Annotated in this window: 107 protein-coding genes, 2 tRNA genes, 2 pseudogenes and 1 riboswitch (2 of these 112 only partly in view); of the genes and pseudogenes, 59 read left to right on the top strand and 52 right to left on the bottom strand. The window is 70.9% G+C overall.

Annotation, left to right across the window (positions count from 1 at the left end):
• Both ACGFZF_RS34550 and ACGFZF_RS34545 read left to right on the top strand, forming a co-directional pair.
• On the top strand, positions 1-341 hold the 3' portion of the coding sequence (locus ACGFZF_RS34550) for a hypothetical protein (RefSeq protein WP_393560811.1). 1,336 nt of this gene lie to the left of the window's left edge; only the last 341 of its 1,677 coding nucleotides appear in the window; the start codon falls outside the window, past its left edge; the stop codon is at positions 339-341.
• The gene (locus tag ACGFZF_RS34545; protein WP_393560809.1) at positions 331-2,004 is read left to right on the top strand and encodes a hypothetical protein; all 1,674 of its coding nucleotides are present in this window, start codon (positions 331-333) and stop codon (positions 2,002-2,004) included. Before ACGFZF_RS34550 ends, ACGFZF_RS34545 begins: the two co-directional genes overlap by 11 nt.
• Before the next feature lie 87 nt (positions 2,005-2,091).
• Here the strand turns inward: ACGFZF_RS34545 and groL are convergent, their stop codons facing one another.
• The 4 genes from groL to thrC form a co-directional block, all read right to left on the bottom strand.
• On the bottom strand, positions 2,092-3,720 hold the full coding sequence (gene groL / locus ACGFZF_RS34540) for a chaperonin GroEL (RefSeq protein WP_147978538.1): 1,629 nt from the start codon (positions 3,718-3,720) through the stop codon (positions 2,092-2,094).
• Between the two features lie 383 nt (positions 3,721-4,103).
• Positions 4,104-4,307, bottom strand: coding sequence for a cold-shock protein (locus tag ACGFZF_RS34535; protein WP_005315736.1), 204 nt, complete (start codon positions 4,305-4,307; stop codon positions 4,104-4,106).
• A 394-nt stretch (positions 4,308-4,701) separates the two neighbouring features.
• Positions 4,702-4,980 carry a MoaD/ThiS family protein gene (locus tag ACGFZF_RS34530; RefSeq protein WP_147978539.1) on the bottom strand — a complete coding sequence of 93 codons (279 nt, stop codon included), beginning with the start codon at positions 4,978-4,980 and terminating at the stop codon, positions 4,702-4,704.
• Positions 4,981-5,009: 29 nt separating this feature from the next.
• On the bottom strand, positions 5,010-6,320 hold the full coding sequence (thrC, locus tag ACGFZF_RS34525; RefSeq protein WP_393560822.1) for a threonine synthase: 1,311 nt from the start codon (positions 6,318-6,320) through the stop codon (positions 5,010-5,012).
• Positions 6,314-6,470, bottom strand: a riboswitch (SAM riboswitch). (Overlaps the previous gene by 7 nt.)
• A 159-nt stretch (positions 6,471-6,629) precedes the next feature.
• Here thrC and ACGFZF_RS34520 point away from each other — a divergent pair.
• The 3 genes from ACGFZF_RS34520 to ACGFZF_RS34510 all read left to right on the top strand — a co-directional run bounded on the left by ACGFZF_RS34520 (position 6,630) and on the right by ACGFZF_RS34510 (position 9,447).
• Positions 6,630-7,595, top strand: a complete 966-nt coding sequence (locus ACGFZF_RS34520) for a glucosyl-3-phosphoglycerate synthase (RefSeq protein WP_393560806.1) — start codon at positions 6,630-6,632, stop codon at positions 7,593-7,595.
• Positions 7,596-7,633: 38 nt separating this feature from the next.
• Positions 7,634-8,011, top strand: coding sequence for a hypothetical protein (locus ACGFZF_RS34515; RefSeq protein ID WP_393560804.1), 378 nt, complete (start codon positions 7,634-7,636; stop codon positions 8,009-8,011).
• 68 nt (positions 8,012-8,079) lie between these two features.
• Positions 8,080-9,447 (top strand): trehalose-6-phosphate synthase, encoded by a 1,368-nt coding sequence (locus tag ACGFZF_RS34510; RefSeq protein WP_393560802.1) that lies wholly within the window; start codon positions 8,080-8,082, stop codon positions 9,445-9,447.
• A 90-nt stretch (positions 9,448-9,537) separates the two neighbouring features.
• Here the strand turns inward: ACGFZF_RS34510 and otsB are convergent, their stop codons facing one another.
• The 3 genes from otsB to ACGFZF_RS34495 form a co-directional block, all read right to left on the bottom strand.
• On the bottom strand, positions 9,538-10,380 hold the full coding sequence (otsB, locus tag ACGFZF_RS34505) for a trehalose-phosphatase (RefSeq protein ID WP_393560800.1): 843 nt from the start codon (positions 10,378-10,380) through the stop codon (positions 9,538-9,540).
• An 83-nt stretch (positions 10,381-10,463) separates the two neighbouring features.
• Positions 10,464-10,715, bottom strand: a complete 252-nt coding sequence (locus ACGFZF_RS34500; protein WP_147978544.1) for a DUF3263 domain-containing protein — start codon at positions 10,713-10,715, stop codon at positions 10,464-10,466.
• Between the two features lie 118 nt (positions 10,716-10,833).
• The gene (locus ACGFZF_RS34495; RefSeq protein ID WP_393560797.1) at positions 10,834-12,138 is read right to left on the bottom strand and encodes an ABC transporter substrate-binding protein; all 1,305 of its coding nucleotides are present in this window, start codon (positions 12,136-12,138) and stop codon (positions 10,834-10,836) included.
• 218 nt (positions 12,139-12,356) lie between these two features.
• Here ACGFZF_RS34495 and ACGFZF_RS34490 point away from each other — a divergent pair, with 218 nt between their 5' ends.
• The 3 genes from ACGFZF_RS34490 to ACGFZF_RS34480 all read left to right on the top strand — a co-directional run bounded on the left by ACGFZF_RS34490 (position 12,357) and on the right by ACGFZF_RS34480 (position 15,548).
• On the top strand, positions 12,357-13,349 hold the full coding sequence (locus ACGFZF_RS34490; RefSeq protein ID WP_393560795.1) for an ROK family protein: 993 nt from the start codon (positions 12,357-12,359) through the stop codon (positions 13,347-13,349).
• Positions 13,349-14,494, top strand: a complete 1,146-nt coding sequence (nagA, locus tag ACGFZF_RS34485; RefSeq protein ID WP_393560793.1) for an N-acetylglucosamine-6-phosphate deacetylase — start codon at positions 13,349-13,351, stop codon at positions 14,492-14,494. The genes ACGFZF_RS34490 and nagA overlap by 1 nt, the downstream gene beginning before the upstream one ends.
• Positions 14,495-14,621: 127 nt before the next feature.
• Positions 14,622-15,548 carry a 1-phosphofructokinase family hexose kinase gene (locus ACGFZF_RS34480; RefSeq protein ID WP_393560791.1) on the top strand — a complete coding sequence of 309 codons (927 nt, stop codon included), beginning with the start codon at positions 14,622-14,624 and terminating at the stop codon, positions 15,546-15,548.
• A 202-nt stretch (positions 15,549-15,750) separates the two neighbouring features.
• Here ACGFZF_RS34480 and ACGFZF_RS34475 read toward each other — a convergent pair whose 3' ends face one another.
• Together ACGFZF_RS34475 and cdgB are read right to left on the bottom strand one after the other, a co-directional pair.
• Positions 15,751-16,722, bottom strand: a complete 972-nt coding sequence (locus ACGFZF_RS34475; RefSeq protein WP_393560789.1) for a CBM35 domain-containing protein — start codon at positions 16,720-16,722, stop codon at positions 15,751-15,753.
• Between the two features lie 107 nt (positions 16,723-16,829).
• On the bottom strand, positions 16,830-18,473 hold the full coding sequence (gene cdgB / locus ACGFZF_RS34470; RefSeq protein WP_393560787.1) for a diguanylate cyclase CdgB: 1,644 nt from the start codon (positions 18,471-18,473) through the stop codon (positions 16,830-16,832).
• Between the two features lie 306 nt (positions 18,474-18,779).
• Between cdgB and ACGFZF_RS34465 the strand changes: the two genes are divergently transcribed.
• Complete coding sequence (locus ACGFZF_RS34465) at positions 18,780-19,346, top strand: flavin reductase family protein (RefSeq protein WP_393560785.1); 567 nt, start codon at positions 18,780-18,782, stop codon at positions 19,344-19,346.
• Between the two features lie 50 nt (positions 19,347-19,396).
• On the opposite strand, the gene arfB is transcribed toward ACGFZF_RS34465, so the two are convergent.
• Positions 19,397-19,861, bottom strand: coding sequence for an alternative ribosome rescue aminoacyl-tRNA hydrolase ArfB (arfB, locus tag ACGFZF_RS34460; protein ID WP_147978551.1), 465 nt, complete (start codon positions 19,859-19,861; stop codon positions 19,397-19,399).
• Between the two features lie 150 nt (positions 19,862-20,011).
• Between arfB and ACGFZF_RS34455 the strand changes: the two genes are divergently transcribed.
• Positions 20,012-20,587: a TerD family protein gene (locus ACGFZF_RS34455; RefSeq protein ID WP_393560783.1), complete on the top strand. Its 576-nt coding sequence runs from the start codon at positions 20,012-20,014 to the stop codon at positions 20,585-20,587.
• A 162-nt stretch (positions 20,588-20,749) separates the two neighbouring features.
• Entirely contained in the window at positions 20,750-21,262 is a 513-nt protein-coding gene (locus ACGFZF_RS34450; protein WP_393560781.1) for a GNAT family N-acetyltransferase, read from the top strand.
• A gap of 27 nt (positions 21,263-21,289) precedes the next feature.
• On the opposite strand, the gene ACGFZF_RS34445 is transcribed toward ACGFZF_RS34450, so the two are convergent.
• Positions 21,290-22,696, bottom strand: coding sequence for a M1 family metallopeptidase (locus tag ACGFZF_RS34445; RefSeq protein WP_393560779.1), 1,407 nt, complete (start codon positions 22,694-22,696; stop codon positions 21,290-21,292).
• A 297-nt stretch (positions 22,697-22,993) separates the two neighbouring features.
• Entirely contained in the window at positions 22,994-23,533 is a 540-nt protein-coding gene (locus ACGFZF_RS34440; RefSeq protein WP_393560777.1) for a heme-binding protein, read from the bottom strand.
• A 165-nt stretch (positions 23,534-23,698) separates the two neighbouring features.
• Here ACGFZF_RS34440 and ACGFZF_RS34435 point away from each other — a divergent pair, with 165 nt between their 5' ends.
• The 4 genes from ACGFZF_RS34435 (at position 23,699) to ACGFZF_RS34420 (ending at position 27,474) form a co-directional block, all read left to right on the top strand.
• Positions 23,699-24,928 carry a sensor histidine kinase gene (locus ACGFZF_RS34435; protein WP_393560775.1) on the top strand — a complete coding sequence of 410 codons (1,230 nt, stop codon included), beginning with the start codon at positions 23,699-23,701 and terminating at the stop codon, positions 24,926-24,928.
• Positions 24,925-25,545, top strand: a complete 621-nt coding sequence (locus ACGFZF_RS34430) for a response regulator transcription factor (RefSeq protein WP_356607102.1) — start codon at positions 24,925-24,927, stop codon at positions 25,543-25,545. Before ACGFZF_RS34435 ends, ACGFZF_RS34430 begins: the two co-directional genes overlap by 4 nt.
• A 66-nt stretch (positions 25,546-25,611) precedes the next feature.
• Positions 25,612-26,823, top strand: coding sequence for an FAD-dependent monooxygenase (locus ACGFZF_RS34425; protein ID WP_393560772.1), 1,212 nt, complete (start codon positions 25,612-25,614; stop codon positions 26,821-26,823).
• A 150-nt stretch (positions 26,824-26,973) separates the two neighbouring features.
• Positions 26,974-27,474 carry a hypothetical protein gene (locus tag ACGFZF_RS34420; protein WP_393560770.1) on the top strand — a complete coding sequence of 167 codons (501 nt, stop codon included), beginning with the start codon at positions 26,974-26,976 and terminating at the stop codon, positions 27,472-27,474.
• A 272-nt stretch (positions 27,475-27,746) separates the two neighbouring features.
• Here the strand turns inward: ACGFZF_RS34420 and ACGFZF_RS34415 are convergent, their stop codons facing one another.
• The gene (locus ACGFZF_RS34415) at positions 27,747-28,412 is read right to left on the bottom strand and encodes a pentapeptide repeat-containing protein (protein WP_393560768.1); all 666 of its coding nucleotides are present in this window, start codon (positions 28,410-28,412) and stop codon (positions 27,747-27,749) included.
• A gap of 97 nt (positions 28,413-28,509) precedes the next feature.
• On the opposite strand from ACGFZF_RS34415, the gene ACGFZF_RS34410 reads away from it, so the two are divergent.
• Together ACGFZF_RS34410 and ACGFZF_RS34405 are read left to right on the top strand one after the other, a co-directional pair.
• The gene (locus tag ACGFZF_RS34410) at positions 28,510-29,673 is read left to right on the top strand and encodes an NAD(P)-binding protein (protein ID WP_393560766.1); all 1,164 of its coding nucleotides are present in this window, start codon (positions 28,510-28,512) and stop codon (positions 29,671-29,673) included.
• Between the two features lie 57 nt (positions 29,674-29,730).
• Complete coding sequence (locus ACGFZF_RS34405; protein ID WP_393560764.1) at positions 29,731-30,735, top strand: zinc-binding dehydrogenase; 1,005 nt, start codon at positions 29,731-29,733, stop codon at positions 30,733-30,735.
• Between the two features lie 155 nt (positions 30,736-30,890).
• Here the strand turns inward: ACGFZF_RS34405 and ACGFZF_RS34400 are convergent, their stop codons facing one another.
• Complete coding sequence (locus tag ACGFZF_RS34400) at positions 30,891-31,367, bottom strand: GNAT family N-acetyltransferase (RefSeq protein WP_393560762.1); 477 nt, start codon at positions 31,365-31,367, stop codon at positions 30,891-30,893.
• Between the two features lie 19 nt (positions 31,368-31,386).
• Positions 31,387-32,325, bottom strand: coding sequence for an aminoglycoside phosphotransferase family protein (locus ACGFZF_RS34395; RefSeq protein ID WP_393560820.1), 939 nt, complete (start codon positions 32,323-32,325; stop codon positions 31,387-31,389).
• 88 nt (positions 32,326-32,413) lie between these two features.
• Here ACGFZF_RS34395 and ACGFZF_RS34390 point away from each other — a divergent pair, with 88 nt between their 5' ends.
• On the top strand, positions 32,414-33,805 hold the full coding sequence (locus ACGFZF_RS34390; RefSeq protein WP_393560760.1) for an NAD(P)/FAD-dependent oxidoreductase: 1,392 nt from the start codon (positions 32,414-32,416) through the stop codon (positions 33,803-33,805).
• Between the two features lie 55 nt (positions 33,806-33,860).
• Here ACGFZF_RS34390 and ACGFZF_RS34385 read toward each other — a convergent pair.
• Positions 33,861-33,933, bottom strand: a tRNA-Thr gene (locus ACGFZF_RS34385).
• A 281-nt stretch (positions 33,934-34,214) separates the two neighbouring features.
• Between ACGFZF_RS34385 and ACGFZF_RS34380 the strand changes: the two genes are divergently transcribed.
• Together ACGFZF_RS34380 and ACGFZF_RS34375 are read left to right on the top strand one after the other, a co-directional pair.
• Positions 34,215-34,904: a hypothetical protein gene (locus tag ACGFZF_RS34380; RefSeq protein WP_393560758.1), complete on the top strand. Its 690-nt coding sequence runs from the start codon at positions 34,215-34,217 to the stop codon at positions 34,902-34,904.
• Between the two features lie 39 nt (positions 34,905-34,943).
• Entirely contained in the window at positions 34,944-36,053 is a 1,110-nt protein-coding gene (locus ACGFZF_RS34375) for a helix-turn-helix domain-containing protein (RefSeq protein WP_393560756.1), read from the top strand.
• Positions 36,054-36,553: 500 nt separating this feature from the next.
• Here ACGFZF_RS34375 and ACGFZF_RS34370 read toward each other — a convergent pair whose 3' ends face one another.
• Both ACGFZF_RS34370 and ACGFZF_RS34365 read right to left on the bottom strand, forming a co-directional pair.
• On the bottom strand, positions 36,554-37,366 hold the full coding sequence (locus ACGFZF_RS34370; protein WP_393560754.1) for a protein phosphatase 2C domain-containing protein: 813 nt from the start codon (positions 37,364-37,366) through the stop codon (positions 36,554-36,556).
• 1 nt (position 37,367) lies between these two features.
• Entirely contained in the window at positions 37,368-38,204 is an 837-nt protein-coding gene (locus ACGFZF_RS34365) for a sigma-70 family RNA polymerase sigma factor (protein WP_393560752.1), read from the bottom strand.
• A gap of 166 nt (positions 38,205-38,370) precedes the next feature.
• Here ACGFZF_RS34365 and ACGFZF_RS34360 point away from each other — a divergent pair, with 166 nt between their 5' ends.
• The 12 genes from ACGFZF_RS34360 (at position 38,371) to ACGFZF_RS34305 (ending at position 45,333) form a co-directional block, all read left to right on the top strand.
• Positions 38,371-38,700 carry a hypothetical protein gene (locus ACGFZF_RS34360; RefSeq protein ID WP_393560750.1) on the top strand — a complete coding sequence of 110 codons (330 nt, stop codon included), beginning with the start codon at positions 38,371-38,373 and terminating at the stop codon, positions 38,698-38,700.
• Between the two features lie 2 nt (positions 38,701-38,702).
• Positions 38,703-40,052, top strand: coding sequence for an FtsK/SpoIIIE domain-containing protein (locus tag ACGFZF_RS34355; RefSeq protein ID WP_393560748.1), 1,350 nt, complete (start codon positions 38,703-38,705; stop codon positions 40,050-40,052).
• 76 nt (positions 40,053-40,128) lie between these two features.
• Positions 40,129-40,797, top strand: a complete 669-nt coding sequence (locus ACGFZF_RS34350) for a DUF2637 domain-containing protein (protein WP_393560746.1) — start codon at positions 40,129-40,131, stop codon at positions 40,795-40,797.
• Positions 40,798-40,814: 17 nt separating this feature from the next.
• Positions 40,815-41,003, top strand: a complete 189-nt coding sequence (locus tag ACGFZF_RS34345; RefSeq protein ID WP_393560744.1) for a mobile element transfer protein — start codon at positions 40,815-40,817, stop codon at positions 41,001-41,003.
• A gap of 15 nt (positions 41,004-41,018) precedes the next feature.
• Entirely contained in the window at positions 41,019-41,177 is a 159-nt protein-coding gene (locus tag ACGFZF_RS34340) for a hypothetical protein (RefSeq protein WP_393560742.1), read from the top strand.
• Between the two features lie 11 nt (positions 41,178-41,188).
• The gene (locus ACGFZF_RS34335; RefSeq protein ID WP_393560740.1) at positions 41,189-41,518 is read left to right on the top strand and encodes a SpdD-like protein; all 330 of its coding nucleotides are present in this window, start codon (positions 41,189-41,191) and stop codon (positions 41,516-41,518) included.
• A 5-nt stretch (positions 41,519-41,523) separates the two neighbouring features.
• Positions 41,524-42,069 carry a GGDEF domain-containing protein gene (locus ACGFZF_RS34330; RefSeq protein WP_393560738.1) on the top strand — a complete coding sequence of 182 codons (546 nt, stop codon included), beginning with the start codon at positions 41,524-41,526 and terminating at the stop codon, positions 42,067-42,069.
• 91 nt (positions 42,070-42,160) lie between these two features.
• Positions 42,161-42,343 (top strand): hypothetical protein, encoded by a 183-nt coding sequence (locus ACGFZF_RS34325; RefSeq protein WP_393560736.1) that lies wholly within the window; start codon positions 42,161-42,163, stop codon positions 42,341-42,343.
• A 5-nt stretch (positions 42,344-42,348) separates the two neighbouring features.
• The gene (locus ACGFZF_RS34320; protein WP_393560734.1) at positions 42,349-42,573 is read left to right on the top strand and encodes a hypothetical protein; all 225 of its coding nucleotides are present in this window, start codon (positions 42,349-42,351) and stop codon (positions 42,571-42,573) included.
• A 5-nt stretch (positions 42,574-42,578) separates the two neighbouring features.
• Positions 42,579-43,982, top strand: a complete 1,404-nt coding sequence (gene repSA / locus ACGFZF_RS34315; protein ID WP_393560732.1) for a replication initiator protein RepSA — start codon at positions 42,579-42,581, stop codon at positions 43,980-43,982.
• A gap of 2 nt (positions 43,983-43,984) precedes the next feature.
• Positions 43,985-44,188, top strand: a complete 204-nt coding sequence (locus tag ACGFZF_RS34310) for a helix-turn-helix domain-containing protein (protein WP_393560730.1) — start codon at positions 43,985-43,987, stop codon at positions 44,186-44,188.
• Positions 44,188-45,333, top strand: coding sequence for a tyrosine-type recombinase/integrase (locus ACGFZF_RS34305; RefSeq protein ID WP_393560728.1), 1,146 nt, complete (start codon positions 44,188-44,190; stop codon positions 45,331-45,333). The genes ACGFZF_RS34310 and ACGFZF_RS34305 overlap by 1 nt, the downstream gene beginning before the upstream one ends.
• A 71-nt stretch (positions 45,334-45,404) precedes the next feature.
• Here ACGFZF_RS34305 and ACGFZF_RS34300 read toward each other — a convergent pair.
• A tRNA-Thr gene (locus ACGFZF_RS34300) sits at positions 45,405-45,478 on the bottom strand.
• A 181-nt stretch (positions 45,479-45,659) separates the two neighbouring features.
• On the opposite strand from ACGFZF_RS34300, the gene ACGFZF_RS34295 reads away from it, so the two are divergent.
• From ACGFZF_RS34295 to ACGFZF_RS34285, 3 genes are all read left to right on the top strand, one after another.
• Complete coding sequence (locus ACGFZF_RS34295; protein ID WP_356778644.1) at positions 45,660-46,757, top strand: sn-glycerol-3-phosphate ABC transporter ATP-binding protein UgpC; 1,098 nt, start codon at positions 45,660-45,662, stop codon at positions 46,755-46,757.
• Between the two features lie 226 nt (positions 46,758-46,983).
• Positions 46,984-47,397: a hypothetical protein gene (locus tag ACGFZF_RS34290; protein WP_147978565.1), complete on the top strand. Its 414-nt coding sequence runs from the start codon at positions 46,984-46,986 to the stop codon at positions 47,395-47,397.
• A 57-nt stretch (positions 47,398-47,454) separates the two neighbouring features.
• On the top strand, positions 47,455-48,171 hold the full coding sequence (locus tag ACGFZF_RS34285) for an NDP-sugar synthase (protein ID WP_393560725.1): 717 nt from the start codon (positions 47,455-47,457) through the stop codon (positions 48,169-48,171).
• Positions 48,172-48,403: 232 nt separating this feature from the next.
• On the opposite strand, the gene ACGFZF_RS34280 is transcribed toward ACGFZF_RS34285, so the two are convergent.
• The 6 genes from ACGFZF_RS34280 to ACGFZF_RS34255 all read right to left on the bottom strand — a co-directional run bounded on the left by ACGFZF_RS34280 (position 48,404) and on the right by ACGFZF_RS34255 (position 54,905).
• Complete coding sequence (locus tag ACGFZF_RS34280; protein WP_393560723.1) at positions 48,404-50,005, bottom strand: DoxX family membrane protein; 1,602 nt, start codon at positions 50,003-50,005, stop codon at positions 48,404-48,406.
• Between the two features lie 147 nt (positions 50,006-50,152).
• On the bottom strand, positions 50,153-51,112 hold the full coding sequence (gene rlmB, locus ACGFZF_RS34275; RefSeq protein ID WP_393560721.1) for a 23S rRNA (guanosine(2251)-2'-O)-methyltransferase RlmB: 960 nt from the start codon (positions 51,110-51,112) through the stop codon (positions 50,153-50,155).
• 76 nt (positions 51,113-51,188) lie between these two features.
• Positions 51,189-52,586, bottom strand: a complete 1,398-nt coding sequence (gene cysS, locus ACGFZF_RS34270; protein ID WP_147978568.1) for a cysteine--tRNA ligase — start codon at positions 52,584-52,586, stop codon at positions 51,189-51,191.
• Positions 52,587-52,795: 209 nt separating this feature from the next.
• Positions 52,796-53,329, bottom strand: a complete 534-nt coding sequence (gene ispF, locus ACGFZF_RS34265; protein WP_393560718.1) for a 2-C-methyl-D-erythritol 2,4-cyclodiphosphate synthase — start codon at positions 53,327-53,329, stop codon at positions 52,796-52,798.
• A complete protein-coding gene (gene ispD, locus ACGFZF_RS34260; RefSeq protein WP_393560716.1) occupies positions 53,319-54,068 on the bottom strand; it encodes a 2-C-methyl-D-erythritol 4-phosphate cytidylyltransferase in 750 nt (249 codons plus the stop codon). The genes ispF and ispD overlap by 11 nt, the downstream gene beginning before the upstream one ends.
• 354 nt (positions 54,069-54,422) lie before the next feature.
• Positions 54,423-54,905 carry a CarD family transcriptional regulator gene (locus tag ACGFZF_RS34255; protein ID WP_003953493.1) on the bottom strand — a complete coding sequence of 161 codons (483 nt, stop codon included), beginning with the start codon at positions 54,903-54,905 and terminating at the stop codon, positions 54,423-54,425.
• Between the two features lie 618 nt (positions 54,906-55,523).
• Here ACGFZF_RS34255 and ACGFZF_RS34250 point away from each other — a divergent pair.
• Positions 55,524-56,168: a DUF461 domain-containing protein gene (locus ACGFZF_RS34250; RefSeq protein WP_393560714.1), complete on the top strand. Its 645-nt coding sequence runs from the start codon at positions 55,524-55,526 to the stop codon at positions 56,166-56,168.
• A gap of 80 nt (positions 56,169-56,248) precedes the next feature.
• Here ACGFZF_RS34250 and ACGFZF_RS34245 read toward each other — a convergent pair whose 3' ends face one another.
• The gene (locus tag ACGFZF_RS34245; protein WP_017242433.1) at positions 56,249-56,929 is read right to left on the bottom strand and encodes a response regulator transcription factor; all 681 of its coding nucleotides are present in this window, start codon (positions 56,927-56,929) and stop codon (positions 56,249-56,251) included.
• A complete protein-coding gene (locus ACGFZF_RS34240; RefSeq protein ID WP_393560712.1) occupies positions 56,926-58,155 on the bottom strand; it encodes a sensor histidine kinase in 1,230 nt (409 codons plus the stop codon). Before ACGFZF_RS34240 ends, ACGFZF_RS34245 begins: the two co-directional genes overlap by 4 nt.
• A gap of 265 nt (positions 58,156-58,420) precedes the next feature.
• Here ACGFZF_RS34240 and phoU point away from each other — a divergent pair, with 265 nt between their 5' ends.
• A complete protein-coding gene (gene phoU, locus ACGFZF_RS34235; protein ID WP_356607137.1) occupies positions 58,421-59,101 on the top strand; it encodes a phosphate signaling complex protein PhoU in 681 nt (226 codons plus the stop codon).
• Positions 59,102-59,339: 238 nt separating this feature from the next.
• Complete coding sequence (locus ACGFZF_RS34230) at positions 59,340-59,486, top strand: hypothetical protein (protein WP_356778641.1); 147 nt, start codon at positions 59,340-59,342, stop codon at positions 59,484-59,486.
• Positions 59,487-59,607: 121 nt separating this feature from the next.
• Here the strand turns inward: ACGFZF_RS34230 and ACGFZF_RS34225 are convergent, their stop codons facing one another.
• The gene (locus ACGFZF_RS34225; protein WP_393560708.1) at positions 59,608-60,078 is read right to left on the bottom strand and encodes a GNAT family N-acetyltransferase; all 471 of its coding nucleotides are present in this window, start codon (positions 60,076-60,078) and stop codon (positions 59,608-59,610) included.
• A 190-nt stretch (positions 60,079-60,268) separates the two neighbouring features.
• On the opposite strand from ACGFZF_RS34225, the gene ACGFZF_RS34220 reads away from it, so the two are divergent.
• Positions 60,269-60,511 (top strand): hypothetical protein, encoded by a 243-nt coding sequence (locus tag ACGFZF_RS34220; protein WP_393560706.1) that lies wholly within the window; start codon positions 60,269-60,271, stop codon positions 60,509-60,511.
• A 197-nt stretch (positions 60,512-60,708) separates the two neighbouring features.
• On the opposite strand, the gene ACGFZF_RS34215 is transcribed toward ACGFZF_RS34220, so the two are convergent.
• Positions 60,709-61,185, bottom strand: a complete 477-nt coding sequence (locus ACGFZF_RS34215; RefSeq protein ID WP_393560704.1) for a lamin tail domain-containing protein — start codon at positions 61,183-61,185, stop codon at positions 60,709-60,711.
• Between the two features lie 663 nt (positions 61,186-61,848).
• Between ACGFZF_RS34215 and fxsT the strand changes: the two genes are divergently transcribed.
• A complete protein-coding gene (gene fxsT / locus ACGFZF_RS34210) occupies positions 61,849-64,413 on the top strand; it encodes an FxSxx-COOH system tetratricopeptide repeat protein (protein ID WP_393560702.1) in 2,565 nt (854 codons plus the stop codon).
• A gap of 233 nt (positions 64,414-64,646) precedes the next feature.
• On the opposite strand, the gene ACGFZF_RS34205 is transcribed toward fxsT, so the two are convergent.
• Positions 64,647-65,492, bottom strand: coding sequence for a MerR family transcriptional regulator (locus tag ACGFZF_RS34205; protein WP_393560700.1), 846 nt, complete (start codon positions 65,490-65,492; stop codon positions 64,647-64,649).
• Positions 65,493-65,855: 363 nt separating this feature from the next.
• On the bottom strand, positions 65,856-66,617 hold the full coding sequence (locus tag ACGFZF_RS34200) for a phosphoglyceromutase (RefSeq protein WP_393560698.1): 762 nt from the start codon (positions 66,615-66,617) through the stop codon (positions 65,856-65,858).
• Between the two features lie 125 nt (positions 66,618-66,742).
• Between ACGFZF_RS34200 and ACGFZF_RS34195 the strand changes: the two genes are divergently transcribed.
• Positions 66,743-68,197, top strand: a complete 1,455-nt coding sequence (locus ACGFZF_RS34195) for an MFS transporter (protein WP_393560695.1) — start codon at positions 66,743-66,745, stop codon at positions 68,195-68,197.
• Here ACGFZF_RS34195 and ACGFZF_RS34190 read toward each other — a convergent pair.
• The 3 genes from ACGFZF_RS34190 to mshA form a co-directional block, all read right to left on the bottom strand.
• The gene (locus tag ACGFZF_RS34190; RefSeq protein WP_393560693.1) at positions 68,187-69,872 is read right to left on the bottom strand and encodes a glycoside hydrolase family 55 protein; all 1,686 of its coding nucleotides are present in this window, start codon (positions 69,870-69,872) and stop codon (positions 68,187-68,189) included. The two genes, ACGFZF_RS34195 and ACGFZF_RS34190, sit on opposite strands and share 11 nt — an antisense overlap.
• 229 nt (positions 69,873-70,101) lie before the next feature.
• Positions 70,102-70,611: a YbjN domain-containing protein gene (locus tag ACGFZF_RS34185; RefSeq protein WP_393560691.1), complete on the bottom strand. Its 510-nt coding sequence runs from the start codon at positions 70,609-70,611 to the stop codon at positions 70,102-70,104.
• On the bottom strand, positions 70,604-71,947 hold the full coding sequence (mshA, locus tag ACGFZF_RS34180; protein WP_356607154.1) for a D-inositol-3-phosphate glycosyltransferase: 1,344 nt from the start codon (positions 71,945-71,947) through the stop codon (positions 70,604-70,606). The genes ACGFZF_RS34185 and mshA overlap by 8 nt, the downstream gene beginning before the upstream one ends.
• 163 nt (positions 71,948-72,110) lie before the next feature.
• Between mshA and ACGFZF_RS34175 the strand changes: the two genes are divergently transcribed.
• The 3 genes from ACGFZF_RS34175 (at position 72,111) to ACGFZF_RS34165 (ending at position 75,873) form a co-directional block, all read left to right on the top strand.
• A complete protein-coding gene (locus tag ACGFZF_RS34175) occupies positions 72,111-72,905 on the top strand; it encodes a class I SAM-dependent methyltransferase (RefSeq protein ID WP_393560688.1) in 795 nt (264 codons plus the stop codon).
• A gap of 195 nt (positions 72,906-73,100) precedes the next feature.
• Positions 73,101-74,183 (top strand): NlpC/P60 family protein, encoded by a 1,083-nt coding sequence (locus ACGFZF_RS34170; RefSeq protein ID WP_393560686.1) that lies wholly within the window; start codon positions 73,101-73,103, stop codon positions 74,181-74,183.
• Between the two features lie 445 nt (positions 74,184-74,628).
• On the top strand, positions 74,629-75,873 hold the full coding sequence (locus tag ACGFZF_RS34165) for a SpoIIE family protein phosphatase (protein ID WP_356607160.1): 1,245 nt from the start codon (positions 74,629-74,631) through the stop codon (positions 75,871-75,873).
• Positions 75,874-75,955: 82 nt separating this feature from the next.
• On the opposite strand, the gene ACGFZF_RS34160 is transcribed toward ACGFZF_RS34165, so the two are convergent.
• The 3 genes from ACGFZF_RS34160 to ACGFZF_RS34150 all read right to left on the bottom strand — a co-directional run bounded on the left by ACGFZF_RS34160 (position 75,956) and on the right by ACGFZF_RS34150 (position 77,477).
• Positions 75,956-76,300, bottom strand: coding sequence for a DUF2516 family protein (locus tag ACGFZF_RS34160; protein ID WP_356607279.1), 345 nt, complete (start codon positions 76,298-76,300; stop codon positions 75,956-75,958).
• An 87-nt stretch (positions 76,301-76,387) separates the two neighbouring features.
• Positions 76,388-76,948, bottom strand: coding sequence for a hypothetical protein (locus ACGFZF_RS34155; protein ID WP_393560684.1), 561 nt, complete (start codon positions 76,946-76,948; stop codon positions 76,388-76,390).
• Between the two features lie 49 nt (positions 76,949-76,997).
• Positions 76,998-77,477, bottom strand: a complete 480-nt coding sequence (locus tag ACGFZF_RS34150) for a helix-turn-helix domain-containing protein (protein WP_393560682.1) — start codon at positions 77,475-77,477, stop codon at positions 76,998-77,000.
• Positions 77,478-77,723: 246 nt separating this feature from the next.
• Here ACGFZF_RS34150 and ACGFZF_RS34145 point away from each other — a divergent pair, with 246 nt between their 5' ends.
• Complete coding sequence (locus ACGFZF_RS34145) at positions 77,724-79,814, top strand: pentapeptide repeat-containing protein (RefSeq protein WP_393560680.1); 2,091 nt, start codon at positions 77,724-77,726, stop codon at positions 79,812-79,814.
• A gap of 300 nt (positions 79,815-80,114) precedes the next feature.
• Positions 80,115-80,291, top strand: coding sequence for a hypothetical protein (locus tag ACGFZF_RS34140; protein WP_393560678.1), 177 nt, complete (start codon positions 80,115-80,117; stop codon positions 80,289-80,291).
• Positions 80,292-80,558: 267 nt separating this feature from the next.
• Here the strand turns inward: ACGFZF_RS34140 and ACGFZF_RS34135 are convergent.
• Positions 80,559-81,436, bottom strand: a protein-coding gene (locus tag ACGFZF_RS34135; RefSeq protein ID WP_393560676.1) for an IS5 family transposase whose coding sequence is annotated in 2 segments (ribosomal slippage) — positions 80,559-81,085 and positions 81,085-81,436 — 879 coding nt in all. Because the reading frame shifts where the segments join, the coding sequence is not laid out codon by codon here.
• Between the two features lie 477 nt (positions 81,437-81,913).
• Here ACGFZF_RS34135 and ACGFZF_RS34130 point away from each other — a divergent pair.
• Both ACGFZF_RS34130 and ACGFZF_RS34125 read left to right on the top strand, forming a co-directional pair.
• The gene (locus ACGFZF_RS34130) at positions 81,914-82,741 is read left to right on the top strand and encodes a hypothetical protein (RefSeq protein ID WP_393560674.1); all 828 of its coding nucleotides are present in this window, start codon (positions 81,914-81,916) and stop codon (positions 82,739-82,741) included.
• A 440-nt stretch (positions 82,742-83,181) separates the two neighbouring features.
• Positions 83,182-84,369 (top strand): hypothetical protein, encoded by a 1,188-nt coding sequence (locus ACGFZF_RS34125; RefSeq protein ID WP_393560672.1) that lies wholly within the window; start codon positions 83,182-83,184, stop codon positions 84,367-84,369.
• Between the two features lie 100 nt (positions 84,370-84,469).
• Here the strand turns inward: ACGFZF_RS34125 and ACGFZF_RS34120 are convergent, their stop codons facing one another.
• On the bottom strand, positions 84,470-85,495 hold the full coding sequence (locus ACGFZF_RS34120) for an ImmA/IrrE family metallo-endopeptidase (protein WP_393560670.1): 1,026 nt from the start codon (positions 85,493-85,495) through the stop codon (positions 84,470-84,472).
• Positions 85,496-85,708: 213 nt separating this feature from the next.
• On the opposite strand from ACGFZF_RS34120, the gene ACGFZF_RS34115 reads away from it, so the two are divergent.
• Genes ACGFZF_RS34115 through ACGFZF_RS34105 form a run of 3 tightly spaced genes read left to right on the top strand, consistent with a single transcriptional unit; the run spans position 85,709 to position 88,230 of the window.
• A complete protein-coding gene (locus ACGFZF_RS34115; RefSeq protein WP_393560668.1) occupies positions 85,709-86,656 on the top strand; it encodes a CBASS cGAMP-activated phospholipase in 948 nt (315 codons plus the stop codon).
• Between the two features lies 1 nt (position 86,657).
• Complete coding sequence (locus tag ACGFZF_RS34110) at positions 86,658-87,827, top strand: cyclic GMP-AMP synthase DncV-like nucleotidyltransferase (protein WP_393560666.1); 1,170 nt, start codon at positions 86,658-86,660, stop codon at positions 87,825-87,827.
• Positions 87,828-87,840: 13 nt separating this feature from the next.
• Positions 87,841-88,230, top strand: coding sequence for a hypothetical protein (locus ACGFZF_RS34105; RefSeq protein ID WP_393560663.1), 390 nt, complete (start codon positions 87,841-87,843; stop codon positions 88,228-88,230).
• Between the two features lie 70 nt (positions 88,231-88,300).
• On the opposite strand, the gene ACGFZF_RS34100 is transcribed toward ACGFZF_RS34105, so the two are convergent.
• The 7 genes and pseudogenes from ACGFZF_RS34100 to ACGFZF_RS34070 all read right to left on the bottom strand — a co-directional run bounded on the left by ACGFZF_RS34100 (position 88,301) and on the right by ACGFZF_RS34070 (position 95,114).
• Positions 88,301-88,792: a hypothetical protein gene (locus ACGFZF_RS34100; protein ID WP_393560826.1), complete on the bottom strand. Its 492-nt coding sequence runs from the start codon at positions 88,790-88,792 to the stop codon at positions 88,301-88,303.
• Positions 88,793-89,002: 210 nt separating this feature from the next.
• Positions 89,003-89,446: pseudogene (locus tag ACGFZF_RS34095) on the bottom strand (TniQ family protein); the annotation flags it as partial.
• 2 nt (positions 89,447-89,448) lie between these two features.
• Complete coding sequence (locus ACGFZF_RS34090; protein WP_393560824.1) at positions 89,449-89,988, bottom strand: hypothetical protein; 540 nt, start codon at positions 89,986-89,988, stop codon at positions 89,449-89,451.
• A 267-nt stretch (positions 89,989-90,255) separates the two neighbouring features.
• Positions 90,256-90,678 (bottom strand): annotated as a pseudogene (locus tag ACGFZF_RS34085) (TniQ family protein); the annotation flags it as partial.
• Positions 90,675-91,961: an AAA family ATPase gene (locus ACGFZF_RS34080; protein WP_393560661.1), complete on the bottom strand. Its 1,287-nt coding sequence runs from the start codon at positions 91,959-91,961 to the stop codon at positions 90,675-90,677. The pseudogene ACGFZF_RS34085 and the gene ACGFZF_RS34080, both read right to left, overlap by 4 nt.
• Position 91,962: 1 nt before the next feature.
• The gene (locus tag ACGFZF_RS34075) at positions 91,963-94,251 is read right to left on the bottom strand and encodes a transposase (protein WP_393560659.1); all 2,289 of its coding nucleotides are present in this window, start codon (positions 94,249-94,251) and stop codon (positions 91,963-91,965) included.
• On the bottom strand, positions 94,248-95,114 hold the full coding sequence (locus tag ACGFZF_RS34070) for a TnsA-like heteromeric transposase endonuclease subunit (RefSeq protein ID WP_393560657.1): 867 nt from the start codon (positions 95,112-95,114) through the stop codon (positions 94,248-94,250). The genes ACGFZF_RS34075 and ACGFZF_RS34070 overlap by 4 nt, the downstream gene beginning before the upstream one ends.
• Before the next feature lie 514 nt (positions 95,115-95,628).
• On the opposite strand from ACGFZF_RS34070, the gene ACGFZF_RS34065 reads away from it, so the two are divergent.
• The 3 genes from ACGFZF_RS34065 to ACGFZF_RS34055 are packed head-to-tail and all read left to right on the top strand — an operon-like array spanning position 95,629 to position 98,094.
• Entirely contained in the window at positions 95,629-96,300 is a 672-nt protein-coding gene (locus ACGFZF_RS34065) for a hypothetical protein (protein WP_393560655.1), read from the top strand.
• A gap of 19 nt (positions 96,301-96,319) precedes the next feature.
• Positions 96,320-97,285: an ATP-binding cassette domain-containing protein gene (locus ACGFZF_RS34060; RefSeq protein ID WP_393560653.1), complete on the top strand. Its 966-nt coding sequence runs from the start codon at positions 96,320-96,322 to the stop codon at positions 97,283-97,285.
• Positions 97,282-98,094: an ABC transporter permease gene (locus ACGFZF_RS34055; RefSeq protein WP_393560651.1), complete on the top strand. Its 813-nt coding sequence runs from the start codon at positions 97,282-97,284 to the stop codon at positions 98,092-98,094. Before ACGFZF_RS34060 ends, ACGFZF_RS34055 begins: the two co-directional genes overlap by 4 nt.
• Positions 98,095-98,313: 219 nt before the next feature.
• Here the strand turns inward: ACGFZF_RS34055 and ACGFZF_RS34050 are convergent, their stop codons facing one another.
• Together ACGFZF_RS34050 and ACGFZF_RS34045 are read right to left on the bottom strand one after the other, a co-directional pair.
• Positions 98,314-98,766 (bottom strand): hypothetical protein, encoded by a 453-nt coding sequence (locus tag ACGFZF_RS34050; protein ID WP_393560649.1) that lies wholly within the window; start codon positions 98,764-98,766, stop codon positions 98,314-98,316.
• A gap of 181 nt (positions 98,767-98,947) precedes the next feature.
• Positions 98,948-100,450: an MFS transporter gene (locus ACGFZF_RS34045; RefSeq protein WP_393560647.1), complete on the bottom strand. Its 1,503-nt coding sequence runs from the start codon at positions 100,448-100,450 to the stop codon at positions 98,948-98,950.
• A gap of 128 nt (positions 100,451-100,578) precedes the next feature.
• Here ACGFZF_RS34045 and ACGFZF_RS34040 point away from each other — a divergent pair, with 128 nt between their 5' ends.
• The 3 genes from ACGFZF_RS34040 to ACGFZF_RS34030 all read left to right on the top strand — a co-directional run bounded on the left by ACGFZF_RS34040 (position 100,579) and on the right by ACGFZF_RS34030 (position 103,624).
• Positions 100,579-101,310 (top strand): TetR/AcrR family transcriptional regulator, encoded by a 732-nt coding sequence (locus ACGFZF_RS34040; RefSeq protein ID WP_393560645.1) that lies wholly within the window; start codon positions 100,579-100,581, stop codon positions 101,308-101,310.
• Positions 101,311-101,551: 241 nt separating this feature from the next.
• Entirely contained in the window at positions 101,552-102,037 is a 486-nt protein-coding gene (locus ACGFZF_RS34035; RefSeq protein WP_393560643.1) for a MarR family winged helix-turn-helix transcriptional regulator, read from the top strand.
• 111 nt (positions 102,038-102,148) lie between these two features.
• A complete protein-coding gene (locus tag ACGFZF_RS34030; protein ID WP_393560641.1) occupies positions 102,149-103,624 on the top strand; it encodes an MFS transporter in 1,476 nt (491 codons plus the stop codon).
• 123 nt (positions 103,625-103,747) lie between these two features.
• Here ACGFZF_RS34030 and ACGFZF_RS34025 read toward each other — a convergent pair whose 3' ends face one another.
• Positions 103,748-104,395 carry a TIGR03086 family metal-binding protein gene (locus tag ACGFZF_RS34025; RefSeq protein WP_393560639.1) on the bottom strand — a complete coding sequence of 216 codons (648 nt, stop codon included), beginning with the start codon at positions 104,393-104,395 and terminating at the stop codon, positions 103,748-103,750.
• 63 nt (positions 104,396-104,458) lie between these two features.
• Here ACGFZF_RS34025 and ACGFZF_RS34020 point away from each other — a divergent pair, with 63 nt between their 5' ends.
• Positions 104,459-105,442 (top strand): helix-turn-helix transcriptional regulator, encoded by a 984-nt coding sequence (locus ACGFZF_RS34020; protein WP_393560637.1) that lies wholly within the window; start codon positions 104,459-104,461, stop codon positions 105,440-105,442.
• Between the two features lie 40 nt (positions 105,443-105,482).
• Here the strand turns inward: ACGFZF_RS34020 and ACGFZF_RS34015 are convergent, their stop codons facing one another.
• A complete protein-coding gene (locus ACGFZF_RS34015) occupies positions 105,483-106,508 on the bottom strand; it encodes a DMT family transporter (protein WP_393560635.1) in 1,026 nt (341 codons plus the stop codon).
• A gap of 71 nt (positions 106,509-106,579) precedes the next feature.
• Here ACGFZF_RS34015 and ACGFZF_RS34010 point away from each other — a divergent pair, with 71 nt between their 5' ends.
• On the top strand, positions 106,580-107,479 hold the full coding sequence (locus ACGFZF_RS34010) for a LysR substrate-binding domain-containing protein (protein ID WP_393560633.1): 900 nt from the start codon (positions 106,580-106,582) through the stop codon (positions 107,477-107,479).
• 112 nt (positions 107,480-107,591) lie between these two features.
• Here the strand turns inward: ACGFZF_RS34010 and ACGFZF_RS34005 are convergent, their stop codons facing one another.
• Together ACGFZF_RS34005 and ACGFZF_RS34000 are read right to left on the bottom strand one after the other, a co-directional pair.
• Positions 107,592-108,836: a GNAT family N-acetyltransferase gene (locus ACGFZF_RS34005; RefSeq protein ID WP_393560631.1), complete on the bottom strand. Its 1,245-nt coding sequence runs from the start codon at positions 108,834-108,836 to the stop codon at positions 107,592-107,594.
• Positions 108,837-108,932: 96 nt separating this feature from the next.
• Positions 108,933-109,586, bottom strand: the 3' portion of a protein-coding gene (locus ACGFZF_RS34000; protein WP_393560629.1) for an asparaginase. 333 nt of this gene lie beyond the right edge of the window; only the last 654 of its 987 coding nucleotides appear in the window; its start codon lies off the right edge, out of view; the stop codon is at positions 108,933-108,935.

Below are 109,586 nucleotides of genomic sequence, written 5' to 3'. Positions count from 1 at the left end.
GCACCCCGGTGCGTCTCGCCCGCAACCCGACCCGGATCGTCAACGTCACGATCAGCCCGTCGCGGCCGCGGACGAACACGCAGATGACGGTCAAGGGTCTCGTGCAGCAGAAGGTCAACGGGGTCTGGAAGGCCATGCCGGGCGCCAAGCTGACGCTGGTCTTCAAGCCCAAGGGCGACCCGAACTGGTACTGGGCCAAGAAGGACGTGGCGACGAACAGCTACGGCAACTTCAGCTTCAGCACCACCAATTACGGCGACGGCACGTGGGCCCTGTTCCTGCAGTCCAAGTCCGGTTACTTCTACAGCGAGTCGAGGACCATCTATGTCGATGCGCTCTGACCTGCGGTTCTCCGCCGTCTCCCTCGTCACCGCGCTCGCCATCGGCGCGGGGGCCGCTCCGGCCCTCGCCGACGAGACGCCCGGTGCGCCGGCCCCCGTGGGCATCGGGCGGGCCGTCACGGACGCCGACCAGCGCGGTGTCTTCCGGGTGACCGCGTGGACGGACGCGCCGCAGGCGGCCGTCACCTCGGTGTCCGCGAAGGTCCGGCAGGGCGACACCGTCCTCGCCGACGTGCCGGCGCTCGTCGAGCAGACGAAGGGCACGTTCGCCCTTCCCTCGGAGGCCACGCTCAAGCTGGCCGAGGACGGCGGGACCATCCCGGCGCTCGGCAAGTACGCGATCGACGTGACGGCCACGGACTCGCTGGGCAACACGGTGACCCGCACGAACGCGGGCACGCTGGACTTCACGCTGCGGCCGCTGCTCACCTTCGCCGTCGGCGTGCCCGGCTGGAACGACCCGAACATCCGCCCGCAGGGCAAGCTGACGGGTGTCCAGCCCGGTTCGGGTGACGTGGTTCCGCTGCCGGGCCGTTCGGTCTCGTACCAGCGCTCGACGCCGGACGAGGGCCCGGTGCTGTCCGCGGTCACGACGGACGGCGGCGAGTTCTCCGGCGACCCGATCCCGGCGACGCGGCAGTACGAGTCGTACAAGGCCACGTTCAGCGAGGACAGCTCCGAGGTGCACGGCAGCACCTACGACTGGCGGTGGTTCTCGGAGTGGCAGGCCCGCAAGATGACGGTGACCGCCTCCGCCGACAAGACCCGTGCGGTCAGCGGTGAGGTCGTCACGATCACCGGCCGGGTCACCGACCCGGAGAACGGTGGTGCCCCGCTGGCCGACCAGCCGGTGCGGGTGGTTCTGGGCGCGCCGCACGACTACTACCACGAGGCCACGCCGTTCCCGCAGACGGTGCGGACCGACGCGGAGGGCAACTTCACGGCGAAGCTGGTCGCCGCTCCGGGCCCGAACGCGGAGGGCTGGACCGTCTCGTCGGCCGACCTGTTCCAGGCGTTCTCGCCGGTGCAGGGCCGTCTGGTGATGCCGCTGGACTCGCGTACGGACGTCCTGAACTACTCGCTCGCGACCGACGCGCGCCTGACGGTGTGGGGAACGTTCCGTTCGACGTACGAGCGCTGGTCGGGCATCTCGTCGAACCAGACGGTGGTGCTGGAGCAGTCGCCCGACGGGCGGACCGGCTGGAAGAAGATCGGTTCGACCGACTTCTACTCCTCGGTCCGGGTGCCCTTCGGCATCGGCGCGTGGAACACGGGCGGCTGGTTCCGGGTCAGGCACCTGATCTCGGACCAGTACGCGGAGTCCGTGAGCAAGCCGTTCTACATCGTCCGCACGCCGACCCGGGTGCAGAGCGTGAACGCGGCTCCGGAGCCGGTCCGCAAGGGCGCGACGATCACGGTGACGGCTTCGCTCCAGCACGACAGCAGTGGCTGGCGGGCTCTCGGGGCCCAGCCGGTGAGCGTGTGGTTCCGGCCGTGGGGGCAGAGCACCTGGAAGAAGGTGGCGTCCGGCACGTCGGCTTCGAACGGCGCGGTCTCCCTGAAGACCACGGCGTCCGTCGACGGCTGGTACACGGTCCGCTACTACGGTGACGGGACGCACTTCCAGGCGTTCGGCGGCGAGGACTGGATCGACGTGCGCTGACCTCGGGCGGCAACGCGAGAGGGCTGCACCCCCGTGACGGGGATGCAGCCCTCTTTCGCGTTCAGCGAGGAACTACCGAGCCGGGGCTCAGAAGTCCATGTCACCGCCCGGCATGCCGCCCGGAGCGCCGGCAGCGGCCTTCTCCGGCTTGTCGGCGATGACGGCCTCGGTGGTGAGGAACAGCGCGGCGATCGACGCGGCGTTCTGCAGCGCGGAGCGCGTGACCTTCGCCGGGTCGATGATGCCCTCGGCGATGAGGTCGACGTACTCGTTGGTCGCGGCGTTGAGGCCGTGGCCGACGGGCAGGTTGCGGACCTTCTCCGCCACGACGCCGCCCTCGAGGCCGGCGTTGACGGCGATCTGCTTCAGCGGGGCCTCGAGGGCCAGCTTCACGATCGCGGCACCCGTGGCCTCGTCGCCCGTGAGGTCGCCCTCGAGCTTCTCGAAGACCGAGGAGGCCTGCAGCAGGGCCACGCCACCACCGGCGACGATGCCCTCCTCGACGGCCGCCTTGGCGTTGCGCACGGCGTCCTCGATGCGGTGCTTGCGCTCCTTGAGCTCGACCTCGGTCGCGGCGCCGGCCTTGATGACGGCCACGCCGCCGGCCAGCTTCGCGAGGCGCTCCTGGAGCTTCTCGCGGTCGTAGTCCGAGTCGGAGTTCTCGATCTCGGCACGGATCTGGTTGACGCGACCGGCAACCTGGTCGCTCTCGCCGGAGCCGTCGACGATCGTGGTCTCGTCCTTGGTGATGACGACCTTGCGGGCGCGGCCCAGCAGGTCCAGGCCGGCGTTCTCGAGCTTGAGACCGACCTCCTCGGAGATGACCGTGCCGCCCGTGAGGATGGCGATGTCGTTCAGCATGGCCTTGCGGCGGTCGCCGAAGCCCGGGGCCTTGACCGCGACGGACTTGAAGGTGCCGCGGATCTTGTTGACGACCAGGGTCGACAGGGCCTCGCCCTCGACGTCCTCGGCGATGATCAGCAGGGGCTTGCCCGACTGCATGACCTTCTCCAGGAGCGGGAGCAGGTCCTTCACGGAGGAGATCTTGGAGTTGACGATCAGGATGTACGGGTCGTCCAGGGACGCCTCCATACGCTCCATGTCGGTGGCGAAGTACGCCGAGATGTAGCCCTTGTCGAAGCGCATACCCTCGGTGAGCTCCAGCTCCAGACCGAAGGTCTGGGACTCCTCGACGGTGATGACGCCTTCCTTGCCGACCTTGTCCATGGCCTCGGCGATGAGCTCGCCGATCTGGGTGTCGGCGGCGGAGATGGAGGCCGTGGAAGCGATCTGCTCCTTGGTCTCGACATCCTTGGCCTGCTCGAGCAGGGCGGCGGAGACGGCCTCGACGGCCTTCTCGATGCCGCGCTTGAGGGCCATCGGGTTGGCGCCGGCGGCGACGTTGCGCAGGCCTTCGCGGACGAGCGCCTGGGCGAGGACGGTCGCGGTGGTCGTACCGTCACCGGCGACGTCGTCCGTCTTCTTGGCGACTTCCTTGACCAGCTCGGCGCCGATCTTCTCGTACGGGTCCTCGAGCTCGATCTCCTTGGCGATGGAGACACCATCGTTGGTGATCGTGGGGGCGCCCCACTTCTTCTCGAGGACGACGTTGCGACCCTTCGGGCCGAGGGTGACCTTGACGGCGTCAGCGAGCTGGTTCATGCCGCGCTCGAGACCGCGCCGGGCCTCCTCGTCGAACGCGATGATCTTGGCCATGTGAAGTGGTCCTCCCGGACATGGGGTGGATAACGCTCCAGGACCGCGCCGACGCCCGCGACGGACGGCCTGCGTGCCCGGCGGTTCCTTGCCCCACCTGGCCAGCGGGCCTCGTCTGCCCGATCCTCGTAAGCACTCTCACCTTCAGAGTGCTAACGCCAATGATTAGCACTCGACCCATGCGAGTGCAAGCGCCTCTCGGGGATCGGGCCGCACGGCGGGGCGCGACGGGCGCGCACGGGCGGCGCGTCGGCGCGGTTCCGGCGCGGCGAGGGAGGCCGGACGCCGCGCGGGGTGTCGCGGAGACGCACGAGAGGTCCGCATCCGGTCAGGATGCGGACCTCTCGGCGTGAGTGCGTATGTGGTGGCCGATCGCGCCGCGTTCAGACGGCGAGCTTGACCATGTCCGCCTGCGGACCCTTCTGGCCCTGCGAGATCTCGAACTCGACTCGCTGACCCTCTTCAAGGGTGCGGTAGCCGTCCATCTGGATCGCGCTGTAGTGGACGAATACATCCGCACCACCGTCGACCGCGATGAAGCCGTAGCCCTTCTCCGCGTTGAACCACTTGACGGTGCCCTGAGCCATGCCTAACTCCCCTATTACTGGCCCTTGCGCGGGACCGCACTTCGCGACCCCGGGTCAGACCCTGCGCCGGAACGCGTCGACCGCGGCTGAATGTATCTGCCCAACTGCCCTCTGCAACAGGTCAATCGGACGAGAATTCTGGGCATGCAGGAAAGGAGAATTGCGGAGAATTTGCTGAATTACGGGGCAAGTCGGGCCCGGCAAAGTGCGCAGAAGGTACACAAGACTCGAACACTTTGGCTGCTTCTTGTCAGGTCCGGGCGCATTCTCATATGCGCCTGGCATGAGCAGCGGAGGGGACTTCCCCAACTCTATCTCGTTCAACCATGCAGAATTGCCCCCTCCGTTTCTCGACGGAAGGGGCAATTCAGGTGACTGCGGGTAACCCCGGGGCTCAGCAGCCCCCGGCGACGGCCGGGATGATGGACACGCCGGCGCCGTCCGGCGTCGCCGTCTCGAGGCCCTGCTCGAAGCGCACGTCGTCGTCGTTGACGTACACGTTCACGAAGCGGCGCAGCTTGCCCTGGTCGTCCAGGACGCGGGCCGCGATGCCCGTGTGGTTCTTCTCCAGGTCGGCGATGACCTCGGAGAGGGTGGTGCCCTCCGCCGGAACCTCGGCCTGACCGCCCGTGTAGGTGCGGAGGATGGTGGGGATGCGGACCTTGACGCTCATGGGGGTGCTGCCTTCCGTGACGGGGGTGGTCAGTGGGCCAGGCCGGCGTCGCGGAACGCGTCCAGGCTCGGGCGGATGGTGGCGGTCGCCTGGGAGGTATCGGCCACCGCGTCCAGGGTCTTGAGTCCGTCACCGGTGTTCAGGACGACGGTGGTCAGGCTCGGGTCGATGAGGCCCGCCTCGATCAGCTTCTTCGTGACGCCGACCGTCACGCCGCCCGCCGTCTCGGCGAAGATGCCCTCGGTCTGCGCGAGCAGCTTGATCGCGTCGACGACCTGCTCGTCGTTCACGTCCTCCACCGCGCCGCCCGTGCGGCGCGCGATGTCCAGGACGTAGGGGCCGTCGGCCGGGTTTCCGATCGCCAGGGACTTGGCGATCGTGTTCGGCTTCTGCGGGCGCACGACGTCGTGGCCGGCCTTGAAGGCCGCCGACACCGGGGAGCAGCCCTCCGCCTGGGCGCCGAAGATCTTGTAGGGCCGGTCCTCGACGAGGCCGAGCTTCACGAGCTCCTGCAGGCCCTTGTCGATCTTCGTGAGCTGGGAGCCGGAGGCGATCGGGATGACGATCTGGTCGGGCAGCCGCCAGCCGAGCTGCTCGCAGATCTCGTAGGCGAGCGTCTTGGAGCCCTCGCCGTAGTACGGGCGCAGGTTGACGTTGACGAAGCCCCAGCCCTCGCCGAGGGGGTCGCCGATGAGCTCGGAGCAGAAGCGGTTGACGTCGTCGTAGTTGCCCTCGATGCCGACGAGGTCGCCGCCGTACACCGCGGCCATGACGACCTTGCCCTGCTCCAGGTCGTGCGGGATGAACACGCAGGAGCGGAAGCCGGCGCGCGCGGCGGCGGCGCCGACGGCGCCGGCCAGGTTGCCGGTGGAGGAGCAGGACAGGGTGGTGAAGCCGAAGGCGCGGGCGGCCTCGAGGGCCTGGGCGACGACGCGGTCCTTGAAGGAGTGCGTCGGGTTGCCGGAGTCGTCCTTGACGAAGAGCTTGCCGGGCTCGACACCGAGCTCGCGGGCGAGGTTGTCGGCCTGGACGAGCTTGGTCCAGCCGGGGTTCAGGTTCGGCTTCTCTGCGACGTCGGCCGGGACGGGCAGCAGCGGGGCGTAGCGCCAGATGTTGGCGGGGCCGGCCTCGATCCGCTTGCGCAGCGATTCGGGGTCGCCGACGGGGAGGTCGTACGCGACTTCGAGGGGGCCGAAACACAGCTCACAGGCGAAAATCGGGCCGAGGGGGAAAACTTCGCCACATTCCCGACAGGAAAGCCCGGAAGCGGGACCGAGGTCGACCGTGGAAGCGGTGGAAACAGTCTGTACAGCCATGGAGGCGAGGCCCTTTCTCCTCATCTTTCCCATGGCGGACGTCGCCATGAGACGGATTTGGCACCTTCCCTAGCCGGGAGCCTCGCGGGCGCAGTGCGACGACTGCGGACGAGACCGACTGGAGGGTTGCCGGGGCTTCAACGGGCCGTTTCCCTCTGCCCCTCTGGATGAGCGGTATTCGATTGGGTGGTGCGGTTGTGTGGACGCCGACGGCACCCCGACGTGCGTCGGACCTCGGCGTTGTTCAAGACTGTAACCGAAGGCGCGGACTGTTGAGATAGTCGTCCGAACCGCGAGATGGATCACACAAACGGCAACTGGGGAGTAACGGACGTGCTGGATGAAGTGGAGCGCTGGCTGGCCCGGCGGTCCTGGTCCGTGACAGACCGTCCGCTGGAGCAGCTCCTGGCCGCGAAGCGGGGCACGCGGGTCAGCGTCGTGCTGCCCGCGCTGAACGAGGAGGCGACGGTCGGGGACATCGTCGCGGTGATCCGGCGGGAGCTGATGTCGCGGGCGGTCCCGCTCGTGGACGAGCTGGTGGTGGTCGACTCGGGGTCCACCGACCGCACGGCCGAGGTGGCGGCGGCGGCCGGGGCCCGGGTCGTGGCGCGGGACGCGATCCTGCCGCGGATACCCGCCCTGCCCGGCAAGGGCGAGGTGCTGTGGCGGTCCCTGATGGCGACGGACGGGGACGTCGTCTGCTTCGTGGACGCCGATCTGCGGGACTTCTCGGCGGACTTCGTCTCGGGGATCGTCGGCCCGCTCCTGACCGATCCGGGCGTCGACTTCGTCAAGGCGATGTACGACCGGCCGCTCGGGGACGCGCCCGGCCAGGGGGGCCGGGTGACCGAGCTGGTGGCCCGCCCGCTGCTGAACCTGCACTGGCCGCGGCTGGCCGGCTTCGTGCAGCCACTGGGCGGCGAGTACGCGGTGCGGCGCTCGCTGCTGGAGCGGCTGCCCTTCCCGGTCGGCTACGGCGTGGAGCTGGGGCTGCTGGTCGACGCGCTGCATGCGGCGGGCCTGGACGCGCTCGCCCAGGTCGACGTGGGGGTGCGCAAGCACCGTCACCAGGACGAGCAGGCTCTCGGCCGGATGGCGGCGGCGATCTACCGGACGGCGCAGCTGCGGCTGTCCCGCGGGCATCTGGTGCGGCCCTGGCTGACGCAGTTCGAGCGGGCCGAGGGGGGCGACGGGCCGGGCGCGCGCGGGAGCTTCGTGCCGCGGACGTACCCGGTGGACACGGAGGAGCGTCCTCCGATGGTCGAGATCGCGGAGTACGCGCAGCGCCGCGTGGCGTAACGCCACCCGATGATCGTTTTTGCCTACATTTCGCTGTTATGCGACGCACCTCTCCCCTGGGCAGAACGGCGGCGGCCGGCGTGCTGACGGCGGCCGCACTCCTCCTCGCCGTGACCGGTCCCGCCGCCGCGGACGCGGTGGTGCCCGCCGCCGGGCCGTCCGTGGTCTCCGCGGACGCGCCCCCGACGCCTGCCGACTCCGCGGCCGGGCCCGCCGGGGACGACCGGCAGCCGGGGGCCCGTCTCGCGGAGCGGACCCCCGGGCGGGCACCGGTCGCCGCGCACGGGTCCCGCGGCCGGATGCCGGGGACCGGGGCCGGCGACCCCCGGCTGTGGCTGCTCGGCGGTCTCGTCCTGGCCCTGGCGGCGACGGGCGCGGTGGCACGCGCGGCCCTGCGCGAGCGCGGCGATCACTGACCGTGGCCGAACGCGGCTGTCTTGTATACGTACGTTTGAGCGTTTCCGGGACGGGCTAGGTTCGCCACATGGCTTCTGTGCTGGTGGCTTCCAACCGAGGACCTGTCTCGTACGCCGTGGGCGAGGACGGCACGCTCGACGCCCGGCGGGGCGGTGGCGGCCTGGTCTCCGGGCTGAGCGCCGTGTCGTCCGAGGACAGCGTGTGGGTGTGCGCGGCACTCGGCGACGGCGACCGGGAGGCGGTCCGGCGCGGGATCGGCGAGCCGGGTGTACGCATGCTCGACATCGACCCCGACGTCCACGCCGACGCGTACAACGGCATCGCGAACTCGGTGCTCTGGTTCGTCCACCACATGCTCTACCAGACCCCGCTGGAGCCGGTCTTCGACGCGGAGTTCCGGCGCCGGTGGGCGGCGTACGAGACGTACAACCGTGCCTTCGCCCGGGCACTGGCGGACGAGGCGGACGACGGCGCCTGCGTCCTGGTGCAGGACTACCACCTGGCGCTGGTGCCGGGGATGCTCCGCGAACTCCGCCCCGACCTGCGCATCGGGCACTTCTCGCACACGCCCTGGGCGCCGCCGGAGTACTTCCGGATGCTGCCGGACGACATCGCGCGGCAGCTCCTGCGAGGGATGCTGGGCGCCGACCGGCTGGGCTTCCTGACCCGGCGCTGGGCGGACGCCTTCGCGGCCTGCTGCGCGGCGGAGGTGGGCGGCACGGGTGACACGCGGCTCGGGGTGTACGGGCTCGGCGCGGACGCGGACTTCCTGCGGGAGCGGTCCCGGCGTCCGGACGTCGAGGAACGCCTCGCGGCACTGCGGGAGCAGGTCGGACCCGGTCGCCGGGTGATCCTCCGGGTGGACCGGACGGAGCTGTCGAAGAACATCGTGCGGGGTATGCACGCCTACCGGACCCTCCTGGAGGAGCATCCCGAGTGGCACGGCCGGGTGGTGCACGTGGCCTTCGCCTACCCCTCCCGGCAGGACCTGGCGGTCTACCGCGAATACACCGAGGAGGTCGGCCGGGTCGCCGCCGTGGTCAACGCCCGGTACGGGACGGACGACTGGACCCCGGTCGTCCTGCACGTGAAGGACGACTTCGCCCGCTCGCTCGCCGCGTACCGCCTGGCGGACGTGGCCCTGGTCAACCCCATCCGGGACGGCATGAACCTGGTCGCGAAGGAGGTCCCGGTCGTCTCCGACGAGGGCTGCGCGCTGGTCCTGTCCCGGGAGGCGGGCGCGCACGAGGAGCTGGGCGAGGACGCGATCACGGTCAACCCGTACGACGTGACGGGCACGGCGCACGCCCTGCACGAGGCCCTGACGATGGGCGGTCCTGAGCGGGCGGAGCGCACCAAGCGCCTGGCCGCCGCCGCGACGGCCCTGCCGCCGCAGCAGTGGTTCCTGACGCAACTGGAGGCGCTGCGGGCCTAGGGCCTGCCTTGCCGATCCTGTCCGGCGACCTGATCGACAGGACACCACCGGCCGCCCGGTGAGCCCGGGCGGCCGGTGTGAGCCGGGTGCTCAGCCGGCGTCCCGGACCGCCTGCGCGAGGTCCGTCAGGAAGCCGACGACGGCCGCCGGGCCGGGGACCGAGAGGTCGGCGCGCTCGGACAGTTCCGGGACCTCCGCCGAGCCGCTGCAGACCAGCAGGCCGGGCGTGCCGTTCGAGCGGAGCTTCTCCACGGCCGCGTAGGCCGGCAGGTCACCGAGGTCGTCGCCCGCGTACAGGACGGACTCGGCGCCCACCTCACGGACGTACTCCGCGAGGGCCACGCCCTTGTCCATGCCCGGGGGGCGCAGTTCCAGCACCATGCGGCCGGGTTCGAGGACCAGGCCGTGCTGGGCGGCGAGGTCGCCGAGCGGGGCCTTGAGCGCCTCGAACGCGGCCTGCGGGTCGGTGGAGCGGCGGGTGTGGACGGCGACGGCGCGTCCCTTCTCCTCGATCCAGGTGCCGGGCCAGGCGCCGATCCCGTCCAGGAAGCCGGGGAGTTCGGCGCGGACGGCGGCCACCCCGGGGTGCGGGGCGGAGGCGTGGACGGTGCCCGTGACGGCGTCCCAGCGTTCGGCGCCGTAGTGGCCGAGGACCACGAGGTGTTCCAGTCCGGGGACCCCGGCGAAACCGCCGTAGCGCACCGCCACGCCCGCGGGGCGGCCGGTGACCACCGCGACGGAGGCGACGCGGGGGGCCAGGGCGGAGAGGGCGGGCACGGCGCCGGGGTGGGCGCGGGCCTGCTCGGGGTCGGGGACGATCTCAGCGAGCGTCCCGTCGAAGTCGAGGGCGACGACGGCTTTCTCGGGCCGCGCGAGGAGCGCGGCGAGGCCGTCGCGGCCGGCGGGTGTGGTCGGGTGCGGAAGGCTGACCATACGACGACCCTACCGAGGGAGCGCGCCCGCGGCGACGGTGTCGGCAAGAGCCGCGGGCTTCCGGCGGGGTCCGGTCCGCCGGCTCAGCGGCGCTGCTCCTTCTCCGCGCGGACCCGGCGCAGGCGGTTGACGGTCACCGGATCGTGGGCCAGGGCGCGCGGGTCGTCCAGGAGGGCGTTGAGGAGCTGGTAGTAGCGCGTGGGCGACAGGCCGAGCTGTTCGCGCACGGCCCTTTCCTTGGCGCCGGGGCCGGGCCAGGAGCGGCGTTCCACGGCGAGGACGGCGCGCTCGCGCTCTCCGAGGCCGCCGGGCTCGGCTCCGTCATCGATGGTCATACGACCCAACTTATGCGGTCGCCGCCCGGCCCGGCTCCCCCGGTCGCGGGACCGGGACCCGCAGGGGTCCAGGCCCCCGGGACGGGACCGTCCGGCCCGGGGAGGGGCAGGGCCGCCGCTACTCCGCGCTCTCCGCCGTCGACGCGTCCTGCGCGATCTTCCCGAGGACCTCGGAGGGGCTGTGCCCCGGCGCGACGGCCTTGCCGATGTTCTTCTTGACGCTGTCGCTGACCTTCGCCCAGGAGGTCTTGCCGACCGGCGGGAGCTGCGAGTCCGGCAACTCCTTCAGGAACTCCCGCAGGCTCTCGTGCTCGGGGGACTCCTGCATCGCCGCGGACGCGCTGACGGTGACGGGCAGCAGATCGTTGTCACCCGCGAACTTCAGGACGTTCTCGTCGCTGAAGACGAAGTTCAGGAAGTTGCCGATCTCCTTGCGGTGACCGTGCTGCTTGAAGCCCATGATCCAGTCGGCGACGCCCATGGACGCCTTGGACTTCCCCTCGATGCCGGGCAGCGCGACCTTGCCGACCTTGACGCCCTTCTTCTCGGCCTCCTGCATCAGCGAGGGGTGGCCGTTGAGCATGCCGACCTCGCCGCGGGTGAAGGCGGCGAACGCCTGCTTGCGGTTCAGCTTGGCGGGGGCGATCGGACCGGTCAGGTCCTTCTCGACCAGGTTCTCCTTGAGCCACTCGAAGGTGTGGACGTTCTGCTCGGAGTCGATCTTGTAGTGGTCGGTGAGGTCGGTGTAGCCCGCGCCACCGCTGAGCATCCACATCATCGACTCGGCCTGCGCCTCCTCCGGGCCGAGCGGCAGCGCGAAGGGGTACGGGACGTCGTCGTCCTTCAGCTTCTCGGCGTCGGCGGCGAGTTCGGCCCAGGTCGCCGGGGGCTCGGTGATGCCGGCCTTGTCGAAGAGGGTCCGGTTGTAGAAGAGCAGGCGGGTGGAGGCGACGAACGGCATGCCGTACTGGATGCGCTTCATCTCGCCGGCGTCGACGAGCGGGGCGAGGAAGTTCGCCTGGACGGGGATGGAGAGCAGTTCGTCCGCCGAGTACAGCTCGCCGGCGTCCGCGTAGTCGGCGTAGCCGCCGATCTGGGCGATGTCGGGGGCGTCGTCCGCGGCGACCATCTCGGCGACCTTGCGGTCGATGTCGTCCCAGGACTCGACCCGGACATCGATCTTCACGCCGGGGTGCTTGGCCTCGTACGCCCTGGCGAGTCCGGCCCAGTACTGCTTGGTGGTGTCGCCGCCGTTGAGGTCGTAGTCGGCGGCGACGAGCTTGAGGGTCACGTCGCCGGCGGCCTCGCCGCTGTCGATGAGACCGCAGCCGGACAGCACGGCGCTCAGGCCGAGTGCGGCGACGGTCGCGGTCAGTCCAAGGTATCGCCGCTGCACAGCTCTGCCCCACCCTCTGCTCGTCATCGAGGTGCGATCTTCTCCCGAAAAAAGGCATGAGGTCTACACCACTCGGGTATCGCTTTCGCAACGCGCGCACATACGGAAGCAGGCGCCCGACCGGCGGGTCGGCGCCGCCGGCCGCCCCTCGGCGAGCCCCGCTCCGCATGAATTTGTATGCTCGCGCAACAATCTTCGCCCAGTGGACTAGACCTTTTTGCGGTTCACGCGCGAGACTGTCCCGCGTGAGACACGTCATCGCCCTCGATGTGGGCGGCACCGGCATGAAGGCCGCCCTGGTCGGGGCGGACGGCACACTGCTCCACGAGGCACGCCGCGCCACCGGGCGCGAGCGCGGCCCCGAGGCCGTGGTGGAGACGATCCTCGGCTTCGCGGCGGAGCTGCGGGCCCACGGCCTGGAGCGGTACGGCCGGCCCGCCGCCGCCGCGGGAGTCGCCGTCCCCGGCATCGTCGACGCCGAGAACGGCATCGCCGTCTACGCCGCCAACCTCGGCTGGCGGGACGTCCCTCTGCGCGCCCTGCTCAGCGACCGCCTCGACGGAGCACCCGTGGCCCTCGGCCACGACGTCCGCACCGGCGGCCTCGCCGAGGGCCGGATCGGCGCGGGCAACGGCGCCGACCGCTTCCTCTTCGTGCCCCTCGGCACGGGCATCGCCGGTGCCATCGGCATCGGCGGCGCCATCGAGGCCGGCGCCCACGGCTACGCCGGCGAGATCGGCCACATCGTCGTGCGCCCCGGCGGCACCGACTGCGGCTGCGGCCAGCGCGGCTGCCTGGAGCGCTACGCCTCCGCCTCCGCCGTCTCCCTCGCCTGGGCCGAGGCATCCGGTGACCCCGAGGCGGACGCCGCCGACTGCGCCAAGGCGGTCGAGTCCGGCGACGCGACCGCCGTACGGGTGTGGCAGGACGCCGTCGACGCGCTCGCCGACGGACTGGTCACCGCCCTCACCCTGCTGGACCCCCGCACGCTCATCATCGGTGGCGGTCTCGCCGAGGCCGGGGAAACCTTGTTCACACCCCTGCGGGCCGCGGTGGAGGAACGCGTCACCTTCCAGAAGCTGCCCGCCATCGTGCCGGCGGCCCTCGGGGACACCGCCGGCTGCCTCGGCGCGGGCCTGCTCGCCTGGGACCTGCTCGCCGACCGGGGCCCCCTCGCCGAGGGGTCCGCCCACCAGCGCTCCACCCACAACGAGTCCGACTCGGAGGTATCCGCCTGATGGCCGATCGCAAGGTTCTCGCCGGCGCCCGCGTGGTGCTGCCGACCGGGATCGTCGAGAACGGACGCGTGATCGTCGAGAACGGCCGCATCGCGGGCAGCGCCCCCGCCGAGACGCCCTCCGTCGACCTGAGCGGCCACTGGGTCGTCCCCGGCTTCGTCGACATGCACAACCACGGCGGCGGCGGCACCTCCTTCACCTCGGGCACGGTCGACGAGGTCCTCCACGGCGTCCACACCCACCGCCTGCACGGCACCACCACCGTCGTCGCCTCCTTCGTCACGGGCGACATGGACTTCCTCGGCCGCCGGGCCGGCCTGCTCTCCGAACTGGCGGAGCAGGGCGAGATCGCCGGCCTGCACTTCGAGGGCCCCTTCATCTCGCCGTGCCGCAAGGGCGCCCACGACGAGACGCTGCTGCGCTACCCCGACCCGGCCGAGGTGCGCAAGCTGATCGACGCGGCCCGCGGCCAGGCCCGGATGGTGACGCTCGCGACCGAGCTGCCGGGCGGCATCGACTCCGTACGGCTGCTCGCCGAGCACGGCGTGATCGCCGCCATCGGCCACACCGACGCGACGTACGAGCAGACGCAGGCGGCCATCGACGCGGGCGCGACCGTGGCGACCCACCTCTTCAACGCGATGCCCGCCCTCGGCCACCGCGCGCCCGGCCCGATCGCCGCGCTCCTGGAGGACGAGCGGATCACGGTCGAGCTCATCAACGACGGCACGCACCTGCACCCCGCGGCGCTGGAGCTGGCGTTCCATCACGCGGGCGCGGGTCGCGTCGCGTTCATCACCGACGCGATGGACGCGGCGGGCTTCGGCGACGGGCGTTACTCCCTCGGCCCGATGGCCGTCGAGGTGAAGGACGGGGTCGCACGGCTCGTCGAGGGCGGCTCCATCGCCGGCTCGACCCTCACCCTGGACCGGGCCTTCAAGCGGGCGGTCACCATCGACGGCCTGCCGGTCGAATCCGTCGTGGCGGCCATCTCCGCGAACCCCGCGCGCCTGCTCGGCGTCGACGACAGGGTCGGCTCGCTGGAGCCCGGCAAGGACGCCGACCTGGTGGTCCTCGACGGGAACTTCGACCTCAAGGGCGTCATGCGCAAGGGCGCCTGGGTGGTTGAACCCCAAGTGGGCTGATTTTGGCACGAATTGTTTCAAGCCGAACGAAAGGCGGTGGGCCCGAGGACTGGGCCTACCGCCTTCCGTTTGGCATGATCAGGGCGCGAACGGCAGGCGTTTGACACGGCGTACGGGGGGTGAACAGGTGATTCTCACGGTCACCCTCAACACGGCACTGGATCTCACGTACCGGGTGCCCGCCCTGACCCCGCACGCCTCGCACCGCGTCACCCAGGTCATCGAGCGCCCCGGCGGCAAGGGCCTCAACGTCGCCCGCGTCCTCGGCGCCCTCGGTCACGAGACGGTCGTCACCGGCTTCGCGGGCGGCCCCACCGGCGAGATGCTCCGGGCCCACCTCGCCGGCGGCCGGGTCCGCGACGAACTCGTCCCGATCGCCGGACCCACCCGCCGCACCGTCGCCATCGTCGACACCGCGTCCGGCGACACCACCCAGCTCAACGAGCCGGGGCCCACCATCACCGCCACCGAGTGGTCGGTCCTCACCGGCCGCTACGCGCAGCTGCTCACCGGCGCCTCGGCGGTCGCCCTGTGCGGCAGCCTGCCGCCCGGCATCCACGTCGGCGCGTACGCGGAACTCGTCCGCCTCGCCCGCGGCGCCGGCGTCCCGGTCCTCCTCGACACCAGCGGCGAACCGCTGCGGCGCGGCATCGCCGCCCGCCCCGACCTGGTCAAGCCGAACGCCGACGAGCTCGCGGCGCTCACCGGCTCGCGCGAACCGCACCGGGCCACCCGCGACGCCCGCCGCCGCGGAGCGCACGCGGTGGTGTCCTCGCTCGGCCCCGACGGCATGCTCGCGGCCACCGGGGACGGCCTGTGGCGGGCGGCGCCCCCGGCCGCGGTGAAGGGCAATCCCACCGGCGCGGGCGACTCGGCCGTCGCGGGTCTGCTCTCCGGGCTGGTCGACGGCCTCGACTGGCCGGAACGGCTGGCGCGCGCGGTGGCGCTGTCGGCGGCGACGGTCCTGTCGCCGGTCGCGGGCGAGTTCGACCGGGGCGCGTACGAGGAGATACTGCCCCGCGTCACGGTGACGGAGCAGGCCGCGGCGGCATGACCCGCGGGGGCGGCCCCGGTGCGGTGGCTGCCGGCTCCTGACGGGCCGCGCCCGCACCCGGCGGGCGGGGCGACCCGCGACCGGCGACCGGCGACCGGCGACCGGCGACCGGCGACCGCATGAGGAAGACCACATGACGAAGGCCCCCGCGGAACCGTGTTCCGGGGGGCCGATCGTCGGACGGAAGCCGGCGGGGCGCCCGTCAGGCGCCCGACTCCGGCGTGATCTTCAGCCAGTCGAAGACCGCGTCGCACTGGTTGCCCTGCTCACACGCCAGCTTGATCGTGTTCGTGCCCTCCTTGAGGGTCACCGGCGCCCAGGTGGTCTGCCAGTTCTTCTCCAGGTTCGGGTCCGTGGAGTGGATGAAGTTCTTGAGCCCGATCGGGGAGCTGTTCGCCTTGTCGTTGACGACCAGGGTCGCGTTGGCGTCCACGGCCGGGATCGCGTAGCGGACGTACAGGCGGTACTTCCCCGCCTCGGCGACGTCGGCCTGCCAGGTCACGGAGGACCCGACGGCGTTGAAGCCGGTCACGTAGGCGCCGTCCGCGCCCTCCGCGCCCTTGATGTCCTTGGCGAGGAGCGCCGTGCCGCCCAGCTTGAGGGTGGCCGCGTCCTGCTGGGGCAGCTCCGCCTGGCTGGGCTTCGCGCTGGGCTGGGTGCTCGGGGTCTCCGTGACCTGCGACGAACCGTCGCTCGGCTTGCCGCCCGCGACGCCGCCGTTGTCCTCGTCGCCACCGCTGTTGTTGATGACGGCGGCGGTGATGCCGATCACGACGACCGCGACGACCGCGATCGCGCCGATCAGCAGCCCCTTGGTGTTGGGGCCGCGGCCGCGCTGGGGCGGCAGCGGGGCCTGGCGGGTCCGCTCGCCGCCGGGGTAGGTCTCGGGCGCCGCGTACGGGGCGTTCGACTGGCCGTACTGCTGCTGGCCGCCGTAGTTCGCCTGCTGCGGCACGTGGGCGCCCGGCTGACCGCCGCCGTACTGGCGCTCGCCGACCGTCCTGACCTGGTTGTACGACGTTCTGGGGACACCCGGCTGCGCGGCCGGTCCGGGGTAGCCGTAGCCGCCGGCCTGGCCGGGGTGCTGGGCGCCCGCCGCCTGGCCGTCCGCGTACAGGTAGCCGAACGGATCGTCGTTCTCGGGCGTGTTCGCGCCGTCGTTACCGGCAGCCATCCGGGTCACTCCTATCCATGCTCGCCAGCCGTCGCCGACCGGCCGAGCCTACCCCGAACGGGGAAGCGGACGATCCGGTCCTTGACATCCGGGCCCGGATCGGCGCGCTATCCGGCGCGGCGGTGGAGCTTGGAGCGGGAGCGCTTCTCGATGTACATCCGCTGGTCGGCGGAGTTCAGGACCTCTTCGACGGTCATTCCGCACTCGGCCCAGCCGATGCCGAAACTCGCCCCCACCCGGACGGCCCGCCCGTCGACCCGGATCGGCGGGATGATCGCGTTCCGCAGGCGTACGGCCAGGTCGGCGGCGTCCGCCGCGCCGAGGCCGTCGGCGAGGACGACGAACTCGTCTCCGCCGAGCCGGGCGACGGTGTCGCCGTCGCGCACGCCGGTGGTGAGGCGGCGGGCGACCTCGATGAGGACGGCGTCACCGGTGTGGTGGCCGAAGCGGTCGTTGATCGACTTGAAGCCGTCGAGGTCGCAGAAGAGGACGGCGAGCCCCTTGGTGCCGTCGTCGACCTCGCCGCCGGAGGGGGCGACGATGTGGACGTGGTGGTCGTACGGGCCGCCCGCCCCGGCCGCCGCCCCGAATCCGAATCCGTGCTCGTGGCCGTAGGGCGCGTCGTATCCGGCGTCGAGGTTCTCCGCCTCGGTGGCCCGGGCGGCGTTCGGGCGCTCGCAGATCCGGGCGCTGAGCCGGGAGCGCAGCTCGGCGCTGTTGGGCAGTCCGGTGAGGGCGTCGTGCGAGGCGCGGTGGGCGAGCTGGAGCTCGTGGCGCTTGCGCTCCTCGATGTCCTCGACGTGGGTGAGCAGGAAGCGGGGGCCGTCGGCGGTGTCGGCGACGACGGAGTTGCGCAGGGAGACCCAGACGAAGGTGCCGTCGCGGCGGCCGAGGCGCAGCTCGGCGCGCCCGCCTTCGGCGGAGGTCCGCAGCAGGGTCCCGATGTCCTCGGGGTGGACCAGGTCGGCGAAGGAGTAGCGGCGCATGATCGACGCCGGGCGGCCGAGGAGCCGGCAGAGGGCGTCGTTGGTGCGGAGCAGGCGGCCGTGCTGGTCGCCGCCCATCTCGGCGATGGCCATGCCGGAGGGGGCGTACTCGAAGGCCTGCCGGAAGGATTCCTCGCTGGCGCGCAGGGCCTGCTGTTCGCGCTCCAGGCGGACGAGGGCACGCTGCATGTTGGCCCGCAGTCGGGCGTTGCTGATCGCGATCGCCGACTGGGAGGCGTACATCTGGAGGGCTTCCTGGCCCCAGGGGCCGGGGTGCCTGCCGTTGCGGGGGCGGTCGACGGAGATCACGCCGAGGAGCTCGCGGCCGGAGCCGGAGGCGTACATGGGGGCGTAGAGGCGGTCGTGCGGGTGCCACTCGTCCTCGAAGCGGGGGGCGGGGCCCTCGGTGTGCCACTGCGGGACGTCGTCCTCGATCAGGACCCAGCCCTCGGTGTGGGGTATGAAGCGCAGGTCGCCCCAGGCGACGCCCATCGACAGGCGGCGTTCCCAGGAGGCGCGGGAGCCGACGCGTCCGGTGATCAGGGCTTCGGCGGCGGGGCTGCCGGCGAAGGCGGCGACGACGAGGTCTCCGTCGGGGCGCACGAGGTTGACGCAGGCCAGCTCATAGTTGAGGCCGGCCACGATGCCGTCGGCGACGGTCTGCAGGGTGTCCGCCAGGCTGCGGGCTGTATTGAGGTCGGCGACGACCTGATGCAGCTGCCGCAGAGTCGCAAGACGGACGTAGGGCTCCGACTCGGTCTCCATCGCTCGCTCTCCCCGAGACCTCGACAGCAACTCCAGGGTTCTCATCGGCACTCGTGCTGCATTGTCTCCGCCACTGAATCACAGCGAGCTGTGCACCCGGTACACAGGGTCAACAAATACTGGGCTCTGTGACTCAAGTCACAAAGGGTGGTGTGGGGTTGCGGGGGCGCGGAACAGGCGCCCGAGGAGGTGTCCGGGGGCGCCCGGAACGGGACGGTCCCGGGGCGGGTCCTAGGACCCGCGAGGGGCCCGGGCTGGTCCCACGGCCCGATGCGGCGCGCACGGGCGGCGGACTAGCGTGCGAATGTGCTGCAGAAGACCCTCCCCACCTCGCCCCCCGTCTCGGATCTGGCCATCCCTCATGCTGAGGGGGTGAGCAACGACGAGTTCCGGGCGGCGATGTCCCGCCTCGCGGCGGGCGTGGTGCTGGTGACGGCCCACGACCCGGACGACGGCCCGCGCGGCGAGGACGTCGGCATGACGGCGACCGCGTTCCTCTCGGTCTCCCTGGACCCGCCGCTGGTCCTGGTCAGCCTCCGCAACGACTCCCGCATGGACGACCTGCTGGCCGAGGTCCCGGTCTGGGCGGTGTCGGTCCTCACGGAGAGCCAGCGGCACATCGCGGGCCGCTTCGCGATGAAGGGCCGGATCAGCGACCGCCTCCTCTTCGAGGACGTCGCGTACACCCGGGGCGAGGAGAGCGGCGCGCCCCTGATCGGCGGGGCGCTGGCCACCCTGGAGTGCCGTACGGAGTCCCGGGTGGTCGCCGGCGACCACACCCTGGTCGTCGCCCGCGTCCTGACGGCCGCGCTTCCCTCCTCGGAGGCCAGCCCGCTCGCGTACTTCCGCGGCAAGTACCGCCGGCTGGGCTGAGGCCGGGACGGGCCCCGGTGCGGGACTCGGCGGGCCCGCGGCGGACCGGGTCAGGACCAGTCGCGGCCCTGGCGGCCCCGCTTCGTCTCCGCACGCTGCTTCTTCACGCGCAGCCGGCGTTCGTTGATCCCGCGCGGGATCTTCGTCGCACGCCGGGGCTTGGGGGGCGGGGCCGTGGCCTCCGCCAGGAGCGCGGCGAGCCGGACCGCCGCCGTCTCGCGGTTGCGCCACTGCGAACGGTGGTCCGACGCCCGGACCGTCAGCACCCCGCCGACCAGCCGTGACGCCAGCCGCTCCAGCGCCCGCGCCTTCCAGACCTCCGGCAGCGCCTCCGTACGCGCCAGGTCGAAGCGGAGCTCCACCTGCGAGTCGCTCGTGTTCACGTGCTGCCCGCCCGGCCCCGACGACCGCGAGAAACGCCACATGAGCTCGGCCTCGGGCAGCGAGACGGAGCCGCGGATGAGGTGCTTCCCCGGGGGGCGCGCGCCGGGCCCCCGTACTTCGGTACCGGACATGTCATCCATGTTCCCCGTGGCGGGTCCCTCACGTCATCCTCTTTTCATGCCGTGCCCTCCGGATGGAACCGGCGCGGCACCGTCCGCGTTATCCCGTGTGACGGCACCACCCGTCACGAAGCATGAAGAACACGAAGAAAGGGACTTCCCATGGCTGTAAGCCTGTCCAAGGGCGGCAATGTCTCGCTGACCAAGGAGGCTCCGGGCCTGACCGCCGTCACCGTGGGCCTCGGCTGGGACGTCCGCACGACCACCGGCACGGACTTCGACCTCGACGCCTCCGCGATCGGCGTGGACGCGGCGGGCAAGGTCGCCTCCGACGCGCACTTCGTCTTCTTCAACAACAAGTCGACGCCGGACCAGACGATCGTCCACACCGGTGACAACCGCACCGGCGAGGGCGGCGGCGACGACGAGCAGATCAACGTCAACCTGGCCGGCCTCCCCGCGACCGTCGACAAGATCGTCTTCCCGGTCTCCATCTACGACGCGGTCAACCGCTCGCAGAACTTCGGCCAGGTCCGCAACGCCTACATCCGCATCGTCAACCAGGCCGGCGGCGCCGAGATCGCGCGCTACGACCTCTCCGAGGACGCCGCCGTCGAGACCGCCATGGTCTTCGGCGAGCTCTACCGCAACGGCGCGGAGTGGAAGTTCCGCGCGGTCGGCCAGGGCTACGCCGCCGGCCTCGAGGGTATCGCCCGCGACTTCGGCGTCAGCATCTGACGCACGCGTCCCGCGGCCCACGGGTCGCGCGGCCGACGCCCGACTCCTGACGTCGGGCGTCGGGCGTCGAGCGGCGGGCGGCGGCTCGACGCCGTCCGCCGCGACGCACCAACGGCAGGAGGAGGGCCCCGGCGGGAGCGCCGGGGCCCTACCCTGTCCCGGATGATCGTCGAAGCGCTCACCCCCGGCGAGGACCACGCCCTCCCCGGCCCGCTGCTCACCGAACTCACCGCGCTCTACGTGTCGAACCGCGCGTTCCAGGAGCTCAGCGGGGACTTCCCGGACCCCGACGACATCCGCCCCGAGCAGGTCGCCGCCTCCCTGGCCGACGAGCTCGCGCAGCCCGGCACCGAGGTCCTGCTCGCCCGCTCCGAGGGCCGCCTCGTCGGGATCGCCGTCACCCTCGCCACGCACCCCGACCCCGCCCGGACGGACCCGTGGATCGGGCTCCTGATGGTCGACGCCCGCACCCACCGCAGCGGTCACGGCAGCCGGCTCGCCGCCTTCGTCGAGGACCGCTTCCGCGCCGCCGGCCGCACGGGCCTGTGCCTCGCCGTCCTGGAGAACAACCCCCGGGCCCTCGCCTTCTGGACCTCCCTCGGCTACCGGCAGACCGACCGGCGCCGGGACCTCGCGCACGGCCGTCCCTGCGTCGTGCTGCGCAAGGCGCTCTGACGGCCGGGGTCCACGCCGCCCGGGCTCCTACGGCTTGTCCGGCTTGTCGTCCCCGTACAGCCACACGTCCCACAGATCGCTCAGGTCCTCCCCCGCCACGTCCTCCACGTAGGTCGTGAAGTCCTCGGTGGAGGCGTTGCCGTGCCGGTGCTTCGCGGGCCAGCCCGCGAGGATCTCGTAGAACGCGTCGTCCCCGACCGTCTGCCGGATCTTGTGCAGGACCATCGCGCCCCGCTGGTACACGGGCGGCGCGAAAAGGTCGCCTGCCGTCGGCGGCTCGGCGGGCGGGAAGGCCCAGTTCGCGTCCTCGGCGAAGGCCTTCTCGAAGCTGCGCTGGGCCGGGGTGTCCTCGAAGTCCTCCCCGTACAGCCACTCCGCGTACGTCGCGAAGCTCTCGTTCAGCCACATGTCCTTCCAGGTGGCGGGCGAGACGGAGTTGCCGTACCACTGGTGCGCCATCTCGTGGACCAGCGTCCCGACGTCGAAGGAGCCCTGCGGGAAGACCGGCCGGGTCTGGGTCTCCAGGGCGTAGCCGGCGTCACCGTCCTGCTCGACGATCGCGCCGGTCGACGAGAACGGGTACGGGCCGAAGTTCTCCTGCTCCCAGGCGAGGAGTTCGGGGATGCGGCCCATGAGTTCGGCGCTCCCGGCGGCGACCGCGGGGTCGGCGGCGGTCAGCACGGGGATGCCGGAGGGGGTCGTCGAGGTCGTCGTCGTCCAGCGGCCGACGGCCACCGTCGCGAGGTAGCTCGCCATCGGCTGCGCCGAGTGCCAGACGGCGGTGGTGCGGCCGTCCACGGTCCGCTCCGAGGTCCGCACGCCGTTGGAGAAGGCCCGCAGCCCCTCGGGGACGGTGAGGGTGATGTCGTAGGTCGCCTTGTCGGAGGGATGGTGGTTGCCGGGGAACCAGGCCATGGAGCCGATCGGTTCGCCGAGCGCGAGCGCCCCGTCCTTCGTCTTCAGCCAGCCCTCGGCGGAGCCGTCCGCGTCGGTCATCTTCCGCGGGGTGCCGGAGTACGTGACGACGGTCCGGAAGACCTTGCCCCGGTCGATGCCGTCGCGGGGCCGGAGGGTCAGTTCGTCGCCGGCCCGGTCGGCGGCGGCCTCGACGCCGTCGACGGTGGCGCGGCGCACGGTGAGACCGGTCAGGTCGAGGTTGAAGGCGCTGAGGTCCTGGGTGGCGCGGGCGGTGATCTCGGCGGTGGCGTCGAGATGGTTGCGCGCGGGGTCGTAGTCGAGGGTCAGCGCGTAGTGCCGGACGTCGTAGCCGCCGTTGCCGATGCGCGGGAAGTACGGGTCGCGCAGTCCCGCGGCGCCCGGGGTGCCGTGCCCGTCGCCGTGCCCGTCCTCCGCGCCGGTGCAGCCGGCGAGCGGGAGCAGCAGGGCCGCCGCCGCGGCGAACGGGGCGATGCGGGCTCGGCTTCGGTGTCTCACCCACCGATCCTATGCAGCGACCTGGGCGCCGGCGCGGCGCCGACGTCCGTGTACGAACGGAGGTGCCGGCTCCGCGCGCGGGGCGGTGACGGCGGTACGGGCCGGGGCGCCGGGGTGGTGGAGAGGGTCCGGGCCGAGGTGGTGACGGCGGTACGGGCCGGGTGGTGAAGGCGGTACGGGCCGGGGCGCCGCGCGCGGGAAGCGGCCGCCCGGTGCCGTGCGGCCCACGTGCCCGGTGGCGCCCGGCGGGGATCCGGGGCGCCACCGGCGGGCAGGGGTGACGAGCACCCCTGGCGCCTACTGGTCCAGGGCCGCGACGCCCGCCTGCGCGAACTTCTCGTCCAGGTCGCCGCTCGGCGCACCCGCGACGCCGATGCCGGCGATCGGGGCGCCCTTGGCGGTGACGGGGGCGCCACCGGCGAGGAAGAGGGTGCCGGGGATGTCCTTCAGGTTGGGCGCCTGGGCGAGGCGGCCGGCCAGCACCGAGGTCGGCGCGTTCCAGGAGACCGCGGTGAACGCCTTGCGCTCGGCCGACTCGTAGGACTGCGGGCCGGCGCCGTCGCCGCGGAGGGTGACGACGGTGTTGCCGTTGCGGTCGACGACGGCGACGGACACCCGCTGGCCGGCGTCCTCGGCGGCGTCGAGGGTGGCCTGCGCGGCCTTCGTCGCGGCCTCGATCGTCAGGTGCGTGGACTGCTGCAGGTTCCTGTTCGCGGCGTCGGCCTTGACGGCGGCGGCGGGCGCGGCGGCCGGGGCGGAGGCGTTGGCGGAGACGGCGCCGAAGGTACCGGCGGCGACGACGGCGGCGGTGGCGGCACCGATCAGGATCTTCTTCATGGGTGTTCCTCCAGGCTGGGCTTCGGGGGTTCCTTCGCTCTGCCATCGATCCTCCGGCCGGTTCCGGACCCCCACGGTCGACGGAGCGGATGCCTCCGCCGCGCGGTACGGGCGACACGCCTGTCAGCCGATCGGTTGATGCCCACGTGGTCCACCAGGGCCACCATGGATACGTACACCCAGGTCAGGACCGTTCTCGAAGGGCACGTGATGGAGCAGGACCCGGACGCCCGCTGGCTGGCGCGGGTCATGCACGTCGCCTTCTTCCTCCTCCTGGGCGCGTCCCTCGCGCGGTTCCTGCTACGTCACCCGTGGGAGGACCGCAGCCCCTGGATCGTCGCGCTGTCCGGCGCGCTCGCCGCCCTCTACCTCCTGGGACCGGTCCTCGGCACCCGTGCCACCCCGCGCCGGATCGCCTGGCTCTTCACCGTCGTCGCCGTCTGGATGGTCCTGGTCGTCCTCGCGCCCAGCTTCGCCTGGTGCGCCGTGCCGCTCTTCTACACCGGGCTGCGCACCCTGCCGCCGCGCGCCGCCCTGGTCCTGGTCACGCTGCTCACCGTCTTCGTCGTGACCGCGCAGGTCCAGCTCTCGCACGGCGGCTGGGACCCGAACCTGATCGTCGCCCCGCCGGCCGTCGCCGCGATCGCCACCGCGGTCTTCGTCCACGCGCAGCGCCAGGCCGACCGCCAGCGGGCGCTGATCGACGACCTGATCCGCACCCGGCGCGAACTGGCCGCCACCGAACGCCGCGAGGGCACGCTCGCCGAACGCCAGCGCCTGTCGATGGAGATCCACGACACCCTCGCCCAGGGCCTGTCCAGCCAGCAGATGCTGCTCCAGGCAGCCGACCGCACCTGGGACGGCGACCCGGCGACCGCCCGCCGTCACGTCCGTACCGCCGAGTCGATCGCCGAGCGCAACCTGGCCGAGGCCCGGCGCTTCGTCCACGACCTCGCGCCCGCCGACCTCGCCGAGGGCGGCGGTCTGGAGCAGGCGCTGCGCGCGCTCGCGGACCGGGAGTCCGCCGCGTTCCGGGTCGACGGCGCTCCGGTGCCACTGCCCGACCGGGTGCAGTCCGCGCTGCTGCGGATCGCCCAGGGCGCCCTCGCCAACGTCCGCGAGCACGCCGGCGCCGCGTCCGCCGCGCTGACCCTGACCTACCTCGACGACCAGGTCGTCCTCGACATCGCCGACGACGGCCGCGGCTTCGACCCCGGGGCCGCCCGCGGCCCCGACACGCCGGGCGAGGCGGGCGGTGCCCGGGGCGTGCGCGGTCACGGCCTGCCCGCGATGCGGGTACGGGCCCGGCAGCTCGGCGGCACCCTCACCATCGAGTCCACCCCCGGCGAGGGCACCGTGCTCTCGGCCGCGATCCCCCTGGAGGCCGCTCCGTGACGGTACGGATCCTGCTCTGCGACGACCACGCCGTCGTCCGCGCCGGGCTGCTCGCGCTGCTCGGCAGCGAACCGGACATCGAGGTCGTCGGCGAGGCGGGCAGCGGCGAGGAGGCGGTCGCGATGGCCGCCAAGCTGCGCCCCGACGTCGTGCTGATGGACCTCCAGCTGGGCGCGGGCATCGACGGGGTGGAGGCGACCCGCCGCATCACCTCCCCCGACGTGCACGTCCTCGTCCTCACCACCTACGACACGGACGCGGACATCACCCGCGCCATCGAGGCGGGCGCCACCGGCTACCTGCTGAAGGCCGAACGCCCCGAGGAGCTGTTCGCCGCGATCCACTCCGCCGCCCAGGGCCGCACCACCCTGTCCCCGCCGGTCGCCAGCCGGGTCATGGACCGGATGCGCGGCGCTGCCCGGCCGGCCCTCACCGACCGCGAACGGGACATCCTCGGCCAGCTCGCGCACGGCCTCGGCAACCGGGAGATCGCCCGCGCGCTGTTCATCAGCGAGGCGACCGTGAAGACCCACCTCGGCCGCATCTACGCCAAGCTCGGCGTCGACACCCGCGCCGGCGCCGTCGCGGTGGCCAAGGAACAGCGCCTGCTCCCCTGACCCCTCTCGCGCTGCTACCCTGCGTTGCCTGTCCATCGCAAGGTGTAACACCCCCGTGGAGCGCGCGTGAAGATCGCCTGCGTCGGAGGCGGGCCCGCGGGCCTGTACTTCGCGATCCTGATGAAGCGGCAGGACCCGTCCCACGAGATCACCGTCTACGAGAAAAACCCGGCCGGCTCCACCTACGGCTGGGGCGTCACCTACTGGGCCGGACTGCTCGACAAGCTGCGGGACGGCGACCCGGAGTCCGCCGAGGCGATCAGCGCGGCGTCGGTCACCTGGACCGACGGCGTCGCCATCGTCCGCGAGGAACGCACGGTGCACCGCGGCGACGCGGGCTTCGGCATCGGCCGCCGCACCATGCTGGCCCTGCTCACCGAGCGGGCCGAATCCCTGGGCGTACGGGTCGAGTTCGAGCACGAGATCACCGACCCGGCCGACGAGCTCGCCGACGCCGACCTGGTCGTCGCGGGCGACGGGGTGAACAGCGTGCTGCGCGAGCGCCACGCCGCCCACTTCGGCTCGGAGACCGTCCTCGGCCGCAACCAGTACATCTGGCTCGGCACCACCAAGGTCTTCGACTCCTTCACCTTCTCCTTCGTGGAGACGGACCACGGCTGGATCTGGTGCTACGCCTACGGCTTCAGCGGAGAGCAGTCGACCTGCGTCGTGGAGTGCTCGCCGGAGACCTGGACCGGGCTCGGACTCGACCGGCTCGACGAGGCGGACAGCCTGGCGCTGCTCGAGAAGCTCTTCGTCGGCCTCCTGGAGGGCCACGAGCTGATCGGCCGCGCGCAGGCCGGCGGCAGCGCGCAGTGGCTGAACTTCCGCACGCTGACGAACCGCTCCTGGCACCACGGCAACCTGGTGCTGCTCGGCGACGCCGCCCACACCACGCACTACTCGATCGGCGCGGGCACCACGCTGGCCCTGGAGGACGCCCTCGCCCTCGCCGAGGCACTGCGCGAGGACACCGCGGACCTCGACACGGCCCTGAGCCGCTACGGGCGCCGCCGCCGCGCCGAACTCCTCTCCGCGCAGAGCGCGGCCCGCTACAGCGCCCGCTGGTACGAGAACCTGCCGCGCTACATGCGGCTGGCCCCGGTCCAGATGTTCGCGCTCCTCGGCCAGCGGCACTCCCCGCTGCTCCCGCACATCCCGCCGCAGCTGTACTACCGGATCGACAAGGCGGCCGACCAGCTGGAGCCGCTGCGCCGCCTCAAGCGCTGGCTGGGCCCGCGGGTGGCCCGCACCCTGCACGCCCGCACGCGCGGCTGAAGCTGAACTGGGAGCGGGGCGGGGGGCGGCGGCCGGGCCGGGTCCGGGCGGGCGGGAGCTCGGCCGGGCAGGTCTCCGCACCGTGCCGCCCGGGCCGGGATCCCCGGGCGGGCGGAGGTCGCCCTCCGCCCGCCGTGGGACCATCGATCCGTGCTCGACATCGGCTACTCCCTCTCCCGACGCTTCCCCGATCCCCCGCAGACCGACTACCGCCGCGCGGACGTCCACGCCCTGCGCCACGACCTCTTCTGCGGAGACGTCTACCTCGCCGACCCCAAGGCCGACCGCGAGGTGTCCACAGCCTGGGGATGGGTGCCGGTCCTCGACTTCGCGTGGGCGCTGTGCGACATCGTCGAGCGGCTCGACCGCGACCCGCGCGGCAGCCGGGCCTCGAAGCCGCAGTACGCCGAGCTCGACTTCACCGAGTCCTCCGACCTCATGCACTTCGAGCGCCGTTTCGGCTGGGTGGACGTCGAGGCCGACTGGATGCCGGGCGACGAGGCCCCGCTCACCTTCGGCCACGCCGAACTGCGCCGCGAGGCACGCGACTTCCTGCACGACCTGATCGCCGACCTCACCGACATGCACGAGGGCCTCGGCGACAACCCCACGATCTGGGACCTCCAGGCCCGCTTCCCCCGCATCGCCTAGTCCGGCAGTCCGGTCAGGACGGGTCCGGGCGGGTCCGGTCCGGGCGGGTCCGGGCGATCCCCGAGCACGGCAGCCGGTACCGCACCCCCCGACGGAGGTCCGGCGGGCCTCCGGCGTACCCGCGCCACGCGATCGTGGACGTCGCGGCGCGCCGCCGGCCGGGCTTCCCCGAAGCCCGGCTCGGAAGGATCAGGGGTCGCCGCGTTCGTCCGGTCCGCTCGGACCGGGCGGCAGGCGGCGACTCGGACACCGGCCCCGCACCGGTCACCCGGTCAGTCCTCCACCCGCACCCCCAGCTGCGCCGCGAACACCGGCGCCAGGTCCAGCAGCTGAGCCGTACTGATCACCGCGCCCGCCAGCGAGTCCACCCCGCGCGCGATCTCCAGCCGCTGCACCGTCCGCAGATCCACGTCCTTCAGCCGGGCCGCGCCGAGGTCCACCCCCGTCAGGACGCAGTCGCGGAACTCCACCCGCTCCAGCGACGCGCCGCCGAAGTCCGGCTCGCTCAGCACGCACCCCTCGAAGACGACGTCCTTCAGCTTCGCCGCCCGCAGGTTCAGGTAGTCGATCTTCCCGCCCCGCACCAGCACCCGCTCCAGCACCGCCCCGTGCAGCTGCGCCCCACCGAGCCGCGCGTCGACGATCTCGACGTCACGCAGCGACGCCCCCACCAGATCCGTTCCCACCCCGCGGATCCCGGTGAGCACCGAATCCAGCACCCGCGCGCCGGTGAGCCGCGTCCCGTCCACGGCGCACTCGCGCACCGCGCAGTCCAGGAACCGCGCCCCCGGCCCGTCCTGCTCCGACAGGTCGAGCCCGGCGAACTCCAGCCCGTCGTAGTCCCCGTCCGGCTCCAACGCGCCCTCGTACGCCGTCAGCGGCGGCAGCCGCACCTCCGGCCGCCGCACGACCGCCACCTTCTTCTTCCTCGCCACCATGCCCTCATTGTGAGGTGCGCCACCGACAGCGCCCCGATGTCACGAACCGGGCCACCGCCACCGTCCCCCGTGTGAGACCGACACCAGGGAGCGGCACATGAAGCACATCACCGTCGTCGGAGGCGGGTTCGCCGGACTCACGGCGGCAATCACCGCGGCCGAGGCAGGGTCCAGGGTCACCCTCCACGAGGCCCACCACACCCTCGGCGGCCGGGCCCGCACCGCCGAGGGCCCGTACCGCACCAACGAGGGGCCGCACGCCCTCTACCGCGGCGGACCGCACTGGACCTGGCTGAAGCAGCGCGACCTCCTCGGCCCGCTCGCGCCACTGCCCCTCCGCGAAGCGGCCCGCTTCCGCTTCCACCGCGCCGGGGCCCTGCGCCGCACCCCGCCGCTCGGCTTCCTGCGTCACACCCTTTGTACGGCCGACCAGGCTCCCGTCGGCACCGACTTCCTCACCTGGGCCACCCGCGTCGCCGGCCCCACCGCCGCCCGCACCGCCGCCGCCTTCAGCGCCGTCGCCCTCTTCCACCACGACCCCGGCTCGCTCTCCGCCCGCTTCGTCCAGGAGCGCCTGCACCGCGCCGCCGCCCTGCCGCCCGAGGCCCACTACCTCCGCGGCGGCTGGGGCCAGCTCGTGGACCGGATGGCCGCACGCGCCTGGGACCTCGGCGTACGCATCAAGACCTCCTCCCGCGTGGACACGCTGCCGCTCGCCGACGGCCCCGTCGTCGTCGCCACCTCCCTGCCCGCGGCCGCCCGCCTCCTCGGCGACCCCGGCCTGACCTGGGACAGCGGCCGCACCGTCCTGTTCGACCTCGCCCTGCGCACCCGCGCCGGCGATCCCTTCGTCGTCTCCGACCTGGACGCCCCCGGCTGGATCGAGCGCTTCACCGCCCAGGACCCCTCCCTCGCCCCGGCCGGCCAACAGCTCCTCCAAGCCCAACTCCCCATCGCCCCCGGCCAGTCCAAGGCCGACGGCGTCGCCCACGCCGAACGCCTCCTCGACCTCGCCTTCCCCCGCTGGCGCGAGCGCACCCTCTGGCGCCGCGAGGCCGTCAGCACCGGCCGTACCGGAGCCGTCGACCGCCCCGGCACCACCTGGCGCGACCGCCCCGCGATCGACCGCGGCGACGGGGTCTACCTCGTCGGCGACCAGGTCGCCGCACCCGGCGTGCTGTCCGAGGTCTCCTTCACCAGCGCCGTCGAAGCGGTGTCCCTGGCCCTGCGCGCCCACCGCCTTGACCTCAAGCGCGCTTGAGATTGAAAGCTGGGCTCACCGACGGACCACAGCACCACCGGAACAGGGGAGCCCGCCATGCACGCCATCCGCCTCCACGCCTTCGGCCCCGCCGAGAACCTCGTCCACGAGGAGACCGCCGATCCCGTACCCGGCCCCGGCCAGGTCCGGATCGCGGTCGCCGCGGCCGGTGTCCACCTCCTCGACACCGCCCTGCGCGAGGGCATGACCGGCCCCTTCCCCGCCCCCGCCGAACTCCCCACCATCCCGGGCCGCGAGGTCGCCGGCACCGTCGACGCCCTCGGCGAAGGCACCGACCCGAGCTGGCTCGGCCGACGCGTCGTCGCCCACCTCGGCCTCGCCCCCGGCGGCTACGCCGAACTCGCCGTCGTCGACGCCACCCGGCTCCACGCCCTGCCCGACACCCTCGGCGAGGCGGAGGCCGTCGCCATGGTCGGCACCGGCCGCACGACCCTCGGCATCCTCCAGTTCACCACCCTCGGCCCCGAATCCGTCGCCGTCGTCCCCGCCGCCGCGGGCGGCATCGGCACCCTCCTCGTCCAGTACGCGAAGAACGCCGGGGCCACCGTCATCGGCCTCGCCGGCGGACCCGAGAAGGTCGCCCGCGTCCGGGAGAACGGCGCCGACCTCGCCGTCGACTACACCCGGCCCGACTGGTCCGCACAGGTCCGCGCCCACCTCGACACCCTCGGCAAGGACGCCACCGTCGTCTTCGACTCCGTCGGAGGCGACACCGGCCGCGCCGCCGTCGACCTCCTCGGCAAGGGCGGACAGCACCTCGTCTTCGGCTGGTCGGGCCAGGGCATCCACGACGGCGAACCCCTCGGCTTCACCGAGGAGGAACTCGCCGCCCGCGGCATCACCTCGGAGGGCGTCCTCGGCCCCGTCATGATCCAGAAGGCCGGCGGCGACATCCGCGCCCTCGAACTCGCCTCCCTCGCCGAAGCGGCCGCCGGCCGCCTCCGCCCCGCCGTCCACCGCTTCCCCCTGGCCGAAGCCGCCGCCGCCCACCGTGCCCTGGAGAACCGGGGCACCGTCGGCAAGGTCGTCCTCGTCCCGTAGGCGACCCGCCCGGAACGGCAACGGCAACGGCACCGGCACCGGCACCGGCACCGGCCCACGGAACGAACCCGGCGGCGCCGATGCCCGCGCGCCCCGAACCCGGCGGCCGCGGCGCGCCCGGCCGCCCCCATCCGCCACCGCGCCCGCCGTTGCGCCTACCCCTCCGAGCCGAACGCCGCCAACGCCCCGTCGGTCAGCCGGTAGACCTCCCACTCCTCCTGAGGCCGCGCGCCCAGCGACTCGTAGAACGCGATCGACGGAGCGTTCCACCGCAGCACCGACCACTCCAGGCGCTCGTAACCCCGCTCCACGCACGTCCGCGCCAACTCCCGCAGCAGTGCCTTGCCGTAGCCGCCGCCCCGCACCCCCGGCCGGACGTACAGATCCTCCAGATGGATCCCGTGCACCCCACGCCACGTCGAGAAACTCAGGAACCACAGGCTGAAGCCCACGACCTCGCCCTCGTCCGTCTCCGCGATGTGCGCGAACACCGCCGGGCGCTCCCCGAACAACGCCTCGCGCAACTGCTCCGGCGTCGCCCGCACCTCGTGCAACGCCTTCTCGTAGTCGGCCAGCTCACGGACCATCGCGTGGAGCACGGGGACATCGGCGGGAGTGGCGGCACGAATCATGCTCCCAGCCTGCACCGGATCACCGCGCACGAGAAAGCAGCGTCCGGGCGATGGACACCTGGTCCGCGTCCAGCGCCCCCTCCCCGTCCGCCACGTCCCACAGGGCGTTCTGCAGCACCCGCCCCAGCGTCCAGGCCCGCGCCCGCTCCCGGTCCAGCCCGACGACCTCCGTCAGCAGATCGAAACGCCGGCACGTCACCGCAGGATCCGGATCGAACAGATTCGTCAGCGCCGGAAACAGATCGAACCCCGGATCACCGGCCAGCGGCTTCGGATCGATCGCCAGCCACGGCTCACGCCCCGCCGCCAGCACGTTGTCGTAGTGCAGATCCCAGTGCAGCAACCGGTCCCCCGGCTCCCCCGCGACCTCCCGCAGCGCCGCCGCGCAGTCCCGCACCAGCCGTGCGTCCTCCGCACCCAGCCGCGCGACCGCCCCCGGCACCTCCGCCAGCATCCCGGCCGCGATCTCCCCGAGCCCCCGGAGCCCCGGCGGCGCCGGAACGGCCACCAGACGCGCCAGCAGCTCCGCCAGGATCCCCACAGCCTCCCACGCACCCGCGGGATCCGCGCCCAGCGCCGACAGATGCCTCGACTCGTCCAAGCGCTCCAGCAGCAGCGTGCCCGTCGCCGGATCCTCCGCCAGCAGCCGCACCGCACCCCGGCCGCCCCACACCCGCAACGCCGTCGCCTCGCCCTCGCTCTCCTTGTCCAGCAGCTGCAGCTTCAGCGCGGCGGCGCTCCCGTCGGCCCGGACCACCGGCAGCACCAGCGACGCGGCCCCGTACATCGAAGGCCCCGTCACCCGCAGCCCCCATCGATCGAGAAAGAGCTCCGCGCGGCCAGGCAGCGCCGCGACGAACGCACGACCGGCCTCCCCGTTGAACCGGATCTGGGAAGCGGACAGTTCCTCCGGAATATGGATCACGGACCGAGTATCGGCACCACCCGGCGCCGAGATCCAACGAAATCCGCAGGCCCACGCCCCGCGCCCATCCAGTAACCTCCGGCCCACGCACCCCAGAGGCCCCACAGGGACAGAGGACACCATGAGCAGCACGGTCAACGGCGGCATCTCGTTCTGGTACGCGCAGGAAGGCGCCCCGGCCCCCCGCGAACCGCTGCCCGGAGACACCACCGCCGACGTCTGCATCGTCGGCGGCGGCTACACCGGCCTCTGGACCGCCTACTACCTCAAGAAGGCCGTCCCCTTCCTCAACATCACCGTCCTCGAAGCCAAGTTCTGCGGCTACGGCGCCTCGGGACGCAACGGCGGCTGGCTCTACAACGGCATCGCCGGCCGCGACCGCTACGCCGCACTCCACGGCCACGAGGCCGCCGTCCGCCTCCAACAGGCCATGAACGCCACCGTCGACGAGGTCATCGACGTCTGCCGGACCGAGAACATCGACGCCGACATCCACCGCGGCGGCGTCCTCGAAGTCGCCCACACCCCCGCCCAGCTCTCCCGCCTCAAGGACTTCCACGCCGTCGAACTCGCCTTCGGCGAGAAGGACCGCGAAATCTACGGAGCCCGCGAGACCGCCGGCCGCATCCGCGTCGCCGGCGCCGTCGGCTCCACCTGGACCCCGCACGGCGCCCGCCTCCACCCCGTCAAGCTCGTCCAGGGCCTCGCCGCGGCCGTCGAAGCCCTCGGCGTCACCGTCCACGAGTCCACCCCCGTCACGGAGATCAAGCCCAAGCACGCGATCACCCCGTACGGCACCGTCCGCGCGCCCTACGTCCTGCGCTGCACCGAAGGCTTCACGGCCTCCCTCGCCGGCCAGCGCCGCACCTGGCTCCCCATGAACTCCTCCATGATCGCCACCGAGCCCCTCACCGACGCCCAGTGGGACACCATCGGCTGGAACGGCCTCGAAACCCTCGGCGACATGGCCCACGCCTACATGTACGCCCAGCGCACCGCGGACGGCCGCATCGCCCTCGGCGGCCGGGGCGTCCCCTACCGCTACGGCTCCAGGACCGACAACGACGGCCGCACCCAGCCGCAGACCGTCGAAGCCCTCCGCGAGATCCTCATCCGCTTCTTCCCGTCCCTCGCCGGCCTCGGCATCGCCCACGCCTGGTCCGGCGTCCTCGGCGTCCCCCGCGACTGGTGCGCCACCGTCACCCTGGACCGCTCCACGGGCCTCGGCTGGGCCGGCGGCTACGTCGGCTCGGGCGTCGCCACGACGAACCTCGCGGCCCGCACCCTCCGCGACCTGATCCAGCAGGACTCGGGCCAGTCGGGCCCCACCGAACTGACGACACTCCCCTGGGTCGACCACAAGGTCCGCAAGTGGGAGCCGGAACCGCTGCGCTGGCTCGGCGTCCAGGCGATGTACGCGGCCTATCGCACGGCCGACCGCCGCGAGGCGACGACCCACACGGCGACGACGGACCGCATCGCCACCCTGGCCGACCGCCTCTCGGGCCGCTGACCGCCGGGTGACGCACGAGTGTCCCGGACCTGGGCGGTCCGGGACACGAGTTCCGTGGAGCCCCCTGTCGGGTTCGAACCGACGACCCCCGCTTTACAAGAGAGGGAAGGTCGACCTGCACCTGACCTGCGCAGACGTGTGAGGAGGTGATCCGGAGTCCAGGTCCCGCTGGCATCTCCCTTTCCCCGCAGCTCCCCGCGCGATCTGGCACAGATGTGGCACGGTCCCGCCTTCCCGCCCTGTCACCTATTCCGCACGATGGGCGCTCAACGAGCAGGACGGGCACACCGCGATCACCTTGCCCGTCAACTCCGTTGCTGTAAGCGCACTGTGTGTCAGCGTCAGGCGCTACTCTTGTAAAAATCCTCCCTCATCCGAGGGGGGATAACTATAAGAGCTTGGGGGTTTCATGATCGACAACTTCCTCTCGGCGCCGATCGAGGAGTCGGGCGGATACGAGAGCCAGCTCGCCGACCTGGGCCTTCGATGGAAGTACATCGAGCAAACCCTCCGAATGAGCGAACAAGCGCGACGGACCGGCAAGACGAAGGACGACGCGAAGAACGCTCCAGGCTCTCAGGACTACTTCACCCGCGTCCGGGAGCTCCGATACAGCCTGCGAACCGAACTGGGCTGGGAACCGTACAACCCGCTCCAGGCGCCCCTCATCGTCAACCAAGACAAGACGGTGGGAATCGGGGTCCTACTCGGAGATGCCCGGACTGGCATCCCCGGCTTCCCTCACCCGCGAAGCAAGCGTCCGGCCGGCGTGACCAAGGAGCGCGCCGTCGCCCGCAACCAGGATCTGCAGTTGCCCTTCGAGGAGCCTGAATTCGCCGCGCCAGACATGACACAGGAGGATGTCGACGCGTACTCACAGATGGTCACGTGGTACCTGTTGACTCATCGACACGAGGCCCGAAAGACGGGAGTGGTCACCGTTCGCAGCGAGCTGTCACTTCCGGACAGAGTGGGCTATGGAGGGAAGATCGACCGGTACCAGCGCCGGATCCTGCTCCCCCCCGTCGAGTTCGAAAGTGTGAACGACTACGCTGGCGAGACCACCGGTGACTTCGAAGTTTCCGTGGAAGAGCGCTAAAACAGCAAGGTCCAACGGTGCCTAGGATGACGAGGAGCCATGATCACATCCTCGCGCATCACCACTGCCCGGAAGCGACGCGGTCTTACTCTCGCTGAGCTTTCAACGCGCGTCGAGGTGAGTGTGCAGAGCCTCTCGAACTATGAGCGAGGCCGTACTGAGCCCACGCCTGAAACCCTCGCGAGACTTGCTGCCGCCCTCGACTTCCCCGAGTCGTTCTTCTTCCAACCGGACTTGGAGTCCATCCCCCTGGATGCCGTGTCCTTCCGCGCCCGCAGCAAGCTGGCAGCGGGTCCGCGAGATGCCGCGTTGTGGTCCAGCCGTCTCGCACTGGAGCTGCACGGGTGGATTGAAGATCGTTTCCGCTTGCCTGCCCACGACATCCCAACCCTGGGCAGGCCAGACCCCGAAACCGCGGCCGAGATGCTTCGTGCTCGCTGGGGACTAGGCACAGCGCCGATCAGCAACATGGTGCATCTCCTCGAAGCTCGAGGCGTGCGCGTGTTCTCTCTGCCACCCGAGTACGCGGACGTCGATGCCTTTGCGATGTGGCGCGACGGCACGCCCTTCGTCTTCCTCAACACCTTGAAGACACCAGAGCGAGGCAGGTTCGACGCCGCGCACGAGCTGGGGCACCTAGTTCTGCATGGAGAAGACCGGTCCTTGGCAGGCCCGCAGGCTGAGCAGGAAGCGAATGCTTTCGCCAGCGCCTTCCTCATGCCACGCCGCAGCGTCCTGGAGCACATGCCGAAGGCTCCCTTGGTCCAGCAGATCATCCAAGGCAAGAGGATCTGGAAGGTCGCTGCTCTCGCACTTACCTATCGACTGCATGACCTCGGCATGCTGTCGGACTGGCACTACCGCCGTACCTGCATCGAGCTGGGCAAGCTGGGCTATCGAAAGAGTGAACCGTCCGGCATGGCCGGCCGCGAGAGATCTCAACTGCTCGACAAGGTGTTTACCGCCATGAAGTCCAAGGGTGTGACGCTCCAGCACGTTGCCAGCGAGCTGCATGTCTCGCCAGAAGAGCTCAGCAGTTGGGTCTTCGGCCTGATCGTTACCGCACGTAAGGGCAACCCGGGCACATCCACAGCGCGCTCCGACCTAGCAGCGAGTGAGGGCCGTCCTCGCCTCTCCCTGGTCCAATAGCCAGGTTCGCTGCCTGGGAATGCGACCGGACCATACGCCCACCTACAGCCAGACCTCCCACCCAACTCCCATCCCGTCTGCCGTCGACCCACACGCATGTGGAGCGGGCGCGGTGCCGGGCGTCCAGGTGGAGCGCGCCACTGTACGAACGACCTGGACGCCCGGTGCCGTGTCTGCTCGGCTTGTCCTGGGTCGATGGCAGACGGGATGGGAGTCCTCCACCGCCACACCCCACCGGCCGGCACCCGCGTACGGTGCCCCCGCCATCCCGGAGCCTGAGGCCCCCGCCGGAGGCATGTCGGTGACAGATGGAACCGCGGCCGTTGGGGCTCGGGCTCATGCCCTTGGGCCTATCCCACTCGCAGGGGCGGGCGTCGGCGCAGCGGGGGCGGAGCGGGCCGAAGGCAGGAGCGGCGCCCCGAGCGGAGCCGGGAAGCCCGCCCGGCGGAGCGGAGCGCAGCCGGGTGCTTGATGAGGTAGAGAAACTTGTAACAGCTCCCCTATAGGCAGATGTACGCGATCGTCGCGTCGTCGTGCTGCTTGCTCCGGGGCCATCGGCTGAGGTCGGGGTCGGATCGCTCCGCTTCGCGGACGTGCCGGATCATGTCGTCGGGGCCGTTGCGGGTGAGTTGATCCAGACAGCCCCGCCAGTCCGTCGCGTCGAACGTGGTCACGAGTCGCGCCGCGCCGTCGGTCAGCAGCGCTGCTGCCTGGATATCGGATGCGCTCTCGACGCCGGTGAGAGCCTGGCTTGCTGCTGCCGGGTCGGCCGCTGCCACCCAGTACCCGCCGGGTGTGTTGCGCAGACCGCGTTCCTCACTGACGAGGGCCTGATGGGCTGCTCTCTGTGCCGCAGATCCAGGAGTCGTGGCTGCCAGAGCCTCGCGGGCTTGCGATGCCACGAGGGCAAGACGGTCGTCTGTCGTGGCCGTAACGATGCCGCTGTTGTTCACCAGGAGCGTGCAGTCCCCGAGGACTAGCCATTCGAAGAGATCACCTCGCACCCGAGCAATGGCCACCGTCGCCGACGGCGAGAGCGGATCATCGACTGCGCAGGTGTCTCGATGCAGACCAGCCGTAAATTCGATCGCCACGGCCAGGCACTCGGCGAGCGGAGACTCCCGCCGGGCGGCCTCGGCGTGGAGGCGGGTGCCCAACTGCTCCACGTACCAGGCGACTCCGTGACTGCATCCCGACTCCATGCCGGGCGCCATGCCGGCGCCGTCCAACACCACCACAACAGTGGGACTGGACAGTACAAAGTCCTCGTTGGCCCCATGGGGTCGCGCGCAACTGACTTGGCGTACGCGCACGTTAGACGGTCTCGTGGATCAGTACGTCGCTCAGGGCTCGACTTCCGGTGATCGCCTTGGTATCCGGCTCGTAGTCCGCGGTGACCACCATGGAGAACGGGGCGGTACCCGCCTCCTTGTAAAGGCTGGCAACGTTCTCGGCGAGGAAGTGGGCCACGCCCAACGAGCCCACAGCGTGAACGCCCGCGATGAGGAGGAACGTGCCCTGCCCGTCAGGTCTGGGCAGTCGGCCGAGATAGGCGATGTCCGTGGGCGTCGGGGCTTCGGGGCTGTCGCTCGGGGAGGTGTGAACCGTGCCGCTTTCCCGCTCGATCAGGGCCCAGCGCCCGTCGGGCAGGGTCTCGAATGCCAACCTCGGGTCGTTGCCCAGAGCCTCGGCGGTGACGGGCGAGGTCTTGGGTCCGCAGACGACGATGAGGTCATCGCGGTTGAGGTCGATCTCGCCTGAGGTCGGGATGTAGCCCAGGTCCCCTTCGAGCTGGAGCTGATGGGCCAGTACCAGCAGCTTCTGGCCCGTGGAGCTGTCTTCGAGCGCCACGTAGTCCCGCTCTCCCGGACGCATGGGGACGAGTACCTGTACATCCTGGGTGCCGAGGAACGCTCGTTCCGGCGGTGGGCCGGCGTCTCGGAGCTGGGCCACGCGTGCGCGGCTGACGCCCATCAGCTTCGCTACGTCCGCCATCGAGTGCCCGTGATCGCGGAGCCAAGCGATGCTCTCCTTGCGCATGCGTGAGGTCTCAACAACGGCGGCTTGGAGCTCCCCCATCAGGTCCACGGCGGCCTTCACGCGGAGCGCGTGATCTTGCATGGCGGCGACGCGCCGCACTTCGTCAATCACGGCGAGCACCTCGCGGAACCGGACGGGGGACTGTGTTCATACCCAACATGCTAAGGGGGGGTTGACACCTCGCACCAGTCGCGTGCATCTTGGGTGGTAACCCCCCCTTAACGCAGTGGGGGTTCAACGCTCGGGCTGTTAAGCCCCCCTTACCGGGAGAGTGAACATGCCGTCCTTCAAGATCGACCTTTCGACTGCCGTGGTGTTCGTCGCGACCGCTCCCACGCCGAAGCTCGTGAGCAAGCAGACCGGTGAGCGCGCCATGGACCGGGAGACCGGTGCTGCCCTGTCCACGGTGGGCCTGCTGATCTCGGACGAGGGTGAGGGCAACCTCTATCAGGTCACCGTGCCCGAGACCGGTCTCCCCGACGGGCTGACGCCGGGCATGCCGGTGTCGGTGATCGGGCTCAAGGCGCGGGACTGGGAGAACAACTTCAACGGTCAGGCCCGGCACGGCATCTCGTTCCGCGCGGTCGCGCTCACGGCCGGGGTCTGAGCATGACCGACCTGTCGACGTTATGGGAGGTTGGCCTCCCTCTGGCCGGTGCTGCCGGTGGCCTCGGCTACGCAAAGGTCCGCGCGCCGCGCGTGTTCTGGTCGCTGGTGGGACTGCCGTTGACGCAGGTGCGGTTCGCGATGACGTACCGCTCCACGATGGACGTGTGCGGGCTGACGGTGCAGCCGTCGCGTCTGCGGGCGTTCATGGTCCGCACGGTCGCCCGTCGCAGCGACGTTCAGCCGGTGCCGCCGAAGATCCGGCGGGTTCGGGGTTCTGCGACCGGGATGCGGGTCACGCTGCGTCTCCCGGCCGGTCTTGAGCCCGCCGATGTGGTCGCGGCGTCCGAGCGGCTGCGGCACGCCTGGGGTGTGCACTCGGTCAACGTGGTGGAGACCAAGCCGGGGTTCGTCGAGCTGAGGATGACTGGCTATGACGTCTTGCGGCGGGTGAAGATGCCGCGCCGTGTTCCTTCCGGACCGATGACGGTTCCGGTCGCGCTCCGGCAGGACGGCACGGCGTTCGTCCGGGACTACCTGAAGGTCCCTCACGCGCTGACGCTCGGCGCCAATCAGTCGGGCAAGTCCATGTACCAGCGCAACCTGATCGCCGGTCTCGCCCGGCTCCGGGTCGCCCTGGTCGGGATCGACTGCAAGCGCGGTGTCGAGCAGCGCGGATACGCACCCCGGCTGTCGGCTCTCGCGACCACGCCCGAGGAAGCGTCAGGGCTCCTGGATGCGCTGGTGGAGGAGATGGAAAACCGCTTCGACCTGCTCAGCAAGTACGGCGTTGCCGATGTGTGGGCTCTGCCCGAGCAGGTGCGGCCGGTGCCGGTCGTGCTCCTGGTGGACGAGGTCGCGGAGCTGTTCCTCATCACAGCGAAGAAGGACGAGGAACGTCGGGACCGTATGGTCACGCAGATGATCCGCCTTGGGCAGCTGGCCCGCGCGTCCGGCATCTTCCTGGAAGTCTGCGGCCAGCGGTTCGGATCCGATCTCGGCAAGGGCGCCACCACGCTCCGCGCTCAGCTCACCGGCCGTGTCGTCCACCGGGTCAACGACAAGCAGACCGCAGACATGGGCCTGGGCGACATCGCCCCCGACGCAGTGGTCGCCGTGACGACGATCCCTCCCGACCGGCCCGGTGTCGCGGTGGCCGGCGACTCCTCCGGCGGCTGGTCCCGCATCCGTACCCCCGAGTTGAGCGCGGCCGACGCCGCGGCGACCTGCGCCCGGTTCGCGCACCTGACCCCGGCTCTTCCGCGCCTGGCGACCTATCGGCCGGTGCAGCTGGTCGCGGGCAAGCCCATTCCGCCGATGCCGCTGTTCAAGCCGGCCCCGGCAACCGACTGACCCTCCACTCTCACGGGTTGGCGTGACCTCCTCGCGCCAGGTCCCTACCCCTGCCATGCCTGAAAGGAGGTGAACCGTGTTCCGTACCCTCCGCTTCGACGCCGTGCTGATCCAGGCCGTCATCGCCGGGGCTCTGTCGTTCTCCCACCTGCACGACCTGGCGCAGGCTGCCGGACAGGACGGCTGGAAGGCCTGGGCCTACCCGGTCAGTGTCGACCTGCTGCTGGTCGCCGCCTGGCGCCGGATGCGCGCGGACGGGGGCAACCACGATGCCTGGCTCTGGTTCGCCATCGCCCTCGTCGCATCGCTCGGCGCCAACGTCGCCACCGCCGGAATGCTCGACATGAACAACGTCCCACCCTGGCTGCGGATCCTCGTCGCCGGATGGCCCGCGCTCGCGTTCCTCGGCGGCACGCTCCTCGCCCACGCACACACCCCAGCACCAAAGCCGGAACCCGAGCCCGTAGAGGAACCCGAGCCGGAGCTGACCGTGGAGCGCGCTCCGGAACCAGCACCCGAGCTGCCGCCGGCCACTCCCGAATTCGAGGAGGGACCGCCCGCTCTGCCGGAGCCCGCGTCCTCTGCTCCCGCCGTGCCGGTTCCGCCCGCGCTGCTCGACCACGCCCGGAAGATCGCGGACGCCCACCATGCCCAGACCGGCGCCCCGATCGATGCCGAGACTCTGCGCAGCCGACTCGGCATCCCGCCCGCTCTCGCGGACTCGATCGCCTTCCAACTCACCTGATCCGAAAGGAGAGACCCGTGCGTCCGAACCGCTTCTACAACGTCGCCCGCTTCGGCCCGGTCCGCGTCGGCACCCACCACGACGGCCGCGGCCGTAGCAAGCACACCGCCGTGTGCTCCGCCCCCGGCTGTGACTTCTCCGCCGACTACTTCACCCGCGCCGCTGCCGAACTCGCCGCTCGCACCCACCGCTGCAACCCCCGCTGACAAGGGAGACCCGTCATGGACGTTCCGCTCTGGCTCGCCCTGATCGTCGTCGGCGCCCTCGGTATCAAGCTCATCCGCCCGCCCTGGTGGCTCGTCGTCGTGATCCTCCTCGGCGGCTACCTCCTCGCCGACAGTCTCGTCGCCCCGCTCATCGACAACACCATCAACCAGTAGGGAGAACCGCCATGCTCCGACCGCGCGTCCCGGTCAACCCGCTCCCGACCGGCAACACCACCCCGCTCCTCCAGCCCACCGCCCCCGCGACCGCCGTCGAGTCGACGGCCTGCCACCACGACCACACCCCCGCCCCGGTGCCGGTCGCCACGCCCCGCTCCACGGTCCAACTCACCCCCGGCAGCGCGATCGCCCTCGCCGCCGGCGGTGGCGGGGTGGTCCTGGTCGTCGGAGCCGTCCTGGTCTCGCTGCTCCTCGCGGTCGCCATCACCGGCGTCTCCGTCGCCCTGATCGCGGTCGTGCTGCGGTTGCTCGTCCGCGACATGCAGAAGGGCCGCTGACCTTCATGGACACGTACACGATTGCAGCCGCGGGCTTACCGACCCTCGGGTGGGCCCTGCATGGCGGACTGCTCTGGCGCCGCCTGGCCACCGCCCGCCGAGACCCGCTGACCGGCCTTCACACCCGCGCCGGATGGACCGCCCGCGCCGAACGTCTCATCGCCAGGCACCCGGGAGCGCTCGTGCTCCTGGTCGACCTGGACAACTTCAAGACCATCAACGACACCCACGGCCACGCCGCCGGGGACGCGGTCCTCACCGCCACCGCACGACGGCTGAGCAACTGGTGCGGACACCACGGCATCGCCGCCCGCCTCGGCGGAGACGAGTTCGCGGCCATCATCACCAATCTCGGCGCCGCCAACCTCTTCGGCCTCTGGTCCGCCCTGGATCAGCCGGTCACCCACAACGGCCACGTTCTGCGGGTCTCGGCTTCGGTCGGCCACTGCTCTGCCGATGACCTGCCGATCCCGACCCTCACCGACGCCCTCTCGGCCGCTGACGCGTCGATGTACGCGGCCAAGGGCCACGGCAGGCGCAACACACACTGAGCGGCCCCCGGAGCGGCCTCGGTCGCCAAACTTCCGCCGCCCCGGGGCGCCTCAACCCACTTCAGATCTAACGGACCCGAAAGGGAAACCCATGATGCCCCAGGCCCCGACCCCGCGCGTCTGCTCCCACTGCGACGGCTTCCCCGTCGTCCACATCACCACCGGCACCACCACCCCGGACGGCCGGCGCCGCACCCTCCCGGCCACCTGCCCGGTCTGCAAGGGCACCGGCACCCGCACCACGTCGGCCCCGCTCGCGTCGGCCGGGCGGTGACCGGCATGAACCATCTCTCCATCTCTGGACACCTGACGCCGGAGACCCGCTGCCGTGTCACCCGCTTCGCCGACAGCTCCCGCCCCTTCGTCAGCCTCCGGGTCGAGGGCGAAGCGATCGAAATCGCGTTCCTCGCCTCTCCCGGCTCCGCCGAGTCCCTGCGTGCCCTCGCAGCTGCCGCGACCGAAGCCGCCGCCGCTCTCGACACCCTCACCGCGCACGGGAAGTGACCACGTTGACCGACACCGCCACCGCGGCGGGCCTGGACCCGGCCACCCTGAGCGATCTGCTCCGGGTGGCCGGGTCCCCCGGCTTCGACCGCCTCACCGAACAGCTCCGCCGCACCGGAGGGTGCGCCGCCCCCATCCGCCTCTCCGGCGGCACCAAGCTCCTCGACCCGGCCACGAAGACCGTGCTCCACACCTACTCAACCGACACCGAACCCGGCGGGGTCCTGCGGGTCGCCTGCGGCAACCGCCGCGCCTCCCGCTGCCCCGCCTGCGCCTGGACCTACGCCGGAGACACGTACCACCTGATCCGCGCCGGGCTTGTCGGCAACCCCGACAAGGGCATCCCCGACACAATCCGCGACCACCCTCGCGTCTTCGTCACCCTCACCGCCCCGTCCTTCGGCCCGGTCCACAACCGGCCCGGCACCCGGCCGTGCCGCTGCGGGAAGCAGCACCAGGAGGACGCGCCCGAACTCGGCACTCCACTCGATCCCGAGACGTACGACTACGCGGGCGCGGTGCTGTGGAACAACCACGCCTCAGAGCTGTGGCGCTACTTCACGATCTACCTCCGCCGCGAAATCGCAGCCCGCGCCGGCCTCACACAGAAAGCCGCCCGCGAACAGTCCCGCGTCTCGTTCGGCAAGGTCGCCGAGTACCAGAAGCGCGGCGCCGTCCACTTCCACGCCGTCATCCGATTCGACGGACCAGACGGCCCCCACACCCCGCCCCCGGCCTGGGCCACCCTCGAACTCCTCACCGGCGCCATCCGGGCCGCCGCCGCCCGCGTCCAGGTCACCCTGCCCGCCGCGCCTGAGTACGGCGTGAACCAGGACGTGGAGTTGGCATGGGGGAGTCAGCTCGATATCCAGCCCATCGGCGCCTTCGGCCAGGGCGAAGACCTCACCGAACAGGCCGTGGCCGCCTACGTCGCCAAGTACGCCACCAAGGCAGCCGAGACCACCGGGTCCGTGGACCACCGGGTGGGCAACAAGGAAGCCCTGATCCTCCTGGGCGTCCCCGACCACCCCCGGCGCCTCATGGAAGCCTGCATGGACCTCGATCCGGCATACCCGGACCGACGACTCCGCGCCTGGGCCCACATGCTCGGCTTCCGCGGCCACTTCTCCACCAAATCCCGCCGCTACTCCACCACCCTCGGCGCCTTACGCCAGGTCCGCGCCGACTACCGCGCCGCCCAGCAGCGCACCGCCCTGGGCCTTCCCGACCCCGACGAACACCCGGAAGCCACCGTCCTCGTCGTCGCCCACTGGAGCTACGCCGGACACGGCGCCACCCCCGGCGAGTCCTGGCTCGCCGCCAACATCCGCCGCGACATCCAGCACAACCGCGAACACGCCCGCGAGATCCGCGCCCAGCTCGAAGCGTCCACCGAAGAGGAGTGGTGACCATGTCCGCGCGTCTGCTCACCGTCGAACAGGTCGCCGAACTCCTCGGCACCTCAGTCCGGTTTCCTCGACGCCTGATCGAGGAACGGCGCATCACCTTCGTCAAGGTCGGCCGGCACGTCCGCATCCCGGAGCCCGCGATCGAGGCGTACATCGAGACCCACACCGTGCAGCCCGTCGAGCGTCGCTACGGAAAGGTGGCCTGATGGCGAACCGCAAGGGCCAGCGCCGCCGGTTCGGCACTGTGCGACAGCTCGCGTCCGGCCGCTGGCAGGCTCGCTACCGCGACCCGCTGTCTGGCGAGACCAAGTCCGCACCGCACACCTTCGACACGAAGACCGACGCCCTCATATGGCTGACCACAATCGAGGCGGAGATCATCCGGGGCACCTACCAGGCCCCCGACGCGGGCAAAGTCGCCTTCGGACCCTACGCGGACGACTGGTTGAAGCACCGCAAGCTGGAGGACCGCACCCGGGAACGGAACGAGAGCGTCATCCGGCTGCACATCAAGCCGACTTTCGGCGCCGGGACGCTCGCCGCCATCACCACACCCCGCGTACGAGCCTGGCGGACCGCCCTCCTGGAGGACGGCGTGGGAGAGCCGACCGTGGTCAAGGCGTACCAACTGCTCCGCGCGATCCTGAACACGGCGGTGGACGACGAGCTGATCCGTCGCAACCCGTGCCGGATCAAGGGCGCCGATCGCTACGACGTCCCGGAGCGTCCCGTCCTCACCGTGGCCGAGGTGTACGCCGTGGCCGACGCCATCCGACCGCACCATCGGGCGCTCGTCCTCCTCGCCGCGTTCACCACGCTCCGCTTCGGCGAGCTGGCTTCGTTGCGTCGTCGGGACCTTGATCTGACCCGCTCCGTGGTCCTGGTCCGACGTGCCCAGTCCGAGCTGCAGAACGGCACGCTGGCCGACAAGGCTCCGAAGTCCGCTGCCGGTGTCCGGCCGGTCGCCTTCCCGGCCGAGCTCGTCCCCGAGCTCGCTCACCACCTGGAGCACTTCGCCGGCGCCGGGCAGGACGGCCACCTGTTCCAGGGTCCCCGCGGTGGGCTTCTCCGCCGGAGCAACTTCCGGGACGACTGGACCGCTGCCCGCACGAAGGCCGGCGTCTCTGGGGACGTGCACTTCCACGATCTCCGCCACACCGGGAACACCCTGGCCTCCAGCGCCGGGGCCAGCACGCGGGAGCTGATGACGCGGATGGGCCACAGCACGACCCGGGCCGCACTGATCTATCAGCACATGACGAGCGACCGTGATCAGCACATCGCGGGGAAGCTCGGGGAGATGATCCGCCAGGCCCGGAAGGACGGGAATCCCCCGCCTTCTGGCACGTAGGTGGCACGGCCGTGATCATGCGAGAGGGCCAGCGCCGGGGAAAAGTCCCCCTGCGCTGGCCCTTTGCCTTGAGCCCCCTGTCGGGTTCGAACCGACGACCCCCGCTTTACAAGAGCGGTGCTCTGGCCAGCTGAGCTAAGGAGGCAGCGACTGCAGTGTATCCAACGACCGTCGCGCACCGGTCGGAAATATCACTGGCCTTCGACTACTGACAGATCAGCCCTCGCCAGGTAGCGTCACCCGAGGTTCACTCCGGTGGACTAGACCCATCCTTCCTTCCACTCGGATCGTCCGGCACGTTCCTGCCGGTGAAGGGACACATCACCATGGCCTCCGTCACTTTCGACAAGGCGACCCGGCTCTACCCGGGTTCCGACAAGCCCGCCGTCGACCAGCTCGAGATCGAGATCGCCGACGGCGAGTTCCTCGTCCTCGTCGGTCCCTCCGGCTGCGGCAAGTCCACCTCCCTGCGCATGCTCGCCGGCCTGGAGGACGTCAACGGCGGCTCCATCCGCATCGGTGACCGTGACGTCACCCACCTGCCGCCCAAGGACCGGGACATCGCGATGGTGTTCCAGAACTACGCGCTGTACCCGCACATGACGGTCGCCGACAACATGGGCTTCGCGCTCAAGATCGCCGGCGTCAACAAGAGCGAGATCCGCGCCAAGGTCGAAGAGGCCGCGAAGATCCTCGACCTCACGCCGTACCTGGACCGCAAGCCCAAGGCGCTCTCCGGCGGTCAGCGCCAGCGTGTCGCGATGGGCCGCGCCATCGTGCGTGAGCCGCAGGTGTTCCTCATGGACGAGCCGCTGTCGAACCTCGACGCCAAGCTCCGCGTCTCCACCCGTACGCAGATCGCGAGCCTGCAGCGGCGGCTCGGCATCACGACGGTGTACGTGACCCACGACCAGGTCGAGGCCCTGACCATGGGCGACCGTGTCGCCGTGCTCAAGGACGGTCTGCTCCAGCAGGTCGACTCGCCGCGCAACATGTACGACCGTCCCGCCAACCTCTTCGTCGCCGGCTTCATCGGCTCCCCGGCCATGAACCTGGTCGAGGTCCCGATCACCGACGGTGGCGTGCGGTTCGGCAACAGCGTCGTGCCGGTCTCCCGCGAGGCGCTGTCCGCCGCGTCCGCCAAGGGCGACACGACGGTGACCGTCGGCATCCGCCCCGAGCACTTCGACGTCTCGGGCGCCGACAGCGACGCCGGCCTGGCCGTCTCCGTGAACGTCGTCGAGGAGCTCGGCGCCGACGGTTACGTCTACGGCTCCGCGCGCGTCGGCGGCGAGGACAAGGACCTGGTCGTCCGCGTCGGCGGCCGCGCCGTGCCGCAGAAGGGCTCCGTGCTGCACGTGGTGCCGCGCGCCGACGAGCTGCACGTCTTCTCCACCTCGACGGGCGAGCGCCTCTCCGGCTGACCCGGAAGCCACCGCCGTACGGCCTCGCATCGGTTGCCGATGCGAGGCCGTTCGCGTACACCGTCGGCGCGTCGCGCCTATGTCGACAAATACCCCGACACTACGGGCAATTCGGGCGCCACTTCCGTCCCGGCGTCAACACGGGATTCGAAAAGACGCTTCGAACCATCCCTCGCGAGAGTGACTAAATGTCGCCATATCATCACCGCCCGCTACGCTCGCCTGCGTGACGCACACTGCCCGCCGTATCGGCCGCTCTCTCGCACTCGTCCTGCCCGTCGTCCTGGTGCTCTCCGGAACGCTCGCGGTGTCCGCCGTTCCGTGGGCCGGCCAGAGCTCCGGGACCCAGATGCTCACCGCATCCTCCGAGGACGTCTCCGTCCCCGCCAAGTCCCGTGCCCCGCAGGATATTCTGCGCGACCGGCTCCTCGCAGAGCTTCAGGAGAAGGACCCCGGAACGGCTCTCACCCACCTCCAGCGCGAGGTCGAGAACCGCCCGTCGCTCGCCAAGCACTGCATGTCCATCGCCAAGGCCCTCGGCCGCGCCGCCGTGCAGCACTACGGCCCCGCCCGCGCCCAGTCCTTCTCCCGCCCGGTCTGCGACACCTCGTTCGCGACCGGTGTGATGTACGCGAGCTGAGCGCCGCCACGCCGGTCGACCCGATCGGCCCCAGGGAGTGCGCCTATCGTTCGCGGTATGCAGACCTCCCCGACGCAGGCCGTGATCCTGGCGGGTGGCCAGGGCTCGCGCCTGCGCCCGTACACCGACGACCGCCCCAAGCCGATGGTCGAGATCCCGGGCACCGGGACCCCGATCATCGGCCATCAGCTGTCCTGGCTCGCCTCCGAGGGCGTGACGGACGCCGTGGTCTCCTGCGGTCATCTGGCCGAGGTGCTCCAGGACTGGCTGAAGCAGGCCGCCCTGCCCCTCCGGGTGACGACCGTCGTCGAGCCGGAGCCGCTGGGCCGCGGCGGCGGGCTGAAGTACGCCGCCGCGCACCTGCCCGAGCCCGGACGGCCCTGGTACGCCACGAACGGCGACATCTGGACCCGGTTCTCCCTGCGTGAGATGGCCTCGTTCCACGACGAGCGGGACGCCACGGCGACCCTCGCCCTGGCCCGCCCCCGCATCCCGTGGGGCGCCGTCGAGACCGACACCTTCGGGCACATCACCGACTTCATCGAGTCGCCGCCGTCGCCGTATCTGATCAACGCCGGCGTGTACGTCTTCTCCGCCGCCTTCACGGACCTCCTGCCCGACCGGGGCGACCACGAGCGGACCACGTTCCCCCGCCTGGCCCGGGAGCGCCGTCTGGCCGGCTTCCCGCTGCCCCAGGGGGCCTACTGGCGGGCGATCGACACCGCGAAGGACCTGACCGAGGCGGCGAAGGAGCTGGCCTCCCAGGGCACCTGACAGCCCCGGGGCATCCCGGCGGCCCCAGGAGCGCCTCGCCGGGTCCCGGGGGCGGAGACGGGCCGGAAGCGCCGCGCCGGGTCGCCCGGGCGGTCGGAGGGCCGCCGGGAGCCTCACCGGCCCGGGGCGACCCCGCAGGCCGCCGCGGCGGCCGTTCCACGCCGACACGACAGACGCCGAAGGGCGGCACCGCTTCCGCGCGGTGCCGCCCTTCGGCGTCTGTCGGGGAGGGTCAGCCCAGCAGGCCGCCGATGGGGTTGCGGTTGCCTCCGTCGGTGGACCCGCCGTCGGTGGAGCCGCCGTCGCTGCCACCGGAGCTGCCGCCGCTGCTCGATCCGCCGCTCGTGCCGCCCGAGCCGGAGCCCGTGGACGGCGGGGGCGCCGGCCGGGACTGGGTGGGGCTGCTGTCGGAGCCACGGGTGGCCGTGGGGCGGCTCTCCCGGATCCGGCCGGTCTCGCGGACGGTCTCGCTGGGTTCGGCCGTCTTCTTCTCCTCGTCGCGCTTGCCGTCGGCGCCGGCGGACTCGGAGGGCTTGGGCTTGGTGGTGGCGGAGCGGGACGGGGTGCTCGTACCGGGCTCCTGGGGGAGGCCCCGGCCGGGCAGGTGGTTCATCGGGTCGTCGTCGGGGCCGGGGACGGTGACCATCTCGGTGGAGCGTACGGCTCCGCCGAGCATGGAGCCGGCGAGGAGCGTGAGGCCGACGACGACCGCGGCGACGACGGTGCCCCGGCGCAGGACCCGGCGGCGCAGGTCCCAGATCTCGGAGCGGGGGCCGAGGGTGCGCCAGGCTTCGCCGGCGAGGCGTCCGTCGATGGAGTAGACGGGGGCGCCGGCGATGACCAGCGGGGACCAGGCGGCGAGGAAGATGATGTCGGGCGCGTCGTAGACGGGGACGCTCTTCCAGCTGACGGTGAGGATCATCGCGGCGGAGAGCAGGGCGCCGACGACGGCGGCGACACGCTGCCAGAGGCCGAGGACGGTGAGGACGCCGACGACGACCTGGAGGAAGGCGACGGTCAGGCCGGCGCCGACGGGGTGCTGGAGGGCGAAGTCGCGCAGGGGCTCGGCGAGGGCCCAGGGGTGGAGCGAGTTGAGCCACTTGACCATGGAGCCGCGCTCGCCGCCGTCGAAGTAGACGGGGTCGCAGAGCTTGCCCATGCCGGCGTAGATGCAGATGAAGCCGAGGAGAAGGCGGAGCGGGAGCAGCACCACTCCGAGGTTCATCCGGCGCCCGGGGTAGTAGGCGTGGCGGACGCCCGCGGTGGCGGCGCTCTCGGCCCAGCCGGCGCCGTGGCGGGGCGGCCTGCCGCGTCGGCCTTCGCCGTCGCGGTCGGCGACGCCGTCGTCGGCGCGGTGGCGATCGCGGGAGGTGTCGTACGGGGACTCGTAGGCGTGGTCGTAGGCGCCTTCGGCGCGCCGCATCGGGGGCAGCAGCGGTGGGGCGTCGGCGGGGACGACGGGGGTGGGCATGGTGTCGTCGATGCGCGGGATGGCCTGGGTGGCGCCCGCGTCGAGGCGGCCGGGGGGCTCCAGGGTGGAGACGGAGGACTCGCGCATGGCCTGGAGCAGTCCGGTCGCGCCGGGGTCGCCGGGCGCGGACTTTCCGGTCCACACGACGGGGCGGCGGCGGCCCGCGGCTGCGCCCGCGGGGGCTCCGCCGAGGCTGGAGATCCGGGGGGCGGCTGCGAACTTCGGCTGGTGGGCCGGTGCGAGCCGCACACGGAAGCTGGCGTGGTTCACGATGACCTGCGCGGGATCGGAATCCACTTTGAGCATGCTCAGCGCGGGCTGATCGTCGAACCCCGGCCGGGGCGTTCTGGTGTCCACACTCATCTAACCGAGTGACGCGGGGTTAGGACACTGCCTTGACGGACTCGGAATGTCCGAGACCCGTCAAGATCGCCCGTTGTGGGAAAGGGCCCAGCTCAGGGAGCTGGGCCCGTTCCGGTACGGCGTGTGCGCGGGGCGCGCGGGGGTGCGTCAGCGGGCGCGGCGGCGGGCGACCTCGTAGAGGACGATGCCCGCGGCGACGCCGGCGTTCAGCGACTCGGCGCCACCGGGCATGGAGATCCGGACGCGGTAGTCGCAGGTCTCGCCGACGAGGCGGCCGAGGCCCTTGCCCTCGCTGCCGATGACGATGACGACGGGGCCGTCGAGCGCTTCGAGGTCCTCGACGGTGTGTTCGCCGTCGGCGGCGAGGCCGACGACGGTCAGGCCTTCCTTCTGGTAGCCCTCGAGGGCCCGGGTCAGGTTGGTGACGCGGGAGACGGGGGTGCGCGCGGCGGTGCCGGCGGAGGACTTCCAGGCGCCGGCGGTCATGCCGGCGGCGCGGCGCTCGGGGACGACGACGCCGTGGCCGCCGAAGGCGGAGACGGAGCGGACGATGGCGCCGAGGTTGCGCGGGTCGGTGACGCCGTCGAGGGCGACGATCAGCGGGTCCTCGTGGTTCTCGTACGCGGCGGCGGTGAGGTCCTCGGGGTGCGCGTACTCGTACGGCGGGACCTGGAGGACGAGGCCCTGGTGGTTGAGCCCGTTGGTCATCCGGTCGAGCTCGGCGCGGGGGGCTTCCATCAGGTTGATGTTGCCGCGGTCGCCGGCGAGCTTGAGGACGTCGCGGACGCGCTCGTCGTTGTCGATGTACTGCTGGACGAAGAGCGTGGTGGCGGGCACGCCGTCGCGGAGCGCCTCGAAGACCGGGTTGCGGCCGACGACCATCTCGGAGGTGCCCTTGGGGCCGCCGCGGCGGGGTGCGGGGCGGCGGGCGGCGGCGTGCTTGGCCTGGGCGTTGGCGACGCGGTTCTTCTTGTGACCCTTGCGGGCGGAGGCGGGCGGCGTGGGGCCCTTGCCCTCGAGGCCCTTGCGCCGCTGGCCACCGCTGCCGACCGTCGCGCCCTTCTTGTTGGACGTGCGGCGGTTCCTGCGCTGGCTGTTCCCGGCCATGACTACCTAATCCTCGGTGTTGCGTACATAGGTCTGTAAGTGAAGTGTGCCGCCCGGCTCCCCGAGCGGCACATCATCAGCGGTTGCCCAGCGTCCAGCGGGGGCCGTCCGGGCTGTCCTCGATGGCGAGGCCGGACTGCGTGAGCTGGTCGCGGATGGCGTCGGCGGTCGTCCAGTCCTTGCGTTCCCGGGCCGACTCGCGCTGCTGGAGCACGAGGCGTACGAGGGTGTCGACGACGCCGTGGAGTTCCTCGCCGCGGTCGGTCTCCTCGGCCCAGTGGGGGTCGAGGGGGTCCAGGCCCAGGACGCCGAGCATGGCGCGGACCTCGGCGAGGCGGGCGATGGCCTCGTCCTTGTCGTCGGCGGCGAGGGCGCTGTTGCCCTGCCGGACGGTGGTGTGGATGATCGCGAGCGCGTGCGGCACGCCGAGGTCGTCGTCCATGGCCTCGGCGAAGGCGGGGGGCACGTCGGCGGCGGGCGCGACGGTCTTGCCGGCCTTCTCGGTGACGCGCTGGACGAAGCCCTCGATCCGCGCGAACGCGGACTCGGCCTCGCGCAGGGAGTCCTCGCTGTACTCGATCATCGAGCGGTAGTGCGGGGTGCCGAGGTAGTAGCGCAGGACGATGGGGCGCCAGTTCTTGACCATCTCGGACACGAGGACCGAGTTGCCGAGCGACTTCGACATCTTCTCGCCGCTCATGGTGACCCAGGCGTTGTGCACCCAGTACGAGGCGAAGGCGTCGCCGAAGGCCTTGGCCTGGGCGATCTCGTTCTCGTGGTGGGGGAAGATCAGGTCGAGGCCGCCGCCGTGGATGTCGAAGGCGGAGCCCAGGTACTTGTGGGCCATGGCCGAGCACTCCAGGTGCCAGCCGGGGCGGCCGCGGCCCCAGGGGGTCTCCCAGTCGGGCTCGCCCGGCTTGGTGGCCTTCCACATGGCGAAGTCGCGCGGGTCTCGCTTGCCGGCGACGCCCTCGTCGGGCTGGCGCAGGTCGTCGATGTCCTGGTTGGAGAGTTCGAGGTAGCCCGGGAAGGAGCGCACGTCGAAGTAGACGCTGCCGTCGGCCTCGTAGGCGTGGCCGCGCTCGATGAGGCCGCGCATCATCTCGATCATCTCGGGGACGTGCCCGGTGGCGCGCGGCTCGTAGGTGGGCGGCAGGCAACCGAGGGCGTCGTAGCCGTCGTTGAAGGCGCGCTCGTTCTCGTAGCCGATGGACCACCAGGGGCGGCCCTGGTCGGCGGCCTTGGCGATGATCTTGTCGTCGATGTCGGTGACGTTGCGGATGAACGTGACGTCGTAGCCGCGGTACTCGAACCAGCGGCGCATGATGTCGAAGTTCAGCCCCGAGCGGATGTGGCCGATGTGCGGGGCCGCCTGGACGGTGGCACCACAGAGGTAGATCGAGACACAGCCCGGTGTGAGGGGGTTGAAGTCACGGATCTGCCGGGCGTTGGTGTCGTACAGGCGAATGGTCACCACACCAGGGTAGTGGGCGTGTGGTAGTGCCCCGCGACCGATTCCCGGCCCCGGGCGGTCTTTTTCGCGGTGGGCGGGCCGGGACGCGGCGCGGGCGTGCCCGTACGGCTCCGTGGCGCGGTTCCCCTTCGGGGGTCCGCGCCACGATCCGCGCCACGGTCCGTCGCGGCGCCGGGCGGGCGGTACTTCGGCGATCGCCCGGACAGGACCTAGCCGACGCGGACCACGAGGGCGGTGGCGAGGGCGGCGAGTCCTTCGGCGCGACCGGTGAGGCCGAGGCCGTCGGTGGTGGTGCCGGAGACGGAGACCGGGGCGCCGATCGCCTCGCTCAGGACCTTCTGGGCCTCGTCGCGGCGCTTGCCGACCTTGGGGCGGACGCCGATCACCTGGACGGCGACGTTGCCGATCTCGTAGCCCTCGGCGCGGACGATGCGGGCGGCCTCGGTGAGCAGGGTGACGCCGGAGGCGCCGGACCACTCGGGGCGGGAGGTGCCGAAGTGGGCGCCGAGGTCGCCGATGCCGGCGGCGGAGAACAGGGCGTCGCAGGCGGCGTGGGCGGCGACGTCGCCGTCCGAGTGGCCGGCGAGGCCGTACCCGTCGCTGTCGGAGTCCTCCCAGAGGAGGCCGGCGCACCACAGGGGGCGGCCCTGCTCGAAGGCGTGGACGTCGGTGCCGATGCCGGTGCGCGGCAGCGGCGGCACGTGCGGTGTCGGCGTCGGCGTCGGCGTCGGCTCAGAAGCCATCGTTGGCCCTCCTGCGGGCGAGTACGGCCTCGGCGAGGACGAGGTCGAGGGGGCGGGTCACCTTGAACGCCTCTTCGTGGCCGGGGACGACCACGACGGGGGCGCCGAGGCGTTCGACCATGCCGGCGTCGTCGGTGGCGCCGTCGCCGGTGAGGGCGATGGTGGCGTGGGCGTTGACGAGCGTGTCGTGGTCGAAGCCCTGCGGGGTCTGCACGGCGCGCAGCCGGGAGCGCTCGGGGGTGGCGACGACCTGTTCGGGCCGGCCCTTCTCCTCGGCGGGTTCGACCTCCTTGACGGTGTCGGCCACCGGCAGGGCGGGGACGACGGCGACGGCGCCGTCGCGGACGGCCTCGACGACGGCGTCGACCGTGTCGACGGGCACGAGCGGGCGGGCCGCGTCGTGGACGAGGACGGTGGTGATGCCCTCGGGGAGTGCTTCGAGGCCGAGGCGCACGGACTCCTGGCGGGTCTCGCCGCCGGGGACGACGAGGTAGTCGGTCCGTTCGGGCAGGGCGTGGGCGTCGAGGAGGTTCTTGACCTCCGCGGCACCGTCGGAGGGCGCCACCACGACGACCAGGGAGACGGCGCGGGAGGCGGCCATCGCCCGGACGGCGTGGATGAGCATGGGGGTGCCGTTCAGCGTGCGGAGCGCCTTGGGGGCGCCCGGGCCGAGCCGTACGCCCCGGCCCGCCGCGGGGATCACCACGGCGGTTCGCGCGGGACGCGTCTGGTCTGTCATCGGTTCCACTCCGGCAGGTTTGTTTCCTCGGCCGACATGGGTATGGCCCTCAGGGCAACCCCGGCCATGGGCCGGGGGGCACCGACGCGACGCCTCGACCGGGCCCTTTCCGTGACGACGGTCGGAGGCGTACCGCGCGGACACAGGGACGACGGCGCGAGGGGACGGGGATCAGGGGACTGGGTTACGTCGGCACCGACGGTGAGGTCGGTGCCGGGATCGACCGGCTTCGGCGGCGGCGACATGGGTCACCGGCACGCCGGGCGACGAAGAGACGCGGACATGCCGCAGCGCCCGGCGACGGCACTGTGATCTTCACAGCACGTCAGCGGGCACCGCGGCATCGCTTCTTGATCAGGACGCGAGGACCTCGTCGAGGAGAGCCTCGGCCTTGTCCTCGTTGGTGTTCTCCGCGAGCGCGAGCTCGCTCACCAGGATCTGCCGCGCCTTGGCGAGCATGCGCTTCTCGCCTGCGGAGAGACCGCGCTCCCGCTCCCGGCGCCACAGGTCACGCACTACTTCGGCGACCTTGATGACATCGCCGGAGGCGAGCTTCTCGAGGTTCGCCTTGTAGCGACGGGACCAGTTGGTGGGCTCTTCGGCGTACGGTGCACGCAGCACCTCGAAGACCCGGTCCAGCCCATCCTGACCGACAACATCGCGAACACCGACGAACTCCGCATTGTCCGCCGGCACACGAACCGTCAGGTCGCCCTGGGCGACCTTGAGCACCAAGTAGGTCTTGTCCACGCCTTTGATCTGGCGAGTTTCGATGGCCTCGATCAGCGCGGCCCCGTGATGGGGATAGACCACGGTGTCGCCAACCTTGAACGTCATGTGACAGGTACCCCTTCCGTGGCTATCCAGGGTAACACGGATACGGCTTCTTCTGAATGGCGTTTTCGCAGGTCAGGGCATATCTCGGGGCTTGACAACAGCGACACGATCGTGCTGCGGAGAGCTTCCGGAAGGCGGTATTCGCAGGTCGGAGCCGCTGCGTGAACGCAGAGAAACGCGCACGTTACACCCGTCCGGACACCCTGACGAGAGGGAGGATGTCCCGTTTTGCCGGTTTCGCGACGGGCATCTCCAGGTACTCCGTTCGAGGATCGGTCACTCGTACGGATGCAAGACGGATCGAATCCCGAATTGATCAACGGGTGAGCCGAGCGGGATTTTCCGGGGATGCCGGTGGTGGAATGCGCGGACGGCCGCCGAATTGATCAAGGCGGTTTTGTGAACGACAGGTCAATGGGTCGTATCCGGCCATCCGGAGGGTCCCGAGCGAGCAGGACGGGGCTCGAAGGGGCGGGTCGGGTGCGGGACGGAGAGTGCGGCTCGGTAACCTAAGCGCGCTGACACACCCTTAGCTCGACCTCCGTCCGCTGCCGGTCCCCGGGCCCGCGCAGCAGGCAGTCCACTGTCTGTCCGTACGTCCTAGGAGATGCCGCCGCCGTGAGCCGCAGCCTTCGACGCGGCGCCCTCGCCGCTACCGCCATCGTGTTCTCGATCGCCGCACTGTCCGCGTGTGGCGCGGGCAATGACGCGCAGACCCTCGAGGTGCGGCCCGACAACGCCGCCGTCACCGTCGAGGACATCAAGGTCCAGAACGCCGTGGTCATCACGCAGCCCGGGCTCACCACCGCGGGTCCGGCCGTCGTCTCGGCCATGGTCTTCAACAACGGCAGCACCCAGCAGACCCTCGACGCGATCACCCTGCCGGGCTCTGCGGCGACGGTGAAGCTCAAGGCCGCCGAAGGCGCCGGCCCGATCACGATCCCCGCGGGCGGCTCCGTCCTCCTCGGCGGCGAGGGCAACGCCTCCGCCGTGATCGAGAACGGCCACGAGGCCGTGAAGGACGGCGACTCGCAGCCGGTCGTCTTCAAGCTGAGCCAGACCGGCGCGGTGGCTCTGAACGCCTTCGTCGTGCCCGCGACCAGCTACTTCAAGGAGTACGGCCCGAGCGAGCTCCCGAAGCCGCCGGTCACCGCGCCGACCGGCACGCCGTCGGGCACCCCCTCGGGCACGCCGTCCGGCACGCCTTCGGGCTCCCCGTCCGGCGAGCCGTCGGGCGAGGCCAGCCACGCGGCCGGCCACTGAGTCACGCACGAAGAAGGGGCGCCCCACCGGATTCCTCCGGTGGGGCGCCCCTTCTTCGTGCGTCCGTGGCGGCGCCGGGTCTACGGCTCGAACTTGTAGCCGAGTCCGCGGACCGTGACCAGGTAGCGCGGCGCGCCCGGGTCGGGCTCGATCTTCGCCCGCAGGCGCTTGACGTGGACGTCGAGGGTCTTGGTGTCGCCGACGTAGTCCGCGCCCCAGACCCGGTCGATGAGCTGCATGCGGGTCAGCACGCGGCCCGCGTTCCGCAGCAGCATCTCCAGCAGGTCGAACTCCTTCAGCGGGAGATCGACCTTGCCGCCGGAGACCGTGACGACGTGCCGGTCCACGTCCATCCGGACCGGGCCGGCCTCCAGGGCCGCCGGGGTGACCTCCTCCGGCTCGCCGCGGCGGCGCAGGACGGCGCGGATGCGCGCGACCAGCTCCCGCGAGGAGAACGGCTTGGTCACGTAGTCGTCGGCTCCTATCTCCAGGCCGACGACCTTGTCGATCTCGCTGTCCTTGGCGGTCACCATGATCACCGGGACGTTCGAGCGGCCGCGCAGCTGGCGGCACACCTCGGTACCGGGCAGACCCGGCAGCATCAGGTCGAGGAGGACGAGGTCCGCTCCGTTGCGCTCGAACTCGTCGAGTCCGTCGGGCCCGGTCGCGGCGACCGCGACCTCGAAGCCTTCCTTGCGGAGCATGTACGACAGGGCGTCGCTGAAGGATTCCTCATCCTCGACGACGAGCACTCGGGTCACGGAAGGACCTCCGGGGCAGGGAGCGGTTCGGTCATGAGATCGGGGGTGGGTGAGTCGGGCTCGCGGCGGTCCCGTGCGGAGCCCGCCTCGGGCAGCCTCAGGGTGAAGGTGGAGCCCTGGCCTTCGGTGCTCCAGACGGTGACCTCGCCGCCGTGCGAGGCGGCCACGTGCTTGACGATGGCCAGGCCGAGGCCCGTACCGCCCGTGGCGCGGGAGCGGGCCGGGTCGACGCGGTAGAAGCGCTCGAAGATGCGCTCCTTGTCCTTGTCGGGGATGCCGATGCCCTGGTCGGTGACGGCTATCTCGATCAGGTCGCCGCCGGGTGCGGCGATCCTGCGGGCCGCGACGCCCACGCGGGTGTGGGCCGGAGAGTAGTTGACGGCGTTCTCGACGAGATTGCCGAGGGCTGCGGCGAGCTGGCCGCGGCTGCCCCAGACGCGCAGGTCCGCGGTGCCGCCGGAGGCCATGGTGATCTGTTTGGTGGAGGCCGTGTGGCGGGAGCGGTCGATGGCCTCGGCGACCAGCTCGTCGACCCGTACCGGCTCCGAGTCCTCCAGCGGGTCGTCGTTCTGCACCCGCGAGAGGTCGATGAGCTCCTGTACGAGGTTGGTCAGGCGGGTCGCCTCGATCTGCATCCGGCCGGCGAAACGGGTGACCGCCTCGGGGTCGTCCGAGGCGTCCATGACGGCCTCGGAGAGCAGGGACAGCGCGCCGGTCGGGGTCTTGAGCTCGTGGCTGACGTTGGCGACGAAGTCGCGCCGTACCGCCTCGATGCGGCGGGCCTCGGTCAGGTCCTCCACCAGCAGCAGCACCAGGCGGGAGCCGAGGGGCGCCACCCGGGCGGAGACCGCGAGTGCTTCGACCCGGCTGGTGCCGCGCCGTGGCAGATCCAGCTCGACCTGGCGTATCTCCCCGTCACGGCGGGTGTCCCGGGCCATGTTGAGCATCGGCTCGACGGCCAGCTTCCCGCCGCGGACCAGGCCGAGGGCGTACGCCGCCGAGCTGGCCTTGACCACCGAGTCGCTCTCGTCGAGCACCACCGCGGAGGAGCGCAGTACGGACAGCACCGTGTCCACTCCGGGCGGCAGAACGGCGTCGGTGTGCAGGGAGGTCCGGGTGGGTCGCGCCTGGTCGCGTTCGCTCCAGCGGAACGCCAGCATGGCGATCACGCCGGTGCACACCCCGGCGATCGCAGCCAATGCGGCGACCGCCGCGTTCACGTCCATGCCATCCAGGTTATGCGGGCTGAGGGACACTCTCCCAGCCGTCCGAGTGGCTGCTCGAACAGTCGTCGCCCAGAGTTCACCGTGGGGACGGTGCCGGTTCATTTGACCTGAGGGAAGGGGCGGCGCGCGTCGCCCAGAGTTCACCGGGGGGAAAGGGCCGGTTCACATGAGCGGGAGGAGCCGGACGCGTAGGGGTCCGAACGTGGGAGCGTGGGGTCCGAGCCCCACCCGGACCCAGGACTGCCGCGGAGAAAGAGGGACACCCATGCGGGACGCGTACCACGAGGAACTCGACTCGATCGGAGAGAGCCTGGTCGAGATGGCCCGGCTCGTCGGGTCGGCGATCGGACGCGCCACGACGGCGATGCTCGACGCGGACCTGAAGCTCGCCGAGAGCGTCATCGCGGCCGACCAGAAGGTCGACGACCTCCAGCACGACCTGGAGGCCCGGGCGATAGCCCTGCTCGCACGGCAGCAGCCGGTGGCGACGGACCTGCGGATCGTGGTCACCTCGCTGCGGATGAGCGCCGACCTGGAGCGGTCGGGCGACCTGGCCCAGCACGTCGCGAAGCTCGCGCGGCTGCGCTTCCCGGACACAGCCGTGCCGCGGGACCTGCACGCCACGATCCTGGAGATGGGGCAGCTGGCGCAGCGCCTGATGGCGAAGGCGGCGGAGGTCATCATCACGAAGGACGTCGACCTGGCGCTCCAGCTGGAGCAGGACGACGACGAGATGGACCTGCTGCACCGGACGCTTTTCCAGCACCTGATGGACGACCGCTGGAAGCACGGCATCGAGACGGCCGTGGACGTGACGCTGCTGGGCCGCTACTACGAGCGGTTCGCCGACCACGCGGTGTCGGTCGCGAAGCGCGTGGTGTACCTGGTGACGGGCGAGCACGCGGACGAGCTGCAGCAGTCGGACGCCCCGGTCGAGGGCGCGTAACGGCACGGGGGAGCCGGGCGGGCTCCCGGGGTCAGGGGTGCCGGCTCGGGTTGTATCCGGGCCGGCACCCGGAGCGTTTCCCAGCCCGTCTCCCGGCCGTCTCCCGGCCCGCTTCCCGGCCGCCGCAGGGCGCCCGAGGCGACGCGGGGACGGGGTCGCACCTCAGTGCGCCGTTGATGCGCCCGGTTCGATGGGCATGCAATGGGAAGAGGCGACCTACGCCTTCGAGGAGGGACCCATGGCCGAATCCCCGACCACAGACCCCCGGCAGGAGCCGCGCGACCCGGTGCACCTGCCCGTTCTCGGCGCCTGCGGGTGCGGCTCGGGCTGCGGCTGCGGCTGCCAGTCCGGCGCGCCGTGCCAGTGCGGGGGCTGCTCCGGCTAGATCCCGGAGCGGCACAAGGACGGAAGGGCTCCGCCCGGGTATCTGACGAACCGGGCGGGGCCCTTCTTCCGCTCGGGCCGGGTCGGGTCGGGTCAGTGGGTTCAGGTCGGGCCAGGTCAGGTCAGGTCAGGTCGAGGACGCCGACCGTCTGGCCACTGGAGGATTCGCCGGTCGTGCGGAATCCGAGCTTCAGGTAGAAGTCCCCGGGCCCCTGCTCCCCCGGCTCCCAGGTGACGTACATCCTGTCGCCGCCGGTGCGGACGATCTCCTCCCGGACCGCGTCGACGGCGAAGCGCCCGTACCCGCGGCCCTGCCGGCTGGCCGCGATGTTGAGCCGCCACAGACCGCTGCGCCGGTCGTCGGGGTCCTTCTCGGCGTCCCACGTGATGTCGACGAAGGCCATGACGAAGCCCACGAGCTCGTCGCCGTCGAAGATCAGCCGCGGCCAGGCGGTGGAGCCGTACGCGTACGCCTCGGCGAGCGACTTCACCACCGGAGCGACGTTCTTCTCCTGATCGGGCCGGACCCGCAGTTCCAGGGCGGCGCCCACGTTGGCGGGCGTGATCTTCTCCAGGCGGAGTGTGGAAGTCATGCGCGGGACGATATCGACCGTTCGTGTCGACCGCCCAGGCAATTGTTCGCCCCTCGGTGGCGACGGTCCGCGAACGGCGATACCAACCGGTTCATCCGTAACGCCAGACTTGACCTGAATGGCTTGACAGGTGGAGCGCGGCGCGAGAAGCGTGGGCAGCGGGTACCGCACCCGAGGAGCCGAGGACGACATGACCAGAACGACGACGACGAAGAGGATCGGTGCCGCGCTCGCCGCCACGGCGGCAGCCTTCGCACTCGGTCTCGGCGGCGCCTCGATCGCGGACGCCAAGATCGCGCCGGTGGACATCTCCTGCACCAACAACGGCGGCCACCAGCCCGGCGGCCAGCAGCCGAGCTGCCAGGGCAGCTCACTGACCCAGGAGACCGAGAACCAGAACCCCGCCGGCCACGCGCCTCGCGGACACAACTAGCCTCCCCTCCCCCTCCCTCGGCCCCTTCTCCCGCCTCGAGCGCGAGGAGGGGCTTCGTACGCACTCACGACTCCGCGGGCGGCGGCACGACGAAAGCCCCCCACCCGCCGTGTCGGCGGATGGGGGGCTTTCGTCGGGCGCCGTCCGGATCAGCGCTTCCCGGTCAAGGGAGGTACGAGGTCGTCGAGGAGAAGGGGTCAGCGACGGTGGTGGTGGCGGTTGTTCCAGGACTTGGTGTCCACGGTGCGGCCGTGCTCGTCGCGCAGGGTCGCCTTGTCGGCACGGTCGTCCCACACGTAGTCGCGGCGGTCCTGGAAGACATCGGTGCGGGTGTCGCGGCCGACACCGGTGTGGACCCGGACGGTGGCGTGGCCGGAGAGACGGAAGTCGTTGAAGCGGTAGCGGTTGCCGTCCTTGTCCCGCAGGGTCCAGCCGCGGAGGTTCACCCCGTGGCGGGAGTTGTTGGTGATCTCGACCCATTCGCCGTTCAGCGACCGGTTGGACCGGTTGTCACGTCCGGGGCTGTCGGCCTGGACGCGGCTGATCTCGACCCGCGGCTGGTGGCGGTGACGGTCGCCGTCATGGGCGGCGGCCGGCAGGGCGACGGCGGAGACGATGGCGCCGGCGGCGAGGGCGGTCGCCGCGACGCGGCGGGCGGTCGAAGAAGCAGACATGGGTGATGTCCCCTCAAGAACAGTGCCCCACAAGCCGATACAGGCTGGTGAGGGCGGTGCGGGTCTCGGTCCGGTGTGGGCCGAGGACCCAAACTCTGCGGCCTCCCCGGGCCGTCCGTCGGGCCGGCCGGGGCCCGTTACGTAGTACGGACATTTCCGTAACTGTCGCCTGCATCGGACACGTATGGGTGACGGGCGTGGCCCTGACATTCACTGACAGCTACACCGACCCGTTCCAGGATCACCAGCAAGCCCTTACCGGCTCCGGCGCGCCACCGGTCGCACCACCCGGCGCATTCAGCCAAACGCCGGATACATCCGGGTAACGACTGTTCTGCGCGTTTCTTCGCACATATGCGAAGCCCTCGCACAGGAAGACGACCTGACGGGTCGCCGAGCTTGCCCCCGGACCGCGCAAACCCCCGCCCCACCGGCGACGAAACGTGCCGCCGCGCGCCCTCGACCCGGGGCGGGTACCCCGCCCAGGCGTTCGGAAGCCCCCTCCCCCGCCGTAATCGGCAAAAAGGGGAGGGGGCTTCTGCCGATGGCCCGCGGACGGCCCCGGATCCTGTCCGTGCCTCGTGCGGGAGAACGCCGGTCGGCTGCGGGTGAGGCGTTCTAGGCTCAAGAGTTCAAAGCGGCGGCTGGACTCGGGGGATGAGGATGAGCGGCGTCGATGCGCCGGGCGGGGCGTGGTTCATCAGCCACGCGGGGGCGGACCGGGCCTGGGCGGAATGGACGGCCTGGCAGTTGCTCGACGCCGGTTTCCAGGTGGAGTTGGACTACTGGGACTGGGGTGCGGGTGACAACTTCGTCCTGAAGATGAACGACGCGCTGGAACGGGGGCGTTTTCTCGCGCTGTTCTCCCCGGCCTACTTCGAACCGGACCGGTTCACCACGCCCGAGTGGACCGCCGTCGTGGCGATGAGGGAGAAGATCACCCCCGTCCGCGTGGCCGAGGTCGACTCGCCGGCGATCCTGCGCGCACTCCTCACCCGCGACCTCTTCGGCATGGGTGAGGAGGCCGCCCGCCAGGCGCTGTTGGGGGCGGTCGACGGCCCACGTCGTCCCACGGTCGCGCCGGCCTTTCCCGAGATGCCACGGCAGCTGGGTGGCGGTGGGCCCCGCCTGCCCGGATCGCTGCCACGGGTGTGGAACCTGCCCGCCCGCAACGCCTCCTTCACCGGCCGGGACACCCTCCTGGTCCGGCTGCGCCAGACATTGGCGACCACAAGTCGGGTGGCCGTCCGCGCGCTGCACGGACGCGGCGGGGTGGGCAAGACCCAGCTCGCCGTCGAATACGCCCACCGCTTCGCCGGCGAGTACGAACTCGCCTGGTGGATCGCCGCCGAGGACCCCGCCCTCATCCCCGACCAGCTCGCCCAACTCGCCACCCGCATCGGCGCCGCGCCCGCCGGCGCGCCCACCGCGGACGCCGTGGAGACACTGCTTGGCGAGCTGCGGAGCCGGTCCCGCTGGCTGCTGGTCTTCGACAACATCGAAGACCCCGCGGCCCTGGCCCCCTTTCTGCCGGGCGGCGGCGGCCATGTGCTCATCACCTCCCGCACCCCTCACTGGCACGCCCACGCCAGCCCGCTGAACGTCGACGTCTTCACCCGTACCGAATCCCTCGCCCTGCTCCACTCCCACGGCGCCGTCCTGGACGAGTCCGACGCCGACGACCTCGCCCACACCCTCGACGACCTTCCGCTCGCCCTGGCCCAGGCCGCCACCCTGCTCACCGACGGCCTGTCCGCCGCCGACCTGGCCGCCGAACTGGCCCGGAGCACCGCCGAGGTCCTCGCCGAGGGCCGCCCCACCGGCTATCCCGTCTCGCTGGCCGCGCAGGTCCGTCTGACCGCCACCCGCGTGGAATCCGACCACCCCGGCGCGGCCGCACTGCTGTCCGCCCTGAGCCTGCTGGCTCCCGAACCCTTCCCCGTCACCACCTGCGCCGGCCACCTCCCCGACCATGCGTCCACACCCCTGACCGGCGCCCTGGCCACCCGCCTGACCGGCACGGCAACCCTGCGGGCCATCACCCGGCACAGCCTGGCCCGGGCCCAGGACGGCACGCTCCAGGTCCACCGCCTCACCCAGACCGTCCTGCGCGACCAACTCACCCCCGACCAACGCCGGCAAGCGGGCACGGACGCCGAAGCACTGCTTGCCGCAGCCAACCCCGGAGACGTCGGCCTTCCCTCGACGTGGCCAGGCTGGCGGGTACTCCTGCCCCACCTCCTCGCCGTGGACCCGGCGCTCATCACCACCGAGGCAGGTCGGGACGTGGTGCGCAACGCCTGCTGGTACCTGATCGACCGCGGCCAGGCCCACGCCGCCAAAGGCCGCCTCCAGCAGCTGCACGACACCTGGTCCCGGCAACTCGGCCCCGACCACGAAGGCGCGCTGTGGACCGCCCAATACCTCGCCCGCGCCCGTTCCGACACGCAGGACCATGCGGGTGCCCGCGCCCTGGACCAGGACATCCTCACCCGCAGGCAGCGGGTGCTGGGCGAGGACCACCCCGACACCCTGGGCACCGCCTCCAACCTCGCCATCCGGCTGGCTGCGCTGGGACAGCTGGAGGAAGCCCACACCCTCACCGCAGACACCCTCCACCGGCAGCAGCGGATGCTCGGGGAGGACCACCCCCATACCCTGAGCACCGCCTCCAACCTGGCCACCTATCTGGCGGCGCTGGGACAGCTGGAGGAAGCCCGCGACCTCGGCGAAGAGACCCTCGCCCACAGGCGGCGAATGCTGGGCGAGGACCACCCCGACACCTTGAACACCGCCTCCAACCTCGCCGCCGATCTGGCGGCGCTGGGACAGGCAGAGGAAGCCCGCACCCTCACTGCGGACACGCTCGCCCGCAGGTGGCGGGCGCTGGGAAAGGACCACCCCAACACCCTGACCACCGCCTCCAACCTCGCCGCCAATCTGGCGGCGCTGGGACAGCTGGAGGAAGCCCGCGACCTCGGCGAAGACACTCTCGCCCGCAGGCGGCGGGTGCTGGGCGAGGACCACCCCGACACCTTGAACACCGCCTCCAACCTGGCTGCCTATCTGTCGGAGCTGGGACAGCTGGAGCAAGCCCGCACCCTCTCCGCAGAAACCCTCGACCGGCAGCAGCAGGTCGTGGGCGGGGACCACCCCGACACCCTGGCCACCAGAAGGATTTGGGAGCAGCTGAATGAGGAAGCAGAGGCCCCCGACATGCAAGAGTGATCCATCAGCAACCGCACGCAAATGGCCCCCACCCACGGAAATCCGCAGGTGAGGGCCATGATCGCGTCTACGACCACTTCTTTCCCTGGGTCTGAAGGGCCCATCTTCCGCCCCTGGTCAGAGGATCACGCACCTCAAGTGACCCGCGGTCGAGCGGTCGTTGTCGGTTGCTGTTGGTCGCCCTCGGAGGGCCCAGAGAGGGCCCGGCTCGGGGCCTGCCGTAGCCGCCGGCGCTAGTCGTCGGCAGGCTCGTCGATCGGCCAGGCGATCTCCAGGCGGTTGTCCGGGTGGTCCGGTGTCCCGGTCCACCGGCGGTAGACCATCCGGGCCGGGCCCGCGAAGGCGAAGCCGTGCTCGGTGATCCAGTCGGCGACGGTGTCGTACGCGCCGAGGATCTGCGGGAACGCGGCGGCCACGCCCTCGACCTCCGTGCAGGCGAGGGTGTTCTCGGGCAGCTCGCGCACGGTCATGCCCTCGGGCAGGTCCGTGGGCTGCGCGCCGTCCTCCCAGAACGGCAGGCACGCCTCGACGAGCGTCGCGTTCTCCTCGTCGCACACCCCGTGGAAGCGGACGAAAGCGGGCCCGGTGAAGGTGAGCGGGCCGCGGCCGGCGACCTCGTACATCTCCTGGTACGCGCCGCGGAGGAAGGCGTCGAGCCCGGAGTTGTCCAGGGTCGCCCCGCGGACGAGGATCCGTTCGGCGGCGCCTTGGCGGACGGTGACGCGGTGGGTCATCTCTGCTCCTTCGGTCAGTCGGCTCAACAGGCTGTGGACCACGGAGCGCTGCCCCTCCAGCCGCCGCTCGGCCGCACGCAGATGCGCCTGCAGGGCGGCGGCGAGCCCCTCCTCGCCGCCGCCGAGCAGCTGGCGCACCTCCTCGACCGGGATGTCCAGCTGCCGCAGCGCCCTGATCGACTGCGCCGTACGCACCTGGTCACGCCGGAAGTACCGGTAGCCGCTCACCGGATCGACGAACGCCGGCACCAGCACTCCACTGGCGTCGTAGTGCCGAAGCGCGGTGATCGAGAGGCCGCTGGCCTGCGAGAACTGCCCGATCGGCAGCAGGTTTCTCCTGTCCACGGCATTGACTGTGCCGTCTCGCGTTACCCGAGAGTCAAGCCCGTCCCCGGATGACGGCTTCACCGCCATCAAGCACCGCCCTTCGGGCGGGCGACCCCTGGCGCCCACCACCGTCCTGGGGACCGTCGGAGCGCGAGGGCCGGCCACTTCGACAACGGCACGCTGCACGTCGTGCAGCGGCTCAAGCTGAGCCTGAGTCAGCCGGTGTTCGCCCCGCCGAAGAGCCGGGACCGCGCACGGCACGCGCTCGGCAGGGCCCCGAGGCCTGACGGCTCTCCGGGCTGAGGGCCCAGCGTGGGCCCAGAGCGCGAAAATGCCCCCGATCTGCGCCGTGTGCGCAGGTCAGGGGCATGATCACTATTCCTACTTCTTCTTGCCCTGGTTCTTCACGGCCTCGATCGCCGCGGCCGCCGCCTCGGGGTCCAGGTAGGTGCCGCCCGGCTTGAGGGGCTTGAAGTTCTCGTCCAGCTCGTAGGCCAGCGGGATGCCCGTCGGGATGTTCAGGCCCGCGATCGCCTCGTCGGAGATGCCGTCCAGGTGCTTGACCAGGGCGCGCAGGCTGTTGCCGTGGGCCGCGATCAGGACCGTGCGGCCGGCCAGCAGGTCCGGGACGATGCCGTCGTACCAGTACGGCAGCATGCGGTCGACGACGTCCTTCAGGCACTCCGTCCGCGGGCGCAGCTCCGGCGGGATGGTGGCGTAGCGGGGGTCGTCGGACTGCGAGAACTCCGTGCCGTCCTCGAGCGGCGGCGGCGGGGTGTCGTACGAGCGGCGCCAGAGCATGAACTGCTCCTCGCCGAACTCGGCGAGCGTCTGCGCCTTGTCCTTGCCCTGGAGGGCGCCGTAGTGGCGCTCGTTCAGGCGCCAGCTGCGGTGGACCGGGATCCAGTGGCGGTCCGCGGACTCCAGCGCGAGCTGCGCGGTGCGGATGGCGCGCTTCTGGAGCGAGGTGTGCAGTACGTCGGGCAGCAGGCCGGCGTCCTTGAGCAGCTCACCGCCGCGGACCGCCTCCTTCTCGCCCTTCTCGGTGAGGTTGACGTCCACCCAGCCGGTGAACAGGTTCTTGGCGTTCCACTCGCTCTCGCCGTGGCGGAGGAGGATCAGCTTGTACGGTGCGTCGGCCATGCGCCCGAGCCTAATCGACGCCTGACGCTTGACGCCCACCGTCAATTCGCTGGCGTCCGACACCTGAGATGCGTAAGTTACGAGAACCGTCAGAGGGACTTACACACGCTAGGGGCCGGCCACACATGTCCATCGACTCGCTCAGACGATCAGCTCGCGCGACCGTCTCCGGCCTTCCGGGTGGCTTCTGGTGGCTCTGGTTGTCCACCCTGGTCAACCGGACGGGCGCCTTCGTCCTCACCTTCCTGTCCCTCTACCTCACCCAGGAGCTCGGCCACTCGGCCTGGTTCGCCGGACTCGTCGTGGCCCTCCACGGCCTCGGCGGTGTCGCGGGCTCCCCCCTCGGCGGCATGCTCACCGACCGCTGGGGCCGGCGCCCCACCATGGTCACGATGCACCTGGCCGCCGCGACCTGCGCCGCCGCGCTCGCCGTCGTGCGCGACGCCTGGGCCATCGCCGCCGTCGTCCTCCTGATGGGCGTCGCCATGCAGGGCGTCCGGCCGTCCATCAACGCCACCATCGCGGACATGGTCCCCGAGTCCGACCTGCGCCGGGCCTACGCGCTCAACTACTGGGCCCTGAACCTCGGCTTCGCCATCGCCGCGTTCGGCGGCGGCGCCGCGGTCTTCCTCGGCTACCGCACGCTGTTCGTCGTCGACGCCGCCGCCACCGCCCTGTGCGCCCTGATCGTCTTCCTCCGCCTCCCGGAGACCCGGCCCGAAGCACGCCGCGACCCCGCCGGCGAGGTCGTCACGGAGGACCGCGTCAGCGTCCTCGACGTCCTGCGCGACGCGCCCTTCCGCACGCTGGTCCTGCTCAACCTCCTGGTCTGCCTGGTCTTCACCGCCCCGTGGATCGGCCTGCCGCTCACCATGGCCGGGCAGGGCCTGTCCACCGCCTCGTACGGCGCGGTGATCGCGGTCAACGGCGTCGTGATCGTCGGCTTCCAGCTGCTGGTCAACAAGGTCACCGACAAGCGGTCGCCGGCCGCGCTGCTCGCGGTCTCCTCGCTGCTGTTCGCCGTCGGCACCGGCGCCACCGCGCTCGCCGGCAGCCCGGTGGCCTTCGCCGTGACCGTCGTCGTCTGGACCGTCGGCGAGATGGTCCACGTCCCGACGAACGCCGCCGCCACCGCCAAGCTCGCCCCGGAGCACGCCCGGGGCCGCTACCAGGGCGTGATGGGCATGTCCTGGGCCGTGGCGGGGTTCGTCGCCCCGATCCTCGCCGGCTGGGTCGTCGACGGGCCCGGCCCCGATGTCCTCTGGGCGGCCTGCGCCGTGATCGGCGCCGTCTCGGCGGTCGGCTACCTGACCCGGCTGCGCAGGGCCCTCGCGGACGACGCTCCGGCCGGGGCGAAGGCCGCCCCCGCCACCGGGGCCGCCGATTCCGCGCCCTCGGCCGAACCCGCGCAGCCGGTCGAGCCGGCCGTGTCCGGCCTGCCCGTCCCCGAGCCCGCCGCCGGCACCACCCTCCCCGAGCCCGCCCTCGCCGGCGCCGAACCGGTCCGCACCGCCGAGGCCGGGCGGACGGCCGGACAGGGCGCGCCCGCCGACCCGCCCGGACCCGCCGTCAGCGCCTGACCTCCGGTCGGCGCCGGACCTTCCGCTGGGCCTCGTACAGGTTCCGGGGGCGCACCGCCCCCGGAGCCCCGTACGCCTCCAGGCGCGTGTGGAGGTCGCCCGCGAAGTCGGGGACGTCGATCTGGTCGAACTCCCGTACCTCGCTGATGCCGACCGTCGCGCTGTACGGCGCGATCGTGTCGATCCGGACGAGACCGGCCCGCCCGTTGGTGACGGTCACGTTCCAGTGGGTGAAGCGGGCGCCGTAGAGCGGTCCCGCCGAGGCGTCGCCACCGTGCCGCCCGTCGTTCTCCACGGTGATCTCCGTCCGCACGTTGCCGAAGGGCATGCCCCGGTGCGTGTCGAAGGTGCCGGTCTCCATCACTCCGCGCGACCAGACGTTGTGGCTGGACAGGCCCTCGACGTTGATGCCGTGGAGCTGGGTGCCGGGCGGCGCCGGGACCGTGCGGGCCGCGATGCGGAAGTCCTCCACGAGGTTGTCGTGCGACCCCTCGCGGCAGAAGTACGGGTGGTGCGAGCCGCGGCCCTCCACCCGGGTGCGCCGCAGCGTGCAGGCGGATGCGGCGACGAGGCCGAAGCCGTTGTCGACGTTCCGGACGACGACGTCGTCCGCCCAGCAGTCGTACGCGCACTGGAAGGTCACACCGTTGAAGCCCTTGTCCAGCAGGTGCGGGGACTGCGGCGTCTCGACGGCCTCCAGCGTGATCCCCTCCACGCCCGACCCGGTCAGCGCCGCCACGTGCGTGGTCAGGCGCGGGTCCCACTCCGGGCGGACGTCGAGGGGCAGCGGGCGTTCGAGGGTGACCCGGCGCCCCTGGACCCGGGTGATCCGCACCGGCCATTCGTGGGGGACGTAGCTGGTGAGCTTGGTCTTGTCGTCCCAGACGTACGCCCGGGCGCCCGGGCCGTCGCCCGCCATGTGCTCCAGGAGCGTGTGGTCCGCGTCGTCCGCGAGGCGGAGCAGCACCAACTGCCCGCGGTGCAGTGCGGAGGCGTCCTCGACGGTCACGGACCAGTCGCCGCGGCGGGCCGGGCGGACGGTCGTGAGGGAGGTCCACTCGTCGCGCCGGTTGCCGGTCCAGCCCTCGAAGGGCCAGGACCGTTCCCGTATCGCGGCGAGGAGGGAGGCGTGGCGGGCGCGCGGGCTGAGCCAGATCAGTCCGCCGGCCCAGGACCAGGAGGACTTGTCGCCGCCGTAGCGGGAGCCGTACGGGCCGACGAGCTCGGTGAGGCTCCTGGTGGCGCGCAGTGTGGTGCGGCCGGAGCCGGCGCCGCGCAGCACGACCCCGCTGTGGCCGATGTGGATCAGACCGTCGATCCGGTACGTGCCGGGCGGGACGAGGACCGTGCCGCCGCCCCGCTCCCCCGCCGCGGCGAGGGCGCGGTCGATGGCCGGGGCCGAGTCGGTCGAGCCGTCGGGGGTCGCTCCGTGGTCGAGGACGTTCGCCACGACGCGGGGGCGGGCGAGCCGGGTGGCGCCGAGCCGCGCACCGGCGCGGCCGACGTAGGGGATCTGGGGGTGGGTGTACGGCGCCCCGGCGAACTCCTGCCACAGGGCGGAGGGCGGGGCGGGCGCGGAGAGGGTGGCTGGTGCGGCGGGGGCGAACCCCGTCGTGGCCGTCGCCCCGGCCACCGCGACCGCGCCTCCGAGGAAGCCCCGTCTGCTGATTCCCATGAGCCGCCTTTCATGTATGTGAATAGCATTCATGTGTGCGACGGCGGTGAGCATGGCACGGCCCGCGCGGGTGCGGAAGGGTGCGCGCACGCAGAAGTCGCGGACCGCGGCGGCGATCGGAACCGGGGGTGAAGGTGCGGAAGGGTCCCGCGCCGCGATCGGAGGCGCGTACGCGTGCGGGCGCGCGGCCGGGGCGCGACGGGCCCCGGCGGCGCCGAGGCGGGGGAGCTCAGGAGGCCGGGTTCTCGGGGGCCGGGCGACGGGTCAGATGCGTGAACGCGTCGAGGTTGCGGGTCGACTCGCCGCGCGACACCCGCCATGCGTACTCCCGGCGGATCGCACCGGCGAACCCGAGCTCCAGGAGCGTGTTGAAGGAGCCGTCCGCCGCTTCGAGCACCGAGCCGAGCAGCCGGTCCAGCTCCTCCGGGGTGACGGCGGCGAGCGGGAGCTTGCCGGCGAGGTAGATGTCGCCGAGGCCGTCGACCGCGTAACTCACTCCGTAGAGCTTGAGGTTGCGCTCGAGCAGCCAGCGGTGGACGCCCGCCTCGTTCTCGTCCGGGTGGCGGATGACGAAGGCGTTGAGGGACAGCGAGTGACGGCCCACACGCAGCGAGAGCGTGGTGAACAGCTTGCGCGTGCCGGGGAGTTTGACGACGTACGAGCCCGGCTCGGGCGACTCCCACTCCAGCTCGGCGTCCTTGAAGGTGTCCTCGATGACCTGCCGCACGTCCTCAGCCATGGTGCGAGCGTACGCGACGGCGATGATCGTGCATCGCGGCCGTGTAGACGTCCGCCGTGCCGGAGGCCGCCGTGTCCCAGCCGAAGGACTCCGCGTGCCGGGCCGCCGCGGCGCCCATCCGGGCGGACAGGGACGGATCGTCGACGAAGCGCCCGAGCGCGCGGGCGTAGTCGGCCGGGTCGTGCCCCTGGACCAGGAAGCCGGTGGTGTCGTCCCGTACCGCGACCGGGAGGCCGCCCACCGCCGCCGCGACGACGGGCGTGCCGGCGGCCTGCGCCTCGATGGCGACGAGCCCGAAGGACTCGCTGTAGGAGGGCATGACCAGGACCGACGCCGCCCGGAACCAGTCGGCGAGGCGGTCCTGCCCGACCGGCGGGTGGAACTGGACGAGGTCGGCGATGCCGAGCCGGGCGGCCAGCTTCTGCAGCCCCTCGGGCTTGGCCAGGCCGCTGCCGCTCGGCCCGCCGACGACCGGCACGACCATCCGCGAGCGCAGCGAGGGATCCCGGTCGAGGAGCCGGGCCGCGGCGCGCAGCAGGATGTCCGGGGCCTTGAGCGGCTGGATGCGGCCGGCGAAGACGGGGATGAAGGCGTCCGGCGGCAGGCCGAGGCGGGCCCGGGCCGCGGCGCGGCCGTCCGCGGGGCGGAAGTGGTCGAGGTTCACGCCGGGGTGGACGACGGCGACCTTGCCGGGCTCGGCCTCGTAGAAGCGGACGAGTTCGTCGGCCTCCTCCGCGGTGTTGGCGATCAGCCGGTCGGCGGCGCGGACGATCTGCGTCTCGCCGATCACCCGGGCCGCGGGCTCGGGGGTGTCGCCGTCGGCGAGCGCCGCGTTCTTGACCTTCGCCATGGTGTGCATGGCGTGGACGAGCGGCACGCCCCAGCGTTCGGCCGCGAGCCAGCCGACGTGGCCAGAGAGCCAGTAGTGGGAGTGCACGAGGTCGTAGTGGCCGGGGCGGTGGCCCGCCCACGCCTGCATCACGCCGTGCGTGAAGGCGCAGAGCTGGGCGGGCAGCTCCTCCTTCGCCAGGCCCTCGTAGGGTCCGGCGTCCACGTGCCGGACGAGGACGCCTGGGGCGAGTTCGACGACGGGTGCCAGGCCGCCGGTGGTGGCCCGGGTGAAGATCTCGACCTCGATGTTGATCGCCGCGAGCCGTTTGGCCAGTTCGACGATGTAGACGTTCATCCCGCCTGCGTCGCCCGTGCCGGGCTGGTGGAGGGGCGACGTGTGGACGCTGAGCATGGCCACCCGGCGGGGATGCCGGTGGCGGCCGGGAAGCCGGAGCCTGGGCGGGGTCGCCAGGGAGCCGGCGAGCCGGGACACGTACTGGCTCACGTCGACGGTCCTTCCGCTCGGAGCGAGGGCATAGCGGGCACGGCAAAAAGGAGGTCGCAGAGCGCCCTCCAAGCGGCACAACACCGGAATGGCGCCATCCATTTCCGTTTTGCCAATTCATTGCCGTGCGGATGCGGCGTGGCACACGGCTTACGCTCGTTCCATGGCCCCGCGCACCACCCGCCCCGTCGGCACGACGACCCGCGGGACCACCAACCCCAACCGGCTGCGGCGCATGGACCGCTGGATCGCCGCCGTGCACGGCCCGGCCCTGCGCCGGTCCGCCACGCCGCCGGTCGCCGTCGACCTGGGCTACGGCGCGGCCCCCTGGACCGCCGTCGAACTCCTCGCCCGGCTGCGCACCGCCGACCCGCGCGCCGAGGTCGTGGGCATCGAGATCGAGCCCGCCCGGGTCGCCGCCGCCCGCCCCTACGAGCGGGACGGCCTCCGCTTCCTGCACGGCGGCTTCGAGGTCCCGGTGCCCGGCGAGGCCGCGCTGATCCGCGCCGCGAACGTGCTGCGGCAGTACGACGAGGGCGAGGTCGCGGCGGTGTGGGCGCGTCTGTGCGGGCGCCTGGCACCCGGCGGGCTGCTCGTCGAGGGGACCTGCGACGAGATCGGGCGCCGCCACGTGTGGGTGGCGCTCGACCGGTCGGGGCCGCGGACGGTGACCTTCGCGACCCGGCTCGGCTCGCTGGAGCGCCCCTCCGACCTCGCGGAACGGCTGCCGAAGGCCCTCATCCACCGCAACGTGCCCGGAGAACCGGTGCACGCGTTCCTGCGCGACTTCGACCGGGCGTGGGCGGCGGCGGCACCGTACGCCTCGCTCGGCGCACGGCAGCGCTGGATCCGGGCCGTACACGATCTGGCGGCGGACTGGCCGCTGACGGACGGCCACCGGCGCTGGCGCCAGGGCGAGGTGACCGTGCGCTGGGAGGCGCTGACCCCGGCGGGATGAGCGGACTTCCCGTCACATCCCGGTGCATTCGGCCTCCGTCGGGAACGTGACGCGTCGATCACACGTCCCCGTGAGGGGAAGCCGGCCCGCACGTCCCGGTTTCCCCTGTTGCTTTCACGTTTCGCATGGCACTATCGCCAAGGTCACGAGGAAGTTACTGACGGTAAATCAGATGGGGCCGTCCGAGGGGGAGCTTTGAACCGACGCCGCTGGACCACCGCCACGCTCACCGTGGTCTGCGCCCTGACGGTGCTTGCCTCACCGGCGCTGACGCTCCAGGCGAGCGCGGCCCCGCTGCCGCCGGCGCCCCGCCCGGGGTCCACACAGGCCGCGCCCCGGCTCCCCGAGAAGACGCTCGAGGAGGTCCGCGCCGAGATCGACGGCCTGTACCGCCAGGCCGCCGCCGCCACCGACGCCTACAACCTCGCCGAGGAGCAGGCCGACGAACAGTCGGCCGAGATCGTGAAGCTGGCGCAGATGATCGTCGCCGGCCGCGAGAAGATCGACCGCCTCAAGGCCCAGGCGGGCGCGGCCGCCCGCGCCCAGTACCGCAACGGCGGGCTGCCCGACGGCGCCCAGTTCGTCCTCACCGACGATCCCCAGCTCTTCCTCGACCACGCGGGACGGCTCCAGCAGGGCGCCAAGGCCACCAAGGACCTGCTGGGGGAGATGGCGCAGACCCAGGTCGAACTCACCACCTACGCCAACGACGCCAGCACCAACTGGACCAAGCTGGAGGCCAACCGCCTCAAGCAGGCCAAGGCCAAGAAGGACATCGACGCCAAGATCGAGGCGGCCAAGAAGCTCGAGTCCGAGCTGGCCGCCGAGGAGCGCGCCCGCCTCCGCCGGCTCGAGGAGCAGGCCCAGTACCGGGCGCAGACCGCGTGGCTGAACTCCGGCATCCTCAAGGGCCTGGACGGCAAGGCGACCGAGCAGGGCAAGAAGGCGGTCAGGTTCGCCACCGCGCAGATCGGCAAGCCGTACGTGTGGGGCGCCGAGGGCCCGGGCTCGTACGACTGCTCCGGACTGACCCAGAGCGCCTGGATCGCGGCGGGGCGCCCCATCCCGCGCACCTCGCAGGAGCAGTGGCGCCTGCTGCCGCACGTGGACATCAAGGACATGCGGCCCGGCGACCTGATCGTCTACTTCAAGGACGCCAGCCACATCGGGATGTACGTCGGCGACGGCGCGATCGTGCACGCGCCGCGCCCGGGCCGGGACGTGACGATCGCGGGCGCGGGCTCGATGGAGATCCTGGGAGTGGTCCGCCCCGGCTGACGGGAGCGGTCCGCGCCGACGGACGCGGGCGGGACCGGAGTCACGGGGGTCCCGGCCAACGGGGTCGCGGTCCCGCGGGCCACAGGCGCCGCACCGTGCCGCGGGCGACCCGGAAGGCCACGGGCCGCCGGTGACCCGCAGCCCGTCCGTGATGACCGGGACCTCCCGGTCCGGGAGGCGGTTCACTCCCCCGCACCTCCCCGAACGCCTCCGGTCGAGGCGTCCGTGGCCCCCGTCACGCTCGCCGGCGGCGGTCCGCCACGTGATGTTCGTCATGGCTTCGCGGGCAACAACGCCCCCATGCGCGGCATATGCCATCCGCTCCCCGATGCCCGTACCGTGATCACCATTCCGCTGCCCGCCGGGGTACCGCTATGGTCCCGGTCTGGCGGGTCGTCGTTCGGCGTCCGCCGCGCCCTCGGGGGGAGGGAAGGAACCAGGACCGATGTCCGTACCCGTACCGCGACAGAGAACCGACTCTGCTGCGGCGACCGGCGCTGCCACCGCCGCGGCAGGCACCGACCTCACCCTCCTGGTCGTCGAGGACGACCCGGCGGGTGCCCTTGCCGTACCCGAACTGCTGGACGCGGACGGCACTCGCGTCCGCATCCGCACCGCCCGCAACCTCACCGAGGCCGAGCGGCTGCTCACCGACGACGTGCACTGCGTCCTGGTCGACCTCGCGCTGCCCGGGCCGCGTGCCGCCGGCGACGACCCGCTGGCGCCGCTGCGGCACCTGCTGCGGCTCGCGCCCCGGCACGCCGTCCTGGCGCTCGCCGCGTCGGCCGACGCCGAGTTGGCGGCGGAGGCGGTCCGCGTCGGTGCCCAGGACCACCTCTTCCGCGAGGAGCTGGACGGTCGGCTGCTGAGCCGGGCGATCCGCTACGCGGTCGAGCGCAAGCGGGCGGACGCGGTGCAGGTCAAGCTGGCCGAGTCACGGCTGCGGGCCCAGGAGAACGCCCGGCTGGAGCGCGGACTGCTGCCCACCCCGCTGCTGGAGGGCTCCGACCTGCGGTTCGCGGCCCGCTACCGGCCCGGACGCTCCCGCGCTCTGCTCGGCGGCGACTTCTACGACACCGTCCGCACCCCGGACGGCACGGTCCACGCGATGATCGGCGACGTCTGCGGGCACGGCCCGGACGAGGCGGCGCTCGGCGTCGAGCTGCGGATCGCGTGGCGGGCGCTGACCTTCGCCGGGCTGTGCGGGGACGAGCTGCTCTCGACGATGCAGCAGGTCCTGGAGCACGAGCGGGAGAGCGACGAGATCTTCGCGACGCTGTGCACGGTCGACATCGCCCCGGACGGGCGCCGTGCGGGCCTGTGCCTGGCCGGACACCCCGCGCCGCTGATCGCCCGCAAGGACCGGCCGGCCCGCCTGCTGCCGTACGAGGACGGCGGCCCGGCCCTCGGGCTGCTGCCGCGCGCCCGCTGGCCGCGGCGGCAGGTGGAACTGGGCGCGTCGTGGAGCCTGCTGATGTACACCGACGGCCTGATCGAGGGCCGCTCGGCGGGCCCCGGCTCGCCGCGGCTCGGCCAGGACGGGATGGTCGAGATGATCAACCGGCAGCTGGCCGGGGGCCTGCGGGGCGAGGAGCTCCTGGACGCGGCGGTCACCGAGGTGCGCGCGCTGAACGGCGGGGAACTGACCGACGACGTGGCGGTCCTGGCACTGGAAAGGGCCCGGGGATGACTCCCGGGCCCTGCTTCCCACCTGTGTCGCGGCCGGCGGGGACGGCGTCCGCCGGTGTCCCGCGCTCCGTGACCGCGAAGGGCTACCGTCCGCCGTTGTAGGGGCCGTACGGTCCGTCACTGCTGGAGCCGCCGCGCCGGCCGCCCCCGCCGCCGGAGATCTGCCGGACCGCGGGCCGCACGTCCACCATGAAGACGATGGCCGCGATGAGGCCCGCGATCTGCAGGAACAGCATCCCCGGCAGCAGCAGGTTCAGGGCGAGGTTGATGCCCAGCAGGATCAGCCAGAACTTCTTGGTCTGCTTCTCCGCGGCGCGGTAGGCGTCCTCGCGCACGGTCGCCGCGATCGCGAACGAGGCCACGGCGAAGCCGATGAAGACCAGCCAGATCACCAGCGAGAGGATGGAATCGAACCCGTCGCGCAACATACTGAGCACCGCCTCGTGAATGGTTGGAGCGCCTCGCGGTCAAGGTACCCGGTACAACGCACCGGGCACCTCGATTGGTGCCCCGCCTTAGTGCTCCGTGGCGTCGGCGGTCTTCTTGGCCGTCGCCTTGCGGGCGGGCGCCTTGCGCGCGGCGGGCGTCTTCTTGGCGGCGGGCTCCTCGGCCGCGGCCTTCGTCTCCGGCTCCTTCACCGCGTCCGGCTCGACCACGACGGCGATCTCGGTGAGCTCCTCGGCAGCCTCGCCGCGCCAGGCGCGGACGGCCTCCTCGCCGTGCGCGGCGACCTCCTCGTACTTCTCGCGGGCCTTCACCGCGTACTCCGCGGCGACGCCGACCCCGCGCAGCGCCAGGTCCTGGGCGGTCTCGCCCAGCTTCTTCAGGTCGGTGTCGAGGGTGCCGACGACCTCCGCGAGCTTCGACGTGACGGTGGCCTGCGCCTCCTTGGCGCCGGCGGACACCTTCTCCTGCACGGCCTTCGGGTCGGTCTTGCGCACGGCCTCGATGCGGGCCGGGGCCTCGGCGGCGATCTGCTCGATCAGCCCGGGCACCTTCTTGGCCTGCTGGACGGCGAGGTCGGCGGTGCCGGCGGCGAAGTAGAGGGGGGTACGCAGTTCTTCGATGATGGCCATGGGTGTGGTCCTCCCGGATGGGTACGTACTGCGACGACGACTGCTGGAGCTACGGCTGGGTCGAGGTCGAGGGTCGTTCGGCCTCGGGCGGTGCGGGGGCGTCGACGGCGTCGGAGGTGCCGGCGGCCCGGTGGGCCCCGGTCGCTCCGTCGGCGGAATCCGTGACCGTCGTCGCCGCGGCATCGGCGGCGTTCTCCTTGCGGAAGGAGTCGTAGATCTGGAGCAGCACCTGCTTCTGCCGCTCGTTGATCGAGGGATCGGCGAGTATGACAGCCCGCGTCTCCAGCTCCTCCCGCTCCTTCTCGTCGAGGATCCCGGCCCGCACGTACAGCGTCTCGGCGGAGATCCGCAGGGCCTTGGCGACCTGCTGCAGCACCTCGGCGCTGGGCTTGCGCAGACCGCGTTCGATCTGACTCAGGTACGGATTCGACACCCCGGCGGCATCGGCGAGCTGCCGCAGGGACAGCTGCGCGGAGCGCCGCTGCTCGCGGAGGTACTCGCCGAGATTGCCGACGTTCAGTGATGCCATGCTCCGACGATGCCACCCTCCGCTAACTATTGCAAGCACCTGCTTGCAATAGTGCGCCGTGTCACGGGGTGGGCGGGTGTGACTGAGCAAGATAAGTGTCGTATTTGCAGGACATCTGTCGGATCGCTCCGAGGACTTCGGTAGCGCACGTTTCGCTTCAGTGCCGCCTTCAGAGGCACATCAGTCCTGCGCCCCTCGATACAAGAGGCCAAGCAACTACTCGGCCGGGCTGATCGTCCTTGAAGCATGACGTCTGTAAGCCCCGCTCGGCCCTTGACTCCGCCACAGTGGCGGCACTGCGGCCATGGCGCCGCCCCCGCAACCGAGCCGGTCGGTTGCCGCGGCATCCACGTAAATGGACACACCGCGTGCCTGGCCCACCTGCCCGAGGCCGACCGCACCGCCTACCTCGCGGCTCTGTCGCCCGGCGACGACATAGACCACCGCGGTACCTCCTTCACCCCTGGCCTGCTGAGTCAGCTACTCAACGCCCTAACTGACCCCAACACCGGCAGGCTCCACGCTGGCGACGCCCGGTTCGACGAGGCGACCTTCTCTGGAGACGCCCCGTTCAATCGGGCCTTCTTCTCCGGCAACGCAGGGTTCGACGGGGCGATGTTCTTTGGTGTCGCCAGGTTCGTCGGGGCGACCTTCGCTCGTGCCGCTGCGTTTAAGGGGGCGGCGTTCACTGATGTCGCACGATTCAGCGAGTCAACCTTCACCGGAGAGGCCCGGTTCGAGGAGGCGACGTTTGTTGGTGCCGCCCGATTCGGTCAGGTGGCCTTTTCCGGCGCAGCCTTGTTCAGCGGGGCGATGTTCTCTAGTGGTGCTGGGTTCCGCGAGGCGACCTTCTCCGGTCAGGCCCGCTTCGGCGGAGCAAAGTTCTCCAAAACGGCTCAGTTCAGCCGAGCAATGTTCTCCAGGGAGGCCCGCTTCGGCGCGGCAACGTTCTCCGGAGAGGCTCAGTTCAGCAGGACGACGTTCTCCGAAGAGGCCCGCTTCGGCGCGGCAACGTTCTCCGGAGAGGCTCAGTTCAGCAGGACGACGTTCTCCGGAGAGACCCGCTTCGGCAGGGCGACCTTCTTCCGCAACGCCGACTTCAGCGAAGCGGCCCTCGAAGGCGAAGCCGACTTCAACGCGGCAGCCTTCAAAGGTCTTGTTGGTTTGGACGGGGCAACGTTCTCCAGCGACGCCAAGTTCAGCGAGGCACGGTTTGAAATGACACCAATTTTGGGGCCGCTGGTGTGCGGAAGGCAGGTGGTGCTGGATGGCGCAGTGTTCCAGCAGCCGGTGACGGTCGAGATCGCCGCCCGCCAGGTGAGTTGTGTGCGCACACGATGGACATCGACCGCCACACTGCACCTGCGCTACGCCGAACTGGACCTACAGGATGCGGTCTTCGAGTACCCGGTTATGGTTGCCGCCCGCTCCGGCCCCTTTCTCCGCTCTGGATCGAGTATCCCGCTATCGGAGGCAAAGCTATCCGGCGAAAAGTCCGGCGTGCACCTGGCGTCGGTAGGTGGGGTGGATGCCGCACACTTGGCGTTGCATGACATCGATCTGAAGAGGTGCAGGTTCGCTGGCGCTGTGCATCTGGACCAGATGAAGGTGGACGGCTGGTGTACCTTCGCTGCCACCCCCACAGGCTGGAGTCGGCGATTCCCCTGGCGGTGGAGCCGACGCAACACGCTGACCGAAGAACATCACTGGCGGGTACGCACCGCTCGCCGCTCCGGGCCGGTCACAGCCCTTGGCTGGACGCCCCCGCCGCAGGGCGCCCCCGAGCTGAAGCCAGCGGCAGTGGCCGCCTTGTACCGGCAACTGCGCAAGTCCCTGGAGGACGGCAAGAACGAGCCAGACGCCGCCGACTTTTACTACGGCGAATGCGAGATGCGCCGGCACGACAGCACTCGCCCCTTCGGTGAGCGGGTGGTTCTAACCGTCTACTGGGCGCTGTCGGGCTACGGGCTTCGCGCTATGCGCGCCCTAGCCTGGCTCGTAGTCGCCGTGGCAGCCACGATCACGGTAATGATGCTGTGGGGCCTGCCCGCCAACGAACCGAAACCGCAAACCACCGGCCAGCAGGTCAAGGCCGGGCAGAACCTCAAACTCATCACCGATACACCCGACCCGCGCAACCCAACCGGCCCGTTGAGTGAACGCGTCACCACCAAGCGTTTCGAGAAATCCGTACGTGTGGTGATCAACTCAGTGATCTTCCGCTCCTCCGGCCAGGATCTGACTACCGCGGGCACCTACACCGAGATGACCTCCCGCCTAGGGAGTGTCTCCTTGATCAGTCGCAGTGCTTCGAGTCCCGTGACTGGGTGGTGTTGAAGGGAGCCAAAGCTCTTTGGGCATCTCAGTTGGGGGCGGTCCGAGTTTCAGCTTCCGCCGGCACGAGGCGATTCGTTTGGCTGCCCAGGTCTGGAGGGCTCTGGTGTCGTCTGCCAGGTCGCGGAGCTGCATTGCGGTTTGGCGAGCATCGGCCGCCCAGGGTGTGTCCCAATTGGACAATTGCTGTGTTGCCCGGGTGAGTCGATCACGAGCCGTAGAGGCGTCCCCACCAAGCCCTGCAGCGATACCGGTGTGGTAGTTGTCCCATGGGTTCCCGCGTCGGGGAGGGGTAGCTGCGAGTTGTTCGGCAACGTGATGCAAACTGTCGAACTGGCCTCGGAACATGGTGATTCGGTCCGCCGCGATGCGTGCGAGGCCCGTTGCGAGGGGCGCGAACTGGGCCTCGTCCGCGAACGGCTCGTGCTCCACCTCGCGACCACCAACGTGAAATTCCAGGTGATCGGTATCGCGCCATAGCCACATCACGCCGACGTTGAGATAGGATCCTTGGCTCCACTGCGATGGTTGGAACTCCACGACGCCGAGCCACAAGGCCTGGTCGTCGATCCAGGTGCGCGACCGCCCACGCTGAAGCAATCCAAGCGGGTGAAGGGCCTCGCGGGCGGCGACCGCGACCAGGCGCGAGGCAGCAGAGATAGGAGCCATGTCGGCATTGTCTGCCACGGCCATGGCATCGACACGGATGGCGTGACCTGTCCCCTCCGGGGTTGCCTGGCAGCAGACTCAAAAGTGGGCCAGGATGCTTGAGCGTGTCCAAATGAGGATGGCGGCGAGGTGGAGTGCGGCCTGATAGGCAATAGCGAGCTTGTCCGTCCGCATGGCCAGGCCACGCCACTGCTTGAGCCGGTTGATGCATCGCTCGACCGCGTTGCGCTGCTTGTACGCATAGGCGTCGAAAGCGGGTGGGCGACCGCCGGCGCGGCCTCGTCGCAGGCGGTGGCCGATCTGGTCGGAGGGCTGAGGGATGACAGCGCGGATTCCACGCCGACGGAGATGGCTTCGGATCGCGCGGGATGAGTACGCGCGGTCCGCCAGGACGGTGTCAGGTCGGGTCTTCGGGCGTCCGGGTCCCCTTCTCGGCACACGGATGGCGGCCATGACGGCCTCGAAGGCCGGGGCATCGCCCGCCTGACCTGCGGTGACGCGGAGGGCCAGCGGTCGTGCATGGCTGTCGCTGGCGAGGTGGACTTTCGTGCTCAGGCCGCCTCGAGAGCGTCCGAGCGCGTGGTCGTCGGGTTCGGCCTGGCCTGGTGCCCCCTTTTCCTGGCTCCGGCGGCGTGCTGGTGGGCCCGGCAGACGGTCGAGTCCACCGACACGGTCCAGCCGACGTCATCGTTGCCGTCCGCCGCTGACAGAACTGCGGCGAGGATGCGTTCCCAGGTTCCGTCCACGGCCCACCTGATCAGCCGTTTGTGGGCGGTCTGGAACGAGCCGAGCTCGTCCGGCAGGTCCCGCCAGGGCGAGCAGGTGCGGTACTTCCACGCGATGGCTTCCAAGGTTCGACGGTGATCGGCCCACCGTCGGCCGCGGACCGGATCGGCCGGCATCAACGGCTCGATCCGGTCCCACATCGCATCAGTGATCACCAATCGGACGGACACATCCGATTAACTAACCAACCGATCAAAGAGACACGCTCTAGTCGAACCCCTTCTCCTTGGGCTCGCGGTCCTGGCCGTCCGTAGCCGCGTCAAACGCTAACCACCGCAACGCCGCGCGGGGAACCGCGCGCCAAGGCGCACCGGGCACTGAGGTGGCCGGTGCGCTCGCACCGACGGAGCCGTCGCACGGAAGGTTTCAGCGTCCAGCTGACAACACCACTCGATAAAATCTTCCGTCCGGCCCCGGCAACGTGTGTCGTACTGCCCCGTCTCGGGCTATGCGCTGCAAGGCCAAGGCTGGCCCGATCTGTGCTCCCGTGCCGCCGAAGCAGCTCCGTGCCTCCAGTATCGGCCCACGCTCTCGCATCGCTACGACACCTAGTAGATCTTGCAACGAACCACGGGAACCTCGTCCTCCGACAGGGGACGGAAGCGAGAATGAGCGGGGGCACGCGAACTACCAGGAGGCATGACGCGATGGACGAGCTGCGCTTCGACGAACCGATCGGGTCCATAGCCATCGGACACCGGGACAACAGCCTCATGGTCCTCAAGGCGCTGGGCGCACACAGCTTGCGCCTGCAGTTGGAGGTACAGGCCCCGGCGGCCACCGAGGCGGGACGGGTGTTGCATCTGGAGACCGATCTGTACGCACCCTACGGCAACGGTCACCGCGGCTGGCTCGGCTCATCCGTGGTCACAGTTCCGTTCCGACAGGGCGAGCTCACGCGGCCACACCTGCAGTACATAATCACCAGCGCACAGCTTCGGGCCTTGGAAGAGCACCGCTCCGGCGATCTACGCCTGGAGGTTGAGGTGCGTGCCCTACTACCTCAGGCGACCGGGTACCCGGGCTGCCCGCCGGCTGTCCTGTACCTCGACGTCGCGGAGAGCCGGTGGCGCCAACAGCTTCAAGGGCTCGGTAACACCCTCGCCGTGGAGATGTCCATCCCCTTCCCCTCCGATGACGAGCCTCGCCAGGAGGCCACCCAGTACCTGCTGGACGCACAGCGCCGCCTTGGGAACAACGACGTCGACGGCGCCATCCTTGAGGCCCGCCGAGCGCTAGAACGTATCCGGGACATCAGCACATGGTCCTGGCCGGGCAACAAGCAGGCCCGTGAGCGCCTCCGGGATGAACGGTGGTCTTGGATTCGCGCGGCGCTAGAGGACCAGGCCAGCGGCGCAATGCACAAGGATGCGATCACCAAGGCGTTCACGTACACCCGAGCCGAGGCTGAGACGATGATCGCCATGGTGGCTGCCCTACTGCGCATCGTGCCGGTTGCGGCTCAGACCGACTGACACACCTCAGCGTCAGTCGCCCTGAGTGGGGCTATGGGGTCAGTCAGCCGGTCGACGGATCGGCGTGCTGGAGCCAGCCCGACCGCTACGCCATCAACTTGAGGAGCAGCCCAACGAAGGAACTTCGGTAGCCTCGCTCCCTATGACTGGTGAAATTGGCGAGCAGCTTGCGGCGTACGACTCAGCGGTGCGGCTCGCCGGCGAAACGGACCGCGGGATGTCCGCCGATGAACGGTGGGCACGCAGTGTGGCAGCGCCTCAGCTGGCCGCGCATGCGCCGAGCAACCGCCTTGAACCTATGTGCACTGGGTGCGACGGTGCTCCTTGGCCTTGTGACACAGTTCGAGGCGCCATGGTCATGGCCAACCCTCACTACAACTGAAACCGCCCGAGCCATAATTGGCAGTAGCCTCGGGGAGCCCATCGCTAGGGTCATATCTATGAGCCCTGACGACATGGACCACTCCTGGCTGCCGGACCACCAGCTTCACGTGGTCGCGACGCTGGCCCATGTGGATCACACGATCGACCGGGTGCTTCGGCTCACTCATGATTACACCGAGCGAGGACCGATCACGTTCGCTGAGGTGGTAACGGGTGACCGGGTGGATGTGGTGGTCAAGGCGATTGCACCTCTCCCAGAAGCAGTAACCCGGCTGGTGGCTGACGCTCTCACCCAGTTGCGGGCTGCGTTGGAACACACTCTGTACGCGGAAGTTGAGGCCAACCTCGGGCGGTACTTGACCGAAGAGGAGGCGCGGGGTGTCGAGTTGCCCGCCGTCACGGACGCCGGAGCGCTTACCAAGTGGTTCCGAGACGGCCGACGCCGCCGGCTTCCGCCGCTTCTTGTCGGCACGCCTCTTGCGCAGCGCATTGAGGGACTGCAGCCGTTCCAGTGCCGGGACTCCAATGAGCATCCGCTGCGGCTCTTGGCCGCCCACACCAACCTGGCCAAGCACCGTACCCCCGCTGTCGCAGCGACCCGGCTCGGTGCCGTATACCCAGATAATCCGCAGAGCAACCTGCATGTTGCGCTTCCGTTCAAACCGCGACCGCAGCCGGGCGACGGCCTGCCCCTACGGCAAGGCGACGTACTTGCCAGTGCCCCGCATGGTGCCCGCATTCCCTTCTCCGTAGTACCGACAGTTTCGCTGCAGCGACCTCACACCGGGGTGTGGGTCATCGCCGCCCATGAACTGGAGCTTCTTGAGCAGTGGGTGCGCACCGTAGCTATCCCCATCCTTGTCACCGGAAGTTACGAGGTGAGCCCGCTGCCCCCGCAGCTTGACATCTCGGTCGGGCGGGCAGACCTGCGCGCCGAGCTAGCGACGGCAGGTCGCACGCCCGCTGTTGTGCGTGCCCGGGCCAGGATGTCGGCTGTCGTGGCCCGGGCCGGTCTCGTCGAAGTCCTCGCTCCTTCCCCGAATGGCTCCGAGGCGGAAACGCTCAGGACCTGGCTCGACTCACTGGACGATGAGGCAGTTGTGGAGCGAGCCGTTCGTCTGGGAGGTGTACGTGACCGACCGCATGAGCTGATCGAAGTGTGCCGCGAGCTGATTGCCGAAGCCCTCAGCCACAAGAAGAAGGCCTCGGAGATCTCACGCACGGACGGCGGCAAGGGGCAGTAACGGATAGGGCGCCAGCCCACGGACTGTTGGACGCCCACTCAGGTGAGGACTGCGTGGGTGCGGCTGCGTACGGATGACTTGTGCGGACGAGTAGGTACTGTCACGCCGCGGCCGCGATCTGGAGGCTTTCCACGACCTGGGACGGTAGGACAACCCGCGCCGGGGCGCTGTCGGCAGAGGCGAGGTAGGCGAGGAGCCTTGTCGGCTGCTCCGGCCCGCCGAGCGGGACCGGTTCAACACGGCGCCATCCCCGGGCTGACGCCGCCTTGATGGCAGTCAGGTAAGTGCTTTCGCTCATGCGCCCCAGAGTCCGGGCACGCATGAGCAGAGCGGCCAAGGACACCTGCCACTGCCGCTTGAGCGCGAACAGGGTCGGCCAGTCGACCGTGGTCGGCAACTGGTCGTGGATGTCCTCGGCAGGCATGAGGAAAGCCGCCGCGAACTGGTGGGCCTGGGTCTCGACCTCTCTGACGCCCCAGATCTGCTCGCCATGCAGCACGAGGTGGGCGAGTTCGTGCGCGCTGTCGAAGCGGGAACGGGCACGATCGTTCTTGTCGGTGCCCAAGACAATGACCGGATGATCGGGGAACGGCAGAGAGAAGGCGTCGACGTCTGTGTTGCCGAGGGGAAGGCGGATCACCGCGATCCCGTGCGTCTCAAGAAGTCCCACTACGTCGGGGATTGGCCCTGAAGGCAGCCCCCACATCGTCCGTACTCGAGCCGCGGTCTTCTCGATCTCGGCCCGTTCGGCCTGCAGTCCGCTGACGCCGAGCCTCGGCACGTCGCCGACGGAGAACCGGTCCGCAGACGAGGCGTGGACGGCCAGGTCGTGGGCGACGTGAGCGATGGCCCGTGCGCGGCGGCGGTCGGACACCGAGGTCCGGCGCAGTGACCGGAAGAAGCCCTCATGACTCTCAGCCATCGGTTCATGGAAGAACCCCGGAGGCACCCCGAGGACGGCTGCCAGGACACCGCTTGTGTCCGGGCTGGGCCTTGTAGCGCCGCTCTCGAACTGGCTGATCGCGGCAGGAGTGAGCCCGCTCTCGCGGGCGAGCTGCGTCTGGCTCAGCCCGGCCAGTTCGCGGGCGGTCCGCAGCCGAGAGCGCTCGAACGCCTGCGTGCTCATCTTTCCCCTTGCCTGACCTGTCTGATCTTGGTCTCCACATCTTGGCGGACACGAAGCCGCGCACGCTCCAGGGGCGCGGTCGACACAGACCTTACGACTCGCTCGCAGAAACCCGCACAGAAATGCGTGTCGTGATATTAAGTACTCTCGATGGTGGGGATCCGGCCCTGACTGGCGGAGCTTCGAAGGACCCATGGTGCAGGGGCGGTTGGAGTGACGGAGCGTTTCCAAATACTGGCCCTCGACGGCGGCGGCTTCCGTGGCATGTTCTCTGCTGCGGTCCTGGCACGCCTCGAAGACGATCTCGGTGTCCGTATCACCGATCACTTTGACCTGATCGCGGGTACCTCGACAGGCGGCATCATCGCGCTGGGCCTCGGACTCGGGCTGTCCCCGCAGCAGATCCTGGAGTTCTACACCGATCATGGACCGCGCATCTTCCGGGACCGCAGCCGCCTGCGCGGTCTGAGGCACCTGATGCGCGCGAAGTACAGCACGGAGCCTTTGCGCGCGGCCCTGACCGAAGTCTTCGGCGACCGAACCTTCGGGGAGAGCACCAAACGCCTGGTGATCACCTCCTACAACATCGCCGCCGACGACGTCTACCTCTTCCGAACCCCACACCTTCCTGGCCTTAAGCGCGACTGGCGTGAGAAAGCCGTCAATGTCGCGCTGGCCACCTCCGCCGCGCCGACCTACCTGCCCGGGATGCCCTTGGACGGGGCACGGCTGGTTGACGGCGGTGTCTGGGCGAACAACCCGGCCATGGTCGCGCTGACCGAAGCCGTGGGCCCGCTGTCTGTGCCCCTCAGCACGATCCGGGTATTCAGCCTCGGGACCACGACCGACGTCCGTCACCGCCATCGCCGTCTCGACCGCGGAGGCCTGCTGCCCTGGGCTGGCGATGCGGTCGAGGTACTCATGCGTGCGCAGAGCGAGAGCGCGGCCAAGCAGGTACGCCACTTCGTCGGCAAGGAGAACGTGCTCCGCCTCAACCCGACGGTCCCCACGGGAGCGGTCGCCCTGGACGACGTCGACATCCAAACCCTCTCGGGATTGGCCGGCCACGTCAGCCGCGACGTCTCCCCGGCCGTCCACCGAACCTTCTGCGATCACCACGCACCGGCCTTCGTCCCCCTCCACTCCGCTCGCAAGGGATGACATGAGCGCGTACCACCAGACGCGGGGCAACACCGACTCGCCCGAAAAGATGCTCTCCATGCTGCTCGACGGCGCTGTGGAAGTCCTCGACATCGCCCCCGACCTCCACGACGCCGCGATCGACCGGTACGGAGAGGTGGGAACCTGGCTCGCCGAAAACGGCAGTCCCGGATGGGAGATTCACTCTCAGGGGTCCTTCCTCCTCGGCACCGTGGTGCGCCCCAACACCGAGACCGGCGAGTACGACATCGACCTCGTCTGCAAGCTCCCTCTGCAACCGGAGAGCACGACGAAGGAGGAACTCAAGCAGCGAGTCGGTGACCAACTGGTCGCCTACCGACGCTGGAAGCAGCGCCAAGGCCACACCGACGGCCCCGAAAGTCTCGAATCCCGCCGCCGCTGCTGGACCCTCGGGTACCGCGGCTTTCACCTCGACGTCCTTCCCGCCATCCCTGACGAGAATCACCCGCCGACCGGAATCCTCCTGACAGACAAGAAGCTCCACAAGTGGCAGCACAGCAATCCCCTCGGCTACGCGGACTGGTTCCGTGCTCGCTCGGAACTCTCCAAGGCCCTGCTTGAAAAGCGGCTCGTCGCCAGCGTCGCAAAAGTCCCCGAGCACCACATCCGCAGCACCCTGCAGCGACTTGTCCAAATCCTCAAGTGGCACTGCATGCTCTTCTTCGCCGACGACACCGACAACCGGCCGCCGTCCATCCTCCTGACCACACTGGCCGGCCGCGCCTACCGCGGCGAGGATGATCTCTTCACCGCCGTGCGCAACGTACTCGCTGCTATGCCGCGCCTCATCGAGAAGCGCGGCAATCAGTGGTGGGTCCCCAACCCAGCTCATGAAGAAGAGAACTTCACCGACAAGTGGAATGAGTACCCTGACCGACGACAGGCGTTCCTCTCCTGGTCCACCGAAATCAATAAAATCATGGACAATCTGGCCCTGTCGGAGTCAAAGGGCCTGGACGTGGTCTACTCCCAGCTCATCAAATCCTTCGAAGCCGGCCCGGTGATGCGCTCCTTCGCGAGCTACGGGACCCGTATGAAGGCCCCGACCGGTCAACGGATGGGCGCCACTGGGCTGCTCTCTACGACCGTTTCAGGTCCTCTCAGGAAGCCGAACACCTTCTATGGCCCGCATCCCAGCGCGCGCAGTTAACCTCGGCCGTCAGATGGCCGCGATCAAAGCGGCCATACCGGACGCCTGCGGGACCGTACGAGGCGGTGAACTCGTCTGCACGCTCACACTGCAGCCGACCCCCGTGAGCAGGATCTACACGGTACGGATCACCTACCGACACCGGCGCCGGCCACGTGTGACTGTCATCGACCCGCCGCTGGCGCTGCATCCGGACGCCACTGCTCTTCCGCACGTCTACCCCGACGGCGACCTATGCCTGTATCTGCCCGGTGAGTGGAGCGAGCACATGTTCCTCGCAGACACGATCCTGCCCTGGACGTCGGCGTGGCTCCTGCACTACGAACTTTGGCTAGTTCTCGGGCGCTGGACCGGCAGCGGTCACGAGCACGCAGTACCGACGCTCGGTGATCGGATCCAATGAGCGCTCACTAGTCCCAAGTCCGAACCGTGCTTAGTTCGTCGCCAGCTGCACGATCACACTCCAGGCTCTACTACCTCGGAAGATCCATGACGGCTTGCCTCAGCGAGCCCGAGATCCAAGAAGGGCGACGAAGCCAGGTGCTAAGCCCGAGGTCGGCCTCTCTTAGACGTTGAACGAGCGGCGCTAACCGATGTCGGGCATCGACCGGACTGTGCGCGTCGAGCAGCTCCGCCGCGATGTCGAGTGCCGCACCGGTGGCCAGGCACCCTTGGGGCGGCACGGTGTAGGGCTTGGAGGTCTTCTTCTTGCCCAGAGTGTTGAGCAGGGGCTCGGCCTGCGAGACGCGGGAGGCGTACTCCGCATCGATGGCGGCGGCCAGACAGGGTGTGCTGGCGTGCTCGCGGGCGACGGGCCAGGACCGAAAGATCATCGCGACCATGGCGCGCAGGTCGGCGAAATAGTGGGGGACGGGTACCGGTGTGCCGGCGCTCATCGCGGTCCCGGGCCCGCTCGCGACGAGCAGGTCAATGAGCTGTCGCTGTACTCGCAGGAGCGCTGTCATGGTGGCCACGTCAGGTGCTATGGAAGGCGGATCCAGCCAGGCCAGGTCAGCTGCGCAGGTTGCTTCGGATCGCTGTGATGTCTGCCGGTCGGTGAAACGGCACTGCCATGGGTGGAGTGTGTCGTCGGACAAGCGCGCGATGGCGTTGGCTGCAGGAGCGAACTGCGCGGGTGTTGCGCAGCGTGGGCATTGGCTCTCGAGAAGGCGTTGGTGCTGAACGCACAGGAACGCTACGGGGAGCCGCCACAGGCGTCTCCACGCCCCACCGTGGAGATCCTGAACGGCGCTGCGGTCCCCGGTGAGGCATTGCGGGCAGTAACGCGTAGAGCGGGTCAAGACCCATGGGTTGTCGTAGATCATTCGCGCTGGGGTACGGCGTGGGGTGAGCTCGGGGTTCAGAGGCCCGTAGCACTCTCCGAGCGGGGCGAGAAGCAGGCCGCTCACCTCGGCAGGCGTCAGCTGTGTGGCGCGGGCGAAGCCTTTGAGGTGTTCGTCGTTCAGATGGTGAAGAACACTCAAGGGCAGACGAGAGGGCAACCCTGTGCGGGCGGCAATCTCACCGGGTGTCGTACCCAGCCTGTGGGCGAGCCGGAGGACGAATCCGGTGAGGGTCTCATCGGGCAGCGGGTCGAGACTGCGTGGTAAGGGGCGCATGGTCACCCGTTCCGCGGGCCACGGATGTAGGGCTCGGGGCTCGAATTGTCCGTTGGTCCCTTCGCTACTCCGAGAACCTCCTGCAGCGCGGAGGAAGTGCCGGGAAGGCGTGCGAGTTCCAGGAAGGTATCCCGGTGCAGCGCCAGGGTGCTGCCGAAGAGCGGGCCCACAGCCATCCGAGTCCATTGCTTCTCGCGGCCGTCAAGGATGCGTTCGGCGATTCCCAGTACTGCGCCCATGGTCAGGGAGGATTCCAGAGGCGAGAGCAGCGAGCTGATCCCATACGGTCTCTTCGATGCGCCTGACGTGCGGCGTCGGCTGTCGCGAAGTCGCTGCTCTGCTTCCCGTCCGATGGCCTGGGCCAGGGCGGGTGTCGCCGCAAAACCGCTGGCCTCGGGCCAGGAGGCCAGAACCAGGGTTGCCACGACACGCAGGTCAATGAAGTACTGAGCAACAGGCACGAGTTGGCCGCAACTGTTGGCTCTCTGGGGCCCGTCAGGTGACAACAACACGTCCAAGCGATGTTGGAGGGCCAGCAGCACGCCGAGGGAGTCCGCGTCACCCAGCGCGCGGGGAAGGCGAACACGGGCGAGGTCAGTCCCGCAGACCGAGCGTCGTCCCGAGCCCGTTTGCGGTGCGGGAGACGTGGCTCGGCACTGGGTGGGGTGGAGATCTTCCGTGCCAGGGCGAGCGATCAAGCCGTTAGGGGCGAACTGGGCGGGGGCTCGGCACTTGGGACAGGCGCGGCTCAGGAGTTGCTGGTGTCGCGAACACGCAAAGACCACCGGAAGTCGCCAGGCCCGTTTCCAGGCGCCCCCGTACAGGCGCCCCAGCGGGCCATCGTCACCTGCGAGGCATGGCGGGCAGTACTGGGAGCTCCGCATGAAGACCCAGCGGTTGGGGCGGCCCAGCTGCTGTGGGCTCGTCCACGGCCGATATCGGTGGCTCACGAGGCCATATCGATGGCCCATAGGGGCAAGCAACAGCTTGCCGGCCTCCGCCACAGTCAGGCCTGCCGCGCGCGCCGCCCGGACAAGACGTGGCTTTTCCATATCCGCGAGCAGCCACGGCGAGACGACCACCGGAGCGGTGCCCATCTCGTCCATCAGCCCCATACGGAAAGCGATTTGAGTCGGGGTCGTACCGTTGTGGCGAGCGAGACGTAGAAGGAAGCCGACAAGGGTCTCGTCGCCGAGCGGGTCGAGGCTGCGTGACAGTCGGCGGTGGGTCATCCTTCGACCACCGAAGGAGTGCCTCGGTCGTCGTAGACGCTGTTGCGGCTCCTTCTGGGACTCGGGCCTGGCTTCCGCTTCGGAGCGGTGTCGACGTCGGGGATCTCTCCGGCTTCGGCGTCCCGCCGGTCGTCTCTGCCGGGAACGTTGCCCAGATTGATCGTGATCTCGTCGAGGAGGTCGATAGTCAGGTCCTCCAGGCCACTCTCCATGGCTTTGACCAGTCCGTCCTCGGCCAGCCGCCGCAGCAGACCAACGATGCCGTGGGTCCGGCGGTAGAGGTACTCGGGCATCTCGCCTTCGGACAGCGTGCCCGGTCCGGCGTTGAAGAGCCGGATCTGGTTCTCAATGCCGACGAGATGATCGATGAATGCCGCGATGCCCGCGTCGCTGCTGTAGTCGAAGGGGTCAAGGTTGACCAGATCGAAGCGGCGTTCCGTCTGGGTGGAGGCGTCGGGGTTGTAGCTCTTGCCCTTCTTCAGTGGGGCGTAGACCCACTGTTTGGTGCGGGGGTCGTGCCAGCCCTCCCTGAGCAATCCGGAGCGAGGGATGTTCACGCCGATGAGGACGAGTGTGACGTCCAGGTCCATCAGGCCACGGATCAGGTCGAGGGTGTCCTGGTCGTCCTCCCGGTGCATCTTCAGACGAGTGATGTCGTCGATCAGCAAGACGGTGGTGGCGTGCGCTTTGATCGATTCGCGGACGTTGCGGATCATGCCGCGCAGGTTCCTGCCGTAGGGGGCGCCGTAGAAGTCGAGAATCGCCTCGCACAGGCCGATCGGGGTCGCTTTGACCGGGGTCTGGCAGTAGGCGACCGGTGCGATCAGGTCCCGGGTCCCAGGCATCGGGTCGAGGTAGTAGGCGGGGTACCGCTCGAACAGGTCGCGCCAGGTGTCCTCGAACTCGGCGGCGGTCCGACAGGCAGTCTCCGTTTTGCCCTGGTAACCACCGCCGTTGATCATCAGTCCGTCGAGAGTGCTCGGGCCGATGCGCATTGCGTTGTTCTGGATACGAGAACGCATCAGCGTGGTTACCACCGCGCTCATCGGAGTCTCTTCCATCCGCATGTTGACGTGTGTGGCCGCGCGGTGCAGGTCGTGCAGCGACCTCCTGCGCGGGCTCAGCAGTCGGTACTCGGCCAGGGAGATCTTCTTGACCGGCACGAACAGATCGCGTGTCCTGCGGAACTCCTGCCAGCCCTCGTAAGTGGTCCTGTCCGGCCGGGGGCCGAAGCGTAGGAACGGCACGGGCTCGTCCGGTGCCTCTGGGAACCGGTCGCTCATCTCACTTCTCCTCCGTCGCCTGCGGACCGGACCCCTGCAGTTCTGTGGATGGATCGCCGGGCGTGTCATCGTCGTCCGCGATCACGAAGAGGTTGCGGCCGCGGCGGCTCGATCCGAGGGAGGCAGGCTGCGACGGCCGCGGTGGCCCAGCCGCTTCGCGCCGCCGACGCCGATGGGCGTCCAGACTCCGTGTGGCCTGCCGGGCCCGTTCCCGCAACGGCAGCTCTGCTTCAGGCACACCGACGGCGGCCAGCAGCGGCGACTCGCCCCGCTCCTGCGGTTGTGGTCGGTCCGCAGCAGCTGCCTGAGCCTGGGCGATCTCCCGCGCCTGCTGCATGCGCTGGGACTTGGTCATCTGGGACGGCCAGCTCTCGACCGGATCGACCGCTCCCAGCATCTCCAGAAGAATCGGAACGAGCTCGGTATCAGAGCGCGGCTTGAGTCCTGCTTCTCGTACTCGGTTGAGAAGTTCTTCAACCCGGGTATCCCCGAAGGCCGGGATCTCGCCCTCCGGCGGCAGGCCCGTCCAGCGTAGGGCGTGCCACTTGTGTGTGTCGGGGTCCTGGAAGTACACCACCCGCCGGTCCCGGGGTTCGCGGTGAATGACCCACTGCTGTTTGTACCGGCCGCCTCGCGCCGATTGCCGGTCGGGACGGTGCAGCAGCTCGGCGTCGTACCAGAGACCTTTGACCTTCACGCCTCGCCGGTAGATCCGCTTCACATGATGCTCGGGCAGAAAGCGGTAGTACGTCTCCGGTGACGGGATGTCCAGGTCGAAGCCCTCCTGAGCGAAGGAGGCAGCGAACAGAGTGTTGGGGCTGTGATCACCGCCCGGATCCCAGCTGGGTGCGAACTCGGCGAGCCTGCGGTTCTGCCAGGTCTTCACGACCCAGGTCGCGATGAAGTGTTCCATCTCGGTGAAGGTCAGTACCGCGTCGCCCTCCGGGTCGGCGCCACGGTCGGCAACATCGATTCCCGTGTAGCCGGGCAGCTTCTCGAACAGCAGTGATCGGATGCTGCCAAAGACACGCTCCACCGCGCTCTTGTCCTGCGGGCGCAGAACACGAGCCGGCAGGATCCGGCATCCCATCGCATCCTGAACATCCACGAGATGGTGGTTGCGGTAGACAGAGCCATGGTCGGAGGTGATGGTCTCGGGAGTGAAGAACGGCAGTGCGGCCACCTTGTGCCCTGCGAACTCGGAGACCACTGCGGCCGGCAGCCCCGGGTAGGGCCACTCCATGTCCTCGCCCCACTCCGCCCGCATCGGCAGCGGCAGCATGACGTCCCGCAGGACCATCGCGACGTCCACGGAGGAGTCCGACACAAGCGTGAGCCGGAAGGCGCAGATGGAGTGGGTGTATACGTCGAGCGCCAGGGTGAGGTGGACAGTGACCGGATCCCCGAAGACATTCTCGCGGACCATCACCGGGAGGATCGTTGTGTCCAGGGCGACGACCTGGCCCGGCCGCGTCACGAGCACATGTCCGTTCTTGGTGGGCAGTTCGGCCGAACGCTGGTACCGCGGTCGGGCGCCACCCGGCCCGAACCACTCTTTCCACACCCGCAGCAGGGTGTGATAGCTCGGGACCTCGATCTCAGCGTCCTTGAAGGTCTCCCGCACATAGCGCTGGATCATGATCTCGCGGGTTCGCGCGCTCACCCGGGAGCGGTGCAGCGTCTCCTGCCTCACTGCGAAGATCGCCTCACGGACTTCTTCGCAGATGCTCGGGTGTCCTCCGCTGGCCCGCAGCCACCGGTGATCGGCACAGCCGATGACGCCGTACTTCCTGCGCCGGCGTTCCCACCGTTCAAGCGTGCGCACTCCGACGTGGGCGACGCCCAAGAGCAGTCTGGTCTCCTCGGGCCGCAACGCCGACAGCTCCGCGGCCTTCGCCACCCGTCGCTCGGTCAGCGTCGTGCGGTCCGGGTCGTACTCGGGACGCGGCTCACCCGGCTCAGGGCGGAACTGATCACCGCTGCGAAAGCCGCACTTCACCTCCATCAGGTGGGCGAAGCGCTGTTCCATTAAGGGGCGCTTCTCCGGCTTCACATCGCTCCATGTGGCCGGTTGACGCCCTCGGTCCGCTCCTTCCGCAGCCGTGCGTGACGACGGTCTGCAATTCGGGTCGTTGACCAAGAAGCGGAAGCTCACCCGCTGACGATCACCGTCCGCCCGCACCAGGTGGACCCGCCCCAGATGCGGCTCCTGCCGCTCGACCAGCCACTCCACGTCGTTGAGCACAATGCCTGCTCCGGGTGAGAGGTCCAGGGCTGCTGACGCGTTCATGAGGTACCTCCTGCCAGAACCACTCGCGACCTGTCCGTCAGCGGAAGAGAAAGGTCGATCCCGAGCCTGCGGTGCCACAACAGGTGCAGCAGATGAGCCCGGGCCACCGGCCAGTACGTCTGAGCGGCCGCCAGCTCTCCGAACGTCACGCCCTCTGCGGCGAGGGCGAGCAAACCGGCCTGGACCCCGAGCACGTCACGCGTCGGACGACGCCTTCCGTACATCGCGCCGAGTGTGGACCGCACCTGCGGACGCCACTCGGCCACGACCGTGTAGTGCCACCCGCAAGCCACTGCCACTTCCTCGGCCGCCGCGAAAGCCTGCAGGTCCTCGGGCTTGATCAGGGGCCTGGGCCGCACATCGATCAGCCAGGTGCCCGTCTTCGTGACCGCGAAGAAATCGGGCGTGTGTTTGCGCCATTTCTCCGCGGTGCGAAACCGAATGCACAGCGGCTGCGACAGCACCTCGACCAGATCACCGGCAAAGTCCATTGCCACCAGCAACTGATCCTCTTCGAGGCTCTCGAATGCGTGCAGCCGCCCGGTCGCCAGCAACGGTCCCAGGCCAGGCCGATGCCTCTGATCCCGCCGCCAGGTGAAACCCCGCATCGGGCCGCGACCCGCCACAGGGACCTGCCCAAGATGGCGTACCGGGCCCGTCACCTCGTCCCCGGCGTACCTCCACGTCGCGGTCCACCGGTTCACCCAGCCGTCGGACAGGTCCAGGGCATCCCGCCCCGCATCCAGTGAGACGGGCACCAGCAGATCCGTCCATGTACACCGGTGGGACCACAGGGAACCGAGCTCGTACGGAATCGGAGCCTTATTGCCAGCCGGCCCAGATACGCCCTCGGTTTTGCTCATGCCCCCAGGGAAGCTGCTTGCCTCCTGGCAGGGAGGCGATCTTCGAAGTTGGCGACAACTTGGCTGCAAAGAGCGCTGAGCACGTCAGGAACGATGCGAATCCGACGACAGATGTTGCGCTCAGGGCATCAAGAAAAGCCAGGTCGGCACGCGAAATTACGACACCTATCGTGCTCAGTCACAGCGGGGCGGGTGTCGATCGCGGGCGGCCCGCACTCCCGTCGCCGCGCCCCTTTCTCCCGGCGGCAGGGATCCCGTCCCGTCGCACCCCGGCCTCGACGGGGCGGCCTCCGACGCCCCCGCGTAGCGTTCATTCGCTATCCATTGCAATGAACAATGAGCGTACCGTTGCATTGAAATGAGAACCATTGCAACGAATTTGCCATGTCTACCTGCAGTGATGCCATTACATCGCAACGAACTTGTTGCCACTTCCTTGAATGCAACGTAGCGTTTCCGTCATCAGAAAGAGCGCGGGACCACGCAGCGCACGACGCGGAAGCAGGAGATCACGATGCAGAAGTTCGACACCCCCAGCCCGGTGACCGCCGTCCTCGACATCCCCGGGGGCCGCATCCGGTTCATCGCCGCCGACCGGGCCGACACCACGGTCGAGATCCTGCCCGCCGACGCCTCGAAGGGCCGGGACGTGAAGGTCGCGGAGCAGACCGAGGTCGTCTACGGCGACGGCGTCCTGCGCATCGAGGTCCCGCCGGCGAAGAACAAGCTCCTCGGGCACTCCGGCGCCATCGAGGTGACCGTCCAGCTGCCCACCGGCTCCCGTGTCGAGGCGAAGGCGGCCGCCGCCGAGTTCCGCGGCGTCGGACGGCTCGGCGACGTCGCCTTCGCGGGCGGCTACCGCTCCGTCAAGCTCGACGAGGCCGCGAGTGCCCGCCTCACCGCCCTCGACGGCGACGTCTCGGTCGGCCGGCTCGGCGGCCCCGCCGAGATCAGCACCAAGCGGGGTGCCATCCAGATCACCGAGGCGCTGCGCGGCGCGGTGACGCTCCGCACCGGGCAGGGCGACATCTCGGTCGGCGCCGCCCGCGGCGTCTCCGCCTCCCTGGACGCGGGCACCGGCCACGGCCGGATCGACAACGCGCTCAGGAACACCGACGGCACCGACGCCGGCCTGAACATCCACGCGACCACGTCCTACGGCGACATCACCGCCCGCAGCCTCTGATCTTCGAAGGAGCCTTCTCATGACCGACCTGGCCATCGCGGCGAACGGACTGCGCAAGTCCTACGGCGACAAGACCGTCCTCGACGGCATCGACCTCGCCGTCGCCGAAGGAACGATCTTCTCCCTGCTCGGCCCGAACGGCGCCGGCAAGACCACCGCCGTCAAGATCCTCTCCACCCTCATCTCGCCCGACCCCGCGAGCGGCTCGATCCGCGTCGGCGGCCACGACCTCGCCACCGACCCGCAGTCCGTGCGCGCCTCGATCGGCGTCACCGGACAGTTCTCCGCCGTCGACGGCCTGATCACCGGCGAGGAGAACATGCTCCTCATGGCGGACCTGCAGCACCTGTCCAAGCGGGACGGGCGGCGGGTCACCGCCGAACTCCTGGAGCGCTTCGACCTCACCGAGGCCGCCAAGAAGCCCGCGTCCACCTACTCCGGCGGCATGAAGCGCCGCCTCGACATCGCCATGACCCTGGTCGGCGACCCGCGGATCATCTTCCTCGACGAGCCGACCACCGGCCTCGACCCGCGCTCCCGGCACAACATGTGGCAGATCATCCGCGAACTCGTCACCGGCGGAGTCACCGTCTTCCTCACCACCCAGTACCTGGAGGAGGCCGACGAACTCGCCGACCGCATCGCGGTGCTGAACGACGGCAGGATCGCCGCCGAAGGCACCGCCAAGGAACTGAAGCGGCTCATCCCCGGCGGGCACATCCGCCTCCGCTTCACCGACCCGGCCGCGTACCGGAGCGCCTCCTCCTCGCTGGGCGAGGCGGCGGCCCGCGACGACGACGCGCTGTCCCTGCAGATCCCCAGCGACGGCAGCCAGCGCGAACTGCGCACCGTCCTCGACCGGCTCGACACCGCCGGCATCGAGGCGGACGAACTGACCGTCCACACCCCCGACCTCGACGACGTGTTCTTCGCCCTGACCGGCGGATCCGCCGTCCCCCACCAGTCCAAGGAGACCGTCCGATGAGCACCGCCCTCGCCCCCGCCCGCCCGTCCCGGATCTCCCTCGCCGTGCGCGACAGCGCCACGATGCTGCGCCGCAACCTCCTGCACGCCCGGCGCTACCCGTCCCTCACGCTGAACCTGCTGCTCACCCCGGTGATGCTACTGCTGCTCTTCGTCTACATCTTCGGCGACACCATGAGCGCGGGGATCGGCGGCGGAGACCGCTCCGCCTACATCGCCTACCTCGTGCCCGGCATCCTGCTCATGACCATCGGCTCCACCACGATCGGCACGGCCGTCTCCGTCTCCACCGACATGAACGAGGGCATCATCGCCCGCTTCCGCACCATGGCCATCCACCGCGGGTCCGTGCTCTTCGGGCACGTCGTCGGCAGCGTGCTGCAGGCGATCATCAGCGTCGTCCTGGTCGGCGCCGTCGGGGTGGCCATGGGCTTCCGCTCCACCGATGCGAGCGTCCTGGAGTGGGTCGCGGCGTTCGGACTGCTCGCCCTGGTCTCGCTGGCCTTCACCTGGATCGCCGTCGGGATGGGCATGGGCGCCCCCAACGCCGAGGCCGCCAGCAACAACGCGATGCCGCTGATCCTCCTGCCCCTCATCTCCAGCGCCTTCGTCCCGCTCGACTCGATGCCGGGCTGGTTCCAGCCGATCGCCGAGTACCAGCCCTTCACCCCCGCCATCGAGACCCTGCGCGGCCTGCTGCTCGGCAGCGAGATCGGCAACAACGGCTGGATCGCCGTCGCCTGGTGCGTCGGCCTCACGGTGCTCGGCTACTTCTGGTCGACCTCGAAGTTCAACAGCGACCCGAGCTGACCGCCGTGACCGTGCGGGCCTCGTCCCGCGACCCGTCCGACCCCCCGGGGCGGCGTGCACCGACATCGCGTCGGCGCCCGCCGCCCCGTTCCACGTGCGGGGCCGGGACGGCGGGCGGAAGGGGAGGGAGGAAGCGAGCGGGAGACGCGGAACGGCCGCACGCGCGAAGGGGACGCCCGGTGAGCGGGCGTCCCCTTCGTCGTGGAGCGGGTGGTGCGGTCAGATCGAGGAGTCGTCGAACGGCGCGTGCATGACCGACGAGGCGTGGCAGGTCGTCACGACACCCGTGCTCACCTTGATCTTGCAGACCTCGAAGTAGGCGAGGCTGATGTAGCCGCCGGGCGCCGCGTACGTCGTCCAGGTCGCCGTGTCCCGGCCCGTCGGGATCGTCCGCATCCGCCACTCGATCCGGCCGTTCTCGCCGTTCGTGATGAGGCGGATGCCGATGGCGTAGCCGTCGGTCGCCGTGTCCTTCAGGGTGATGTTGATGGGGTCGAGACGGTACGGGCGGCCCCGCCAGCCGATGTCCATCCGGCCGTAGTACGAGAAGTCCGTCGCGGTCACGCTGTCGGAGGTCGTGAGCGGGGCGGCCGCGGCGGGCGTGGCGGCCAGCGGGCCGAACACGGCGGCCAGGGCTGCGGCACAGGTGGCCACGGTGTACTTGAAGCGCATGATTCCCCCGGTGAGAAAGCAGAGTTGGTCGAAGATGATCACTCTAACGGGACCCTGGCCACCCTTTCCGCAGCTCGCGGCGGGGTGGCGGTGGAGAAGACCCGCGAAGCGGTGCGCGGAAGGCCGGCGCCCCGGGTGGGGTGCCGGCCTTCCGCGTCGGGACGGGGTCGGAGGTGGCGGGTCAGGCGACGAGCTCGGTGTTCTCGTGGGCCGAGGGCTCCTCGGCGGTCGGGGCCGGCTTCTTGTCGCGCATGACCAGTGCGGCGAGGACCGCGGCGGCCAGGACGCCGATGGCGCTGATGGTGAAGGTGGTCGACATCGAGGAGGCGAAGGCCTCCCGGGCCGCGGCCACCAGGCCGGGGTCGCCGCCGGCGACCGCCCCGCCGATCGACCGCCGGGCCGCCTCGGGGGCGTCGGCGGGCATCGCGGCGGTGTAGTTGCTGGTCAGCAGCGAGCCGAGGATCGCGATGCCGAGCGCGGTGCCGGCCTGCTGGATGGTGTCGTTCAGGGCCGAGCCGACACCCGCCTTCTCCTCCGGGATCGTGCCCATCAGGGCGCCGACCGCGGCCGGCATCGCGAGGCCGGCACCGAGGCCGAGCAGACCGAGCGCGATCGCCGGGAGGGTGAAGCCCGAGTCGGCGGTGACCGTGGTCAGCAGGGCGAAGGACGAGGCCATGACGAGCATGCCGGCCAGGATCAGGAGGCGGTGGCCGATCTTCGCGGCCAGGCCGGCGCCGGCACCGTTGCCGATGAGGGCGGCGACGGCCAGCGGGACGAAGGCGAGCCCGGCCTTGATCGGCGAGTAGCCGAGGACGAACTGCAGGTACTGGGTGAGGACGAGCAGCAGGCCGCCGTTGCCGATCTGCACCAGGGTCAGGGAGAGCGAACCGCCGCTGAAGTTGCGGTGCTTGAAGAGGACCAGCGGGACCATCGGCGCGTCGGTGACGTTCTCCCAGATCACGAAGCCGGCCAGGGAGACCACGGCGACGGCGAGGGTGATCGCCGACCGGCCGCCGAGGACGCCGTGCTGCGGGATCTCGATGATCCACCAGATCAGCGCGGTCATGCCGGCCACGGAGAGCACCGCGCCGAGCGGGTCGGGCTTCTGCCACGGGCCCTTGGACTCCGGCATGAGGGTGAGCGCGGCGAGGACGGCCAGGGCGACGACCGGGACGTTGATGAAGAAGATCGAGTGCCAGGAGAAGTGGTCGATCAGCACGCCGCCGAGGACCGGGCTGCCGACCAGGCCGAGCATCGACACCGAGCCCCACGCCGCCATCGCCTTGGGCCGCTCGTCCTCGTCGAAGACGGTGATGAGGATGGACAGGGTCGAGGGCATGATCAGCGCGCCGCCGACACCCATCGTGATCCGTGCCGCGATCACCTCGGCGGGACTGGTGCAGACCGTCGCCGCCAGCGAGGCCAGCCCGAACAGCAGCAGGCCGAGGACCATCACCTTCCGGCGCCCGAACCGGTCTCCGAGACTTCCGGAGGTCAGCAGCAGGCCGGCGAACACCAGGATGTAGGAGTCGAGGATCCACTGGATGTCCTGGGCGCTCGCGCCGATGTCCTCGGTCATCGAGGGCACCGCGACCGTCAGCGCCATGCTGTCGACCACCAGGACCAGCGTGCTGAGGCACAGCACGACGAGGATCCACCAGCGGCGTGGATTACGGGTTTCCATGGGGTTTCCTCTCGACCTGCGTACGTCGTTCCTTCGTTGCGAACACTGTACGCAGCTGCGAGCGCCGTACGCAAGCCTCGTTTCCCGTACGCTGGATGCGAACGTTGTACGCAACCTCAGGAGGGTCCATGGCCGCCAAGAGCAACCCGATCCCGTCCGTGTGGGCGAGGCAGCAGCGCGAGCCCGACCAGCCCGCGCTCAGCAGGGCGTCGATCGTCCGCGAGGCGATCGTGATGCTGGACGCCGACGGCATCGAGGCGCTGAGCATGCGCAAGCTCGGCGCGCGGCTGAACGCCGGCGCGACCTCCCTCTACCGGCACGTGGCCACCAAGGACGAGCTGATGGAGCTCGCGGTGGACGAGGTCGCGGCGGAGATCACGGTCCCGCCGCCCGGCGGGACCGACTGGCGCGCCGCCGCCACCGAGGCCGCCGGGTCCTTCCGCGCGACGGCCCTCCGCCACCCCTGGCTCTCCTCGGTCCTCGGCCAGGCCGGGCTCGCCTACCTGGGCCCCAACCTCATGGCGTACTCCGAGCGGCTGGCCGCGCTGTTCACCTCGGCGGGCTTCCCCGAGCCGAGCCGGGCGATCGACACCGTGCTGTCGTACGTCATCGGCATGAGCACCACCGAGGCCGCGTGGCTCACCACGGTCGCCCGCTCCGGCGAGACCGAGGCCGGCTTCATCGCCCGGCTGATGCCGGCCGCCCAGCAGGCCGCGGCCGGGCACGACCACCTCACCGACGCCTACGCGGACGCGCGGGTCCACGCGATCGACCCGGTGCAGATCCGCGACGACAAGTTCGCGTACGGCCTGGAGGTCGTCCTCGACGGCCTCGCCCTGCGCCTCGCGGACGCGCACTGATTCGGGGGCGCCCGATCCGGGCCGCCGGACAGGAGCCGCCGCCCGGGACCGCCCCCGCCTCACCCCGGGGGCCGGCCCGCTCGGCACACCCCCGGGGGCCGGCCCGCTCGGCGCACCCCGCCTCCCGATCCGCACCCGTACACCCCGCCCGGGCGGGGGCGCCCACCAGCGCCCCCCGCCCACCCCGGTCTTCCATTTGCGGATAATCCGCGACGGACCGGTTTTCGTTACCCTGGCGAGCATGACCGCCATGGCACCCACGCGCACCGAACCGGACCTGTCCTTCCTCCTGGACCACACGAGCCATGTCCTGCGGACCCGGATGAGCGCCCGGCTCGGCGAGATCGGACTGACCCCGCGGATGCACTGCGTCCTCGTCCACGCCCTGGAGGAGGAGCGCACGCAGGCCCAGCTGGCCGAGATCGGCGACATGGACAAGACCACGATGGTGGTGACCGTCGACGCCCTGGAGAAGGCCGGCCTCGCGGAGCGCAGGCCCTCCAGCACCGACCGGCGCGCGCGGATCATCGCGGTGACCGAGGAGGGGGCGAAGGTCGCCGCGGAGAGCCAGAAGATCGTCGACGACGTCCATCGGCAGGCCCTCGAGGCGCTGCCCGCCGACGAGCGCGAGGCCCTGGTCCGCGCACTGGACCGGCTGGCCACGGGCCACCTGGAGACCCCGGTCGAGGGACCGCGGCCGGCCCGGAGGGCGCGCCAGAAGGGGTAGCCCCCGAAGCCGCGCGACGCGGCCGCCCACCCAGGATCCGTAAAAGATAGTCTGCAACAAAACTATCTGCTACGGTCTTTCTTGTTGCTCCCGACGACAGGAGAGGCCGAGATGTCCGCCACCGCCGCACCCTCCCCCCGGACCCGTTCCCGCCGGCTCGCCCTCGGCGTCCTGGCCACCGGGATGCTGATGACGATCCTCGACGGCAGCATCGTCACCGTCGCCATGCCGGCCATCCAGAGCGACCTCGGTTTCACCCCGGCCGGTCTGACCTGGGTCGTCAACGCCTACCTCATCGCCTTCGGCTCGCTGCTCCTGCTCGCCGGCCGCCTCGGCGACCTGATCGGCCGCAAACGGATGTTCCTCGCGGGGACGGGGGTCTTCACCGCCGCGTCCCTGCTGGCCGGCGTCGCCGCCTCCCCCGGGGTCCTGATCGCCGCCCGCTTCCTGCAGGGCGTCGGCAGCGCGATGGCGTCCGCGGTGGGCCTCGGCATCCTCGTCACGCTGTTCACCGAGCCGCGCGAACGGGCCAAGGCCATCGCCGTGTTCAGCTTCACGGGCGCCGCCGGCGCGTCGATCGGACAGGTCCTGGGCGGCGTCCTCACCGACGCGCTCGCCTGGAACTGGATCTTCTTCATCAACCTGCCGATCGGCATCGCCACCGTGCTCGTCGCCCTCCCCGCCCTCCCGGCCGACCGCGGGCTCGGCCTGAAGGCGGGCGCGGACGCCCTCGGCGCGCTGCTCGTCACCGCCGGTCTCATGATCGGGATCTACGCGGTCGTCAAGGTCGGGACGTACGGCGCCGCTTCGGCCCACACCCTCGGCCTCGGCGCCCTCGCCCTGCTCCTGATCGCCGGCTTCCTGGTCCGCCAGGCCACGGCGAGGAACCCGCTGATGCCCCTGCGGATCCTCCGCTCGCGCGGTGTCTCCGGCGCCAACCTGGTCCAGATGCTGATGGTCGCCGCCCTGTTCTCCTTCCAGGTCCTCGTCGCGCTCTACCTGCAGAACGTGCTCGGCTACGGCGCGGCCCGGACCGGTCTCGCGATGCTGCCGGCCGCGGCCGTCATCGGCGCCGTGTCGCTGGGCCTCTCGGCCCGCCTCAACGCCCGCTTCGGCGAACGCAACGTGCTGCTGGCCGGCCTGGTGCTCCTCATCGGCGTCCTCGGCCTGCTGACCCGGGTGCCCGGCAGCGCCGCGCAGGCGAACTACCTCACCGACCTGCTGCCGGTGATGCTCCTCGCGGCCGGCTTCGGCCTCGCGCTCCCCGCCCTGACCTCGCTGGGCATGTCCGGCGCGAAGGCGGAGGACGCGGGCCTGGTCTCCGGTCTCTTCAACACCACCCAGCAGATCGGCATGGCCCTCGGCGTCGCGGTCCTCTCCACACTGGCCGCCTCCCGCACCGAGTCCCTGACCGCGGACGGCCGCCCGGCCGCCGAGGCCCTGACCGGCGGATTCCACCTGGCCTTCGGGGTCGGCGCCGGCCTCCTCACCGCCGCGCTGGTGGTCGCCTTCGCCGTCCTGCGCCGCCCGAAAGGGACGCGGCAGGCCACTCCCGCCGAGCGCGAGGCCCACCCGGCCGCCGTCTGAGCGGCCCCGGACCCCGCACCACGACGCGGACCGGAACCGCGGCGCGCGGCCGAGGCCGCTTCGGACCCACCCCGCGGTGGGTCCGAAGCGGCCTCGTCGTCCGGCGGTCCGGAACCCGGCGGCTCAGGGGCGACGTCCGTACCAGGCCACCAGGCGGTCGACGGCCGGCGCGTCGGGGGCGGTCTCGACGACCGGGCCGAACGGGACTCCCTCGCCCCGGCGTTCCGCCGGCAGCGCGCGCTCCATCGCACCCAGCGACACCGCCAGGACAGCCGGATCCCAGGCGGGCGACTGACCCGTCGCGACCGCCACGTCCCAGGTGTGCACGGTGAACTCGCCCGCGTACGCCACCAGCGCGGCGGCGCCCGGCAGCGTGCCGAACGGCAGGGTCACCGGCCTGTCGAGCAGCCCGGGATCAGCGGTCCAGGCCGCCCTCACCTCGTCGGCCGCCTCGTGCCACGAGCCGTCCGCGACGTGCGGCAGGGTCATCGGGTCGCCACCGCGCCCGACCAGGGCGAACCGCCGCAGGACGGCGACGATGTGCCGGGCCAGCTCCCGCACGTCGTACTCCTCGCACGGCGTCGGAAGGTCGTACTGGTCGGGTCGTACGGCGTCCAGCGTGGCCACCGCGAGGGCGACGGAACCGAGGAAGGCGCTCAACGGGTCCGCGGCGGACGGCGAGGCGGAGCCGGCGGCAGGAGCGGACGGGACGGACGGGGAAGCGGGGGCGGACGGGGAAGCGGTCTGGTGGCGCGTCGTCGACTGGGTCATGCACGGCACTCTGCTCGCATAACCGGTCATCCTCTGACCGGTTTCTCCGCGAGAATCCCGCACATGAGAGCCGACCGACTCGTCGCCGCCCTGCTCTTCCTCCAGACCCGGGGCCGCGTCACGGCCGCCGAGGTGGCCGCCGAACTGGAGGTGTCCGAGCGGACCGCCCGCCGGGACCTCGAAGCACTGGCCACCGCGGGCATCCCGGTGTACGCGCAGGCCGGGCGTGGCGGCGGGTGGGCCCTGGTCGGCGGCGCGCGCACCGACCTGAGCGGGCTGACCGAGAGCGAGATCCGCGCACTGTTCCTGCTCGCCGGACCGAGCGCCACCAGTCCCGAACTGCGGGTCGTCCTGCGCAAACTCGTCCGGGCGCTGCCGGCACCCCTGCGGGAGGGCGCCGAGGCGGCATCCCGGGCCGGGGTCGACGACGGCACGGACTGGTCCGGGACCGAGGCGGGCGAACCCCGGCTCCCCGCGCTCCAGCGGGCCGTGGTCGAGGGGCACCGGCTCCGGATCGGATACGCCCGCCCGGGTGAGGAGCCCCGTGAGCGGACCGTGCACCCACTGGGTGTCGCGGCCAAGGCCGGGGTCCGCTACCTGGTGGCGGACACGGACGCGGGCCTGCGCACCTTCCGCGTCAGCCGGATCGTCTCCGTCGTGGAGACGGGCGAACCGGCCGTACGGCCGGCGGAGTTCGACCTCGCCACCACCTGGCGCAGGCTCGCCGCCCGCATGGAGGACCGGATGGTCGCCGCGACCGTGCGGGGCCGCGCCGCGCCCGGCACGGAAGCCGTCCTGGACCGGCTCCTGGGCGGGCGGCTGCGGTACACCGGGCGGGACGAGGACGGCTGGTCGGCCATCGAGGTGGACGGCCCCACCCCGGAGGTGGTCGCCGCCCAGCTCGCCGGTCTCGGCGCCCGCGTCGAGGTCCTCGAACCCCCCGAGGCCCGCGCCCACCTGGCCCGTCTCGGTGCCGAACTGGCCCTGGTGTACGCCGACTCCACACCGTCCGCGCCCCCGGGCGCCAACCGGTCGGGCCCGGCCTGAGCGACCGCCCGCGGCGCCCGCGGCCGGCACGGCCTCCCGTTCAGCGGGGCGCGCCGGTCTCCTCCGCGGCGGCCGGCGCCGACACCTCCCGGGCGGGGCGCTCCGTACCGCGCGCCTCCGTACCGTGCCCCTCCGGAACCGGGTCCGCCGCCTCCGGGCCCGGCGCCGCCCCCTGCACGGCCGCCCCGCCCCCGACCGCGGCCACGCCCGTCGTCCACCGGGTCAGCGCCACCCCGACCAGTACGACCGCCATACCCGTCACGATCCGAGCGCTCAGGGGTTCGTCGAGGACGAGGGCGCCCAGCGCCACGGACACCACCGGCAGGAGATAGCCGACGGTGGCCGCGCTCGTCGGCCCCTCCTCCGCGATCATCCGGTAGTTCAGATGGAAGGTGAGGCCGGTCGCGAAGACGCCGAGGACGACGACCGCGAGCACTCCCGCCCAGGTGACCCCCACCGAGCCGCCGGCCGCCAGCGCCGGCACGCTCAACCCGGTCGCCGTGAGCAGCTGTGCCGCGGAGAGCGCCAGCGGCGCGGTGCCCCGCCCGGTGAGCCGGCGGGCCATGTACGCGAAGGCCACCGCGTAGCTCGCGGAGGCACCGAGCAGGGCGAGCGCGCCGAGACTCATCAGGCCGGAGCCCGCGCTCCAGGGCGCGAAGATCAGCAGGACACCGGCGAAGCCCAGCACCAGCCCGCCGAGCCGGGCGGGATGGAGCGGCCGGTCCGTCCCCGTCCCCAGTCCGATGAGGAGGGCCCAGAGGGGGGTGGTGGCGTTGAGCACGCCCGCCACCCCGCTGTCGACGGTCTGCTCGCCGACCGAGAAGAGCAGGAAGGGCAGCGCGTTGCAGAAGAAGGCGGCGACGGCCAGCCGCCGCCAGATCGTGCGATCCCGCGGCAGCCGCTGCCCCGCTCCGTACGCGAGCGCGAGGAGCACCGCCGCCCCGAGGAGACACCGGACGAAGGTGATCCACCCCGGCGTCAGGCCCTGTTGGAGGGAGATCTTGATCCAGAGAAAGCCCGAGCCCCAGAGCAGGGCCAGCACGCCCATGCGCGTCGCCGATGTCATGGCTCCACCGTCCTCCGCCTGACCTGACAGGACAAGCGAAGAATCATGCATCCAGCGTTAAGCTCTCCTACATGCTCGATGTGAGACGTCTGCAGGTGCTCCGGTCCGTCGTCACCAGCGGCTCGGTCACCGCCGCCGCCGCGCACCTCGGCTACACCCCCTCGGCCGTGAGCCAGCAGATCGCGGTGCTGGAGCGGGAGGCGGGCATCGATCTGCTGGAACGCTTCGGCCGCGGCGTGCGGCCGACCGCCGCCGGGCGGCTGCTCACCGAGTACGCCGCCGTCATCGGCCGCCAGGTCGCCGAGGCCGAGACCGCGCTGGCCGACCTGCGGGCGGGCCGCACCGGCCGGATCGCGGTCCGCTACTTCGCCACGGCGGGGGCCGACCTCGTGGCCCCGGCCCTGGCCCGGTTCCGCGCCGAGCACCCGGGGATCCGGGTCGACCTGAGGATCGCCGACGGCGCGCCCGACGCGGAGGCGGACCTCACGCTCCTGGTCCGGCCGCGGGACGGCGGAACGGGCACGTCCGGCGACGGTCTGCGGCTGGTCCCGCTGGTCGACGACCCGTATCGGGTCGTCCTGCCCAAGGGCCACCCGCTGGCCGGCCGCCGCGGCGCCGTCGAGCTGGCCGATCTCGCGACCGAGCCCTGGGTCGGCAGCGAGCGGCCCGGACCCTGTCTCGACGCGGTACTGGACGCGTGCGCGGCGGCCGGGTTCACCCCGGACATCGCGGTCGAGTGCGAGGAGTACGGCGCGGCGCAGGGCTTCGTCGCGGCCGGGCTCGGCATCAGCCTGATCCCTCTGATGGGCCTGGGCAGCCGCCACCCGAACGTGGTCGTCCGCAAGATCCGGGGCCCGGAGCCGGTCCGCTCGATCCACGCGGCGGTACGGGAGTCCTCGCTGAGCCTGCCCGCCGTTCGCGACCTGCTGACGGCACTTCAGGAGGCCCGGCCGGAGCGCCGGTCGGCCTGAGGTCCGGCGCGCACCGCGCCCGGAAGCGTGCCACCCGCGATCGCGTGAGGCGGCCGCCGGCAGACCCCGGTCCGTCCGCCGGCGGCCCCCGGCCGCCCTCGCTCGTCCCGGCTCAGAAGACGTCGGGGCACCAGGGCCGGCGGGACGCCCGCAGCAGGGTGTCCGCGAGGGCGGCGGCGCCCGTGGCGAGCTCCTCGACCCGGCCCAGGTCGGCGAGCCGGACCACCGACTCGTCGCCCAGCGACAGCGTGCCCAACTCGGCGACGTCGAGCGCCAGATCGGCGGACTCGGTGGTCCGCGTGCAGGAGGCGCCCTGAGGCGAGGCGTCGAGCCGGTAGCGCCCGCCGGCCGGACCGCCGGTGTCCCGTACGTCGAGGACGAGGCTGCCGGCGGCGGCGTACGTCCGGGTCTCCAGGACCTTGGCGACGTCGAGGACCCGGACCCAGAGCATGTCGGCGTGCGTCGTCGCCCTGGCCGCCCGCGGGTCGGGCAGCAGGAGCGGGAGGAGGTCGTCGGGGGCGCGGTATCCGGACCTGACACCGGTCACCCAGTCGATGGAGCAGAGGAACCGCCACAGCGCGCGCTCGGCGGCCGGGGTGACGGCGATCAGGTCCTTCACGGTGGCCGTGTTCAGCGGCTGCTTGCCGTCCTCCCACCGGTCGTCGCAGGTGTAGGCGACATAGCCCTCGACCTCGCCGGACTCGGAGCGGTAGACGCCGTAGAAGGGCTCGGTCCACGGGTCCCTGCGGAAGCAGCGTCCGGTGACGGCGTCCCAGCCGCGGGTGTCCCGCCCGACGACGCCGGCGCGGACCCCGGCCAGCCGCCGGTGCAGCGGCGGGCCGATCCGGCGGATCTCCTCGCCGTCGGCGAAGTCGATCCGCCCGCCGTCCTCGGGACGGCCGGAACGGCGCGGGTCGAGCCCGGCGCGCCGGACGTCGACGGTCCACTCGGTGGTCCAGGCGGCGGGGCCGAAGCCGAAGCGCCCGTAGATCGGGTACTCGGCGGCGATCAGCGTCGCGACCGCGTCGCCCCGCTCGGCCGCCGCGGCCAGGTCGTCCCCCATCATGCGGCTGAGCAGCCCGCGGCGGCGGTGGGTCGCGGAGACGGTGACGCCGCTGACGGCGTCGGCGACGAGCGTGCCGCCGCCGACCGTGCTCAGTTCCTGGGTGAACGACCGGAACGTGGCGACGACCTTCCCCTGGTCGAAGACGCCGTACACGCGGGAGAGGTCGGTGTGCGGCAGCCGGTCGGCGACCTCTTCGTCGGTGACGACCGGGGGCCGCAGGAAGCCGGCGTGGAGCGCCCGCAGCCAGTCGGGGTACTCGGACTCGGAGACGGGCCGCACCTCGGAACTCATTCCCCGAGGTTATGCGGGCCCGCCGTCCGCCCGCATGCGACTTTCCGCCGGCGGGGTCCGGCGAGGTACGCGCGTACCCCGGCGGACACCCTCCGGTCAGAACGCCGCGCGGATCCCTCCGACCACCGTCGGACCGCCCAGCAGGGGCACGGCGCCGATCCGGTCGAGGACGGGGTCCACCACACCCATCAGGGCGAGGGTCCGGGCCAGCACCGGGCCCAGCGCGCGGGTGGCACCGTCGTCGATCTTGAAGGCGAGGGCGCGGCCGTCCGGCAGGGCGACCGCCTGCACGGCCTCGGCGCCCATCTTCGACAGCGTTCCCGGTATCTCCCGCATCAGCCAGGTGTCGGGCCGCCGGGTGCCCGCGACGTACTCCGGGTGCGCCCGCATCGCGTCCGCCACCCGTCGCCGCGGCGTTCCCGGCCGGGCGAGGACGAAGGCGCGGAAGGCCCGCGCCAGGCCCGTCAGGCTGAGTGCCATCAGGGGAGCCCCGCAGCCGTCCGTACCGAGCGCGGCCACCGGCTCGCCCGCCGCGGACTCGACCTCCTCGCGGACCAGCACCTGGAGCGGGTGGTCCGGGTCGAGGTACGAGGCGAGGTCCCAGCCGTTCCGCGCGCACGCCGCCAGCATCGCCGCGTGCTTGCCGGAGCAGTTCATGGCGATCCGTGCGCGCCCGTGTCCGCCGGCCAGGTAGCTTTCCGCCTCGACGGGGTCCAGCGGCAGGTCGGGCGGGGTCTGGAGGTCGTCCTC

Source organism: Streptomyces sp. NPDC048338, assembly GCF_043201055.1.
Taxonomy (GTDB): Bacteria; Actinomycetota; Actinomycetes; order Streptomycetales; family Streptomycetaceae; genus Streptomyces.
This window is presented reverse-complemented; position numbering and strand designations above follow the sequence as displayed.

What these genes read in the sequence shown, in the direction of transcription:
- ACGFZF_RS34150 (WP_393560682.1), bottom strand. Translation starts at nt 77,477, where the DNA reads ATGGCATCACTGAACGTCGGCAATCTCGGCGAGTACCTCCGCGAGCAG.
- ACGFZF_RS34010 (WP_393560633.1), top strand. Translation starts at nt 106,580, where the DNA reads ATGCTCGATGTGAGACGTCTGCAGGTGCTCCGGTCCGTCGTCACCAGC.
- ACGFZF_RS34435 (WP_393560775.1), top strand. Translation starts at nt 23,699, where the DNA reads ATGGATACGTACACCCAGGTCAGGACCGTTCTCGAAGGGCACGTGATG.
- ACGFZF_RS34450 (WP_393560781.1), top strand. Translation starts at nt 20,750, where the DNA reads ATGATCGTCGAAGCGCTCACCCCCGGCGAGGACCACGCCCTCCCCGGC.
- ACGFZF_RS34035 (WP_393560643.1), top strand. Translation starts at nt 101,552, where the DNA reads ATGACCGCCATGGCACCCACGCGCACCGAACCGGACCTGTCCTTCCTC.
- ACGFZF_RS34240 (WP_393560712.1), bottom strand. Translation starts at nt 58,155, where the DNA reads ATGGACGTGAACGCGGCGGTCGCCGCATTGGCTGCGATCGCCGGGGTG.
- ACGFZF_RS34325 (WP_393560736.1), top strand. Translation starts at nt 42,161, where the DNA reads ATGATGCCCCAGGCCCCGACCCCGCGCGTCTGCTCCCACTGCGACGGC.
- ACGFZF_RS34530 (WP_147978539.1), bottom strand. Translation starts at nt 4,980, where the DNA reads ATGAGCGTCAAGGTCCGCATCCCCACCATCCTCCGCACCTACACGGGC.
- ACGFZF_RS34545 (WP_393560809.1), top strand. Translation starts at nt 331, where the DNA reads ATGCGCTCTGACCTGCGGTTCTCCGCCGTCTCCCTCGTCACCGCGCTC.
- ACGFZF_RS34400 (WP_393560762.1), bottom strand. Translation starts at nt 31,367, where the DNA reads ATGATTCGTGCCGCCACTCCCGCCGATGTCCCCGTGCTCCACGCGATG.
- ACGFZF_RS34145 (WP_393560680.1), top strand. Translation starts at nt 77,724, where the DNA reads ATGACGTCTGTAAGCCCCGCTCGGCCCTTGACTCCGCCACAGTGGCGG.
- phoU (WP_356607137.1), top strand. Translation starts at nt 58,421, where the DNA reads ATGCGGGACGCGTACCACGAGGAACTCGACTCGATCGGAGAGAGCCTG.
- ACGFZF_RS34320 (WP_393560734.1), top strand. Translation starts at nt 42,349, where the DNA reads ATGAACCATCTCTCCATCTCTGGACACCTGACGCCGGAGACCCGCTGC.
- ACGFZF_RS34100 (WP_393560826.1), bottom strand. Translation starts at nt 88,792, where the DNA reads ATGACAGCGCTCCTGCGAGTACAGCGACAGCTCATTGACCTGCTCGTC.
- groL (WP_147978538.1), bottom strand. Translation starts at nt 3,720, where the DNA reads ATGGCCAAGATCATCGCGTTCGACGAGGAGGCCCGGCGCGGTCTCGAG.
- ACGFZF_RS34040 (WP_393560645.1), top strand. Translation starts at nt 100,579, where the DNA reads ATGGCCGCCAAGAGCAACCCGATCCCGTCCGTGTGGGCGAGGCAGCAG.
- ACGFZF_RS34165 (WP_356607160.1), top strand. Translation starts at nt 74,629, where the DNA reads ATGTCCGTACCCGTACCGCGACAGAGAACCGACTCTGCTGCGGCGACC.
- ACGFZF_RS34215 (WP_393560704.1), bottom strand. Translation starts at nt 61,185, where the DNA reads ATGTCTGCTTCTTCGACCGCCCGCCGCGTCGCGGCGACCGCCCTCGCC.
- ACGFZF_RS34030 (WP_393560641.1), top strand. Translation starts at nt 102,149, where the DNA reads ATGTCCGCCACCGCCGCACCCTCCCCCCGGACCCGTTCCCGCCGGCTC.
- ACGFZF_RS34225 (WP_393560708.1), bottom strand. Translation starts at nt 60,078, where the DNA reads ATGACTTCCACACTCCGCCTGGAGAAGATCACGCCCGCCAACGTGGGC.
- ACGFZF_RS34110 (WP_393560666.1), top strand. Translation starts at nt 86,658, where the DNA reads ATGAGCGCGTACCACCAGACGCGGGGCAACACCGACTCGCCCGAAAAG.
- ACGFZF_RS34415 (WP_393560768.1), bottom strand. Translation starts at nt 28,412, where the DNA reads ATGGTGGCGAGGAAGAAGAAGGTGGCGGTCGTGCGGCGGCCGGAGGTG.
- rlmB (WP_393560721.1), bottom strand. Translation starts at nt 51,112, where the DNA reads ATGGCCGGGAACAGCCAGCGCAGGAACCGCCGCACGTCCAACAAGAAG.
- fxsT (WP_393560702.1), top strand. Translation starts at nt 61,849, where the DNA reads ATGAGCGGCGTCGATGCGCCGGGCGGGGCGTGGTTCATCAGCCACGCG.
- ACGFZF_RS34080 (WP_393560661.1), bottom strand. Translation starts at nt 91,961, where the DNA reads ATGAGCGACCGGTTCCCAGAGGCACCGGACGAGCCCGTGCCGTTCCTA.
- ACGFZF_RS34410 (WP_393560766.1), top strand. Translation starts at nt 28,510, where the DNA reads ATGAAGCACATCACCGTCGTCGGAGGCGGGTTCGCCGGACTCACGGCG.
- ACGFZF_RS34380 (WP_393560758.1), top strand. Translation starts at nt 34,215, where the DNA reads ATGATCGACAACTTCCTCTCGGCGCCGATCGAGGAGTCGGGCGGATAC.
- ACGFZF_RS34355 (WP_393560748.1), top strand. Translation starts at nt 38,703, where the DNA reads ATGACCGACCTGTCGACGTTATGGGAGGTTGGCCTCCCTCTGGCCGGT.
- ACGFZF_RS34475 (WP_393560789.1), bottom strand. Translation starts at nt 16,722, where the DNA reads ATGGCTGCCGGTAACGACGGCGCGAACACGCCCGAGAACGACGATCCG.
- ACGFZF_RS34255 (WP_003953493.1), bottom strand. Translation starts at nt 54,905, where the DNA reads ATGACGTTCAAGGTTGGCGACACCGTGGTCTATCCCCATCACGGGGCC.
- ACGFZF_RS34360 (WP_393560750.1), top strand. Translation starts at nt 38,371, where the DNA reads ATGCCGTCCTTCAAGATCGACCTTTCGACTGCCGTGGTGTTCGTCGCG.
- ACGFZF_RS34075 (WP_393560659.1), bottom strand. Translation starts at nt 94,251, where the DNA reads ATGAACGCGTCAGCAGCCCTGGACCTCTCACCCGGAGCAGGCATTGTG.
- ACGFZF_RS34015 (WP_393560635.1), bottom strand. Translation starts at nt 106,508, where the DNA reads ATGACATCGGCGACGCGCATGGGCGTGCTGGCCCTGCTCTGGGGCTCG.
- ACGFZF_RS34440 (WP_393560777.1), bottom strand. Translation starts at nt 23,533, where the DNA reads ATGAAGAAGATCCTGATCGGTGCCGCCACCGCCGCCGTCGTCGCCGCC.
- ACGFZF_RS34155 (WP_393560684.1), bottom strand. Translation starts at nt 76,948, where the DNA reads ATGGCCATCATCGAAGAACTGCGTACCCCCCTCTACTTCGCCGCCGGC.
- ACGFZF_RS34295 (WP_356778644.1), top strand. Translation starts at nt 45,660, where the DNA reads ATGGCCTCCGTCACTTTCGACAAGGCGACCCGGCTCTACCCGGGTTCC.
- ACGFZF_RS34190 (WP_393560693.1), bottom strand. Translation starts at nt 69,872, where the DNA reads ATGGGAATCAGCAGACGGGGCTTCCTCGGAGGCGCGGTCGCGGTGGCC.
- ACGFZF_RS34105 (WP_393560663.1), top strand. Translation starts at nt 87,841, where the DNA reads ATGGCCGCGATCAAAGCGGCCATACCGGACGCCTGCGGGACCGTACGA.
- ACGFZF_RS34535 (WP_005315736.1), bottom strand. Translation starts at nt 4,307, where the DNA reads ATGGCTCAGGGCACCGTCAAGTGGTTCAACGCGGAGAAGGGCTACGGC.
- ACGFZF_RS34495 (WP_393560797.1), bottom strand. Translation starts at nt 12,138, where the DNA reads ATGACGAGCAGAGGGTGGGGCAGAGCTGTGCAGCGGCGATACCTTGGA.
- ACGFZF_RS34060 (WP_393560653.1), top strand. Translation starts at nt 96,320, where the DNA reads ATGACCGACCTGGCCATCGCGGCGAACGGACTGCGCAAGTCCTACGGC.
- ACGFZF_RS34280 (WP_393560723.1), bottom strand. Translation starts at nt 50,005, where the DNA reads ATGAGTGTGGACACCAGAACGCCCCGGCCGGGGTTCGACGATCAGCCC.
- nagA (WP_393560793.1), top strand. Translation starts at nt 13,349, where the DNA reads ATGGCCGATCGCAAGGTTCTCGCCGGCGCCCGCGTGGTGCTGCCGACC.
- ACGFZF_RS34220 (WP_393560706.1), top strand. Translation starts at nt 60,269, where the DNA reads ATGACCAGAACGACGACGACGAAGAGGATCGGTGCCGCGCTCGCCGCC.
- ACGFZF_RS34055 (WP_393560651.1), top strand. Translation starts at nt 97,282, where the DNA reads ATGAGCACCGCCCTCGCCCCCGCCCGCCCGTCCCGGATCTCCCTCGCC.
- ACGFZF_RS34405 (WP_393560764.1), top strand. Translation starts at nt 29,731, where the DNA reads ATGCACGCCATCCGCCTCCACGCCTTCGGCCCCGCCGAGAACCTCGTC.
- arfB (WP_147978551.1), bottom strand. Translation starts at nt 19,861, where the DNA reads ATGTCCGGTACCGAAGTACGGGGGCCCGGCGCGCGCCCCCCGGGGAAG.
- ACGFZF_RS34285 (WP_393560725.1), top strand. Translation starts at nt 47,455, where the DNA reads ATGCAGACCTCCCCGACGCAGGCCGTGATCCTGGCGGGTGGCCAGGGC.
- ACGFZF_RS34025 (WP_393560639.1), bottom strand. Translation starts at nt 104,395, where the DNA reads ATGACCCAGTCGACGACGCGCCACCAGACCGCTTCCCCGTCCGCCCCC.
- ACGFZF_RS34125 (WP_393560672.1), top strand. Translation starts at nt 83,182, where the DNA reads ATGAGCCCTGACGACATGGACCACTCCTGGCTGCCGGACCACCAGCTT.
- ACGFZF_RS34340 (WP_393560742.1), top strand. Translation starts at nt 41,019, where the DNA reads ATGGACGTTCCGCTCTGGCTCGCCCTGATCGTCGTCGGCGCCCTCGGT.
- ACGFZF_RS34130 (WP_393560674.1), top strand. Translation starts at nt 81,914, where the DNA reads ATGGACGAGCTGCGCTTCGACGAACCGATCGGGTCCATAGCCATCGGA.
- ACGFZF_RS34065 (WP_393560655.1), top strand. Translation starts at nt 95,629, where the DNA reads ATGCAGAAGTTCGACACCCCCAGCCCGGTGACCGCCGTCCTCGACATC.
- cdgB (WP_393560787.1), bottom strand. Translation starts at nt 18,473, where the DNA reads ATGGAGACCGAGTCGGAGCCCTACGTCCGTCTTGCGACTCTGCGGCAG.
- ACGFZF_RS34305 (WP_393560728.1), top strand. Translation starts at nt 44,188, where the DNA reads ATGGCGAACCGCAAGGGCCAGCGCCGCCGGTTCGGCACTGTGCGACAG.
- ACGFZF_RS34045 (WP_393560647.1), bottom strand. Translation starts at nt 100,450, where the DNA reads ATGGAAACCCGTAATCCACGCCGCTGGTGGATCCTCGTCGTGCTGTGC.
- ispF (WP_393560718.1), bottom strand. Translation starts at nt 53,329, where the DNA reads ATGGCTTCTGAGCCGACGCCGACGCCGACGCCGACACCGCACGTGCCG.
- ACGFZF_RS34455 (WP_393560783.1), top strand. Translation starts at nt 20,012, where the DNA reads ATGGCTGTAAGCCTGTCCAAGGGCGGCAATGTCTCGCTGACCAAGGAG.
- ACGFZF_RS34020 (WP_393560637.1), top strand. Translation starts at nt 104,459, where the DNA reads ATGAGAGCCGACCGACTCGTCGCCGCCCTGCTCTTCCTCCAGACCCGG.
- ACGFZF_RS34005 (WP_393560631.1), bottom strand. Translation starts at nt 108,836, where the DNA reads ATGAGTTCCGAGGTGCGGCCCGTCTCCGAGTCCGAGTACCCCGACTGG.
- ispD (WP_393560716.1), bottom strand. Translation starts at nt 54,068, where the DNA reads ATGACAGACCAGACGCGTCCCGCGCGAACCGCCGTGGTGATCCCCGCG.
- ACGFZF_RS34070 (WP_393560657.1), bottom strand. Translation starts at nt 95,114, where the DNA reads ATGAGCAAAACCGAGGGCGTATCTGGGCCGGCTGGCAATAAGGCTCCG.
- ACGFZF_RS34160 (WP_356607279.1), bottom strand. Translation starts at nt 76,300, where the DNA reads ATGTTGCGCGACGGGTTCGATTCCATCCTCTCGCTGGTGATCTGGCTG.
- ACGFZF_RS34510 (WP_393560802.1), top strand. Translation starts at nt 8,080, where the DNA reads ATGGCTTCTGTGCTGGTGGCTTCCAACCGAGGACCTGTCTCGTACGCC.
- ACGFZF_RS34050 (WP_393560649.1), bottom strand. Translation starts at nt 98,766, where the DNA reads ATGCGCTTCAAGTACACCGTGGCCACCTGTGCCGCAGCCCTGGCCGCC.
- ACGFZF_RS34335 (WP_393560740.1), top strand. Translation starts at nt 41,189, where the DNA reads ATGCTCCGACCGCGCGTCCCGGTCAACCCGCTCCCGACCGGCAACACC.
- ACGFZF_RS34500 (WP_147978544.1), bottom strand. Translation starts at nt 10,715, where the DNA reads ATGACCATCGATGACGGAGCCGAGCCCGGCGGCCTCGGAGAGCGCGAG.
- ACGFZF_RS34390 (WP_393560760.1), top strand. Translation starts at nt 32,414, where the DNA reads ATGAGCAGCACGGTCAACGGCGGCATCTCGTTCTGGTACGCGCAGGAA.
- ACGFZF_RS34330 (WP_393560738.1), top strand. Translation starts at nt 41,524, where the DNA reads ATGGACACGTACACGATTGCAGCCGCGGGCTTACCGACCCTCGGGTGG.
- ACGFZF_RS34175 (WP_393560688.1), top strand. Translation starts at nt 72,111, where the DNA reads ATGGCCCCGCGCACCACCCGCCCCGTCGGCACGACGACCCGCGGGACC.
- ACGFZF_RS34375 (WP_393560756.1), top strand. Translation starts at nt 34,944, where the DNA reads ATGATCACATCCTCGCGCATCACCACTGCCCGGAAGCGACGCGGTCTT.
- ACGFZF_RS34230 (WP_356778641.1), top strand. Translation starts at nt 59,340, where the DNA reads ATGGCCGAATCCCCGACCACAGACCCCCGGCAGGAGCCGCGCGACCCG.
- ACGFZF_RS34310 (WP_393560730.1), top strand. Translation starts at nt 43,985, where the DNA reads ATGTCCGCGCGTCTGCTCACCGTCGAACAGGTCGCCGAACTCCTCGGC.
- ACGFZF_RS34185 (WP_393560691.1), bottom strand. Translation starts at nt 70,611, where the DNA reads ATGGCTGAGGACGTGCGGCAGGTCATCGAGGACACCTTCAAGGACGCC.
- ACGFZF_RS34195 (WP_393560695.1), top strand. Translation starts at nt 66,743, where the DNA reads ATGTCCATCGACTCGCTCAGACGATCAGCTCGCGCGACCGTCTCCGGC.
- ACGFZF_RS34200 (WP_393560698.1), bottom strand. Translation starts at nt 66,617, where the DNA reads ATGGCCGACGCACCGTACAAGCTGATCCTCCTCCGCCACGGCGAGAGC.
- thrC (WP_393560822.1), bottom strand. Translation starts at nt 6,320, where the DNA reads ATGAGGAGAAAGGGCCTCGCCTCCATGGCTGTACAGACTGTTTCCACC.
- ACGFZF_RS34515 (WP_393560804.1), top strand. Translation starts at nt 7,634, where the DNA reads ATGCGACGCACCTCTCCCCTGGGCAGAACGGCGGCGGCCGGCGTGCTG.
- ACGFZF_RS34120 (WP_393560670.1), bottom strand. Translation starts at nt 85,495, where the DNA reads ATGAGCACGCAGGCGTTCGAGCGCTCTCGGCTGCGGACCGCCCGCGAA.
- otsB (WP_393560800.1), bottom strand. Translation starts at nt 10,380, where the DNA reads ATGGTCAGCCTTCCGCACCCGACCACACCCGCCGGCCGCGACGGCCTC.